Consider the following 110653-nt stretch of genomic DNA (forward strand, 5'->3'; position numbering starts at 1 on the left):
CCAGCGGCAACCGCGGCTGGCGAAGACGGGGTCAAGCGGTCTGCGACGCAAGCTCTACATGGCAGCGATCGCCGCCGCGCATCACAACGCCGACGTTCGGGATCAATACCAGCGCCTGTTGCGGCGTGGGAAGGCGAAGATGGCCGCGATCGGCGCCGCAATGCGGAAGTTGCTCCACATCGCCTTCGGTGTGCTGAAGTCGCAGCAGCCGTACCAACCTCGCTGTAGCACCGGTTGCAGCCAGTAAGCGAGACACGGTATCTACAGGGCGAACCCTGGCCCCCGGTGGGAGGCCGGCCCTCCGGCCGATTTCACGACCGGGCGTGGTCGAACCAGCGGCGCAGGGTGGCCACGTCCACCATGTCCCCGTCCAGCGCCACCCCGCCCAGCGACCGCGCCGGGGCCCCCGGTTCGCCAAAGCCGTCCAGCACGGCCAGCGCCCCGGAAAAATCCTGGTCGCGGGTGTAATCGTTGGTGGTGACGACCACCTCCAGCCCGGCATCACGGGCCGAGCGCACCCCGTTGTCCGAATCCTCCAGCGCCAGCGCGTCCGCGGCCGTCAGGCCCATCTCGGCCAGCGCATGGGTGTAGATGTCCGGGGCCGGCTTCTTCGCCGGCACGATGTCGCCGGCGGCGATCACCTCGAAGCGCCCCGGCCCCTCCTCGCCCAGGGTCGCGCGCAGCAGCGCGGTCACGTTCGCCGGCGTGGTGGTGGTCGCGATCGCCAGGCGCAGACCGGCCGCGGCGGCCTCGTCCAGCAGGCGCTCCACCCCCGGGCGCAGCGGGATCGCGCCGCCCTCCAGCATCGCCACGTAGTGGCGGGTCTTGGCCTCGTGCAGGGCCCGGATGCGGTCATCGATGCCCGATTCCTCCAGCACTCGGGGGTGGTCTTCCGTCAGGTACTGGCGGATGCGTTCCTTGCCGCCGGTCACGCGCAGCAGCTCGCCATAGCGCTCCATGCTCCATTCCCAGTCCAGTCCGGCCTCGGCAAAGGCCCGGTTGAAGGCCACCCGGTGGCCGTCGCGCTCGGTGTCGGCCAGGGTGCCGTCGACGTCGAAGATCAAAGCCTGCAGGGATGCCATGAAAAAACCGCCTCCGCGCGTAAATCAGAACATGTTAATGGGATGAAATGATGGCACACCACTTGCTCGTGCCCCCCTTCTCTGGTACTAAGTGCGCCTTAATTTCGAGCCGGAGAACACCCAGCATGGCTGAAGACGCCAACGCCAAGCCGTCCACGAAACACATGGTCGCCGGAGGCATCGCGCCCTACGAGCCGAAGCCGGACGAAGAGTACATGAATCCGGACCAGCTCGAGCATTTCCGCCAGCTTCTGGAGGCCTGGCGCGAAGAGCTCGCGCAGGAAGTGGATCGCACGGTGGGCCACATGCGCCAGGACGCGGCCAACTTCGCCGATCCGGCGGACCGCGCCACCCAGGAAGAAGAGTTCGGCCTCGAACTGCGCGAACGCGATCGCGAACGCAAGCTGAGCAAGAAGATCGACGAGGCCCTGCGCTCGATCGAGAGCGGCGATTACGGCTACTGCGAGGCCTGCGGCGTGGAGATCGGCATTCGTCGGCTGGAAGCGCGGCCCACCGCGACGCTGTGCATCGACTGCAAGCAGCTGGCCGAGATCAAGGAAAAGCAGATGGCGTGACGGGTCCCGGTGCGGCCCGCACCGGGCCGCACCCGCCCGTCCCCCTGCCCGCCCGGCATGTCATCCGCGCCCGACCGCCCGTACGTCGGCCGCTTCGCGCCCACGCCCTCGGGCCCCCTGCATGCCGGTTCCGTACTCGCCGCCGTCATCTCCTGGCTGGACGCCCGCGCGGTCGGCGGGCGTTGGCACCTGCGCATCGATGACATCGACCTCCCGCGCGTCCGGGCCGGTGCCGAGGATGCGATCCTCGCCACTCTCGACGTCCTCGGCCTGGGCTGGGACGGCCCGCTCACCCGCCAGTCGAACCGCGACGACGCCTACGCCGCGGCCGTCGACCACCTGCTGCAATCCGGCCATGCCTTTGCCTGCGCCTGCACCCGGCGCGAGATCCGGACCGCCGGCGTCGCCGGCTGGGAAGGCCCGGTCTATCCGGGCACCTGCCGCCCGGGGCTGCCCCGGGGACGCGAGGGGCGCTCGCTGCGTGCCCGCGCCGCGACCCGTCACTGGACCGTGGAAGACCGCTTCCAGGGCCCCCTGTGCCTGGATCTGGAGGCCCTGGGCGGGGATTTTGTGATCCGCCGTGCCGGCGGGCTGCATGCCTATCAGCTGGCGACCGTGATCGACGATCACGAACTGGGCGTGACCGACGTGGTGCGCGGCATCGACCTGCTGGGGTCCACCGCACGCCAGCTGCAGCTGTATGCGGCGCTGGGGCTGGCCCCGCCGGAGCATGCCCACCACCCGGTGCTGGTGGGTGGTGACGGCGACAAGCTCTCCAAGCATACCGGCGCCGCCGGGGTGCATGACGATGCGGCCCGCCGGGTGCTGGCGCGGATCCTGGAGATCATCGAGCTGACGCCCTCGGATCCGCTGTGCCCCGATGCCCCGGAGGTCCAGCTGAATGAGGCCCTGAACCACCTCGCTCGGCGTCCACTGGCCCGGCGGCTGCCGCCTGCCAGCCACCTGCCCTGGCCCGACGGAGAAGCCTGACATGGACACCTCGCACGGCGTCCTGATCACGCTGCTGGGCGTGCTGCTGTTCCTCGGCCCGCCGGTGCTGTGGCTGGCCGGAGCCGCGCCGGCCTGGTGGTGGCCCTTCGCCATCTGGGCGGGCTTTGTCGGCGTGGTGGCACTGGCCACCGGACGGCGGCGTGACCCTTAGCCTGGGCCTCATCTATGCGGTGGGCGTGGCCTACCTGGCGATCCTGTTCGGCATCGCCTTTGTTGCCGACCGCAGCTCGCGGGTCGGCCGTCTGGCCGCCAGCCCGTGGGTCTTCAGCCTGTCGCTGGGGGTGTACGCCACCTCCTGGACGTTCTACGGCAACATCGGCTTTCTCGCCGAGCAGGGCTATCTTTACCTGACCATCTATCTCGGTGTGACCCTGGCCTTTGCCGCCACCCCGTGGCTGCTGCGACCGCTGCTGCGCCTGACCCGCGAGCAGCAGCTCACCTCGCTGGCAGACCTGTTCGCGTTCCGCTACCGCAGCCGCCTGACCGGGCCGGTGGTCGCGCTGTTCATGCTCGCCGGAGTCCTCCCGTACATCGCCCTGCAGATCAAGGCGGTCACCGAATCCGCCGCAGTACTGACGGCCGAGACCCCGCCCCACCTGCTGGCGCTGGCGTTCTCGGTCACCATCGCCGCGTTCGCCATCCTCTTTGGTGCCCGCCACATCGCCCCGCGCGAAAAACACGCGGGGCTGGTGCTGGCCATCGCCTTCGAGTCGCTGATCAAGCTGATCGCGATCCTCGGCATCGCTGGGGTCGCGCTGTTCGCGGTGTTCGGCGGACCGGCCGGACTGAACGAATGGCTGGACGCCAACCCCGGGGCCACCGAGGCACTCTACGCCCCGGTGCGCGAGGGCGGCTGGTTCGCGATGATGGTGCTGGCCTTCGCCGCCGCGTTCCTGCTGCCGCGCCAGTTCCACATGCTGTTCACCGAAAACATCGATCCGCGCGCCCTGAACCGTGCGGCGTGGGCGTTTCCGGCCTTCCTGCTGTTGCTGAACCTGCCGATGCCGGTGCTCTACTGGGCCGGCGAGGCGGCCGGGCTCGCGATCGACCCCAACTACTACGCCATCGGCATCGCCGGGTGGCTGGACTCGGCCACGCTGGCGCTGCTGGTGTTCATCGGCGGGGTCTCGGCAGCCAGCGCGATGATGATCGTGACCACCCTGGCCCTGGCCCACATGGGCACCAATTACCTCACCCCGATCGGCCGGCTACAGGAAGACGACGCGCCGGGCAGCAACCTGTACCGCCGCCTGCTGTGGGCCCGCCGCACCTGGGTGGTACTGATCATCGGTCTGGGCTACGCCTTCTACGGCGTGCTGCAGGTGGTCGAAGGGCTGGCCGAACTGGGCCTGATCTCGTTCGCCGCCGTGGCCCAGCTGCTGCCGGGGCTGGCCGGGCTGCTGTTCTGGAACCGGGCCACCCGCTTCGGCTTCCTCGCCGGCCTCGGTGCCGGCATCCTCGGCTGGATGTTCACCCTGGTGCTGCCACTGCTGGACACCGCCGGCATCCTGCCCGGCCTGCCGGACCCGCGGAACTGGCTGCAGGCCGGCCATCTCGACCCCTGGACGTTCGCCCTGACCCTCAGCCTGGGGGTCAACGCGCTGCTGTTCGTGGCGGTATCCCTGCTGACCCGGCCCAATCCGGAGGAGCGCGAGGCCGGCCGTGCCTGTTGCCCGGGCGACGCCACCGCGGGAACCGCCGGCGGGCTGCCGCTGGCCGGTGACGTGGGCGAGATGGAGACCGCGCTGGCCGCTACCCTGGGTCCGGGACCGGCGCACCACGAGGTGCAGCGGGCGCTGGACGAACTGGGCCTGCCGCGCCACACCCGTTCGCGCAGTGATCTGCGGCGCCTGCGCGAACGCATCGAGCGCAACCTCTCCGGACTGCTGGGGCCGGTGCTGGCACGCATGATCGTCGACCAGCACCTGCGCCTGGACGCCGCCGGCCGCCATACCCTGGGCGAGAGTCTGCGCCGGGTGGAGGAACAGCTGGAGACGCGCGCCCTGCCGCTGTCCGGGCTGGCCGCCGAACTGGATGCCCTGCGCCGTTTCCACCGCCAGATCCTGCACGAACTGCCGTTGGGCGTGGCCAGCCTGACCGCCAGCGGCGAGATCACCGGCTGGAACCAGGCCCTCGGCCAGCTGACCGGCATCCCGCCGGACACCGCCACCGGGCAGCCGCTGGACAGCCTGCCGCGACCCTGGCGGGGGCTGCTGACGGCGTTCATCGAGAGCCCCGACCGACAATGGTACAAGCTGCATCTGGAACTGGAGGACGGCGGCCGGCGGCTGAACCTCCACAAATCCGACCTGCTGGATTCCGAGGGGCGGCGCGAGGGACGCATCATCCTGATCGAGGATGTCACGGACCGCGCCCAGCTGGAGGCGGAGATCGCCCACAGCGACCGCCTGGCCTCGATCGGCCGTTTCGCCGCCGGGGTCGCGCACGAGATCGGCAACCCCCTGACCGGCATCGCCTCGCTCGCGCAGACCCTGCCGCTGGAAGACGACCCCGACGAGATCCGTGCGATCGCCGACGACGTCCTGGCACAGACCCGTCGCATCAACGACATCGTGCAGTCGCTGATCACCTTCGCCCATGCCGAGGAACCGGCCGGCAGCCGGTTCGAAGACCTCGACCCCGCGGAACTGATCCACGAGGCCATCCGCCTGACCCGGCTGGCCGGCCGCAAGGACCTGCACTTCGTGACCTCCGGGCTGGACGCCCCGGGGCTGCAGGTCCGGGGGGCCCGCGGGCCCCTGCTGCAGGTCTTCATCAACCTGCTGACCAACGCCGAACAGGCCTCGCCCGAGGGGGCCACGGTGCGCGTGGGCGCGGAACGCCGCGACGGACGCGTCCGGGTGGTGGTGGAGGACGAGGGCACGGGCATCGAGCCCGACAGCCTGGACCGGCTGTTCGAGCCCTTCTTCACCACCAAGCCCACCGGCCAGGGTACCGGGCTGGGGCTGCCGGTCGCCTACTCCATCGTGCAGGATCACGGTGGTACCCTGACCGCCAGCAACCGCCCCGAGGGCGGCGCCCGCTTCCTGCTCACGCTCCCCGGAGGAGATCCGTCATGACGCGCATCCTGCTGGTGGACGACGAGGCCCCGATCCGGCGTGCGGTGAGCCGCTATCTGGTCCACCACGGCCTGACGGTGGACACCGCGGAGGATCTCGCCCGGGCACGCGGGCTGCTGGCGCGCGGCGAGCCGGACCTGCTGCTGGCCGACCTGCGCCTGCCCGACGGCGAAGGCACGCAGCTGCTGGGCGAGACCCGCGCGCCGGTGGTGATCATGACCAGCTACGCCTCGGTGCCGTCGGCGGTGGAGGCGATGAAAAACGGCGCCGCGGACTACATCGCCAAGCCGTTCGACCACGACGCCCTGCTGCTGACGCTGCGGGCCACCCTGCGCCGACGCGCCGGCGCGCAGCCCGACGCGGACGCGGAGCGGGACACCGGCAGCGACGACCTGGGCCTCAAGGGCGACAGCCCCGGTATCCGCCACCTGCGCGAACAGATCCGCCGCATCGGACAAACCGAGTCCACCGTGCTGCTGCGCGGGGAATCCGGCACCGGCAAGGAACTGGCCGCGCGGGCACTGCACCGTCTGGGGCCGCGGGCCGGCGGTCCCTTCGTCGCGGTCAACTGCGCGACCATCCCCGAGGGCCTGGTGGAGGCGGAGCTGTTCGGCCACGCCCAGGGGGCCTACACCGGGGCCGTACAGGCCCGCACCGGCCTGATCGCGAGTGCCCACGGCGGCACGCTGTTCCTCGACGAGATCGGCGAACTCGCCCCGGCCGCCCAGGCCCGCCTGCTGCGCTTTCTGCAGGATGGCGAGATCCGGCCGGTGGGATCCAGCGAGGCCCGGCAGGTGGATGTCCGGCTGCTGGCCGCTACCCATCGTGACCTCGAGCGCATGATCGCCGACGGCGGCTTCCGCGCCGATCTGTATTACCGCCTGCGGGTGCTGGAACTGGCGATCCCGCCCCTGCGCGAACGACCGGAGGACATCGAAGTCCTGGCCCGGCATTTCCTGGCCGAACGCAGCTCCGCCGGCGGCCCGCCGGAGCTGACACCGGCGGCCCTGGAGCTCCTGCGCCGCCATGACTGGCCCGGCAACGTCCGTGAGCTGGCCAACGCACTGGAACGCGGCGCGGTGCTGGCCCCGGAAGCACGTATCGAGCCCGCGCACCTCGGCCTCGATGCCAGCGCGCCAGCCGCCAGCGGCCCCGCGTCCCCGGAGCCCCCGGCGAGCACCAGCCTCAACGACTACTTCCGCCAGTTCGTGCTGGAGAATCAGACCCGCATGAACGAGACCGAACTCGCCCGTGCCCTGGGCATCAGCCGCAAGACCCTGTGGGAACGCCGCCAGCGCGAGAACCTGCCGCGCCCGTGAACGCCGTGACTGCCACGCCCGCCGAACGCCGGGTCTTCTTTGCCCTGTGGCCGGACTCGTCCACCCGCGATGCCCTGCATGCGCGGGCCCGGGAACTGCCGGGCCCGGGGCGTCCGGTACCGCACGCCCACCTGCATCTGACCCTGGCCTTTGCCGGCACCGTGGATGCGTCGGTCGCCGAGGCCCTGGCGCAGGCCCTGCCGGCGTTCCCGGCACATGCCGTGGACCTGCACCTGGACCGCTACGGGCATTTCCGCGGTGCCCGAGTCAGCTGGATCGGGCCCTCATCCATCCCGCCGGCGCTGGAGACCCTCGCCAGCGCCGCGGCCCGGGCCTGCCGTGCCGCCGGGGTCCGGCTCGAAGAGCGCCCGTTCCACCCGCACGTGACCCTGCGCCGCCACGCGCCGACGCCGCCCGAAGTCGAGGCACCGGCCGTCCCCGTGGTCTGGCATGCAAACCATCTGGTGCTGATCGAATCCGGTCGTGACGGCCACCCCGGCCCCTATCGCGTGCTGGCGGAGCGTCACCTGCTATCTTCAAGTAATGCATCCGACGGAGGCGACCGATGACACACGACCATTCCCCGATCTCCAGCTCGATCTCCGGCCTGTTCCGCGGTCTGGCGCTCCTGCTCCTGCTGGCCCTGGCGCTGCCCGCACTGGCGGACAAGCCGGGCGACGATCGCGCCATCGACGGACTCGAGGAAGGACGCATCCTCTGGGACGTGACCCTGGGCGATCCCGAACGCCTGATCGCCCGTCTGGACGTGATCCTCGAGACCCGCGAAGACATGCAGCGCCAGGGCCTGGAACCGCACATGATCTTCGCCTTCCGTGGCGGGGCTGCCGGACTGGTCGCGGAATCCACCGATCATCTCGACCTCGCCGACGCCGACGCGGTCGAACGCCTGCACGACCGCCTGCAGGACCTGCAGGGTCTCGACAACGTGCACATGGAGGCCTGCAGCATCGCCACCCGGCGCTTCGATCTCGGACAACGGGACCTGCTGCCCGGCATCGAGCTGGTCGGCAACACCTTCCTGTCCATCATGGGCTACGAGCGGCAGGGGTACAGCACCATCCGCATCGACTGACACCACCCCGCCCAACCCTGGTGCTCCAGGGGTCATGCAGCGCCCCGGCCAACACTGGTATGATCCGAATGGCCGGTGGTCGGCACGGGGGGAAGGCCTTGGCGCAACTGGAGATCACGACGCTCGGGACCGAGCGGGTCAGCGTGGACGACCGCGAGATTCCGGCCCTGTCCGGGACCAAGGCCGGGCTGCTCCTGACCTATCTGGTCGCCGAGAGCCCCCGCCGTGTCCCGCGCCGCGAACTGGCCGAACTCTTCTGGCCCGAACTCGATTCCAACAACGCCCGCGTCAATCTGCGTCAGGGCCTGTTCCAGATCCGCCGCCACCTGGGCGACACCCTCGCGGAAAACCTGCAGGCGGCGACCCGCGACGTCGGCTTCCGGCTCGACGATCGCTGCCACGCCGATTTCCTCCGGATCACTGCCGAAGACACCTCCCTCGCGACCGCGTACGTCGCTCCGCCCGAAACCAGCCCGGATGACGCCCTGAACCTTGCCGACCGCGAGCTGGCACGCCTGGAACTGTACCAGGGGCATTTCCTCGCCACCGACGCGGTGGCCGAAGGCCTGCCCCGCCTGGAGGCCTGGGTACGACAGCAGCGCGACGTCCAGTGGTCGCATGCGCGCGCCTCGGTCGAGCGCCTCCACGAATATCTGCGGCGGGCGGGCGAACCGGAACGCGGGATCCGCGAGATGCGTCGCCTGCTGGACCTCGCCCCGGCAGACGAGGCCCTGAATGCGGTGTTTCTGCGGACCCTGCTGCTGGCCGGCCAGCCGGCACGTGCCGAAGAACACTATCGCCGCGTCGAACAGCTCCTGGAAGAAACCGACGGCTACGCTCCCGGGCCGGCGCTGACCGAAATCCGCGAACAGCTCGAACGCGCGCGCGATGAAGGTGCCGCGCAGCGGACCGACCGCGCTCCGGCCTCTGCCATCGGCCTGCGCCAGGAGCGCCGCCGGCTGGTGCTCGTGGTCTGCGATCTGCGGGCCCCCGAACACCTGGACATCGAAGAACAATGGGAACGGATTCGTACGGCGCTGGAAACGCTGGACGCTCTGTTGCTGGCGCATCACGGCCACGTAGTACGCGCCCCGGGACAGGGCCTGCTGGCATATTTCGGCTACCCGGCCGGGCGCGAGGAGGCCATGATGGACGCGGTCCGGGCGGCCTGGCAGGCCCTGGGCACCGCGCCGTCCGGGGTCGAACTGCGCGCGGCGGTGGACATCGACACCGTGATCACCGGTGACGACCCCGACATCCCCGACCCTGCCGGCCGTTTCACCGCACGCGTCCAGGCCATCGCGCGTTCCCTGCGCCCCGGCATCCTGTGGGTGTCGCCCGAGCTGCGGGAAAACCTCGAAGGTTTCTTTGAATTCCAGCCCTGGCGCGGACGTCCCGGCGGCTTCCGGGTCATCGAAGACCCGGGTCCGCGCGACCGCGTGGATGCGCGCCCGGCGACCCGTCAGGCCCCGCTGGCCGGCCGCGATGCGGAACTGCGCCGCCTGCGGGGCGAATGGGACCGGGCGCGTCGTGGCGGCTCCCGCTGGGTCCTGATCCAGGGCGAGGCGGGCATGGGCAAGAGCCGTCTGGCTCGCGGCCTGGCCGAACAGGTGGATGGTCACGGCGTGGTCCGGGCCCTCAAATGCCGCGAGGACACGGCCCGCCAGCTGCTGGCCCCGGTACGCCAGACGCTGGGACGATGGGCGGCCACACGCAACCGCCAAGTGGCGGCCGAACGCCTCCTCCGCAGGCTCCTGCAACGCCACGGCGAAGCTGCGGAAAAGGCCGCCGCCATTGCCGGCTGGCTGACCCGGCCCGCCACGCCGGACCATGAACTGTTCGGCTCCGGAAACGTCGACCGCGACCACCTGCTCGACGCCCTGGTGGACCTGACCCTGACCGGCATGCGCGGCCGGGCTCTTCTGCTGATCGTGGATGACCTGCACTGGATGGATTCCGCGACTTCCGAATTCCTGCGGCGACTGCACCACCGCAGCCGCGATGGCGCCCTGATGGTGGTGTTCACCGCGCGCATGAGCTATCGCAGCGAATGGCGCGACGTGGAGATGGAGTCCATCGTTCTGCAGGGGCTGGACAATGCGGCGGCCGGGCATCTGGTGGCCGCGCTGGACCCCGGCCAGGCCCTGCCACGCGCGGTACGCGACGAACTGGTCGCGCGGGGCGAGGGCGTCCCCCTGTTCCTCGAGGAGCTGACCCGCTTCGCCCTCGAACACGGGCACCCGGGCACTCCCGGCGATGAACTGCCCCCCGGCCTGAACAACCTCCTGATCGCGCGCATGGAACAGCTGGGGCCGGCGCGCGAACTGGCACGTGCGGCAGCGGTCATCGGGCGCGATTTCAGCGTCAATATCCTGGCCCGGCTGCTCGAACGCTCCACCGATCACGGCCGCCAGCAACTGGGACTGCTGATGCGCAAGGGGTTCGTCGAACCGGCCGGCGCCTCCGAGGGAAGCCTCTTCCGTTTCCGCCATGCGCTGTACCGGGAAAGCGCACTGGAAGCCATGCTGCGTTCGGAGCGCTCCCGGCTGCACGACCGGCTCGCGGATCTGCTGCAGGAAGAGGCGGAACGTCCGTACGGCACCCCGGCCGGCGGCCGGGTCGCAGTGCACCTGCACCAGGCCGGTCGTTACCGCGAAGCGGTGACCCACTGGCTGCAGGCCGGTGAACAAGCCTTTGCCCGCGGCATGCTGCCGGAAGCGGCGCAGCACTTTCAGGATGCCCTCGACTGCCTCCAGAACGACCTCGCCGACAGCGCCTCGCTCAACGAGGCCGACACCCTGCGGGCCCTCAGCGGGCTGGGGTCGGCCAGCCTGGCGCTGATGGGCTACGGCTCGCGCACGGTCCACGGCCTGTTCGAACGCGCGGCGGAGCTGTCGCGGCCCGAGCGCGACCCCGTGGAGCATTTCCGCGTACTGTGGGGGCTGTGGCATGGAGCCGGATCCTGTCAGGGCTTCGACGAAGCCGCCCGCCTTGCGCACGAAGCGGAGATGGTGGCGGAGCGTTCGGGTGATCGTCTGCTGCGGATCGCCGCCAGCTACGCCCAGGGCAACACCTGCTTCTGGACCGGGCACTTCCGCCAGGCCATGGACCACCAGACAAGGGCACTGGAGCTCTACCAGCCGCGCGATCACGCGCACCTGATCGCCCGCCACACCGAGAACCCCGCCATACTGTCACGCGCCTTTTTCGCCTGGACGCTGCTGTTTTCCGGCAACCACGAGCGAGCCTGGGTGGAGATGGACCGGGCCTGCCAGCACGCCGACCAGCTCGATCACCGGCCGACCCAGGCCTTCGTTTACAGCTTTCGCTCGGCCCTCGGCTTCTTCGCCGACCGCCCGCACGAAACACTGGCGGCCTCGCGCAAGGCCCACGACATCGCCGAGGCCTACGACTACCCGCTGTGGCGTACCGGGGCCATCGCGGTGTCCGCCTGGGCGCGCACCCGCCTGGGCGATGACCAGGCCGTGGACATCATCCGCGAGCAGGTGGAGATCATGCGCGGCGTGATGGACGGCGTCAGCACCCTGTTCCGGCTGTTCCTGCTGGACGCGATCCGGCGCGGAGCCCCCGATCCGCAGGAATGCCTGACGATCGCCGATGCGGCACTGGCCAGCTCGCTGCAGCGCGGCGACCGCTGTTTTCAGCCGACCATCCGGCTCCAGCGTGCCCGCAGCCTGCTGGAACTCGCGCACGGGGCGGATCCGGAGGGGTGGCAGGAACTGGAACGGGCACGCGCCGATGCGCGGGAACAGGGCAATCCCAACGTGGAGCGTCTGGTGCTGCTCGAGGTCGAACGGCATGCCCGCGACCCCGACTGGCGGCAATGGGTGGCCCGCAGCCTGCGCCAGGTCGACCAGTGCATCATCGGCAACCCGGGTGCCGAGGCCCTCAGCCACGACCTGCCGCGCGAGGCCTGATCCGCGCGGCTCACACCAGGTTGCGAAGCCAGCCGCGCAGCATGTAACGGATCAGGGCCAGCAGCAGCACCGCCACCACCGAGAACAGCACATGCGGGAGCGACATCCCGAGGATGGCGAACGCGATCGCGTTCCCGGCCGCCGGCGGATGGGCCGTGTCCGAAATGAGCATCACCAGACTGGCACTCGCCAGCGCGGCCCCCGCCGCCATCGCGAGGGCGGCATCGCCGTTGCCGAACACGCCCGCAGCGTACGGTACCGACCACAGCCAGCCCACTGCGATGCAGAGGACGTGCCCGCCGATCAGCCGGCGCGCGGTGGCGGTCGGATAATGCGGCATCGCGAAGGTAATGAACGCGCTGGAACCAATGGCCGCCACCACGACCACCTCGGTGACCATACCCAGTCCCGCCACCAGCCCCGCGATCACCAGAAATGCCACACCCACCTGCTGCAGGTAATGCTGCGGATGCCGGAAAAACTGACGGTCTATGAGGTAGAATTTCACGCTGCGGTTTCCGGGGGAGTGGCGGAAGCCGAAGTTTAGGCAAACACCCAACGGGGGTACACCTCCGGATTTTCTGGACGGCCACGCCGGTCCGGTCCATTATTCTGCCAAAGGGGGAATGGCGGGAAGTCCTGCCGGGCACGCGGATCGCGCGCGTGGCCGGTGGTCACCCCGCGGGGAAGGCGCCATGACGCACAGCAACGAGCAAGCCCGGGACGACCTGCTGGAACGCGTGCGCCGGCTCAACGAGATCGGGATTGCGCTGTCGGCCGAACGCGACAAGCCGCAGCTGCTGGAACAGATCCTGAGCAACGCCCGGGCCCTGACCGGTGCCGACGCCGGATCCGTGTATCTGCTGGATTCCGACCGCCAGGAGCTCGAATTCGCCCTGGTGCAGAACGATACCCTGCGCCTGCACCTTGGCGGTACCGGCGACCCGGTGGACGGCAAGCTGCCCCCGGTCCCCCTCCACCATCCGGACGGCCGACCCAATGACCGTCTGGTGGTGGTGTGGTCGGTACTCAATGACCGCACTGCGAACATCGAGGACGTCTACCGCGAACAAGAGTTCGACTTCTCCGGCACACGCGACTTCGACGAACGCACCGGCTACCGCACCTGCTCCAACCTGACCGTTCCCCTGCGCAACCACGAGGGGAACGTCATCGCAGCGCTGCAACTGCTCAACAAGACCGTGGACGGCGGCATCCGGGCGTTCGACGAACAGGACCGGGATCTTGCGCGGTCACTCGCCTCGCAGGCCGCGGTGGCTCTCACCAACCAGCGCCTGATCGACGAGCTGCGCGAACTGTTCGACCACTTCGTCCAGGTCATCGCCACCGCCATCGACGCCAAATCGCCCTCCACCGGCGCCCACTGCCGCCGGGTCCCCGAGGCCACCCTGCTGCTGGCCGAGGCCGCCAGCGAATCCGGCGACCCCGCGGTCCGCGATTTCCGGTTCGGGCCCGACGACTACTACGAACTGCGCACCGCCGCCTGGCTGCACGACTGCGGCAAGGTCGTCACGCCGCATCACGTGATGGAAAAGTCCACCAAGCTGGAAGGTATCTTCGACCGCATCGACGAAATCGGCGACCGGGTCGAGGTCCTCGCACGCGACCACGAGATCCGGCAGTTGCGTGAGGCTCTCGCCCGCCAGCCCGGCGGCAGCGAAGCCCTGCAGGAGGTGGATCGCGCCAGCGCCGAACGCCGCGAGGGCCTGAACCAGGACCTCGAATTCCTGCGCCGCTCCAACACCGGTGGCGAATTCATGACCGACGAGGACATCGCCCGTATCGAGGCCCTCGCCCACCGCCACTGGACCGCGCTGGATGGCACGCAACGTCCATTGCTGGACGCAAACGAGGTCCGCAATCTGTGCATCCGGCGCGGCACGCTCAACGACGAGGAACGCGGGATCATGGAGGGCCACATGACCGTGGGCATGCAGATGCTGGAACAGCTCCCCTTCCCGCGTCACCTCCGGCGGGTCCCGGAGTACGCCCTGGGCCACCACGAACGCATGGACGGACGCGGATACCCGCGCGGCCTGACCCGCGACCAGCTGTCGATCCCGGCACGCATCATGGGCATCGCCGACGTGTTCGAGGCGCTGACGGCTCCCGACCGCCCGTACAAGAAGCCCATGCCCCTGTCCCAGGCACTGACCATCATGGGACGCATGGTCGAGGACGGCCATCTCGACCCCGACCTGTTCCGGGTGTTCGTCGACGAGGGCGTGTACCGGCGCTACGCCGAACAGCAGCTCGACCCACGCCAGATCGACGAGATCGACACCGACCGCCTCCCCGGGATCCGGCGTCCCTGAACCCCGCGCACGGAGATCGCGCCATGTCCGTCCTGATCACCCGCACCCGTCCCCCCGAAATCCGTCGGCGCTGGCGGCATCTGCCGGTCCTCGTCCTGGTGGCCGCGCTCGGCCTGACCGCCACGTCCGCGTCGGCCCGGGGGGACAGCCCGGTTGAACGGCTGGAACGCCTGAACGAGGCCGGCGACCACGCCGACGCCTTCACCCTGGGCCAGGAGCAGTTCGAGGCACACGCGGGCGATCCGGACTTCGATCTGGCGTTCGGCATCGGCGCGCTGGAAAGCGGTGAACCCGACCATGCCCTGCTGGCCTTCGAGCGCGTGCTGATGCACGACCCCGAGGCCCCCCTGCCACGCCTGGAGCTGGCCCGGGCGCATTTCGCCATGGGCAGCACGATCGCCGCCCGGCGCCATTTCAGCCGCGTCCTGGAACGCGACCCGCCACCGCCCTCGGCGGTGGTCCGCCGCATCGAATGGTTCCTGACGGCGATCGAGGAGCGCGAGGCCGGGCGTCCCGCGCCGGTCCGCGATGCCGTCACCCGCTGGCATCTGGGCGCACGCCTGGGACACGACAGCAACGTGGGCGCCCACACCGATGACGACGTGGCCCTGTTCGGCGTGCTGCCCCTGCAGCTGCCCGACCCCGAAAGCGACCGTTTTTTCGAACTGTACGGCGGCTTCGCTCACCAGCGACAGACGAGCGACCGCCGGGGCTGGTTCCTGCAGGGCGGACTGGAGGGACGCGGATATCATTCCGAACGCGACTTCGACCGCTACACCGCCCGGCTGCGCGGCGGGCCGGTACTGCTCGGAGACGGCTGGCGCCTGACCCTGCCCCTGGAACTGCGTCACACCCGCCGCGACGACGATGTCCGCAACACCCGGGCCACGGCCGGCGCCGAATGGACCCTGCGCCCGGGTCGGCCGCTGGAATACACCCTGTTCGGGCAGGTCAGCCGGGTGCAGCACAAGCCCGCCGACGCCCGCGATGTGGACGGGGTCGCGGCCGGTGCCCGCGTCAGCTGGCGCCCCGACCCCCGGCTGCGCGTGTTCGGCGGCACACTGGCGGGCGAAGAACACGCCCGCCGCTCGCGCGGTGAGCACTTCGGACGCCGCTATGCCGGACTGCAGGCGGGTGCGGGCTGGGCCGTCGACGAACACCACCGGATCGACCTGCGTCTGGACCATCTCGTCAGCCGTCACCGCGAAGACGACCCCGCGTTCCTCGACCGGCGCCGCGACCGGCTGAACCGGGCCCGACTGGGCTGGGCCTGGGATCCCGCTCCTGACTGGCGGCTGGAACTGAGCGTGGAACACGCCGACAACGATTCCAGCCTCGATCTCTATTCTTACCGCCGCACGCAGGTCACCGCCGGCGTGCGCCGCGAATGGTGACCAGCATGAACCCGTCCCGATTCCGTTTTCCGTTCGCGCAGGCCATTCCGGCCATGCTGGCCGCCGTCCTCCTCCTGGCCGGCCCGCCGGTAGCCGGCGCAGCCGAGCGCGAGGACGCCGGGCGCGTGCTGGTGGCCACCACCGGCGTGACCGCCGAGTACCGTGACCAGGACCCGCGCGAGCTGGCGCGGCGGTCCGAGGTCCACGTGCACGACACCGTGCGAACACCGGAGGGCGGGCGTGCCCAGCTGCGCATGATCGACGGGGAGATCCTTTCCCTGAGCGAATCCAGCGAACTCTACATCGATACCCTGGAACACGCCCCCGAAGCCGGTCCCGACGACGCGGACCGCAGCATCAAACGCCTGCTGCAGGGCGGCCTGCGCACCATCACCGGCACGGTCGCCGGGGATGGCTACCGGGTCGAGACCCGCGCCGGCACCATCGGCATCCGCGGAACGTCCTTCGACGCCTTCACCCGCGGTGACGACCTGTACGTGCATGTTCGCCGAGGCGCGCTGTACGTGGAGAACCCGCACGGGCGCGTCGAGATCACCGCAGGCACCGCGCGCGATGCCGCCTACATCCGCGACCCGGATTCGGCCCCGCAGGCACTGCAAGGCGACGAACTCCCGGATTTCTTCTTCGACGCCTTCGAGGGCGACGTGGACCGGGCCATGGCCGACGACCCCGAGCCGACCGCCACCACGGACCCGGGCGCGGCCCCGGGCCCGTCGGAAGACCGCTGGGGCGAAGCCGGCCGCCCGGTGGCGCGCACCGCGGACGACGGCTTCGGCGAGACCACCCTGCTGGAACACGACCGGGAGGTTTTTACCGACGCCACCGAACCGCCCGAGGTCGCGGATCCCGATTCCTACGGGTTCGTAACCGGCCAGTACTCGGAGCCGGGCACTCTCGATTTTTACGCCGGCCGCTTCCTGCAATCGCCGCTGAGCCTGGGTGACGACCGGCAGTTGCTCCAGGCAGAGGACGGCGAGGCATTCCTGGACCCGGACCTGGCGATCGAGACCTTCGTGGTGGACAGTGACGACACCGGGACCACCGGGACCGCGGAGATCGGCGACGCGTCGGTCTCCTGGGGCCGGTGGACGGATGCCGACGTCCAGCGACTCAACGACATCGAACCCTACGATTCGGGCGGAAACGACAGCTTCACCTGGATCACCTCCACCGAGGTCATCCATGACCCGGCCAATCTCCCCGGAACGGGAACGGCCAGCTACTCGCATGTGGGGATTGAGGGAACGGGCATGTTCGCAATCGACGCGGGCTCTCTGGCCGTCGATTTCGGCGCCGCGACGATCGGCGCTACCCTGGAATTCGGAGGGGGCGAGCAGCTGCAGACCACCGGGGGTTCGGTCGCGATCACGGAGTTCCACGCAGACGGCATTCCGCTCGAGTACGGCACCAATGTCCAGGGTCGGCTCGCAGGCCGCTTCGTCGGCTCCGACGCGGAGGGCGCCATCGCCGGTTACGAGATCCGTGAGGACGGTCAGTTCGTCGGCACCGGTGTGATCGCCTTCGAACAGGACTAGTGAGCCCCGCCCGCTCCCGCCGGTTCGCGACGGTCCTCGGGGGCCTGCTGGTCGCGCTGCTGGCCCTGCCGCAGGTGACCGGGCTCCCGGGGGTGACCCCGGCGCTGGACCGGGTCGAACGGCTGGTCTATGACCTGCGTATGCAGGCCCATCCGCCCGCCCGCGGGGCCACCGATTCGGAGGTTCCCATTGTCATCGTCGACATCGACGAGGCCTCGCTGGAACACGAGGGCCAGTGGCCCTGGCCGCGCCGGCGGATCGCCGAGCTGGTCGAACGCCTCGATGCGGCGGGGGCCGGGGTCATCGCACTCGATATCCTGTTCGCCGAGGCCGAGCGCAATCCGGTCGAGGCCGTCCGTGAACACCTGCCGGAAGACGCCTCGCTGCAGGCCCGGCTGGACCGGCTGGCGCCGGAACTCGACGGTGACCACCGGCTCGCGCGGGCCCTGCAAGGCCGCGAGGTGGTCCTGGGCTATGTCTTTCACGCGCAGCAGCGGTCACGTTCCGGCGCCCTCCCCGAGCCATTGCCACTGGAGGAACCGCTTGCGGTGGAGGAGCTGGCCCTGACCCCGGCCAGTGGCTACAGCGCGCCGCTGCCGGTACTGCGCGAAACGGCCGCGACGGCCGGGTTCTTCAGCCTGATCCCCGACGCCGACGGCACCCTGCGCCGCGCCCCGCTGCTGGCACGCATCGACGGAGAGCTGTACGGCTCGCTGGCCACGGAGACGGTGCGCCAGTTCCTGTTCCTGGAAGAGGCCCGCCTGACCACCGAGACCATCGACCGGCGCGAGCATCTGGAGGCGCTGCACCTCGACGACCATCTGACGGTGCCGGTCGACGGCCGGGGCCGCATGCTGGTGCCGTACCGCGGCCCCCCCGGAAGCTTTCCGTACATATCGGCCTGGCAGGTACTGGAAGACGACCCCGCGGAGCGCATCCCGCCCGGGGCGATCGTGCTGGTGGGGACCACGGCGCCGGGGCTGTTCGACCTGCGCGCGACCCCGATGGACGCGGTGTTCCCCGGAGTGGAGATCCACGCCAACCTGATCGCGGCGATGCTGGACGAGGCCTTCCTCACCGAACCGGCCTGGGCCCCGGGCGCCAACCTGTCCATGCTGGTGGTGGCCGGCGGACTGCTGGCCCTGGTCCTGCCCCGTCTGGCGCCGCTGCGCCAGCTTGCGGCGTCCCTGGCCGCCGGCGGTGTCCTGCTCGCGTTCACCGCATGGCTGTGGTCGGCGCATGGCCTGGTGCTGGATCTGGCGTCCCCGTTGCTGGCGGTGGTGCTGATCGCGGTGTTCAATCTCGGCTGGGGCTTTCTGTTCGAGGCGCGCACCCGGCATCGGCTGAAGGCGATGTTCGGGCAGTACGTGCCGCCCGCGCTGGTGGAGCAGATGAGCGAGCGTCCGGAGGCCTTCGACTTCGAGGGCCGTTCGCGCGAACTGAGCATCCTGTTTTCCGACATCCGCGGCTTCACCGGTCTGTCGGAATCGCTGGAAGCCGACCAGCTCAAGCGGCTGCTGAACCGTTATTTCACGCCCATGACCCGGGTCATCTTCGAGCACCGGGGGACCATCGACAAGTACGTGGGCGACATGGTCATGGCGTTCTGGGGCGCACCCGTGGACGATCGCGAGCATGCCACCCACGCGGTGGAGGCGGCCCTCGAGATGCAGGCGGAAACCGCGCGGCTGCGCGAGGCCTTCACGGCACAGGGCCTCCCGGACATCCATGTCGGCATCGGCATCAACAGCGGCGTGGTTAACGTGGGTGACATGGGTTCGGAATACCGCCGCGCGTACACGGTACTGGGCGATGCCGTGAACCTCGCCTCACGCCTGGAGGGCAGCAGCAAGTATTATGGAGTCGGGATCGTCGTCGGCGAGCGCACCCGGGAACTGACCGGCGAGCGCTTCGTCTGGCGCGAGCTGGACCGCGTGCGGGTCAAGGGGCGCGATCGGCCGGTGCGGGTGTTCGAGCCGGTCTGCCGGTCCCCGGAGCACACGCCCGAGCTGCAGGCCGAACTGGATTCGCTGGCGCAGGCCCTGGACGCATTCCGGTCAGCGGATCTGGATGCGGCGGAGAAAGCCTTCCGGCGGCTGACCGGGGCGTACCCCGGGGTCGGACTCTACCGGCTGTACCTCGACCGCATCGAGCACCTGCGGCGCGAGCCACCGCCCCCCGACTGGGACGGCAGCTGGACCCGCGAGAGCAAATGACCCGCTACAGGAATGCGAGGAGAACAGACCATGGCCCGGGATGAATGCCTGAAGCGCTATACCCGGCTGATCGACCGCATGCCAGGATTCCCCGCATCGGTGCAGCGCATCCTCGAGCTGACCGCCAACCCCGACAGCTCGCCCGGTGAGCTGGTCGCGGCACTGGAACGCGATCCGGTGATCACGGTGCGCGTCCTCAAGCTGGTCAATTCGCCGTGGTTCGGACTGGCGCGCCCCGTCAGCTCGGTGCGCCAGGCCATGGTGATCGCCGGCCTCAACACTCTGCGCAATCTGGCGCTCAGCATCGCGGCGGTCGGCATGCTGCCCACGCGCAACGACGCCGGCATGGACACCGGCCGCTTTCTCGAGCACTCGCTGGGCGTGGCCACCATCGCGCGCCTGCTGGCGCGGCGCCTGGGGGTTCCGGAGAGCGAGAACACCGACCATTTTGTCGCCGGTCTGCTGCATGATTTCGGCAAGATCGTGCTGATCCGACACGCCGGCGAGGATTATGCTCCGGTCCTCGCGGCCGCGGCCGCCGGTCCTGTACCGCTGCATCGGGAAGAAGCCCGGCGACTGGGGGTGGATCACGCCGAGCTGGGCGGTCTGCTGATCGAACACTGGGGCCTGCCCGCTACGCTGGCCGGTGCGGTCCGCTACCATCACGTGCCGGATCACGACGGCGACTGGAGCCTGCTGCGCGACACGGTGTTCGCGGCCAACCAGATCGTGCGTCACCTGGACTTCGGCGATTCCGGCAATCCGGTGATCGAACCCTTCCCGCGACCAATTCGCGAGCGTTTCGGCGCCGATCTTGCGGAATTGACGGAGGCCCTGGACGACCCGGGCGCGGAGCTGGAAGCCACCCGTCTGTTCATGCAGAGCGAGGAGGACAGTCGATGAGATTCACCTTCTGGGGCGTACGCGGCTCCATCCCGGTCCCCGGACCGCAGACCGTGCGCTACGGTGGCAACACCACCTGCATCGAGGTACACGGCGCGCAGGACGAGCTGATCATCCTCGACGCCGGTACCGGGATCTTCCAGCTGGCCCGACAACTGCAGGCGGACATGCCGCTGGAGGCCAGTATCTTCATCACCCACACCCACTGGGACCACATCCAGGGGCTGCCCTTCTTTATCCCGATCTTCGTGGCGGGCAACCGCATCCGCATCCATGGCGCGGCGGACCCGGTGAATCAGCGCGACATCCACGAGGTCCTCGCGCGGCAGATGGACTACGCGTTCTTCCCGGTGCGCGACAACGAGCTGGCGGCCACCATGGAGTATGTCACCCTGCGCGAAGGGCAGACCACGCAGGTGGGCAGCGTGACCGTCACGCCCATGATCATGGGCCACCCGGTCCTCAACTTCGCCTATCGCCTGGAATCCGGAGGGCGCACACTGGTGTTCACCGGTGACCACGAGTGGCCGTACAACATCTACGCCCCCGGCGAGGACGGCCATGCGGAATACGAAGCGATGGCGCAGGAGCGCCGGGCGGCGATCATCGATTTCTTTCGCGGCGCCGATGCCCTGATCATCGACACCGCCTACACGCCCGAGGAATATCCGCGCCGCACGGGCTGGGGCCACGGCACCTACGACACCAGCATCCGGGCCGCGCGCGAGGCCGGGGTCAGGCAGGTGTGGCTGACCCACCACGAGCCGACGCGCGACGACGCTGAACTCGAGCGCGTATTCGCCCGAGCCCTGGAACGCAATCCGCCGCCGGACCCCGCGAGCGAACCGGCCATCCACCTCGCCCGGGAGGGCATCACCGTTACGCTGTAGCGGCCGCGCGAATCAGGCCGGCGGCGCACCCGCCGCCAGTCCGATCTGCTGCGCCACCAGCACGATCAGCATCAGGGCAAGACCCGCGTACAGCCCGGCCACCACGTCGTCCATCACGATGCCGGTACCGTCGTGCCATTTCTCGTCGAAATAGCGTGCCGGCCAGGGCTTGAGGATGTCGAACAGGCGGAACAGGAAGAAACCCAGCGCGACCCAGACCAGCCCGGCGGCGTCACCCGCCAGGGTGATCCCGGGCGGGATGAAGGCCAGGGTCACCAGCATCCCCGCCCACTCGTCCCACACGATCCCCGAATGGTCGTGCACGCCCAGGCGCCGTGCGCTCTCCCCGCAGATGTGGAACCCGGCCATGGTCACGATCACGGTGATCGCCAGATAGGCCCACTCGGGGAAGTTCATGATCGCGAAATACAGCACCAGGGCGGCCAGCGAACCCGTAGTGCCGGGGGCCCAGCGCGAGAGCCCGGAGCCGAAGCCGAAGGCCAGCAGATGGATGGGGTCGCCGAACACGGTGCGTGCCGACGGCATCGTCGCTTTCGTCATCCCTGGAACCATGTGGCCCGCCCTCTTCTCGCTCGTCAGTCAGTCGGCGAAATGATCGTGCCCCGGACGCCTCGCGTCCAGAGGCGCGCCGGCGGCATCCACCACGCGGATGGCGTCGCCGGCGGTAAACTCCCCGATCACGTGGAGCGCCACGCCGGCGGCCTCCGCCAGCGGTGCCAGCTCCACCTCCGGGGGCACCGCCAGCAGCAGTTCGTAGTCGTCGCCCCCGCCCAGGGCGCAGTCCCGCGCCAGCGCCGCATCCGCCCCGGCGAGAGCCGGATCCAGCGGCACCGCCGGCCAGTCGACGCGGGCCCCGCAGCCGGAGGCGGCGCAGACATGCTCCAGGTCCGCGAGCAGTCCGTCCGACAGATCGATGGCCGCATGCGCATGCTCGCGCAGAGCCAGCCCCGCCGCCAGCCGGGGCTGCGGCCAGAAGAGTCGCTTACAGACCGGATCGTTGGCATCCGGCGGGCGCGCACCTTCGTCGCGGCGCCGGATTTCGGCCGCCAGTCCGATGGCGGCGCCCCCCAGCTCGCCGGTCACCACCACCCGATCCGCCGGCCGGGCCCCGCTGCGTTGCAGGGCGCGCCCGGCGGGCACCTGACCCAGCACGGTCACGCCTGCGGAGCAGGGCCCGCGCACCGTGTCTCCGCCCACCAGCGGGGCCCGCATCGCACGCGCCAGTCGCAGGAACCCCTCGCTGAACGGCGTCAGCCAGGCATCCTCGGCCTCCGGAACCGCCAGCGACAACAGCACGCCCAGCGGCTCCGCGCCCATCGCCGCCAGATCGCTGAGACTCGCAGCCAGGGCCTTGTGCCCCAGACTCTCGGGCGGGTGATCGGGAAAGAAATGCCGGCCTTCCACCACGGTGTCGGTACTGACGACCACCTCGTGGCCGGCATCCGGGCGCAGCAGCGCGGCATCGTCACCCACCCCGAGCACGACCCGCGCGTCCGCGACCGGGTCTCCGAAAGGACCGGCCGGCCGGAAGTAGCGCCGGATCAGATCGAATTCGGACAGGGACGGGGACGCCATGCGCCACGAACCGGGCGATGAGGCTCCGCCTCAGCGACGACGGATCTCGGAAGCGCGCAATTCGCTGGCGAGGCGATCCAGCACGCCATTCACGTAGCGATGGGACTGCTCCGCCCCGAAGCGTTTGGCCAGCTCCACCGCCTCGTTGATCACCACCCGATAGGGCAACTCGAAGCGCTCGGCCAGTTCCCACTGGCCCACCCACAGCAGGGCATGTTCCACCGGATCGAGCTGGTCAAGTTCGCGCCCCAGCCAGGGCTGCATACGGGCATCCAGCTCCTCGTGCGCCCCGGTCACCCCCATCAGGATCTCGCGGAAGTATTCGGGGTCCGCCTTGGCGTGTTCATCCTCTTCGCGAAACGCGAGCAGGATGTTCTTCGGGTCGTCCCCGGTCAGCTGCCAGGAATAAAGCGCCTGCATCGCACGCCGCCGAGCCACCGAGCGCGCATGCCGCGCACGCTGCTCGGGCGTGCTGCGCGGTCGCTGCTTGCGCCCGCCCCTGGCGGCGCTGGCCTGGTCGCGCGGAGGACGGTCGGCGGACCCGGAATCGCTGGATTCAGTCACGGTATTCACGTATCCGCTCAGGCACCGGTACGCAGGCGCGGCATCAGGCTGACCATCTCGATGGCCCCCATGGCGGCATCCGCCCCCTTGTTGCCCGCCTTGGTCCCGGCGCGCTCAATGGCCTGTTCGATGGAATCGGTGGTCAGCACGCCGAAGCTGATCGGCAGATCGGCCTCCATCTGCACCTGCGCCAGCCCCTTGGCGGCCTCGCCCGCCACATAATCGAAATGCGGCGTGGAGCCGCGGATCACGCAGCCCAGAGCAATGATGGCATCGTAGCGACCGGAGCCCGCCATGGTTCGGGCCGCCAGCGGCAGCTCGAAGGCCCCGGGGACCCGGGCGATGGTCATGTTGTCATCCGCCACGCCATGCCGGCGCAGGGTGTCCACTGCGCCTTCCAGCAAACGTTCCACCACCAGGCTGTTGAAGCGCGCCAGCAGCAGGCCGAAGCGGCGCCCGCCAGCGTCGGTAAACTGCCCTTCCAGGGTCTCGATCTCGTGCATGGGTTTTCCCTTTTGCGTCGCAATGCGGGGATCGCGAAGGTCACAACGAAAACGCACAGTGTAGCACTGTCGCGCCGCTGCCACCGAAAGAAAAACCCGGCCCGCCGGGGCTCGCAGCCCCGACGGCCGGGTCGGAAAACGGCTCGCCCCAGCGGCGCCCGTGGATCATGACCGCGGACGCCGCCGGCCGTAGCTCAGGGCCTCAGCCCTGGGCTTCCGGATCGCAGAGGTGCTTCTTGTCCTCCGGCAGGTTGTCCGGGCAGATGCCGCAGCCTTCGTTGCCGGGCAGCGCCCAGTCGATCTTCTTCGGATACGGCAGGTCCATCTCGTTCATGATCTTCACGAATTCTTCCTCGGGCTTGTCCTTGCCCAGACGCGGGTTGCGCATCTTTTCCTGGCCGATGGTCGTGATCTGCCGCTCTTCGTAATCGTGTCCGGGGTACACCAGGGTCTCGTCCGGCAGGGTAAAGAATTTGTCGTGGATCGAACGATACAGGGTGTGCGGATCGCCCGACTGGAAATCGGTCCGGCCGCAGGCCTCGATCAGCAGCGCATCCCCGGAGAACAGCATCTTCAGCCCCACGTGATCCAGCAGATATGCATGGTGGGTATCGGTGTGCCCCGGAGTGAACAGCGGGTTCACCACCAGGTTGCCCACGCGGAAGGGCTCGCCTTCGCGGATGCCGACGTCGCGGCAGGGCAGCTCGTCCAGCGCCGGGCCGGCCAGCTGACAGCCGGCCTTCTCGCGCAGCATCTTGCCGCCGGTGATGTGGTCCGCATGGATATGGGTCTCGATCGCATAATCCAGGCTCAGGCCCATGTGCTGCAGGACCTCCAGATCGCGATCCACGGTCTCCAGGACCGGGTCGATCAGGGCCGTCTTGCCGGTATCCGGGCAGGACAGGAGATAGGTGTAGGTCGAGGATTCAGGTTCGAACAGCTGCTTGAAGATCATGTCGTGTCCTCCGACGTGTATTAGGACTTGCTGAAATACTAGCCCGTGTCATGAGCGCGTGACCAACCACCGACACCTCGAGTGCTGGCTTTTCCCGTCAGCCTGCGCCACGCAACGTTTCCATCTCCGGTGGAGCCCTGCGGGCGGGCACAAGTTCCGCCGCTCCGGGTCCCGGGTCTCCCCCCGCATGCGGGGGCTCTTCTGTCGTCCGCGGGCGACCGCTATCATCGCGGTCCAAATCCCGTGCCGACAGTGCATTCAATCAGGAGAATCCCCATGGAAGCCAGTCAGGTCGCCGAACTCATCCGCGCGGGCCTGCCCGATGCCCGGTCGGTCGAAGTGACCGGGGGTGAAGGCAAGTTCGAGGCGCGGGTCATCAGCCCGCAGTTCGAGGGCATGTCCCGCGTGAAGAAACACCAGACGGTCTACGCCACCGTACGCGAGCAGATCGACAGCGGCGAACTGCACGCCCTGTCGATCGTGGCCCTGACGCCGGAGGAAGCCGAGGCGGAAGGCTGAACGGCCAGCGTCGCCGTCATGCTGTCACCCAAGGGTCGCGAGGAGATCCAGCGCCTGCTGGAGGGCGGCCTGGTGGAAGACTGGGCTGAGGCGGAAACCACGCTGCGCAATGTCACGCGCATGCTGCTGACCACCCGGCCCGACCTGCTGCGCCTGTACTTCGAACCGCAGGCCTGGCGGGAGATCACCTCCTGGCCGCAGAAAAAGGCGGCGAACGCGATCATCGCCGCGCTGCGCACCGGCGTGGTCGATGCCCTCGGGCGTCCGGAGATCGTCAACCGGGACCAGGCGCGCTTCTACCTCCTGTGCTTTCAGGATGACCTGACCGAGCGGGTCGACCACTGGTGCCGCGACCACCCCGAAGAGTGCCCGCGGCGGGCCGCACGGGAACGGCGCGGGCTGGACCACGATCACGACGCCGATACATGAACACCACGTCCGAAGACGAGATCCTGTATTGCGGCGACCCGCAGCAGGCCGGCGCACTCGCCGCCCTGCTCGAGGGCTACGGCCTGGAGCTGATCCTGCACCCGCCCGGTGCCGCGCTGCCCGGCTCCTGGTGGGGCGAACCGGAAGCCGGCATCGTCGGCCTGCAGGTGCATGTCCGCCCGGACACGCCGGTCCATTCGGCCCTGCACGAGGCCGGACATACGCTGTGCATGGACCCTGCGCGCCGCGCCACCCTGCACACCAATGCCGGCGGCGACGACCTCGAGGAATGCGCCGTCTGCTATCTGCAGATCCTGCTGGCCGACGCCCTGCCCGGTGTCGGCCGCGAGCGGTTGATGCGCGACATGGACGCCTGGGGTTACAGCTTCCGTCTCGGGAGCACCGCGGCCTGGTTCCACGAGGACGCGGACGATGCTCGCCGGTTCCTGCAACGGCACGGCCTGATCGACGCCGGTGACCGCCTGACCGGACGAGCGCGCGGCGACTGACCCGCGCCGGGGAAACGCTGGTCGGCGTTTCCTAACGCTCAACTCACGGCACACGAAAAAAACGATGGTACACTCCGGGTTTGTTCGGAAACCGTACGGATTTCAGGCCTGCCCATGGACACCCCGACGATCAGCCCGCTGCTCGAGCAACTGGACCCGGCCTCCGGACTGTCGCAAAGCGCTCGTGACGAAGTCGCCGCCCAGTGCGAAATCCGCGATGAAGCCGCCGGCAAGCGCCTGCGACCCGATGCGGCCAGCGAGCACCACCTGTTCCTGCTGAGCGGCCAGCTGGTGCGCGTGGTCGGCGGGACCCCCGAACGCATCCGGCTCGATGGCGAGGATAACGACGTCCCGGTCGAACTGTTCGAGGGCAACCCCGGGCATCAGGACTTCGTCCTCACCGAACAGCCCTGCCGCATCCTCGCGCTGCCCAAGGCCGCCCTGGAACGGGCGTATTCGTCTTCCGTGGTGGTCAGCGACACCGAGCTGGACGACACCGAGGGCGCGTTTTTCAGCGAACTCTACGATCTGATCACCAGCAATCGCCTGGAGCTGCCGACCATGCCGGAGGTCGCGCTGCGCATCCAGGAACTGACCAACGACCCCGAAGCCAGCATGGACGACCTCACCGAGGTCATCCAGCGTGACGGAACCATTGCCGGCGCCCTGCTGCACGCCACCAACAGTCCGCTGTTCCGGGGCGCCCAGCAGATACAGTCAGTGCGTGAGGCGGTCACCCGTCTGGGCTTTCGCAACACCCGCATGCTGGCGATGAACATGGCCCTGCGCCAGACCTTCAAGGCGAAGCACGCGGCCACCCGCGAGGCCATGGCCGAGGTATGGAGCGAAGGCGTGCTGAACTCCGCGTTCGCCTACCTGATCGCCGACTCGCTGCGCCTGCTCGACCGGGAGCGGGCCCTGCTGGGCGGACTGGTGGCCGGGATCGGCGCGGTGCCCATCATCCAGTTCGCCGAGATGCGCGAGGAGAACCCCGGCGCCGAGCGTCTCGGAATGCTGATCGAGCGCCTGCGGAACCTCGCCGGGGTCCTGGTCATCAACTACTGGGATCTGGGCCAGGACCTGGTGGCGGTGGCCGAACACGCGTACGACTGGTCCTACCGCGCCGAACAGCCGGACTACGCCAGCGTCGGCATCGTGGCCGAATGGGCCGCCCTGCATTACAGCGGCAAGCCCCACCCGGATGCCCGCGAGGTCGCGGCATTCGAGGTGCTGGGCATCGACCCGCCTGCGCCGGGCGACCCCATCCCGTTCCTCGAGGAACGCAACGACGACCTGAACGAACTGAAGCTCCTGTTCAATGCATGAAGCCCTGACTCTCGACCCCGTCGTCCCGCGACTGAAACCGTTCGCCGACCTCGGCGAAAGCGGTCGCCGCGAACTGATCCGCCATGCCCGGACTATCGATCTCAAGCCCGGCCAGAAGGTATATGCGCGCGAGGAATACCGCCACCTGGTGTTCCTGTTGAAGGGGCGCATGGTCCTGGCGCATGGCGACAAGGCGCACACCGTGGAGGACGACGACCCGGCCGCGCTGGAGCCCCTGTTCGCCCCCCACGACTACCGTACCCACGCCGTCGCCGCACGCCCCAGCACGCTGGTCCGTTTTGACCGCAACGTCTATGAGACCCAGCTCAACTGCGTCGGCGACGCCATGGAAGTCGGCGAGGTGGACCTCACGGCGCAGGAAGGCGAACTGCTCGCCAACATCTTCCAGAAGGCCCAGACCGGCGAACTGGCCCTGCCACAGCTGCCCGACGTGGCCCTGCACCTGCAGGAGGCCATCGACGAGCCTGATATCGAGATCCGCCGGGTCACCGAGATCGTCGAACGCGACCCCAGCACTGCGTCCCGCCTGCTGTCGGTCGCCAACAGCCCGGCCATGGGCTCACGACGCGAGATCACGCGCCTGGGCGATGCGATCGCGCGCCTCGGCCTCGAGCGCACGCGCCAGCTGGTGCTCGCGCTGGCCGCCCAGCAGGTGTTCATCGACCGGGGCAGCCCTTATCGCGCCGTCATGGAGCAGCTGTGGCGTCAGTCCACGCGCATCTCCGCCATCGCCTTCGTGCTGGCGGACGAATCCGGCGAGGCTGATCGTCAGCGCGCCCTGCTCGCCGGCCTGCTGCACCGGGTCGGCGCCCTGCCGGTCCTCGGCGAAATCGCCTCGCGCGAAGAGCAACCGGATGCCGTCGAGGTGGAACACGTGATCCAGCGTCTGGAATCCATGACCGGCGAACTGGTTGCCCAGCAATGGGGGCTCGCCTCCGATATCATGGCAGCCATCCGTGATTCCGGCGGGCCGGAACAGCCCGATGCCGCGCCCCTGACCGACATCGTGCGCATCGCGCGCAATGCCTGTCTGCGCGACGCCTCCGAGGTGGAACGCGCCCGGGCCATTCCGCTGGAAAACCTCCAGGCCATCCGGCGGCTCGGCTTCACGCTGGACGAAAACGGCGAACTGGCCGCGGTGGAGAAGGCACGGCCGAAGATCGAAGCCCTCATGCAGGAACTCGCCTGAGGGAAACACTGACGGCTCCGGGCCCCCCGGAGGCGTCAACCGGCAGGAACCGAACCATGACCGCAACGAACCGTCCGCAACCCGGGGAGAAACAGCGCGCCGCCGACAAGGTCTCGCGCATCCCGGTGAAGATCAATCCGACCACGAAACCGCAGCGCAAGCCCTCGTGGATCCGTGCGCAGAGCCAGGCGCGCCCCGAGGTCCAGCGCATCAAGGGCATCCTGCGCGAGCAGAAGCTGGTGACCGTGTGCGAGGAGGCCAGCTGCCCCAACCTCGGCGAGTGCTTCAACCACGGCACGGCCACGTTCATGATCATGGGCGAGGTCTGCACCCGGCGCTGCCCGTTCTGCGACGTGGCCCACGGCCGTCCGGATCCCCTGGACCCCGAGGAACCCCGGCACCTGGCCGAGACCATCGAGGCCCTCGGCCTGAAATACGTCGTCATCACCTCGGTGGACCGCGACGACCTGCGCGACGGCGGCGCCGGGCATTTCGTCGACTGCATCCGCGAGATCCGCGAACGCACCCCGAACACGAAGATCGAGGTCTTGGTGCCCGACTTCCGCGGGCGCATGGACCGGGCGCTGGAGATCATGCGTCAGGCCCCGCCGGACGTCTTCAACCACAACCTCGAGACCGTGCCGCGGCTGTACCGCGAGGCGCGCCCGGGCGCCGATTACCAGTGGTCGCTGGACCTTCTGCGGCGCTTCCGGGAACAGCACCCGGGCGTCCCCACCAAGTCCGGGCTGATGCTGGGTCTGGGCGAGGAACGCGAGGAACTGCTGCAGGTCCTGCAGGACCTGCGCGACCATGGCTGCGACATGCTGACCCTCGGGCAGTACCTGCAGCCCTCGCGCCACCACCTGCCGGTCACCCGCTTCCTCACGCCGGAGGAGTTCGACGAGCTGGGCGAACGCGCCCGCGAGATGGGCTTCCGCCAGGTCGCGAGCGGACCGATGGTGCGTTCCTCCTACCACGCGGACCTGCAGGCGCAGGGCGTTACCGAAGAAACCGAAGCCGTCTGAACACCCCGCTCAGCCGCCGCCCACCCGGCGGCGTTCAGGCCGCCGGGGCCAGCGGCCGCGCCAGGCAGCGCAGCAGTTCCGGCGGCAGCGTCGGTACCTCCTCGCAGGCCGACGGCGTTTCCTGCCCCCCGGTGGCCAGCTGCACGGCCAGCGCCCGCAGGAGCACGCGCCGCACCCGCTCGGGGTTCGCGGGTCCCCCCTCCGCAGCCACCGAGGTCGTCGCCAGTCCGGCATAACCACAGGGATGGATACGGCCAAAGGCCGACAGGGCCGGATCCACGTTGAGCGCCAGCCCGTGGATGCTGACCCCGTGGCGCACGCGCAGGCCCAGTGCAGCGATCTTCGCATCGCCCGTGTAGACCCCGGGCGCGCCCTCGCGGCGGCCCGCGACGATGCCCCATTCTCCCAGGGCATCGATCACTGCCTGTTCCAGGCGCTCCACCAGCGCCCGCACCCCCAGCCCGCGGCGTCGCAGGTCCAGCAGGGTATACACCACCAACTGCCCCGGCCCGTGCCAGGTCACCTGTCCGCCGCGGTCGATCGCGATCACCGGCACCGAGCCGGGATCGAGCAGGTGTTCGGCACCACCGTTGCGCCCCTGGGTATAGACCGGCGGGTGCTGCACACACCACAGCTGATCGGGCGTGTGCGGCCCGCGCTCCGCCGCGTGCAGGCGCATCGCCCGCCACACCGGCAGGTAGGGCCGTTCGCCCAGACGGTGAACCCGCAGCGTATTCAGAGGATCATCCGTACCCGGTTGCACTGCCCCAGAGCCCGGTAGAGGTTGTCCAGCTGCAGCTGACTGGTGGCGGTGATGGTCACGGTGATCCCGACAAAGCGCCCGCCACTGGATGCCCGCTGCTGGATCACCGCATCCCCGGGCTCGTCCACGTGGTCGTTGACGCAGGATTCCACCGCTTCCATCAATTCGGGGTGAGAGTCCCCCATGATCTTGATCGGGAAGCGGCAGGGGAATTCGATCAGGGTCTCGCGTTCTTCTTCGTCACTCATGGTTCATGGCCTCCGACTGTCGACGCACGGCACCGGGCTTGGCGGCCTGGTAGGCGGCATGCAACCGCGTCCACAGGGGGCCCGGCCGGCCAGTGCCCACCGGCTCGCCGTCGATACGGGTCACCGGCAGCAATTCACGGGTGGAACTGCTGAGCCAGACCTCGTCGGCGGCCCGCAGTTCCGCGGCGGTCACGCCCCGCTCCTCCACGGGCACGCCCTCGCCCCGGGCGAGCCCGAGCACGAAGTCGCGCGTCACCCCGGCCAGCATCCCGCTGTCCAGTGGCGGTGTCACCAGCGTCCCGTCGCGCACCACGAACGCATTACTTGCTGCACCCTCGGTCAGCCGACCATTGCGCAACAGCAGCGCCTCCACCGCGTCGGATTCCACGGCCTCCTGACGCGCGAGCACGTTGGCCAGCAGGGTGGTCGCCTTGATGTCGCAGCGACCCCAGCGCTCGTCGGCGCGGGTCACCGCGCTCACGCCCGCCTCGCGCACCGCCGGGCCCAGCGGACGGATGGGGCTGACCATCCCCAGTACCGTGGGTTCGGAGACATCCGGGAAGGCGTGATCCCGCGGGGCCACCCCGCGGGTCACCTGCAGATAGAGCCCAAGGTCCGGCGGCGTCGATCCGTCCGTCGGTTCCGCGCCGTTGTGGCGGAGCAGATCGCCCAGATGACGTTCCCATTGTTCGCGGCCGAACGGGTTCGGCAGGCGAATGGCCGCCAGCGACCGCGCGAGGCGGTCCAGATGCGCGTCCAGCAGGAAGAACCGGCCCACGTAACTGGGGATGACCTCATACACCGAATCGCCGAACAAGAAGCCGCGATCCAGCGGCGAGATCCGGACTTCCTCCAGCGGCAGGAATTCGCCATTGAACAGGGCAATGCTCATGTCTGCCTCAGAACGGCCACACCGACTGCACCCACAACGCCGCACTGTCCCAGCCACGGCGGACGAACCCGCCGGTCTCGATCTCCTGCAGCACGACCAGGGGCTGTTCGTGGACGGCTTCGCCGTCGAGGGTCGCAACCACGCGCCCGACCCGGGCCCCTTCGCGCAGCGGCGCCTCCAGCGGATGGTCGATCTCCATGGAAGCCGACAGGTCATCCCCCTCGCCGGGCGGAATCACCACCCAGAAATCCTCCGCCAGACCGACCGGTGCCTCCTGTTCGCTCCCCTTGTAGACCCGCGGCATGCCCAGGGCCTCGCCGGCACCGAACAGCTGCCGGGTTTCGGTAAAGCGCATACCCCAGTTCACCAGTGCCTGGGATTCGTTCGCGCGGCGCGTGCCTCCGGTCGAATGGTCGGGGGCGTCGATGCCCATCACCACCGCCACCAGACGACGGTCGTTGCGATCGGCGGAGGACACCAGGTTGTAGCCCGCCGCCGAGGTCCAGCCGGTCTTCAGGCCGTCGAAACCGGCATCGCGCCACAGCAGGAGGTTACGGTTGTTCTGCTCGATCCCGGCGTATTCGAACGAGCGCTCGGAATACAGGTTGTACAGATCCGGGAATTCGCGGATCAGGGCCCGCGCCAGGGTCGCCATGTCGGCCGCCGTGGTGTATTGCGACTCCTCTTCCGGCAGCCCGTGGGGGTTGGCAAAGTAGGAATCCCGCATGCCCAGCCGCCGGGCCTGGTTGTTCATCATGTCCACGAAGGCACCCTGCGAGCCGGCCACGCGCTCCGCCAGCGCGGTGGAGGCGTCGTTGCCGGACTGGATGATCATACCGCGCAGCAGGTCCTCGACCCGGACTTCCTCGCCGACCTCGATGAACATCCGCGAAGCGCCCTCCATCCCGGTACGCCAGGCCCGCTCGCTGATGGTGACTTCTTCCTCCAGCGACAGTCGGCCGTCGCGGATCTCGCCGAACACCACGTAGGCCGTCATCAGCTTGGTCAGGCTCGCCGGCTCGCGCCGCGCGGACGGATCGCGCTCCGCCAGGGCCACACCCGATTCGAAGTCCTTCAGCACATAGCTGGCCGCGGAGATGTCCGATGGCGGAGAAGGGATGCTGCCGGGCGCCGAAGGTCCGGTTCCGGCGCGTGGCAGTTCCAGTTCCACGGCGCTGGCCGCCACGGGCAGGAACAGCAGAAAACTGACGGTGATCAGGGAATTGCGAAGTAATGACTTCATGAACCGAAGGAGTCTCCATGAATGAGGACCGGGGGCTTGCGGGCGCACACGGCGGCCGGACACCGAAGGATGCCAAAGATACCAGACCGGCACGCCGTCCGGGTTCTCAATCGGTCACGATACGGAAATCCCCGGGCGCCACCGCCTCCAGCCGCCGGGCCGTGTCGCGCACGGTGTCCTCGCCGTGCAGCGGGCCCACGCGCACACGGTGCAGCTCCTCGCCGCCGGCGGTCTCCACGCGACCGAGTTCGGCCACCCGGAATCCGTCCGCCTGCAGGCTTTCGCGCAGGCGCTCGGCCGTCATCCGTTCACCGAAGGCGCCCACCTGGATATAGCGCGCGGGCTCCTGGCTGTCCCCCTGTCCGGACACCGGCTGTCCGGACACCGGGTCACCGTTGTACGCCCCGTCGCCGTCGACCGTCCCGGCCATCTCCCGCGTTGCGTCCGGGTCGTTCGCGTCCGCCGCCAGCGGCTCCGGCTCCGCGATGGTGTCGGCACCCTCGCCGCGACCGCGTTCGGCCGTACGCACCTCGCCGTTCACGTCCCCGGGGCCGACCGCGCGGATACGCACCGGCGCCACGCCCGCGTCGGTCATGCCCAGACGATGGGCCGCGGCATAGGACAGGTCGATGATGCGGTCATCCACGAACGGGCCTCGGTCGTTCACCCGGACCACCACCTGCTTCCCGTTCTCCAGATGGGTCACCTCGACGAAGCTGGGCAGCGGCAGCTTCTTGTGCGCCGCGGTCATGGCGTACATGTCATAGGGCTCGCCACTGGAGGTCCGGCGGCCGTGAAACTTCGTTCCGTACCATGACGCCATCCCCTCCTCCTCGAAACCTTCGGAAGAAGACAGCGTCACGTAGCGCTGACCGAACACCTCGTACTCGGCCGGATTGCCGTAACGACTGGGCGGCTCGTCGGTGGGTTCGGCATCCGGCAGGAGTGCCAGATCCCGCGGTACTTCGTCGGGATCGGGATAGCTGTCATGGGCGGCGTCCCCCAGCGGGCGGTCGCGCTCGGGCGTACCCGAGCAACCGGCAAGGATCATACCGGCCAGCAGCGCAACCGGCAGGGCGGCCCCGCCGATCGCACGCCCGTCAGTCGTACAGCGCCTGCGCCAGCTCATGGGCGGCCATCGCATACAGCGGACTCCGGTTGTATCGCGTGATCACGTAGAAATTCGGATACCCCAGATAATAGACATCGCCCTCGTCGGCCTCCAGATACACCAGCGAATAATCACCGTCCGGGTCGACCGTTTCACCTTCGGCCGGACGCACGCCGTGCTCGGCCAGTTCGTCCAGGTCGAAGCGGGCGGTGTAGCCCTGCTCGACCAGTTCTTCCGGATGGTCGTCGACCTCGGCGCGGGCCACCACCGGCTGGCCCCAGCGCCAGTCATGCTCGGCGAAGTAGTTCGCCACGCTGCCGATCGCGTCCGGCCAGGAATTCAGCAGGTCGCGCCGCCCGGAGTCATCGAAATCCACCGCGTAATGACGGTAGCTGGAGGAGATGAACTGGCCGTAACCCATCGCTCCGGCGTAGGAGCCATGCAGATCAAGGATCTCCAGATCCTCCTCTTCCGCCAGCTCCAGCAGATGGCCCAGCTCGCTGCGGAAGAAATCCGCCCGCGGCGGGTAGTCGAACCCGAGGGTCACCAGGGCATCCAGCACGCGGGTGCTCCCGGTGTTGCGTCCGTAATCGGTCTCGATGCCGATGATCGCCGCGATCATCTCCGGCTCGACACCGAAGCGTTCCTCGGCGCGTTCCAGCCACTCGGCCTGCTCTTCCATGAACTCGCGCCCGCGGCGGACCCGGCGATCGTTCACGAAGATCGGCCGGTAATCCTTCCATGGCAGGGCCTCGGCGGGGCTGGAGATGCTGTCGATGATGTCCTGGCGCGGCCGGGCCTCCTCGAACAGTTCCACCAGCCATTCGCGATCGAATCCCGCCTCCGCCCGTTCAGCGATGAATTCCTGCACATCTTCGCGTTCGAGATAGGGCGTCTCGCCCGCCCGGTATTCGGAACTGGCCGCTGCGGCGGTGGCGGCCACAAACAGGCAGGAGACGGCAACAGTCGTCGCGAAGCGACACGGATTCACGGGGTTCATCGATTCACCAGGCGTTTTTCGGAGGCAATGCTCATGAGAATACCGAAGGCCACCATGAGCGTCACCAGCGAAGTTCCGCCATAGCTCACAAGAGGCAACGGAACTCCCACCACCGGCAGCAGCCCGGTCACCATGCCGATGTTGACCACCATGTACACCGCAAAGGTCAGGCTGATACTGCCACCCAGCAGACGGGCGAAGCGGTCCTGCGCCAGGGATGCCAGCCACAGCCCGCGCGCGACGATGGCGAAATACAGCGCCAGCAGCAGCACCACCCCCATGAAGCCGAATTCCTCGGCATACACCGCGAAGATGAAATCGGTCGAGCGTTCCGGCAGAAAGTCCAGCTGCGACTGGGTCCCGTTGAGCCAGCCCTTGCCGTAGAACCCGCCCGAGCCGATGGCGATCTGCGACTGGATGATGTGATAACCGGTCCCCAGGGGATCGGACTCGGGATTGAACAGCGTCAGCACGCGCTGGCGCTGGTAGTCATGCATCTGCAGCCAGAGCACCGGCGCCGCCGCGGCCACAAGGGCCCCCAGGCCGGTGAACCAGCGCCAGGACAGCCCGGCGAGGAAGACCACCAGCAACCCGGCCACGCCCACCAGCATCGCGGTGCCCAGATCGGGCTGTTCCATGATCAGCCACACCGGCACCAGGATGATCGGCAGCACCACGGCCAGATCGCGCGCCCGCGGCGCACCCTGGCGCAGCGACAGGTACCACGCGGTCATCATCGGCACGGCCAGTTTCATGATCTCCGAAGGCTGGAAACGCACCAGCCCCGTATCCAGCCAGCGCCGGGCCCCCTTGCCGATCTCGCCGAAGAACAGCACCGCGACCAGCAGCACCAGACCGGCGACAAACAGCCAGGGGGCCATGACCCGGAGTACCCGTACCGGGATCTGCGCGATCACCAGCATCGCCGCGACCCCGAAGCCGATCCGCAACACCTGGTTCTCCAGCGCGACCAGACTCTCGCCGGTCGCGCTGAACAGCACCACCAGACCGAGCATCAGCAGCAGCGACAGCAGGATCAGCAGCGTGCCATCCATCCGCAGGCTGCGCAGGGCCCACTGCCCGGCGGAGAGCTCACGTCCGGTCACGCTGATCATTCCCCGGCCTCCTCGACGGGCAATCTCATGCCGCCACCGCCCAGCAGCCAGGCATCCATGACCTCGCGCGCCTTGGGCGCCGCTACGCGGCCACCACTGCCGCCGTGCTCCACCAGCACCGCAACCGCGATCTGCGGGTCATCCGCCGGGGCATAGCCGGTAAACAGGGCGTGATCCCAGAGATGGCGGGCCAGCTCGTCCTCGTCGTACTCCTCGTCCTCGCCCAGGCTGAAGACCTGCGAGGTCCCGGTCTTGCCGGCGATGGTGTACTCCGGACGGGTGCTCCCGATACTGCCCCAGGCGGTGCCATGCGGTTCGTGCACCGCTTCGACGAGCGATTCGTGGATCACGTCCCAGTGGGCTTCATCCAGCGCCACCGGCTGGCGGTAATCGGGCAGCAGGGTCTCGCCGATTTCCTGTTCCCGGCCATCCCCCATCGCCCGCAGCAGGCGCGGGCTCACGCGCTCGCCCCGATTTGCCAGCGTGGTGGTGAAATCGGCCATCTGCAGCGGGGTACTGAGCATGTACCCCTGCCCGATGGCCGTGATCAGGGTCTCGCCGGGATACCAGACGGTGCCGTGGGTGGCACGTTTCCAGTCGCGTCCCGGCCGGATGCCGGTGCGTTCGCCGCTGAGATCGATGCCGGTGGGCTCGCCGATACCGAAGGCTTCCAGCATCGGCGTGATCCGGTCGATCCCCATGTCGTGGGCGAGATCATAGAAATACACGTCCGACGACACCGCAATCGCGCGCGACATGTCGACCAGTCCATGGCCCTCCCGGCGCCAGTCACGATAGCGGCGTTCGTGCCCGGGAATCTGGTAGTAGCCGCGGGCGAACATCTCGCGGTCGGCGGTGGTCGCCTCCTCGTGCAGGCCGGCCAGGGCCACGATCGGCTTGATGGTGGACCCCGGCGGATACTGGCCATGCAGCACCCGGTTGAACAGTGGCCGCCCCGGATGGTCGCGCAGTGCCGAGAACTCTTCCTGCGACTGCCCCTTCACGAACGGCTCGGCATCGAATCCCGGGGCACTGACCATGGCCAGGACGTCTCCGCTGGCGGGCTCGATGGCCACGATCGCCCCGCGCTGGTCCCCCAGTGCGCGGCGGGCTGCCAGCTGCAGGTTGTAGTCCAGGGTCAGATGGATGTCGGTCCCGGCCGTCGGCGGGCTGACCTCCAGCTCGCGGATCGTCCGGCCCTGAGCGTTCACCTCCACCTGGCGGTGGCCCGGGCGGCCGTGCAGCAGCTCCTCGTAATGCTGCTCGATACCGGTCTTGCCAATGTGGGATACCCCGGCATAGGCACGCCGGTCCACGCGCTGCAGGTCCTCGCGCGTGATCCGGCCCACGTAGCCCACCACATGCGTGAACGCCTCGCCGGCCGGGTAATAGCGCATCGGACGCGCTTCGATCTCGACACCGGGCAGCTCATGCCGGGACACGGCCAGATGCGCGACGGTCTCGTCGTCCAGCCCCGCCTTCAGCAACACCGGCTGAAACGGGCGCCGCTGCTCCACCCCGCGGCGGAACCGCTCGAGGTCGGCATCGGAGAGTTCCACGAAGTCCTCAAGCCGCTCCAGCAGCCGGTCAAGATCGTCGGCCTGTTCCACCGTGACCTCGAGCTGATAGGAAGCCCGGTTACCGGCCAGCAGCACGCCGTTGCGATCCCGGATCACGCCCCGGCTGGGGGCGATGGGCTCGATGCGCAGCCGGTTGTTCTCGGAAAGCGTGGTGTAGTGCTCGTGCGCACCCACCTGCAGACTGGCGGTGTGCCAGCCGATCAGGCCCAGCACCCCCGCGAGCAGCACCAGGGACAGCACCACCCGCGCGACAAAACGCCGGTGATCGTGCTGTTCCTGTCCATAGGCGTCGCGCTCATCCATGGGGCCGCCCGCCCGCGGCCATCAGGACCGCTCCATCGGGTCGCGGACGGGCACGCGCACCGACGCGCCCGGGAGACCGGCTCCCCGGGGGCCCGCACGGCACGCCCATGGCTGCGCGAAAGGCTTCAGATCTTGCTCTTCTGGAAACGCTTGTAGCTGGCAAGGATCTCCGTCCTGGCGGCCTCGGCGTCCGCCCAGCCTTCCACCTTGACCCACTTGCCGGCTTCGAGCTCCTTGTAGTGCTCGAAGAAGTGCTTGATGCTGTCGAGCAGTTCCTGCGACACGTCTTCCGGGCCCTTCACGCTCTCGTACCCCGGATGCAGCTTGGTGACCGGCACCGCCAGGATCTTCGCATCCTGCCCGGCCTCGTCGGACATCTGCAGCACGCCCACCGGCCGCGCGCGCACCACCGAACCCGGCATCAGCGGCACCGGCGTGATCACCAGCACGTCCACCGGATCGCCGTCTTCCGACAGGGTCTGCGGCACGAACCCGTAGTTGCAGGGGTAGAACATGGCGACCGTCATGAAACGGTCGACCACCAGCGCCCCGCTGTCCTTGTCCACTTCGTACTTGACCGGCTGACCGTGCGCGGGGATCTCGATGACCACGTTCATGTCATCGGGCAGATCCTTCCCGGCTTCAATCTGATTCAGATCCATCGTCTCTTCCCGCTTGATTGGTTGGCGCGGCATTATAACGGGACTGCGCGACAGGTGAACGATCCCGGCCGGCTTGCGAGGCCCCCGACCAGTCGGTATAAGTCCGCGTGCGTTTTTCGATACCCAATCCACGTGCCGGCGCCGATGCAGGCGCGAACGGCACACGGCAGGAGTCAATTATGCGAATCGTCCTGATGGGCGCCCCCGGTTCCGGCAAGGGCACCCAGGCCAAGAAGATGGTCAGTCACTTCGGCATCCCCCAGATCTCCACCGGCGACCTGCTGCGCGCGGCCGTCGCCGCGGAGACCGAGCTGGGCCTGAAGGCGAAGAGTGCCATGGACGCCGGCCAGCTGGTCCCCGATGACCTGGTGCTGGGCCTGATCCGCGACCGTCTGCAGGAGCCCGACGCCGAGAAGGGCTTCATCCTCGACGGGTTCCCGCGCAACTGCGCCCAGGCCGAGGCCCTGGACAGCATGCTGGCCGACATCGAGCGTCCGCTGGACCGCGCGATCCAGATCGACGTGCCGTTCGAGGAGCTGAAGCAGCGCCTGACCGGCCGGGTCTCCTGCGAAAGCTGCGGCGCGGTGTTCAACACCCACACCTTTCCGCCGCAGGAGGAAGGCATCTGCGACCAGTGCGGCGGCAACCTGGTTCACCGCGCGGACGACACCGAGGAGACGGTGGTCAGCCGCCTGCAGGTGTACGAGGAACAGACGCAGCCGCTGATCGAGTATTACGACACCCGCGGTCTGCTCAAGCACGTCGACGGCACGCGCGACATGGAACGGATCTTCGACGAGATCCGCGGCCTGCTGGACTGATCCGCGATGCGGCCGGCGCGTGCCGCGGCGGTGTCTCTCGTGCTGGTCGCCACCGCCCCGGCGGCCGGCGCGGAGACGGCCTTCGGCGGGGATCGTCCCGCCGGCTGCGAATTCGCGCCCGACACCGTCTGGCCCGCCCTGCGCGAACTGCCGCCCGACGTGCGCGAGATCGAGGCGGATCATGTACGTCGCGAGGGCGACCAGGTGCGCGCCGAGGGCGATGTCCAGCTGTACGCAGACCGTCAACGGCTGGACGCCGAGGTCCTCGACTACGATCGCGCCCGGGGGCTGGCACGGACCGAGGGAGCGGTCCGGCTGTTCGACGGCGACCTGCTGCTGCAAGGCGAAGACGGCCGCTTCCGGCTCGACGAAGATACCGGGGAGCTGAGCCGCATCGACTACATGGTGCGCTCGGTGCCCGCACGCGGACAGGCCGGGGCCGGCACGCAGCTCGACCCCGACCGGCACCGCTTCGAACAGGCGCAGTACACCACCTGCCCGGTCAACCGGGACTCCTGGCGCCTGGACGCCGCCCGCCTCGACCTCGACCAGGAAAGCGGGCGCGGCGTCGCCCGCCACGCCGTGCTGCGCGTGCGCAACATACCGGTGGCCTACACCCCGTATATCGACTTCCCCCTGGACGACCGGCGCAAGTCCGGCTTCCTGCTGCCCAGCTTCGGCACCGGCGGACGCACCGGCGCGGATCTGTCCCTGCCGTGGTACTGGAACATCGCGCCCAATTACGACGCCACGTTCACGCCGCGCATCATGGCCGACCGCGGAATCAAGCTGAGCACCGAATTCCGCTACCTGCAGCCTGCACACGAAGGACAGATCGATTTTCGTTACCTGCCGGATGATCGCGAGACCGGCGAGGATCGCCAGTTCGTGGCCTGGGAGCACCGCACCCGCATCGCCCCCGGCCTGCGCCTGGACATCGATGCCGCGGAGGTCTCCGACGGCGAGTATTTCCGCGATTTCGGCTCCGCCGACCGCTATTCCGGCTCGGTGCGCGACCTGCGCCGCCGGGCCGACCTGACCTGGAGTCAGCCGCGCTACCGCCTGCGCACCCGGGTCGAGGACTACCAGATCGTCGACACCGAGCTGGCCGACCGGCGCGAGCCCTACCAGCGGCTGCCGCAGATCACCCTGGAAGCCGGCGAATACGCGGGACAATGGGCCGGCGGCGGGGTCACCTGGGACCTGGACGCCGAACTGGTGCGTTTCGCCCGTCAGGAGCGCGCCTCGGACCGTCCCACCGGCCTGCGTTTCGACCTCGACCCGGAACTGGCCTGGCGTTTCGACACCGGCGGGATCTTTGTCGAGCCCCGCGCCGGGGTGCGCTACACCGCCTACGAGCTGGACCGCCGCGGCGAGCCCGGCCCCGAGTCCATCCGCCGCACCGTACCGCATGCCGCGGTGGACAGCGGCCTGATCTTCGAACGCGACCTGGCCGACGGCGAACGGCTGCAGACCCTGGAGCCGCGACTGTTCTACGGCTACGTGCCCTACCGCGACCAGGACGACATCCCGGTGTTCGACACCGGCGAGCGCGAGTTCAGCTTCGACAACCTGTTCAGTCTGCAGCGCTTTACCGGCGCCGACCGCGTGGGCGACACCCACCAGCTGACCGCCGCCCTGACCAGCCGCATCCTCGATACCGCCAGCGGACAGGAACGCGCGCGGCTGTCGGTCGGCGAGATCCGCTATTTCCGCGACCGCCGCGTACGCCGCAGCCCCTCCGCGCCCGCGCTGGAGGGTCGCCATTCGGACCTCGCCGTGGAGGGGCGCCTGCGCATCGGCGATGCCTGGGACGGCCGCGGCTCGGTGCTCTACAACCGCGAGCACGAGGACACCTCGCTGGCCGCGCTCGGCGTATCCTGGAGCCCGGATGAGCGCCGGCGCATCAACCTCGGCTACCGCCAGCGGGCCGACCGGCTGGAACAGACCGACGTGTCCGTACTGTGGCCGGCCGGCGACCGCGTGGACCTGGTCGGACGCTGGAACTACAGCCTGCGCAGTGAACGCGACCTCGAACTTCTGGCCGGTCTCCAGTATCGTAGTTGCTGCTATGGTTTGCGCGTGGTCGCCCGGCGTTCGCTGGATTCCGACCAGCGCTACGACAACTCGATCCATTTCCAGATCACGCTGGACGGACTGGCCCGTTTCGACGGCGGAGTCGACAGCCTCCTGAGCGAAGGTATTGCCGGATATGATGCGCACCCCGACCGCTAAAAGCGCCGGTCGCCGCGCGGGCATGCTTGCCCGCCCCCTGCTCCTGGCCGGGCTTGCCCTGGCCCTGGCGCCGCTGGCCCAGGCCCAGCACGACCCGCTCTCCATGCCCGAAGGTACGGGCACCGGAGCGGGCCCCGGCACCGGCCCCGGCGCCGAAACCGGGGTACAGGCCCCGGTCACCCCGGGTGCCGCCACCGATGCCGGCGCGCCCGCCCCGGCAATCACTCCGCCGGAGGAAGACCAGTTCACCGACCGCATCCTCGCCATCGTCGAGGAAGACGTGATCACCCAGCGCGAGCTGGTGGAACGCATGAACCTGGTGGCGCAGCAGATGGCCGAACAGGGGCAGCGTCCGCCCGGCCAGGATGCCCTTGCGCGCCAGGTCATGGAACAGCTGGTCACCGAGCGCGTGCAGCTGCAGGAAGCCCGCAGGATCGGCATCAGCATCGACGAGATGACCCTGAACCGAACCATGGAGCAGATCGCGCGCGAGAACCGCATGACCCTGCCCCAGCTGCGCCGCGCCCTGATGCAGGACGGCGTGGACTTCGAGGCGTTTCGTGAGCAGATCCGCACCGAGCTGACCATCAACCAGCTGCGCAGCCGCCAGGTCGACAACCGGGTCCGGGTCTCCGATCAGGAGATCGAAGATCTGATCGCCTCGGAGAGCGGCGCCATCGACCGCGACGTGCGCTACCGGCTCTCCCACATCCTCGTCGCGGTGCCGCAGGGCGCAGGCAGCGACGAGATCCGCGAGGCGCGGGAAAAGGCCGCGGAGCTGCGCTCCCGCGTGCGTGAAGGCGAGGAATTCGCCCGGGTGGCGATGGAAGAATCCGACGGACCGCAGGCCCTGCAGGGCGGCGATCTGGGCTGGCGCAGCCCCGGCGAGCTGTCCACGGTGCTGGCCCGCGAGGCCATCCTGATGCGCACCGGCGCGGTCAGCGACGTCCTGCGCTCACCGCAGGGCTTCCACATCATCCGCCTCGAGGACCGCGAGGGCGGTGACCAGACCCTGGTCGAACAGACCGAAGTCCGCCACATCCTCAAGAGTCCCGACGAGGTCCGCAGCGAGGAAGAGGCCGAGCGCCAGATCCGCGCCCTGCACAACCGCCTGCAGGAGGGCGAGGACTTCGGCGATCTCGCCCGCGGCAACTCCGACGACCCGGGGTCCGCCGCACAGGGCGGCCGTCTGGGCTGGATCAGCCCCGGGGAACTGGTACCCGGCTTCGAACAGGCCATGAACCGGCTCGAACCGGGCGAGGTCAGCGAGCCGGTGCAGAGCGAGTTCGGCTGGCACATCATCGAGGTGCTGGACCGCCGCGAAGTGGACACCACCCGCGAGCAGATCCGCGCCCGCGCCCGCGAAGTCCTGCAGAACCGCAAGCGCCAGGACGAGATGGAGCTGTGGCTGCGCCGCCTGCGCGAGGGCGCCTATGTCGAATACCGCGTCGACGGCCTCGAGCCCTGAGCCGATGGCCGGAGAACCGGTTCCGCGTCTGGCGCTGACCGCCGGCGAACCCGCCGGAATCGGACCCGACCTGCTGGCCATGCTGGCGCGCCACGCCGGCCCGGCCCAGCGCGTCGCGATCGGCGATGCGGGCGTCCTCGAACGCCGCGCACGCGATCTGCGCATCGACCTCACCCTGCGCGAGCACGACCCCGACGCCCCGCGCAAACCCACACCCGCCGGGACCCTGGAGCTGCTGGAGGTCCCGGTGGAAGCAACCGTGACCCCCGGGGCCCTGGAACCGGCCAATGCCGGGCACGTGCTCAACCTGCTGGCCACGGCCGCCGACGGCTGCCTCAACGGACACTTTGACGCCATGGTGACCGCCCCGGTCCACAAGGGGGTGATCCATCGGGCCGGCCACGATTTCACCGGCCACACCGAATGGCTGGCCGCACGCGCCGGCTCCGGCCGACCGGTGATGATGCTGGTCGCCGGTGATCTGCGCGTTGCCCTGGTGACCACCCACCTGCCCCTGCGCGAGGTCCCCGACGCGATTACCCCGCCGGTACTGGAACGGACCCTGCACATCCTGGATCACGACCTGCGCCGCGACTTCGGCCTGGCGCGGCCGCGCATCGCGGTACTCGGGCTCAACCCGCACGCCGGCGAAGGCGGCGTGCTGGGGCGCGAGGAAGAGCTCGTGATCGAACCGGTGCTCGCCCGCCTGCGCGAACGCGGCATGCACCTGATCGGGCCGCTGCCGGCCGACACCGCCTTCACCCCGCGTGCCCTCGCCCGGGTCGACGCGGTGCTCGCCATGTATCACGACCAGGGCCTGCCGGTGCTCAAGCACGCCGGGTTCGGCGAGGCGGTGAACGTCACCCTGGGCCTCCCCTTCGTGCGCACTTCGGTGGATCACGGCACCGCGCTGGATCTGGCCGGCAGCGGACGCGCCGAGGTCGGCAGCCTGGCCGCGGCGGAGAATCTGGCCGCCCGCCTCGCGGGCCACCGCGGGGCACCGCCAGCGGGGACCCCGACATGACCCGACGCACCCGGCGCCCGGCCGCAGCCGACGAGGGACCGGGCCCGGTCCGGCGCCGCTTCGGCCAGAATTTCCTCCATGACCCCGGCATCCTCGATCGCATCGTGCGGGCCATCGACCCGCAGCCGGACGATCGCATGCTGGAGATCGGCCCGGGGCGCGGCGCCCTGACGGCCCCGCTGCTGGACCGCCTGCAGAAACTGGACGCAGTGGAGATCGACCGTGATCTGGCCGCGGCGCTGCGCAGCCACTTCCCGCCCGAACGCCTGACCCTGCACACCGGCGACGCCCTGGAACTGGACCTGGCCGCACTCGGCGAGACCCCGCCCGCCGGCTGGCGCGTGGTGGGCAACCTCCCCTACAACATCTCCACCCCGCTGCTGTTCCACCTGCTGGAGCAGAGCGAGCACATCCGCGACATGCATTTCCTGCTGCAGCGCGAGGTGGTGGAACGCATCACCGCCGAGCCGGGCAGCAAGCGCTACGGCCGCCTGAGCGTGATGGTTGCCGCGCGCGCCCGCGCCACCGAACTGCTGGGGGTCCCGCCGGGGGCGTTTCACCCGCCGCCGAAGGTGCATTCGGCCGTGGTGCGCATCGTCCCGGATGCCGAGCCGCGGGTGCCCGCTGCGCGGCTGCCCGCCTTCGCCGCGCTGGTCAACCGCGCGTTCTCCAATCGGCGCAAGACCCTGCGCCGCGGGCTGGCGGGACTGCTGGAGGCAGCCGATATCGAGGCCGCCGGCCTGGATCCCGGCCAGCGACCGGAGACCGTCGACGTCGCCGGTTTCGACGCCCTGGCCCGCCGGATCCCCGAATCCGCCGGGGCGGAGTGACCCGGGCAGGGGCACGGCCCCGCGCCGGGTCCGTCTTTCTCCCTCCACGCCCCGCTCGCGTTACCATGGGAGCATGACTGGCAGGGACCGCATGCAACTGATCGTCGCCGATGTCGGCGGGACCCACACCCGCCTGGCGCAGGCCGAATACGCCCGGGGTACGTGGCAACTGCACGCGACCACCCGCTATGCGAGCCGCGAGTACGCCGGCCTGGGTGCAATCCTCGAGGACTGGCTGGCGCGCCCGGAACAGTCCGGGATGAAGTTCAGCGGCGCGGGCATGGCCGTCGCCGGGCCGGTGCAAGGTGGGCGGGGCCGCGTCACCAATCTCGACTGGCCCGAACTCGACGCCGCCGAGCTGGCCACGTCCGCCGGCGTGCCCGTCGCCCTGCTCAACGACTTCGCAGCGGTGGGCGCCTGTCTCGAGGCCCTGACCCCGGAAGATCGCCTGATCCTGCAGGACGGCGACGCCGACCCCACGGGACCGCGGCTGGTCACCGGGGCCGGCACCGGGCTGGGCACCTGCCTGGTGACGCCGCCCGCGGGCGCAGATGCCCCGCCGGCGATCCATCCGGGCGAAGGCGGCCACGCGCGTTTTTCCCCGGCCGACGCCGACGAGACCGAACTGGCGGCCTTCGTCACCGCCGAGGCCGGCCGGTGCACCCGCGAACACCTGCTCAGCGGCCGCGGCATCGCGCGCATCGGCCGCTTCGAGCTGCAGCGTCGCGACGACCCCGAACTGGGGCGCGCGCTGGCCGCGGCGGAGCCCGCCGCCGCCATCAGCGCGCTGGCCGACACCGGCCACGCGGCCGCACTGCGGGTGGTGCGCCGCTTCGTTACCCTGTACGCCGGGCAGCTGGCCGACATGGCGCTGACCGCGCTGCCGCGCGGCGGCGTCTTCATCGGCGGCGGCATCGCCCCGCGCTGGGCCGACCATTTTCTCGCCCCGGCCTTCCGCGAGGCCTTCCGTGCACGCCCGCCGATGGAAGACCTGCTGGAGCGCCTGCCGGTGGAACTGATCATTCATCCCGAACCGGGCCTGCTGGGAGCCGCGGTCGCCGCTTCCCGCGCCCGTCCCCACGGAGCATCCGCCCCATGACCATGCAGCAGGAAAATCCCGTCGAGATCGAAGTCTCCAGTGCCTATGTCGAAGACCAGTCCGAGCCCGAAGAAGACCGCTATGTCTTCGCCTACCACGTGGTGATCCACAACGCCGGCGAGCGCAGCGTGCAGCTGCTCAATCGCCACTGGATCATCCGCGACGGACGCGACCAGACCCAGGAGGTCCGCGGCGAGGGCGTGGTCGGCGAACAGCCCCACATCGCCCCGGGCGACTCCTTCGAATACACCAGCGGCACGGTGATCGAAACCCCGGTGGGCATGATGGAAGGCAGCTACGAGATGCGCGACGAGCAGGGCCACACCTTCGAGGCCACCATCCCGCCGTTCACCCTGTCCGTCCCCCGCACGCTGCACTGAGGCCCGCGTGGCACTGTACGCCGTCGGCGACCTGCAGGGCTGCCTGGATCCGCTGGAGCGCCTGCTGGAACGCGTACGCTTCGACCCGGCCCGCGATCACCTGTGGCTGGTCGGGGACCTGGTCAACCGCGGGCCGGACTCGGCCGGCTGCCTGCGGCGGGTCCGCTCGCTGGGCGCGGCCGCGACGACCGTGCTCGGCAACCACGACCTGCATCTGCTGGCCGCCAGCGAGGGCCTGCGCGAACCCGGCCGGCGCGACACCCTGCAGGAGGTGCTGAACGCCCCGGATGCCGCGGAGCTGCTGGAATGGGTGGCCAGCCAGCCGCTGCTGCATGTCGACCCGGAAAGCGACTGGACGCTGGTGCACGCCGGCATCCCGCCGGTATGGGACACCGACACCGCCGCCGCCGAGGCGCGGCAAGTAGAGGCCGAACTGCGCGAACCGCGCCGGCGTCGTGCCCTGCTGGAGGTGATGTACGGCGACACGCCGGCGCTGTGGGATCCGGCCCTGCAGGGTTACGAGCGCCTGCGCTTTGCGATCAACGGCTTCACCCGCATGCGCATGGTGGAGGCCGACTCCCGGGCCGGCCTGGAATTCGCCAGCAACGGCCCGCCCGAGGAGGCACCGGCAAACCTGGTGCCCTGGTTCGACCACCCCGGGCGCCGCACCCGCGGGCAGCCCGTGGTGTTCGGCCACTGGGCCGCGCTGGGCCACCGGCGGGGGTCCGACTGGCTGGCCCTGGACAGCGGCTGCGTGTGGGACAACGCCATGACCCTCGCCCGCCTGGACGGCGCCACGCCGCAGACCGCTGCGGTGGAACACACCCCCTGCCCGGGGGCCTGAGAAGCACCCGGACGGGCCTCGTCAGCCGCGCCCCGGGCGGGAACCGTCGATCGGCTCGGCAGGCACACCCAGCACCTCGACGATCTGCAAACGCGCCGCCTCGGCGAGCTCGCGGCGCGGGCGATCGCGCCCCTCCAGCGGCTCCAGCACATGCACGCTCACCCGCGTGCGCGGACGGCACAACAGCCGCCAAACGTTGGATACCAGCCGCTCTTCTCCAGCATAGGCGACCGGAACGGTACCGTCGCTGCCGGTCTCGTAGTCCAGAGCCACCGGCTGAACCGGATGCACGGTGCCGGTTACCGCCGCGAACAGCCGCGGATGGAAACGCCGCAGGCCGTTTCCGAAGGTCGTGGTACCTTCCGGAAACACCACGAAATGCCGCCCCGCGTCCAGCCCCTCGCGCATCGCCTCCACGTGCGCCGATGCCTCGTGGCCGCCGCGACGGATGAAGCGCGTACCGTGGCGTCGCGCCAGCCAGCCAATGATCGGCCAGCGGGCGATCTCGGCCTTGGACAGGAAACAGGGGTCCACCGCCGCGCCCAGCAACGGGATATCCAGCCAGGACACATGATTGGCGACCACCAGCGACGCCTCGCGGGGTGGTTCCCCCGCGACCTCGCAGTACACGCCCGCCAGCTGCAGTGCCCTGCGATACCAGGCGCGCCGCACCTGCGAATGCGCCTCGGGTCCGGCGCGCTGTCGCTGGAGTCGCCAGGTAACCCAGACCCCGACCAGCAGATGGCCCAGAATCCGGATCAGCCGGAACACCCCTCTTGCCATACCTCTCATGCCCGTCCCTTGTGTTGCGGGACCACCGCGGGATTGCGCGTGCCCCGATCGCGCCGCCCATGGTAAACGAGACCCGCTTACGCCTGTGGCCGGAAAACGCGCGCAGGCCGGCGGACCGGACCCGTGGAATACCACCGGGGCCCGGTCGCGCGAAAATGCGGGGAGTTCGGTCGGCCTACGGCAGCTGGCCGGTGTAGGCGCCGGATTCGACCGGCAGGTCCTCGCCCTCCCAGGACTTCATGCCGCCGGCGACGTTGACCACGTTGCTGAAGCCCATCTCCTGCAGGCGCAGGACCGACAGGGCAGCGCGCCCGCCGGTGGCGCAGATGATGGCCACGGGCTTCTCGCGCGCGGAGTACAGCGCCTCGATGCGATGCGGGGTATTGGGGTCGGCGGCGCCTTCCAGCAGGCCGCGCGGGATCAGCAGCGAATCCGGCACGTGGGCGCGTTCGTATTCATAAGGTTCGCGCACGTCGACGAGGGTCCAGTCCTCGCCCTTCTGCCGCGCCTCGTGCAGCTCTTCCGGGGAGATCTCGCGGATGTTTTCGCGCGCCGCGGCGACGAAGTCCTTCATCAGCTTTTCGCTCATGGGGCATTCCTTTTCTTCGGGTTCGTTTCGGTTTCGGGATAAACGGACAACCCTGACAGTCTGCGGGCTTTGCGGCCGATTTCAAGCGAGCTCCGCTCACTCCACCGCCAGGCGCTCCGCCAGCGTCGCGGGGTCGTCCACCGGCGGTTCGCAGTGCAGCCCGCGGCACAGCCAGGCGCGCGGTCCGCCCTCGCGCGGTGCCTTGCCGGCCAGGGCGTCGGGCAGATCGCGGGCATCGTCGGGTACCGGGAAGACCCGCGCCGCGCCATCGGCGGCGGCGATCGTCCGGCGCGCGTCGGCCAGTACCTCGCCCTGCCCGCGCAGGATCACCAGCGGCGGGGCGTGATAATGCATGTCCAGCGCCACCAGCAGGCTCATGTGGCCCATCGGCGCCTGCTCGATCATCGGCCCGGCGTTGGCCAGGGTACCCTCCGCCGCCTCCAGATAGCGCGGTTCGGCCAGCAGGTGCCCCAGCCGGATCAGGCACTGCGCGGCGATCCCGTTGCCGGCGGCCATGGCGTCATCGGAATACACCTTGGGCCGCTGGATCAGCGTCTCGTGATCGCGCGCGGTGTAGAAGAAGCCGCCGCCGGCGTCATCGTGGAAGTCCTCCATCAGGGCCCCGGCCAGGGTCACGGCCCATTCCAGCAGCTCGCTGTCCCATTCGGTCTCCAATAGCGCCAGGGTGGCCTCCAGCAGCGCGGCATAGTCGTCGAGGCAGGCGCGCGGCATGGCCGAGGTCGCCCCCTCGCGATAGCTGGCGTACAGACGGCCGTCGTGCCAGTGCAGGCGCCGCACCGCCGCCATTGCGTCCTGTGCCAGCGCCAGCCAGTCGGGACGATCCAGCGCGCGGGCGGCGCGCGCCAGGCCGGTAATCATCAGTGCGTTCCAGCCCGCCAGCAGCTTGTCGTCGCGATGCGGGCGCACGCGCTCCTCGCGTGCCCGCAGGAGCCGCTCGCGCGCCCGGTCCAGACGGGCCGCCGCTTCCTCCGGGGCGATCTCCAGGGCATCCGCGACGGTGTCCGGCGGCACCACTTCGTGCAGGTGCCAGCGGCCCTCGAAGTTGGGCGGTCCCTGCAGGCCCCACACGCGCGCCGCGACCGCCCATTCTTCGGCCGTTAGCAGCGACTCCACGGTCTCCGGATCCCAGACGTAGAAGCGCCCTTCCTCGCCTTCGGAATCGGCGTCCAGGCTGGAACAGAACGCCCCGCTGGCATCCCGCATCTCGCGCTCGAGCCAGGCCACCGTCTGCTCCGCGACCCGCCGCGAGCGGGCATCGCCGCGCGCGCCGCGCTCGGCGTACAGACCCAGCAGCGGCCCGTTGTCGTACAGCATCTTCTCGAAATGCGGGATCATCCAGCGGGTGTCCACCGAGTAGCGACAGAACCCGCCGCCGACCTGGTCGAACAGCCCGCCGGCGGCCATCGCGTCCAGGGTGGCATCCAGCATCCGCCGGGACTCGCCGTCGCCGTGGCGGGCCGCATGCCAGGCCAGCCAGTCGAGCGAGGCCGGATGGGGAAACTTGGGCGCATCGCCGAAACCGCCATGCTCCGCATCGAAGCTCTGCGCCAGTCCCGCGCGGGCCTTGTCCACTACGCTCAGCGCCGGGATGCTGCCGCCCTCCGGGTTGTAGATCCGCGTGAGCGCCTGCTGCAGCGAATCGTTCTGGCGCCGGATCTCCTCCGGATGTTCGGCGAGGAAATCGGCCACACGGTTGAGCAGATCGACGAACGACGGCAGGCCGTGCCGCGGGGTGTTCGGGAAGTAGGTCCCGGCGAAGAAAGGCACCTGATCCGGCGTCAGGAACACGGTCAGCGGCCAGCCGCCCGGGCGCTGCGCCAGCAGCATGTGCGCGTTCTGGTAGATGCGGTCCAGATCGGGCCGCTCTTCGCGGTCCACCTTGATGTTCACATAGCGCCGGTTCATCACCTCCGCGGTCGCCGGATCCTCGAAGGATTCATGCGCCATCACGTGACACCAGTGGCAGGCGGAGTACCCGATCGAAAGCAGGATCGGCCGGCCCTCGGCCCGCGCCCGCTCCAGGGCCTCCTCGCCCCACGGGTACCAGTCCACGGGATTGTCCGCGTGCTGTTGCAGATACGGGCTGCTGGCGCCGGCGAGACGGTTCATGGCGACCTCCCTGGAAACGTGGGTGGCGAAAGCCGGGACGAAGACGGTCCCGATGGGTGCGAATGACTTGCAGGACCGGTAGGATGTGCGGCCGTTCCGGCCATCGCAAGCGCCCATGCCCACTCACCCGTTTATCGATCCGGTCGCCTTCTCCCTCGGCCCGGTCAGCATCCACTGGTACGGGCTGATGTACGTCGTCGGCTTCCTGTCCTTCTGGGGGCTGGGCGTCTGGCGGGCGCGTTCGCGCGACTGGGACCCGCTGTCGCCGCAACAGGTCGGCGACCTGCTGTTCTGGGGCGCGATCGGCGTGATCATCGGCGGCCGCCTGGGCTACGCCCTGTTCTACAATTTCGATGGCGTGCTGGCGGACCCGCTAAGCCTGATCCGCCTGTGGGAGGGCGGCATGTCCTTCCACGGTGGTCTGATCGGCGTCCTGGCGGCCGCGTGGCTGTACAGCCGCCGGCTCCAGGTTCCGTTCTTCCGCCTGACCGACTTCGTCGCCCCGCTGATCCCCATTGGTCTGGGCGCCGGGCGCGTGGGCAACTGGATCAACGGCGAGCTGTGGGGCAAGCCCACCGACCTGCCGTGGGCGATGGTCTTCCCCGCGGCCGACTACGTACCCCGGCATCCCTCGCAGCTCTACCAGGCCTTTCTCGAAGGCGTGGTGCTGTTCGTGGTGCTGTGGCTGGTGTCGCGCCAGCCGCGGCGCACCGGCCTGGTCTCGGGCCTGTTCCTGACGCTGTACGGGGCGTTCCGCTTCGTGGTGGAGTTCGTGCGCGAACCGGACGCGCACATCGGCTATCTCGCCTTCGGCTGGGTGACCATGGGCCAGGTGCTGTCGCTGCCGGTGATCCTGTTCGGCCTCGGCCTGATCGTCTGGTCGCGGCGGAACCCCCTGCCCGAACCCCGCCCGGACACCCCCGGGAAGCCCTGAGGACGCACCATGCGGCAATATCTGGACCTCGTCCGCCACATCCGCGACCACGGCAGCGACCGCCCGGACCGCACCGGCACCGGCACGCGCTCGGTGTTCGGCTACCAGATGCGCTTCGATCTGGCCCAGGGCTTCCCCCTGGTCACCACCAAGAAGACCCATCTGCGCTCGGTCATCCATGAGCTGCTGTGGTTCCTCGCGGGGGACACCAACGTGGGCTATCTGCGCGACAACAAGGTGACCATCTGGGATGAATGGGCCACCGAGAGCGGTGAACTGGGCCCGATCTACGGCGCCCAGTGGCGTTCCTGGCCACTGCCCGACGGAGGCACCCACGATCAGCTGACGGAGCTGCTGGACAACCTCCGCACCCGCCCGCACTCCCGGCGCCACGTGATCTCGGCGTGGAACGTCGCCGACCTGCCGGACGAGACCCGCGCCCCGCAGGAGAACGCGGCCGCCGGCCTTATGGCCCTCGCCCCCTGCCATGCCCTGTTCCAGTTCTACGTGGCCGACGGCCGGCTGTCCTGCCAGCTCTACCAGCGCAGCGCCGACGTGTTCCTGGGCGTGCCCTTCAACATCGCCAGCTATGCCCTGCTGACCCACATGATCGCGCAGGTGGTCGACCTGGAGCCCGGCGAATTCGTCCATACCCTGGGCGATGCGCACCTCTACGCCAACCACGCCGAGCAGGTCGACACCCTGCTGGAGCGCGAACCGCTGCCGCTGCCGACCCTGCACCTCAACCCGGAGGTGCGCGACCTGTTCGCGTTCCGCTTCGACGACATCGAGGTCCGCGACTACCAGTCCCACCCCGCCATCCGCGCCCCCATCGCCATCTGAGCCATGACTACCCCGGAGATTCGCATCGTCGTGGCGCTGGACCCGGAACACGTGATCGGGCGCGACAACGACCTGCCGTGGCGGCTGCCGGACGACCTGCGGCATTTCAAGCGGGTGACCGCCGGCCATCCGGTGATCATGGGCCGGCGCACGTTCGAATCCATCGGCCGGGCGCTGCCGAAGCGCCGCAACCTCGTGCTGACCCGGCAGACCGACTGGCAGCAACCCGAGGGCGTCGAGGTCTTTCCCGATCTGGACACAGCGCTGGCGAATATCGATTCGGGTCCGGCGTTCGTCATCGGCGGGGCCGGGCTGTTCGCCGAGGCCCTGCCGCGCACCCGGGTCCTGCACCTGACCCGGGTGCACGAACGCCATCCCGGCGATACGTATTTCCCCGCCATCGATCCCGCGGAATGGACGCTGACCGAGTCGGAATACCACCCGGCCGACGAGCACCACGCCTGCGCGTTCACCTTCGAGCGTCTGGAACGGCGCTGAGCCGGATCAGCGCGTGCCGAAGCGCGGCAGCAGCCGCGCGGGCAGCAGCTGCACCAGGATGAACCCCAGCAGGGCCGCGACCACGATGCTCGGCCCGGTGGGGGTATCCCACTGGAACGAGCCCGCGATCCCCGCGCCCACCGCGAGCATGCCCAGTACCCCGGCGAGGATCGCCATCTGTTCCGGGGTGCGGGCGAAACGTCGTGAAGTGGCCGCCGGGATGATCATCAGCGCCGTGATCAGCAGCACCCCGACCACCTGCATCGCCGCGGCGATCACCAGCGCGATCAGCAGCATCATGCCCAGGCGCACCGGCAGGGCCCGCACGCCCTCCACCCGCGCCAGTTCCTCGTGCACGGTCAGCGCCAGCAGAGGCCGCCACAGCGCGATCAGCAGCACCAGCGCGATCAGCCCGCCGATGGCGATCGCCAGCAGGTCTTCACGCCCCACCGCGAGGATGTCGCCGAACAGATAGGCCATCAGGTCCACCCGCAGCCCCTCGACGAAGGCCACGGCCACGATCCCCAGCGACAGCGCGCTGTGTGCGAGGATCCCCAGCAGGGTGTCCGAACCCAGCTCCTGATAGCGCTGCAGGATCACCAGGAGCACCGCGATGGCGATGCAGACCAGCGTCACCATCAGGTTGAGGTTGAGCCCCAGCAGGAAACCCAGGGCCACCCCCAGCAGTGCCGAATGCGACACCGTGTCGCCGAAATAGGCCATGCGCCGCCACACCACGAAGGCCCCCAGCGGCCCCGCGACCACCGCCACCATCAGGCCCGCCAGCACGGCGCGCACCAGGAAGTCGTCCAGCCAGCCGGCGATGTCCATCAGTGACGGCACCCCGGGCCGTGCTTCGGGTCGTCACAAGCCCCGGCCGAGTCTTCCGGAGCCCCGTCCAGTGGCCGAACCTCGCCGTGCAGACCGTGCACATGGTTGTGGTTGTGGGTATAGACCGCCAGCCCGCGCAGATCCACGCTGGGAAACAGCCGCCGGTATTCCGGATGCTGCGATACCTCCTCGGGGTTCCCGGTACAGCAGACATGCTGGTTCAGGCAGATCACGGTCTCGGCGCCGGCCATCACGAAATGCAGGTCGTGCGAGACGATCAGCACCCCGCAACCGGACTCGCGCCGGATGTCGTCCAGCATCACGAACACGTCGCCCTGCCCGACCACGTCGACCCCCTGGGCCGGTTCGTCCAGCACCAGCAGATCGGGCTCGCCCAGCAATGCCCGCGCCAGCAGCACCCGCTGGGTCTCGCCACCGGACAGGGACTGGATCGGCGAATCGATCAGGTGCCCGACCCCTACCCGTTCCAGCCTGGCCAGCAGTTCACGCCGCGGCAGCCGCTGGCGCATGCGCAGGAAGCGGTAAACCGACAGCGGCAGCACCGGTTCGATCTGCAGCCGCTGAGGCATGTAACCGACCCGCAGATCCGCCACCCGTTCCACGTGACCGCCATCCGGCTGCCACAATCCCATCAGCACGCGGAGAAGGCTGGTTTTGCCCGCCCCGTTGGGGCCGATGATCATCGCCGCCTCGCCCGCGTGCACCGCCATCGACACCCGGTCGAGGATCGTCCGTCCGCCCCGCTCCACCGTCACCTCGCGGGCCGCCACCAGCGGCCCGGAACCCCGCTCCGGGCGCGGCCGCGGATGGCGGCCCGCGCGGTGACCGCGTAACCAGTTGTGGACGCTCGCGAACATGATGGTATTGTATAACATCCAGATCCCAGACGGAGCCCCGGTCATGATGCGCAAACGTTTCCCCCTGCTCACCGGCACCCTGGTCGCCAGCGCCACGCTGGCCGTACCCGCACAGGCGGACGACCCGCGGGTGGTCTCCAGCATCCTCCCGATCCACGGCCTGGTCGCGGGCCTGGTGGACGACGTAATGGAGGCCGATGTCCTGCTGCCGCCGGACGCCTCGCCACATGGCTACTCCATGCGTCCCTCCGAGGCCCGGCGTCTGCAGAATGCGGACGTAGTGGTCTGGGTCGGGCCCGACCTGGAAACCTTCCTCGAATCACCCCTGCGCAATCGGGGAGAAGGTACCACGGTCGTGACGCTGATGGAGGACATGGAACTCGATCTGCTGCCCACGCGCTCGGGCGGGGTCTGGGAACCGCACGACCACGATCACGACCATGATGCGGCGCATGGAGAGGCCCACGAAGAAGGACATGGCGATGACCATGACCACGGGCATGATCACGACCACGGGCATGATCACGACCACGGACATGACCACGACCAGGGGCATGACCGTGACCACGGGCACGACCACGGCAACGGGCACCAGGACGCCCACATCTGGCTGTCACCCGACAACGCCCGGGCGATCGTGACGCAGCTTGCGGACCGACTCGGCGAGAATTTCCCCGACAAGGCCGGCGCCCTGGAAGACAACCGCGACCGCATGCTGGAACGCATCGACGAGTTCGATGCCGAACTGAAAGAGCGCCTGGAACCGGTGCGCGGCGAGCCCTTCGTGGTGTTCCACGACGCCTACCAGTATTTCGAGACCCATTACGGCCTGAACGCGGCCGGCTCCATCACCGTCGACCCGTCCCGCAGTCCCGGGGCACGGCGCATCAGCGAACTGCGTGATCGCCTGTCCGCGGACGATGTCACCTGCCTGTTCACCGAACCGCAGTTCCGCCCGGCGCTGGCCGAGACCATCGTGGAAGGCCACGCAACCCGCCTCGGAGAGCTGGACCCGGTCGGCGTCGACATCCGGCCCGGCCCGGACGCCTGGTTCGAACTGATGGACGACCTGGCCGACGGCTTCCTCGACTGCATGAAGCGCGAATAAGCCGCGTCGGCCGGGGCATTCGCAAAGAGCATTCGCCTGCGAGCAGGCGAAAGGTGCAGGTGGGCGGGCCCGGAAGAAGGCCCGCCCGGATGGTGCCTCAGCCGTGGGTGCCGCTGCGCGGTTGCGCGCCGGCGGCGTCGCCGGTCGGTTCCTGGTACACCAGGTCGAGCGCCTTGGCCGCGGCCACTTCGTTGAAGCGGCGGTTCGGCAGGTTGTGCGGCGACGACTTGATGGTGTCGATGTCGTCCGCCGACTCGGCGAGGATGCAGGCCATGGCCTCGACGAAGGCGTCCAGGGTCTCCTTCGCCTCGGTCTCGGTCGGCTCCACCAGCAGGCATTCCGGCACCAGCAGCGGGAAGTAGGTGGTGGGGGCGTGGAAGCCGTGATCCAGCAGCCGCTTGGCCACGTCTCCGGCGGTCAGCCCCGTCTCCTTCGCCTGCTTCTTCAGGGTGACAATGAACTCGTGGGTCGCACGGCGCTCGGGGTAGGCCAGATCGAAGCCGGCCGCCTTGAGCTCGCTCGCGAGGTAGTTGGCGTTGAGAGTGGCGAACTCGGCGACCCGGACCATGCCCTCGCGACCCAGCATGCGCATGTAGACATAGGCCCGCAGCAGCACGCCGGGGTTGCCCATGAACGCGGACAGCCGGCCGATGGTTTCCGGACGGTCGGCCTCCTCGGCCAGTTGGTAGCCGCCCTGCCCGTCCTTTTCCACGTGCGGCACCGGCATGTACGGCAGCAGCCGCTCGCCCACACCCACCGCGCCGGAACCCGGCCCGCCCCCGCCGTGCGGCGTGGAGAAGGTCTTGTGCAGGTTCATGTGGATCACGTCGAAGCCCATGTCGCCCGGACGCACCTTGCCGAGGATGGCGTTGAGATTGGCGCCGTCGTAGTACAGCAGGCCGCCGGCCTCGTGCACGATCTTCGCGATCTCCTCGATGCGGCGCTCGAACACGCCCACGGTGGACGGGTTGGTGAGCATGATCCCGGCAGTCTGCGGACCCACGGCCTCGCGCAGCGCCTCGAGGTTCACGTCCCCGGTCTCGTCGGTGGGGATCTCGCGCACCTCGTAGCCGCACATGATCGCGGTGGCCGGGTTGGTGCCGTGCGCGGCGTCGGGGACGATGATCTCGCGGCGCTCGGTGTCGCCGCGGGCATCGTGGTAGGCGCGGATCATGGCCACGCCGGTGAACTCGCCCTGCGCGCCCGCCATCGGCGCCAGCGACACGTCCTGCATGCCGGTGACCTCGCGCAGCATCTCCTGCAGCTCGTACATGGTCTGCAGGAAGCCCTGGCTGTGGCTGGCCGGGGCCAGCGGATGGCGATTCAGGAACCCGGGCAGCATCGCCAGGCTGTTACAGGCGCGCGGGTTGTATTTCATCGTGCACGAGCCCAGCGGATAGAACTCGGTGTCGATGGAGAAATTCTTCTGCGACAGCCGCGTGTAGTGACGCACCACGTCCAGCTCCGAGGCGGCCGGCAGGCCGGGCGCCGACTTCCGCCGCAGGTGCGCGGGGATGGCCGTGGCCGCGTGTTCCTGCGGCGCCTGGGCCACGGCGGAGCGACCGGCGTGGGAATGTTCGAAGATCAGCTTGGTTTCCGTGGTGTTCATGGCGGTTTCTCGCTTCGGTATTCGGGTAGACGGCGGGCCCCGGCGGATCTGCACCGCGCGGGGCCCGCCGGAGGCCTGTCGCGTTACTGGGTGGGGCTCAGCGTCGCCCGGTCGTCCAGCGCGGCGAAGACCGCGTCGTAGTCGGGTTCGTCGCCGATCTCGGGGACCAGCTGGGCATGCATCACCAGGTTGTCGGCATCCAGCACCAGCATCGCGCGGGCGGTGATCCCGGCCAGCGGTCCGTCCTGGATCAGCACGCCGTAGTCCTTGGCGAAATTGCGATCGCGCATCATCGACAGCACCGTGACGCGCTCCAGCCCCTCCACGGAGCAGAAACGGTCCATCGCGAAGGGCAGATCGGCGGAGACGATGAGTGCATGCACGTCGGGGCGCTGTTCGACGAACTGGTTGATCTTCTTGGTCGACTCGGCACACACCGGCGTGTCGAGACTGGGCACGATGTAGATCAGCTTGCGCTTGTCGCCGAAATCGGCGAGCGAGACATCGTTGAGGTCCTTGCCCGTCAGGTTGAAGTCCGGAGCCGGCGAACCCACGTGGGGCAGGTCGCCGTTGGTGTGGATCGTGTTGCCCTCTAGCTTGGTCTCGGCCATGTCAGCCTCCTCGGCGGTTGGGGTATGGCACGTCGCGTGGAGTGACTCCCCGCTCAGGCCGCGCGGGCCTTCTCACAGGCAGTCACGTACTGCTCCAGATCGTTCTCGTTCTTGGTCTCGGTCACGCAGGCCAGCACGCAGCCGTCCAGCGCCGGATAGTCCCGGCCGAGGTCGTGCCCGGCGAGCACGCCGGCATCCGCCATCGCCTGCAGCTGCCCGGCGGCATTGCCGCCGAAGTCGAGCGCCACCTCGTGGAAGTACTCACCGGTGAAGCGCGGCTTGATGCCCTTCGCGGCGAGCTTTTCCACCAGTGCATGGGTGTTGGCGTAGCAGGCCTCGGCCACCCGGGTCAGCCCCTCGTCGCCCAGCATGGACATGTGGATGGTCGCCGCGGTGACCACCAGCCCCTGGTTGGTGCAGATGTTCGAGGTGGCCTTGGAGCGGCGGATGTGCTGCTCGCGGGCCTGCAGCGTCAGGACGAAGCCCGGCTTGCCGTCGGCGTCCTCGGCCCGACCGACGATGCGCCCCGGCATCTGCCGGATATGCTTCTTGCGCGTGGTCATGAAGCCGAAGTACGGCCCGCCGGAGGACAACGGCGCGCCCAGCGGCTGGCCCTCGCCCACGGCGATGTCCGCGCCCTGGCTGCCCCACTCGCCCGGCGGCTTCAGCAGCGCCAGCGAGACCGGATTGACCACGCCGATGACCGGGATCTCGCGCTCTTCGGCCCAGCCGGTCAGGCCGTCCACATCCTCGAGGAGGCCGAAGAAGTTCGGCTGGCTGATGATCATCGCGGTGATGTCGTCGTCGGCGTGCGCGGCCAGCGCCTCCACCGGGGTCTGCCCGGTGGTCTCGTCGAACGGGACCTCGACCAGCTCGATGCCCTGATTGCCGATCAGGGTGTCGATCACCCGGCGGTACACCGGATTCAGCGCACCCGGGACCAGCACCCGCTTGCTCTTCGACCGGCGGTTCACGCGCACCGCCATCAGCACGGCCTCGGCCAGTGCGGAGGCGCCGTCATACAGCGAGGCGTTGGAGGCCTCCATGCCGGTGAGACGGCTGATCATGGTCTGGTATTCGTAGATCAGCTGCAGCGTGCCCTGTGACGCCTCCGCCTGGTAGGGCGTGTAGGCGCTGTAGTACTCGCCGCGGGTGGCGATCTGCCACACGGCCGCCGGGATGTGGTGCTCGTACGCCCCGGCGCCAATGAAATTCAGCGGCATGCCGTCCATTGCCGCCCGTTCCTGCATCAGGCGGGTGATCCCCATCTCGTTGAGACCCTCGGGGATGCCCTCCAGCGGTGGCGCGCGCAGTCCGGCCGGGATCTCGTCGAACAGATCCTCCACGGAGTCGGCGCCGATGCGCTCGAGCATCGAACGGATGTCTTCTTCGGTATGCGGAATAAACGGCATGACTTTCTCGCTTTCGCTGACGCGAAGTTCTTCGGCGGCGCCCCGGTGTCCGCCGGACACCGGGGTTCGGCCGCCACCAGTGGCTTCAGGATTCGGCTTCGACGTGCGCGGCGTAGGCGTCCGCGTCCATCAGGGCGTCCAGGTCCGCGGCATTCGCAGGCTTCATCCGGAACAGCCAGCCATCCTCGAACGGCGACTCGTTGACCTTCTCGGGGCTGTCTTCCAGCTCCGCGTTGGTCTCGGTCACCTCGCCCCCGATCGGGGCATAGATGTCGGAGGCGGCCTTGACCGACTCGACCGTGGCACAGGCCGTTCCGGCTTCCAGGCTGCTGCCGGCCTCGGGGGCCTCGACGAACACCAGATCACCCAGCAGCTCCTGCGCGTGATCGGTGATGCCGATGGTCACCGTGCCATCGTCCTCGGTACGAACCCATTCGTGGCTCCTGGTGTACTTCAGATCCTTCGGTGCTTCGCTCATGGCGTCTTCCTTATAGCGTTGAAACCCGGTACGCAGTGTAGCGCACTAAAATTGTATGGCTCGCATCAGCCGGAGGGCAGTTCGATCAGCGGTTCGCCGTTGCGCACGAAGCCCGGGCGCACGACCCGCACGGGCAGGTGCTTCCCGCGGATCTCCGCCTCCAGGCGTTCGGCATCGGCCGCGGCGGCCGGCACCCGCGCGAAGCCCACGGACATGCCGAGGCTGGGCGCGAAGCTGCCCGAGGTCACCACGCCGTCGCCGGCGTCGGTCACGATCCGGGTGCCGCCGCGCAGCACGCCGCGGCCCTCCAGCACCACGCCCACCAGGCGCTGCTGCACACCCGCGGCCTTCTCGCGCTCGACGGCCGCGCGGCCGATGAAATCACGCTCGCCGTCCTTCAGCGCCACGGTCCAGCCGAGGTTGGCGGTCAGCGGGCTGGTCTCGGTGTCCATGTCGGTACCGTAGAGATTCATCCCGGCCTCCAGACGCAGGGTGTCGCGGGCGCCCAGGCCAATGGGGTCGACCCCGGCGTCCAGCAGCGCCTGCCAGAAGCCCTCGGCCTCCGCGGCCGGCAGCATCACCTCGAAGCCGTCCTCGCCGGTGTAGCCGGTCCGCGCAACGAACCACTGGTCGTTCCACAGCGCGGAGAACGGCTTGAGTTCCCCGGCGCTGCGCAGGTCTTCCGGCAGCAGCGGCAGCGTCTTGTCCACGGCCTGCGGACCCTGCACCGCGATCAGGGCGAATTCCGGGCGCGGCTCGACGCTGACATCGAAGTCCTGCGCCACCGTCTGCATGTGGGCGATGTCGCTGTCGGCGGTGCCCGCGTTGACCACCGCGCGGTAGGCATCCCCGCCCAGCCAGTAGATGATCAGGTCGTCGATCACGCCGCCGCGCTCGTTGAGCATGCAGCTGTACAGCGCGCGGCCCTCGGTCTTCAGTTTGGCCACGTCGTTGGCCAGCAGATAGCGCAGGAAGGCCTGCGCCTGCGGCCCGTGGATGTCGACCACGCGCATGTGCGACACGTCGAACATGCCGGCGCCGGCGCGCACCTTCTTGTGCTCTTCCATCTGCGAGCCGTAATGCAGCGGCATCTCCCAGCCGGCGAAATCGACCAGCTTGGCGCCGGCGCGTTCGTGGGCGGCATGGAGCGGGGTTTTCTTCAGCGTCATGCTTTTCGTCCTGCAGTTGTTCCGGCGTCGATGGCGTCGCGGTCATCCGCGCATAAAAAAAGGGCGGCCGGCAGGATCACTGCCGGCCGCCCCTCTGTCCTGAAACCTGAGAGTTTGCGCGCCCCGCGGTCCTTGTGGACCCGGGCGATCGCCCCCTTCGGTGGGCCGTCTGCCGGCCGCTCTCCAGAGTTCGCCGTTTCATCATCCCGGTCCTGAAGCCTGAGCGATTCCGGGCGGATGTTGCGCCTTCGGCGTCTGCGGCGCGCACCCGAGGCGCGGCGCGGCAGAACTCTTCCAGGACGATGTGCGGAGCTTTCGTGCCCCGCTGGCGTGGAATCAATTATAGGCGATCCGGCGCCGGAACCCAATGCCCCGGTTCATGCCGGGTACATGAAATCCGGTCCATGGATCAGCGGCGGATGCCGTCCAGCCCGAACGCCCGCAGCGCGAGCTGGCGCTTGACCGGGACCAGCCCGTCCACCAGCCGCACCCCGGCGCCGCGCAGCTCCGGCAGACCGGCACGGCGGGTGCCGAACAGCAGGCGGAAGCCGTCCATCGCGCGCTGCATCATCGCGTTCTCCGGGCGCCGCGCGCGGGTGTAGGCGCGCAGCCCGCGCGGATCGCCGGGGTCACGCCGGTTGGGGCCGGCGAGCTGGCGCAGCAGCGCGTCGACATCGGCCAGCCCCAGATTGAGCCCCTGCCCCGCCAGCGGATGGATGGTGTGCGCCGCGTCCCCGGCCAGCACCACCCGCCCGGCGAAGTAATCGCGCGCGTGGCGCGCCACCAGCGGGAAGCTGGCACGCGGCGAGGTCCCCGTCACCGGACCGGGCCCGCCGTCGATCGCGCCCGATAGCTCGCGGATGAAGGTCGGGTCATCCATCGCCATCACGTCATCGGCCTCGAGCTCCGGCAGCGACCAGACGATGGAGCAGCGCCCGTCGCCCAGCGGCAGGAAGGCCAGGATGCGCTCGTCGTCGAAGCGCTGCCAGGCGGTGTCGCCATGCCCCTGCGCGGTCTCCACCGTGGCCACCACCCCGCGCGCGTGGTACGGGCGCTCGCTCACGGCGATGCCCGCGCGTTCACGCAGGGCCGAACGTGCGCCGTCGGCCGCCACCACCAGGCGTGCCGAGGCCAGCGGCGCATGCCCCTCGGCATAGACATCCACCCGGTCGGGCCGCAGGTCCACACTGCGCCACGCGGTCTCCGGCCACAGCGCCACGCCGCGCTCGCGCAGGGCCTGCCACAGCACCGCCTCCAGCGCCGCGTTCTCCACCGTCCAGCCGAGTTCGGGCACGCCCAGATCATCCGCGTCGAAGCGGATATGCGCGGGGCCGTGCGCGTCCCACACCTGCATGCCGGAGAAGGCATGGGCGCGGTTCGCCGCCAGGGCCTCCTGCACCCCCAGGCGATCCAGCAGACCCATGGCCGCGGCGTTGAGCGTGACCACCCGGGTCACCGGCGCGGTCGCCGGATCGAACGCCGGCGCCGGTCCGCGCTCCAGCACCGCCACCCGCATGCCCGCGCGGGCGCAGCCCAGGGCGGTGGCCAGGCCGGTGGCGCCGCCGCCTACCACCAGCACGTCCAGCGGCTCGCCGGCGCGCGTCATGCCCGCGCCTCCGGCAGCCGCGACAGGGTATGCCGGGGCACCGGCCGCAGCCCCATCGCCCCGCGCGCGAAGGCATCGCGCAGCGGCGGCACCCGGTCGACCGCCATCATGCCCAGGCCCAGGGCATGACCCAGCAGCCCGTCGCCATGGCGCATCCCGCGGGCGAGGAAATCGGTGACGCCGACGATCCGCCGGATGTCGCCCTCGCGCCGGCGCGCCCAGGCCTCCAGCACGTGCCGCCCGCCAGGATCGGCCACGAACGCGGGGCGTCCGTCGGGCTGCGCACCCTCGCGCAGCACGCCCAGCAGATCGGCCACGTCGCGCAGCGCCAGGTTCAGCCCCTGCCCCGCCACCGGATGCACCGAGTGGGCGGCGTTGCCCAGCAGCAGCGCGCGTTCGGCGAACGGCTGCGGCGCATGCATCCGCTGCAACGGGAAGCGCAGCACGTCGCCCGCCGGGCGCAGCCGCCCCAGCGCCCAGCCGAAACGTTCCTGCAGCGCGGCCATACGGGACGGTTCGTCCAGCTCCAGGCGGGCGTCACAGACCTCCGGCGGGGCGACCCAGACCACGTTCATGCGCCCGTCGGCCTGCGGCAGCAGCGCCAGCGGCCCCTCGTCGGTAAAGCGTTCGAAGGCGTCGCCGTCGTGCGCACGCGAGGGCCGCACGTCGAACACCAGGGCATCGGCATCGTAGCGGTGGCGCTGCACCGGGATGCCCAGCGCCTCGCGGGTCGGCGAACCCACGCCGTCGGCGGCGATCAGCAGCCGCGCGCGGCAGGACCACGCCCCGTCGGGCCCCTCCAGGTAAAGGCGGCGCGCGCCGTCCTCGGCCGCCTCCGCGCCCGCCAGCGTGGTGGCGTGATGACTGCTCACCCCGGCCGCATCCCGGGCCCGCGCCAGCAGGGGATCCAGCGCCGCGGCCGGCACCACCTGCCCCAGGGCCTCGCGGCCCATCTGCGCGGCATCCATGCGCACCCGGCCCAGCCCGCCGCGGCGGCTGACCACGATGCGCCGGATCGGCGCGCCGGTAGCAGCCAGCTCCGCCCAGTAGCCGAGATCGTCCAGCAGGGTCACCGAGCCGGCCGCCAGGGCATAGCCACGGGTGTCCGCGCGCGGATGCTCCGGATCCGGCGCCGGGCCGCGTTCGAACAGCCTCACCGTGTAGCCGGCGCGTGCCAGGGTGCAGGCCATCAGCCCGCCCACCGGCCCGCCGCCGACCACGGCGATGTCGGTCTCGGTTTGCGTTTGAGTTTGAGTTTGCGTTCCGCGATTCACGGTGGCCTCCATGCGCCTCCCTCTGCCCCGGTTTCAGCGACGTCCGGCCGCGCCGTCGGCCATGCAGGCCTCGATGGCCTCCACGGTCTTCGGACAGGCCTCGGTCAGCACCTCGTGCCCGTCGCGGGTCACGGCCACGTCGTCCTCGATGCGCACGCCGATCCCGCGCAGGTCCTCCGGGGTCTCGCAGTACGGGCCGAAATACAGGCCGGGCTCGACGGTCATCACCATGCCCGGCTCCAGCTGTCGCCAGACCCCGCCCACGCGATAGTCGCCCACGTCGTGGACATCCAGCCCGAGCCAGTGACCGGTACGGTGCATGAAGAACGGGCGATACGCCTCGTCCTCGATCAGCGCATCCAGCTCGCCCTCGAGCACGCCCAGATCCCGCAGCCCGCGGGTCAGCTCGCGCACCGCGACGTCGTGCGGATCGTTCCAGTGATGCCCGGGCCGCACCGCGTCGATGGCGGCGCGCTGCGCGTCCAGCACGATCTCGTAGACCTCGCGCTGGCGCCCGCCGAAGCGCCCGCCCACCGGGAAGGTGCGGGTGATGTCCGAGGCATAGCCGCGGTGCTCGCAACCGGCGTCGATCAGCAACAGATCGCCGTCGCGCAGCACGTCGCGGTTCTCGATGTAGTGCAGGATGCAGCCGTTCTCGCCGCCGCCGACGATGGACGGATACGCCGCCTCGGTGCCGTGGCGGTGGAACTCGTGGGTGATCTCGGCGGCCACCTGGTATTCGGTCATGCCGGGGCGGCAGGCCTGCATCGCGCGCCGGTGCGCCCCGGTGGAGATCGCCGCGGCGTGGCGCATCATCTTCAGTTCCGGGGCCTTCTTGAACAGGCGCTGCTCGTGCAGGTGGTGTTCCAGCGCGGCGAACTCGTGCGGCACCCGCACCCCGCTGCGCGCCGCGCGCCGGCGCACCTGCTGCAGCCAGCCGAACAGCCGCCGGTCGAAGCCCTCGTCGCGGCCGAACGGCGCGCACAGCTCGCGGCGGTTCTCCAGCAGTCCGGGCAGGATCTCGTCGATGTCGTCCACCGGGAACGCGCAGTCGGCACCGAACCGTTCCATCGCCCCTTCGGGCCCGGCGCGGCGTCCGGTCCAGGTCTCCATCTTCGGGTCCCGATCGCGGCAGAACAGGATGTATTCCCCGGCCTCGCGCCCCGGGGCCAGCACCGCGATGGCGTCCGGTTCCTCGAAATCGGTCAGATAGAGGAAATCGGAGTTCTGCCGGAACGGGTATTCGACGTCGCGGTTGCGGGTGGTCTCCACCGCGCCCGGGATCACGATCAGGGCATCGCGCCCGGCCGCGCGCATCAGGCGCTGGCGGCGACGGGCCAGCTCACCGGCGGGGATCTGCGGCGCGCGGCTCATTGCATCGGGATCCGGGTCGGGTTCTCGGGGGCCAGCTCGTCGGCGATCAGCAGCACGCCCACGCGCACGTATTCGGCCAGCTCCTCGAAGTCCTTTTCCGAGGCCTCGCTGTCCTCCGGTTCGGGGTCCATGCGCGCGATCTCGGCCAGATCGCGCAGGATCTCCGCCGACTCGGCCGACGGCTTGAGCCCGCCCAGCCGCGGCGTCTGCCCCAGCCCGCTGATGAACCCGTCGGCCCATTCCGACAGCGCCTGGGCGCGGGTCTCGATCTCCGCATCCTCCGGCACCAGCGGGGCAAAACCGAGCTCGATGTCGTACAGCTGCGCCAGCAGGTGCCGGCGCAGCTCGTCCACCAGCCGGTCGAATGCCTCGGCGGGGTTCTCGGTCAGCGGCAGCGCCTCGCCCAGCGATTTGATCAGCAGGTCATTGCCGGCCTCGGGGTCCGCCACCAGGCAGCCGGTGATCAGGCCATGGGCCGAGGCCGGCGTCTGCGCGAACCCCATGGTGCGCAGGCCGTGGGCCAGGCGTTCTTCCCGGGACTGCGCCATCAGAAGGCCTCCAGGCGGGCTTCGTAGGGAAACAGCAGAAAGCGGTAAAGATCATCGCCCATCTGCAGATGGGTGAACTGCGGCTCGCCCAGGCGGATCTCGCTGGAACCGGTCGCGGACAGCGCCGTCAGGCCGAAGCGCTTGTCGCGGACCAGGTCCTCCAGCAACTGTTCCAGCTCGCCGCGCGGGATCGTGCCGGTGTTGTCCACCACCCGGCACGGCTTGCCGTTGTGGGCCGTGCCTTCGATGATTGTGGCGTCGGGTGCGGGTTCGGGAGGCTGTGTCATGGGTCATATTCTGGCCACCCCCTGCGCGGGTCGCAACACAACCCGCCGGTGTTTCGGTTGACGGTTCCGCCAACCCCCTCCTAGACTCCGTTATTCAGGGACTTCGCTCCCGTTTTTCAAGCCCGAGGCCCGCCCCGCCATGTCCGACAGCGCTTCTTCCGGCAGCCACGCGCCCGACGCCCTCGACCGTCTCGAGGCCGCGATCCTGCGCCTGCTGGACGACAACGCCGAACTGCGCGAGGAAAACCGGGCGCTGCATGAGCAGGTCCGCCAGCTGCGCACCGAGCGGGCCACGTACCGCGAACGCAATGAACAGGCCCGTCACCGGGTCGAGACCATGATCGCCCGCCTGCGGTCGATGGAGCAGTCCGAATGAGCCAGTCTTCCGAACCGGTCCGCATCACCATCATGGGCAAGGAGTACCACGTCGCCTGCCCGCCCGAGGAGCGCGCCGACCTGTTCGCCTCCGCGTCCCTGATCGACGAGCGCATGCGCGAACTGCGAGACGGCGGGCGCGTGGTCGGGGCCGAGCGCATCGCGGTGATGGTCGCGCTCAACCTCGCCCACGAAAAGCTCGAGTGCCAGGAAGAGCTGGAACGGATGAAAAAGGGCGGGGCCGACGCCCCCGAACGCCTGCATGCGCTGGCCGAACGCATCGAGCAGAACCTCGGACGCGAGAGCGACACCCGGCCCAATCCGGAGACCGGCAGGCCGCCGCAGTCCTGAGCGGCGACCCGACCGGAGTTTGCCCGCCTGCCCGAAACTTTTGCACGGCGCTTGAGCATTCCCCCCGCATCTGGTCCATAATGACCCCGGACGCGTCGCTGCGGCGTTCGAACGTGGCCGGGTGGTACCCTTGAGCCTTAATGCAACACCCAGGGACCGAGTTCTTCCGTTTCGCTGTGCAGGTCCGCCCCCGAGCGGAAAGCCTAAAGATCCGGAGACTTCTCCCACCTGAACCGCTGGTTCAAGGTCGAAGGCCACGACGGCGCCCGCGGGGCGCGTCCTCTCTTTTTTCCTGCCGATCCCCATGACCCCCACGGCCATGTCCACCACCGCGCACGCCCCCGATATCGACGCCCTCGCCCGCGAGGACGCCCGCCGGCTCCGGCGCGAACTGCGCCGTCGGCGTGCCGCGCTGTCCGATGCCCGTCTGGCCGAGCACAACCGCGCGATCAGCGGTCACCTGCTGAAATGGCTGGAACGCTGGCAACCGCGCTGCATCGGCGCCTACCGCGGCCTGCGCGGCGAGGTCGACCTGACCGCGCTGACCTGCGCCCTGGCCCGGCGCGGCACGCGCATCGCCCTGCCGGTGATGGACACCCGCCGCGACGGCCGCATGCATTTCCACGAATGGCATCCCGAAGACCGCCTGTGCCACAACGGCTTCGGCATCGCCGAGCCGTGCCCCGGTGCGCCGCAGGTCTGGCGCCGCGAGATGCAGGTGGTGCTGATGCCGCTGGTCGCCTTCGACCGCCACGGCAACCGCATGGGCATGGGCGCCGGCTACTACGACCGCTACTTCGCCCGGCGGCGCTTCGGCATCCACCGCCCGCGCCTGATCGGCGTGGCCCATGGCCTGCAGCAGGTCGAGGCCCTGCCGGTGCAGCCCTGGGACGTGCCGCTGGATGCCGTGGTCACCGAGACCGGCTGGCATGTATTCCCCCGGCACGGACAGGCCACTGCGACCCTGCAGACACCTGACAACGACTGATTCAAGGAACGCGACGACATGGGCTACTGGCTGATGAAATCCGAACCCGACGAGTTCGGCATCGACGATCTCGAACGCGTGGGCGTGGAACCCTGGGACGGGATCCGTAACTACCAGGTGCGCAACATGATGCGTGACCAGATGAAGAAGGGCGATCTCGCCTTCTTCTACCACTCCAACGCCAAGCCGCCGGGCATCGTCGGCATCATGCGCATCGAGAACGAGGCCTACCCGGACTCCTGCGCGTTCGATCCCGAGGACAAGCACTACGACCCGAAGAGCGATCCCGACAACCCGCGCTGGCTGCGGGTGGACGTCGCCTTCGAGGAGAAATTCGACGACATCCTCACCCTCGACTGGCTCAAGCAGCAGCCGGAGCTGGCCGACTGCCCGCTGGTGCGCCGCGGCAACCGCCTGTCGGTGATGCCGCTGACCGAGGACCAGTGGGACTTCATCCTCGCCAACGCGAAACGCGGACAGACCCGGGGCGGGACGAACCGGGGCTCCGCCTGATGGCGACCCTCTACCACTTCGCCCACGACCCGAAGGCCGACCGCATCCGCCTGGCCTGCGGGTACAAGGGAGCGGCGCTCGAGACCCGCGCGGTCGACTGGTTCGACGACGAGACCTTCTTCGAGCTGGGCATCGCGCGGCAGTCCCCGGTGCTCGCCACCGACGACGGCGGCCTGCATACCGACACCACGGCGGCCCTGCGCGCGATCGACGAGCTGTTCCCGAGCGGCGAACCGCTGTCCGCGGGGATCATCGCCGAAGACGCCTGGCAGGCCCTGCTCGACTGGCGTGCCCGCGTGGACGTCGTGCTCGAGCGCCTGTACGCCCCCCTGGCCCCCGGCTACCACGGCATCGGCGAGGACGCCGACGCCCTCGCCGACTTCAAGGCGAACGTGCAGCACCGCTTCGGCATGAGCGTGGAGGAACTGGCCAACGACCGCTACGACGGCTACCAGCAACTGGCCCGGCTGAGCCGCCTGCCCGAGCTCGCCCGCCACCTGGCCGCCAATGGTTTCTATCTCGGCCACCCCTCCATCGCCGACTGCGTGATCGCCGCCGACCTCTACCCCCTGCAGATGCACGACGGCATCAACCTGCCGGTGGACATGATGTACTACCTGCGCCGCGTCGAGGAGACCTTCAACACCCGGCTCGACGCCCGGTGGCTCGCCCGCTGAACCACCCCGACCAGCGCCGCGTCATTCCCGTGCCAGCTCCCGGGTGCGCAACCTCGCCATCGAGGACTACCACAGCGAGAAGCTGAGCGGATTGCCGGGAAGCATGGACAGGACTAGTATTGATCCTGACTGCCATTCCCATGGAGGATTCCCATGGAAGTCGTGAACGTTAGCGGCCTCAAGAACAATCCCACCGGCGCCCTGCGCAAATCCCACGAAACGCCGGTGTTGGTCATGAACCGGGACCGTCCCGATGCCCTCATCCTGGGATTGAACGATGCGGGGGAACTCGGCGCGCCGGGTGTCAAGGTGGCCCTGGCCACCGCCCTGTTCCGTGACGGGCACCTCTCCCTGGCGCGTGCGGCGCGTCTCGCCGAGTTCGCCACGGCCGACTTCGCGCGCCACCTTTCCCGGCTCGGGATTCCCGTCGTGGACCTGAATGGCACGGAAGCGGACCACGATATGGATACCCTCGACGAATGGCTCGCCTCGTCCTGAGCGACGCCAGCCCTTTGATCGGGCTTTCGTTCGTTGATGGGCTGGAATGGTTGCCCCGTCTTTTCGGGACGGTCGGGATTCCGGAGGAAGTCGCCCGCGAGGTGCTGCCCGGCCAGGGAAGGCCCGGGGAATCCGCCATCGGCGCCGCGCTGGACGCCGGCTGGCTGTGCCTCCGGGAAGGGCCGCGCTCGTCGATACCGTTACCCGAACTGGATGAAGGCGAAGCAGCCTGTATCCGGATGGCCCTCGGCCACGATGAACCCGCCCTGGTGCTCATGGATGAACGGATGGGCCGCGCCCTTGCCCTTGAGGCCGGTATTCGTGTGGCGGGTACCGCCGCCGTGATCGGGATGGCGCGCCGCCAGGGTCTGATCCCGTCCGCGCGCGCGGTTTTCGAACGGCTTCACCAATCGGAGTTCCGCATCGCGGCCGACGTCATACGCACGGTGCTTGACCGCGTCGGCGAAGGCGAACAGGGCAGGGGCGCTGGTCGCTGACTGGCCCACCCCCCGCGGACATCGAGGCGCACTGCGTCGCCGGCAGGACCGGGGCGCGCTCCTGGCGGAGCGACTAAGCCTCCCGGCTCGACGCCCAGTGGCTCGCCCGCTGAACCACCCCGCCCTCTTCGCGGCCAGGGCCGCTCCCACAGCACCGGTGCCCCCCACTCGTTGCCGGCCCAGCCCTTGTGGGAGCGTGCTCGCACGCGAACAATTGGCTTCCCTCACCCGGGGCTCTTCCCCGCCCACCCCGTACTCCCACAACTCCCACCCGAGGCCCGACGAACCTTCATAAAGACCTGTTTATTCGGCACTTTTCGAGATGATCTCTCTAATTCTGCCGAAGATTTAGACTGATTCCAATCCTTTTTCTGTGGTTTTAATCACAAAAACACACAATCGATATTGTTTCAGTCCGGGGGTGCCGATAATATCCCCAATCAGGAACAGGGAAGTTCCAACCGAAAGGGCCGACCAACAGGGATGTTGTGCGGCCCTTTCTCTTTTTCACACCCCGACAGCCGACTACCCGAAGCGGTAGTGCTTGCGGATGTCCCGGTGGATCTCCCAGGTGCAGCCCATGCCTGCCGGGAAGGTCACCAGATCGCCCTCGCCGACCGTGACCGGCTCGCCATCCTCCGGCGTCACCGTCACCTGCCCCTCGAGGATGTAGCAGGTCTCCGTCTCGTCGTAATGCCACGGGAAGCTGGACGCCTCCTTCTCCCACACCGGCCAGTCGAACACGCCCAGTGTCTCCAGCCGTTCGCTTGCGGGCCGATGCTCCACTTCGATCTTCATACTGCCTCCTTCATTCACCAGATCGGGATTGATGTCGCGGACTCAATCGTAGCCGCGCGGGCGCCGCCGCCCCAACCCCGCCCCAACCAACGAAGGGCCGCGCAATGCGCGGCCCTTCACAAAAAACGGGGCCCCGGAGGGCCCCGCAAAACGGGCTTTCGCCCGTTGTCATGACGCTTGCTTCAGAGTTCGAGACTCTTAGAAGCTGACCCGCATGCCGGCACCGAGCGCATGCCCGTCGTCACCGTCGCCGTCATCGAAGCCCTTGTCGTCGACGTAGCCGACACCGGCGTAGGCCATCACCTGATTGGAGAAGTGATACTTCGCAGCGAACGCGGCATGATTGAGGTTCTCACCGGAATTGACATCGTCCGAATGGCTTCGGTTGTGCCCGAGGTTCAGCACCAGATCGATATCCCCGAGGCTGTAGGTACCCGATACAAACACCACCGTGTTGTCATCCACCGTGGTTCCGTCGGTCATTTCAGAATCCCCGTTCTCGATCTCGGCCATGAGCCGCCAGGGACCGTTGCTCCAGTCCACGCCGAGCTTGAAGAGCCGCGCCCGATTGGGGGAAGGCGTGTTGAACTGCGAATGATCATCGGCATAAGTGAAGGCACCGTAGACCTCGGTCGTCCCAAGATCAAAACCGAGACGCGCGGACACACCTGTATCACTGTCATCCACGGGGTCCAGCAGAAGCGCACCGGAGAACTCCGTCATGCCCCACTGGTTCTCGTACTTGATGACATTGTTCAGAAAACCGCCGTTCCCCCATCCATTGGCCGGCATGGCCCGAACGCCGTTCATTCGTCCCTGCAGGAAAGTTGCGTTCAGCGGATCGCGGCCGGCCGTGTTATACGGAGTGTCCTGACGGCCGGCGGTAATGGTCCCGAAATCGCCGGAAAGACCCACATAGCTGTCACGCTGATCCAGCTCCTGGCCAGCATTGGCAACATTGAAGTCGGTGTTGTACCGAGCCAGAGCAGTCAGCCCGCCCCCCAGGTCGTGCGCCACGTCAAGGGTAATGCGATTCGGGCCGGCATTATCGCCGCGCAGCACAACCCCGCCGGCATCGTTCATCTGAACATTGCTATCCATGCCAAAATCGCCCGAATATGCCACCACCTGCGTCTGCAGCGTTCCGGACAAAGTGACCGAACTGTCAGCCGCGGCAACGGCCGGGAAGGCCAGTGCCGCCACTACGGCAACCGCCAGGTTCTTCTTCTGCATCATGAGCTTGCTCTCCCTCAGTTTCTCTCGTTCGTACCGGGATTCCGTCGTATACGAGAATCCAGAGGAATGCTACCCCTCGGAGGTAGTCACGCGCCCCCTCCAAACGAAGGGGTAGACGAACACAACCCCACACAACACGAAAAAGGCCGCGCGATAATGCGCGGCCCTCCATAAAAAACGGGGCCCCGGAGGGCCCCGTAAAACGGGCTTTCGCCCGTTGTTATAACGCTTGCTTCAGAGCACGAGACCCTTAGAAGCTGACGCGCATACCGGCACCCACGGAGGTGGTGTCATCGCCGTTGCCGGAATCCATGGCATCGTCATCCAGATACCCGATGCCCGCGTAGGCCATCACGCTGTTGCTGAAGTTGTACTTGGTCGCAAAGCCAACATAGTCACTATCATTGCCAGCGGCGGAGCGATCGTCCGTGTGGCCAAGGCTCAGCACGAAATCGATCTGACCCATGCTGTAGCCACCCTGAACGAAGTACTCGCGGGTATCCTGCACGGTGTTGCCACCAAGCGTTTCGATATCGATACGCTCATGCTCGGCCATCACGCTCCAGGGGCCCTGGCTCCAGTCCACGCCGATCTTGCCCAGACGCGCATCACCGGCTGTCCAATTAGGATTAATTCCCTGCAGGAAGCTAGTCACCTGAGAATGATCGTCCGCGTGGGTGTAGGCGCCATAGATCTCCAGATCTTCCATCACGTTGAAGCCAAGACGGGCGGACAGGGCGCTGTCGGAATCGTCGTTGTTGTCGATCACGACACCGCCAGCAAAGTTGACCATACCCCAGTCATTGCTGTAGGCGACCACGTTGTTCAGGAAGCTGCCGTTACCCAGGCCACCCAGCGGGCCCGCACGACCGGCATTCGTACGGGCCTGCAGGAAAGTCGCGTTCATCTGATCACGACCGGCGGTGTTGTACGGAGTCGCCTGACGACCGGCGGTAATGGTCCCGAAATCGCCGGCAAGACCCACATAGCTGTCACGCTGCACCAGCCCCTGGCGAGCATTGGCAACGTTGAAGTCAGTGTTGTAACGGGCCAGCGCCGTCAGACCACCACCGAGATCGTGCTCGACATCAAACGTCAGGCGGTTGGGGCCAGCACCGTCACCGCGGGCCATGACACCGCCAGCGTCGGCCATGTTGACGTTGCTGTCGATATCGTTGCCAGCCCCGTCGGTATAGGAACCGTAGCCCACGATCTGCGTCTGCAGGGTGCCGGACAGGGTCACGGAGGAATCGGCGTTGGCGAAGGCCGGGACGGCGAAGGCGCCGGCGACGGCCACTGCAAGGATCTTCTTCTTCATGATGCTTCTCCCAGGAGGTGAATTCTTGCTGTCAGTTGCATCCCGGAACCCGTCGGCCCCGCGATGTCCTGTGTTTTATATACGCCACGGTGTCGTATTTCAACCCTTGTGGCGGAAAAAATGCGGTGTTCGTGGGCGCGGGCTGTTGGTTGCGGGCCGACACCGGAAGGACTGGCATGCCGCCACCCCCCAGAAAGAGTTCCGACGCCACTGATTTAAGGAGCTTTTCAGGCGCGATAGGGCGGAACCAATACGAGCGAGGGATAACGCGCGGATGCAGACAGAAAACTTCGAGCGGAGGCGTTCTAATGGGCTTGCCGAAAGCTGATCGGCATGTTGCGAATACACAACAAACGCTGACTGACGGCCCAGGATTGGCCCTCTGTTGCAATAGTGCAACACCGGATGGCCTCTTGCCAGCGACATCTCTGCAGGATCGACAGCTCGCCCAGCCAGTCCTCCATGTACGGCCTCAGCAGGCTCACGCCCCGGATGAACAGGGCCAGCGCGAGCAGCGATCAATCAGGAAGCTCCGGCCCGGGGTGGCCCCGGTCGGGTCATCGGGTCATCCCGAGACCCCGCCCGCGTTCTCCTCGCCCAGCCGCTGCTCGATGCGGTCCAGGATGGCCTCGAGCTCACGGCTGCCTTCCATGGCCCGGTTCAGCAGGGCCGCGCGCTTCTCGGGTTCGTCCGGGTAATCGTGGGCGAAGCCGTTTCTCAGGGCGCGCAGTTCCTGCCATTGCGCGGCGCTGTCGAGATAGCCGAGCTTTTCAAGTCGGTGCAGCTTGTCCAGCATCGGACGGTCCTCGAACGGCTCCTGGAGTGCCATGAGCACGGCCGGCAACAGGCGCATCCCCATGGCGTCCTGCAACTTGCCGAAACGCAGGATGAACTGATCCAGGTCCTGCACCCCCTCGTCGTCCATCGAATCAATCGCTTCGCCGTCCAGCGGCAGGCGGGACTCCAGCGAAGACAGGGCGTGGCGCATGTGGTGGCGGTGCCGGCGGCATTCCTCGATGGCATCCCGCAGGCGCTGGATGGCGGTGCCGGTCGAATTCATAGCGGGATGCCCTCCTCGCGGGCGACCTGAAAGATGGGTGGATGCCGGCGCCGGCCGGGATAGTCCACCAGCAGGTCGACCTTCTGCTCGCCCAGCTCCGCCTCGAGGCGCGCACGCAGGGTGATCTCGGCCTGCACGATGGAGTCGACATCGCGCATCGGGGTATCGATCAGCAGGTCGATGTCGCCGCCCCGGGCCGAGTCATCGGTCCGGGAGCCGAACAGCCATACCCCGGACTCCGGGCCGAAGGTCTCGACCACGGCCCGGTGGATGGCGTGTTGCTGTTCGGGACTCAGACGCATGGCGGGCCCTCCTTCGAACGATCCTACAGCGCGAGGTCGATGGCCAGCAGGGTGACGAACCCGACCAGCACCCCGGTGGTGGCCTGGGCCTCGTGGCCCTTGCGGTGGGACTCGGGGATGATCTCGTGGCTGATGACGAACAGCATGGCACCGGCGGCGAAGGCCAGGCCCCAGGGGAGCAGGAACTCCATCAGGGTGATGGCCCCGGCGCCGATCAGCCCGCCGATGGGCTGCACCAGGCCGGTGAGCAGGGTCACGCCGAAGGCGATGGCGCGGCTGTAGCCCAGCGACAGCAGGGCGATCGCGACCACCAGCCCCTCGGGCATGTTCTGCAGGCCGATCGCCACGGCCAGCGCAATGCCGTCACTGACATCGTCACCGCCGAAGCCCACGCCCACCGCGAGGCCCTCGGGCAGATTGTGCAGGGCGATGGCGAAGATGAACAGCCACACCCGGCGGATCCTGGCCGGGTCGGCCCCGCTCTGCGGGCCGATCACGAAGTGTTCGTGCGGCACGGCCTTGTGCAGCAGCAGCAGGAAGCCGCCGCCCAGCGCGATGCCGCCGGCCATCACGAAGATGGCCATGGCCACGCTGCCGTGCTGGGCCTCGGCCTGTTCCACCGCCGGCAGCGCCAGCTCGAAGGCGGTGGCGGCGAGCATCACCCCGGCGCCGAAGCCCATCATCGCGTCCTCCACCGACTGCTTCAGACGCCGCAGGAAGAAGATGGGGATGGCCCCGACCGCGGTGAACAGCCCGGCGACGAAGCTGGCCAGCAGGCCGATCTGCAGGATCGACAGCTCGCCCAGCCAGTCCTCCATATGCGGCCACAGCAGGCTCGCGCCCCAGATGAACAGGGCCAGCGCGATCAGCGATCCGATCAGGAAGCTGCGCGGCAGCGGGGTGTACTCGTCGCGCCCGGCGTCCGTGTCGCTGTCCTGCGCACCGGCGCGATCGGGTTCGGCCATGTTGCGGGCTCCATGCGTCGGGATCCGGGTTGAAGTGTAACGCGGGCACGCGCGCGATACAGGCCCGCGCGCCCGTCACGCGCCCGTCGGCGGGACGCCCGAACCGCGGCACCGGCCTGCATCCCCGGGGCCGGGCGAACGCCCCGGCCTTGATTCCCGGCGCCCAGCGGGTACACTGCCGTCGGCACAATAATCCCAATCGTCCCAGGAGAGCAGGCATGGCTGGACATTTCCCGTTCGCCGGCAAGCGCGGTACGCGCTACGGCCAGGCCCCGCGCGGCACCATCGCCGCATTCTTCGAGAACCACGGCTTTGGCGAGGAGCTGCAGGAGAAGTACTACAAGTGGTGGTACGACTTCGCCAAGGATTTCGTCGAGAAGGACAGCGACCTGTCCGTCACCATGATCACCCGGTTCAACAGCTACCCCATGGGTACCCACGCCGAGCATTCGTTCCATCTGAACGACAAGTACTGGGCGGAGTGCCTGGCCGAGCTGGGCTCGTTCATCCGTGACGTCATCTTCCCCAAGATGGACGAGAAGGCGATGCACGATCTCGAGGAAAAGCACGGCAAGCTGCTGGCCAACCTCGAGAAGGAAGCGGAAGAAAAGCCGCGCGAGCCGGCGCCGGAAGTGGGCGTGTACCGCCACGTCTGAGCGCGGTCGCGCCGCAATCCCGCGCTTCGTCCGGCCCCGTTCGCGGGGCCGGTTTCGTTTGCAACCCCTGGAACCGTCGGAATCCGCGCCCCATGAATGCCGCCAAGCGCCGCGAGATCTTCGAACGCCTGCGGGCGGCGAATCCCGAGCCCACCACCGAGCTGGAATACAACAGCCCGTTCGAGCTGCTGGTGGCGGTGACCCTGTCCGCGCAGGCGACCGACGTGGGCGTGAACAAGGCGACCCGGCGGCTGTTCCCGGTGGCGAACACCCCGCAGGCCATCCTCGACCTGGGACTGGACGGCCTGAAGGAATGCATCCGCACCATCGGCCTGTACAACGCCAAGGCCGAGAACATCATGAAGGCCTGCCGTATGCTGGTGGAACTCCACGGCGGCGAGGTGCCGCGCGATCGCAAGGCGCTGGAGGCGCTGCCCGGCGTCGGCCGCAAGACCGCCAACGTGGTGCTGAACACGGCCTTCGGCGAACCCACCATCGCGGTGGACACGCACATCTATCGCGTGGCCAACCGCACCGGACTGGCCCCCGGCAAGACCGTGCTGGAGGTCGAGAAGAAGCTCCTGAAGTTCACCCCGAAGGAGTTCCTGCGCGACGCCCACCACTGGCTGATCCTGCACGGAAGGTACGTGTGCCGCGCACGCCGGCCGAATTGCGGGCAATGTGTGATCCGCGATCTGTGCGAATACAAGGACAAGACCGAGGCCTGATGCGATGTACGGCGACCGCGACCGCATGCGAACCCAGTTCCTGGATGCCTGGCAGAAGGCCCGCAACGAGGAATCCCTGAGCGACATGGAACAGGTGCTGGTCGGCATCATCCGCGACCATCCCGAGTACCATGCCCTGCTGAACGACCGCGAGAAGGCCCTGACGGCCGAGTTCCCGCCGGAATCGGGCACCACCAATCCGTTCCTGCACATGTCCATGCACATGGGCCTGCGCGAACAGGCCGCCACCGACCGCCCGGCCGGCATCCGCGACCTGCACCGCCGCCTGTGCGCCCGCTACGGCGAACTGGACGCCGAACACCGGATGATGGAGTGTCTGGGTCAGGCCCTGTGGGAGAGCCAGCGCAGCGGCCAGCCACCGGACGAGGCGCAGTACCTCGAATGCCTGAAGCGTCTGGAGGGCATCATAGGGGCATGAGAATTACGGGTCCAGGGAGGGACCATGGAACATGATCACGGCTACAAGCACCTGTTCAGCCACCCCGAACTGGTGGCCGACCTGCTGCGCGGGTTCGTCAACGAACCCTGGATCGAACAGGTCGACCTGGATTCGCTGGAGCGGGTCAACGGTCACTACGTCTCCGACGATCTGCGCGAGCGCGAGGACGACATCGTCTGGCGCCTGCGATGGGGCGATGGCTGGTGTTACGTCTATCTGCTTCTGGAATTCCAGTCATCGGTGGACCGCTTCATGGCGGTACGCCTGCTGACCTATCTCGGCCTGCTCTACCAGGATCTGGTGCGCACCGGCGAACTGACGCCCGACGGTCGGCTGCCGCCCGTGCTGCCACTGGTGCTCTATAATGGTGAACGACGCTGGAGTGCCCCGATCGAAGTGCGCGAGCTGATCGCACCGATCCCCGGAGGACTGGAGGCCTACCGTCCGGATTTCCGGTATCTTCTGCTCGACGAGGGGGCCTTCGCGGACGCCGATCTGCCGGCACGCAACCTGGCCGCGGCCGTCTTCCGGCTGGAGCACAGCCGCGAGCCCGAGGATCTGCAGGCGGTCGTCGGGCGTCTGGTGCAATGGCTGAAACACCCGGAGCAACGATCCCTGCGACGGGCCTTCAGCGTCTGGCTGGGTCGAGTGGTCATCCCCGGCCACTTCGGCGAAACGCTGGCGCCACCGAACAATGACCTGCGGGAGATGGAAACCATGCTGGCCGAACGCGTAAAGGAATGGCAGCGACGCTACGAGCAACAGGGGCTGCAAAAAGGGCTGCAGAAGGGTCTTGAGCAGGGCCTGGAGCAAGGGCTGGAACAGGGGCTGGAACAGGGGCTGGAACAGGGGCTGGAACAGGGGCTGGAACAGGGGCGACAGCAGGGACTTCAGGAAGGCGTCACGCAGGGTGAAGCCGCGGTCCTCCTGCGTCTGATCGGCCGCAAGTTCGGTGCAGACGCCGCGGAAAAACAGCGGGAGCGGATCGAATCCGCCGATGCCGACACCCTGCTGGTCTGGTCGGAACGCCTCCTGACCGCCCGCCACATCGACGACGTGTTCGGCGCGGCCTCCTGAGAGCAAGAAGCCCCTTGAGAAAAGGAGTTCAGGGAAACAGCCGCTGCCACCAGCGGCGGCGGCTGTTCGGCGGGGGCATCGCGGCCTGCAGGTCTTCCGGCGGCACGGTGGAGAGGATCCAGCCGGGCAGTACCCGCAGGCCCGACGAGCCGCAGGAGGATCCGAGGTTGTTGGGGTCGAAGATCTTCACGAAGCGCGGGGCCTCGCGGTCGTCCACGTAGATGATGCCGCAGTAGCTTTCGTCGTGATCGACCCGCAGCAACGCGTCCATCTCCGTGAGGAAGCGGTCCAGCTCGGCGGCACTCACCGGCGCCTGCGGCACCGCCTCGCCCACTGCGTAGACGTACCACTCGCCGTCGCGGGCCGTGACCCGCAGCGTGGCCCACAGCGCATCCAGCTGCTCCCAGTGCAGGATACCCAGCGCTCCGGATTCGTAGCGTTCCATGAAACCGGCGTCGGGGTCCGGACGATGATCTCGGGCAAAGCTCATGCAGGGCTCGCAACAGTGGTTACAGCGGAGACGGGCGTCATGTTAGAACGGCGTCCCCGGGGTCACAAGCGAAGCCGGCAGAGCCGGAAGGACGGCCGCGGGGAACCCGGAGGCACTTCGGGGGCTCTCAGGATCTGATCCCCCGTTCCAGCCAGCGAGTCGCGAGCATGCGCCGTATCACGCACGAAACCTCCCTGCAGGCCGAACCCGAGCGGGTCTTTGCCCTGCTCAGCCATGTCCCCAACTTCGTCGACCTGTGCGACCACGTGCGCACCATCGAGCCCCTGGGTGGCGAGCAGTACCGCTGGACCATCGTGGCGGCGGGGATGACCATGGATTTCGATGTCGAGATCTGCAGCGCCGTGGAGCCGGAGCATTTCGCCTGGCGCTCGATCCGCGGCATCCACAATCGCGGCAGCTACCGTCTGCAGCCGGCCGGCGAAGGGCTGACCCGGGTCGAGTTCGAGCTGGAGTACCGTCTCGGTAATCCGCTGGTGGAAGCGGCGGTGCGCAGGGCGGCCGGTTCGCTGGTGGAGCGCGTTTCCGGCCAGCTGATGCACCGGGCCCAACAGCGCCTGGACGCGGAAGCCAACTCGAACGCCTGACCCCGCCGGCTCCGGACTCGCGCACCCGCCGCGGGCACCGAATCAGGGTGCCAGGGACGCACCCGAGCCGGGACGCGACTCCCCGGCACGCGAACCCGGACTCGGGCCCGGGCCCGGGCCGGCATCAGCGTCTTCCTGCGCCGGCTTCGCCGGCTGCACACCCGCCCGGTCCAGCAGATCACGCATGGTGCGCGCCCCCAGATGATGGCGACGGGCCACGTCCAGCTCTTCCAGCGCCGACTCCACCGCCGCATCGCCGTGCAGGGTCCGCAGCGCCGGATCTTCCTGATCCTCCCGCAGGGCGTGCAGCACCTCCGCGACCGGTAGATGGCCGAGATCGCGCCCCGGCACCAGACCGAGGGCTTCGGTGCGCCTCAGCAGTCCCGCGGCCTCCAGGGCCCGGGCTGCACCGCCCAGCGAGTTCCCGGGCACGTACAGCTCCGCGGCCACGTCATCGACCGTGGGCGGCGTGCGTCCTTCCACGAAGTGCCGCCCCACCACCTGCATCAGGTTGAGCCCCAGACGCTCGTGCGCCGCCGCCGAAAGCCGTGGGCGTCGGCCGCGCACGTTCATGTATTCCGGGTGCTGCACGTAGAACGCCACGTTGGACCCGATCAGCAGGATCAGCCAGGCCAGATAGATCCAGATCAGCAACAGGATCATGATCGCGAAGCTGGAATAGATCGCGTCGTAGCGCGTGGAGCCCGCCACCATGTTGGCGAACACCCAGCCCATGCTCTGCCACAGCACGCCCGCGACCACGGCACCCGCGAGCGCCGGTGCCAGGCGCACCCGGGTGTTGGGCACGAACATGTAGATGAACGCGAAGGCCGCGATGATCAGCAGGTAGGGCACCAGACGCGAAAGCTCGCTGATCACTCGCCCGAAGGGCTCCACCCCGGCGACCGCCTGCATCGCCTCGGAGGACATGACCGTCGCCGTGATCCCCAGCGCGGCGAACACCAGCAGCGGCCCGATCATGATCACCGACAGATAGCTGCTGAACCGCTGTGCCAGACTGCGCTGGGTCTCCACCCGCCAGATGGTGTTGAACGCGGCCTCGATCTTCTGCACGAGGGCCACGACCGTATACACGAGGAAGATCAGGCCGACCGCGCCCAGCGCCCCCACGCGCATGTTGTCGACAAACCCGACCACGTTGTCGGCGATATCCACACCCTGCTCGCCCAGCGGCTCCAGGAATTCCAGCAGCAGCGGTTCCACCGCGTTGTGAGCGCCAAATCCCTTGAGAACGGAAAAAGACAGCGCGAGCAGCGGCACGAACGACAGCAGGGTGGTATACACCAGGCTCATCGCGCGCAGCGTCAGCTGGCCCTCGGCCACTTCGCGGATCAGGGCGTACAGCCCGCGCAGAATACCCAGCCCCAGCGCCTTCCAGCGCGGCATCGCTGCCAGGTCGCTCTCCAGAACCAGGCGTTCCAGCCGATGCCGCGCGGCCTCCAGACGTGTTCCGAGGCTGGCGTTATCCCCCAATCCGGCAACCTCCCGCGCGGACCCCTTCGATCATTTCTGCCGCCATTCACCGCCCGAGCGATACCAGTAGCCGGTCGGCGCTTCCTCCACCCAGACACGGGCGAAAGTCTCGCGGATGCGGGCCTCCCAGTCGGGGCGGTCGTTGGCCCGGGCGATCTCGCGGTACAGCGAGCTGCGGTCGGAATTCTCCTCGCTGACCAGGCGCTGCACCTCGCTGCGCTCGCGCAGCGGCACTTCCGAGAGATCGCGGATGGCCACGTCACCCTCGGCTCCGAAGCCGATGGCCCCGCTGCGAAAATGCGGCGCCAGCTGCGGCGCGCGCTCGCGCATCGATGCCCGGATACGGTTGACTGCCGGGGTCTCGACCTGCAGGTCCGGGTCGCTGGCCGCAGCCGGAGCGATCAGCCCCTCCAGCAGGCGCGCAAGCAGCGGGGTCGAGCGCCCGCCGGCTGCATCCCCGGCATCCGAAGAGCCGCCGTCCATTTCCGGCGCGGACTCGGGCTCGCGCAGCTCTTCGATGTCGTGGAACTGCAGGGCATCACGCACGATCGCGCGGGCGGCGTCCTCCGCCGCGGCGGCCGGGAAATAGATGTTGATGGTGACGCAGCCCGCGACCAGCGCGGACAGCAGGGCAAGAGCAGGAATCCCGAACCAGGCTTTCATGGGCAACTCCTTGGCAGGCACGGCAGGACAGTCATCATCCTACATTACATCAGCCGGTGGCTGACGAGGACATGAACGCGCCCATGCGCGTGCTCAGCGAACCTCCGGGGGCTCTCCGGCGGTCACCCGCGACAGTCCGCGCAGCAGTTCGTCCCAGTCCACACGCCGGTTATAGCCGATTACCTCGATCCGCGGCAGGCCGCCGCCCTGGACCAGGGTAAAGCCGCCGTCCGGCCGGTCGGCCACCCCGCCAGATTCACAGACACCGTCCCGCAGCACGCAGCGAAAGCCCAGCCGGCGGTAGGAGAAGTTTTCGAAGAAACGCAGAAACACCGACGAAGCCGCCGCCTGCACCGGCCCGCCCAGCTCGGTGATGTTCTGCACCGCACGTTGCGAGATCCGGCGCCGGCCGGGGGCATCCGCCGGCGTGTGCACCGCCAGGTCCATGCGCACCGGACGCCAGTCGATCATGTGCAGATCCTCGAGATGCCCGGACAGCCGACCCTCGACCCGGCCCACGTCGAACGCCCGCGTGGCCAGGGCCAGGTCCAGGCGGTCCATGCGCGCCGAGAGACCCAGCTCCGGGGTTCGCCCGAACATATCGCGAATGCGCACGTCGCGCAGCACCACGTCGCCGTCGAACACCTGCACCAGCAGCCGCCCGTCCACGGCCAGATCGCCGCGGTCCAGGCGCACCTCCGGGATCATGCCGGCCAGGCGACCGGAGAAGCGCGGCCAGCCCAGGACCTCGGTCAATGGCTCCAGCGAGATCGCCTGCACCCCGCCGGTGAAACGCACATCCGGGCCGTCGGGGGTCAGGCGCAGGCCGAAGTCATCCACACGCAGGGCGCCATCAAGGATCGGGATGCGGGTCGCTTCCAGCAGGTCGATCCCGTCCGGCTGCGCGCGCACACGGGCGTCGAACTCGCCCAGCGGCAGGCGGAACAGATGCGCCCGTTCCCAGCCCAGATGCCCCGGGACTCCGGGCGCACCCGCCTGCCAGCTCAGGGCGCCGTCGCTGTCCGTCACGCCGAAACGGCCCGTGCCGTCCTCGGCGCTCAGGGCCTTCCAGCGCAGGGTCGCCGAACGCGGCTCGCCCCGCTCCAGCCCCAGCCGCGCCACCACGGAATCCCCGCTGAGCACCAGATCACGCCCCGGGGTACCGGCCAGCACGGGATCCAGCAGCACCGCATGCACTGCACCCGGGTCCCGTGCCTCGAGGCGGAAAGACCCCGAAGGAGCGATCGCCTCCGGCGGCCCGCTGCGGATCTCCTGACCGCTGAAGGCCAGCATCTCACCGAGCGAGCCGGACAGTTCCGCCACCTCCACCCCGGCCGCGAATCCGCCATCCGCCGGACGCAGGCCGTCCGCGCGCAGGTTCAAGGCCCCGGTCTCGTCCGGGTCCACGAACCACGGATCCACGAACACCGCGCCCTCCTCCAGGGTCGCGTCCAGGATCCAGTCCCCCTCCGTCTCGCGTGCCTCCAGGCGGCCGCCGATGCCCTCGCCCGCGCGCAGGCCGACCGCATCCGAGAAGCCCACGTCCCGCAGCCGCAGCTCCGCCCGATGATCGCCTTCCGCCGCACCCTGCATCGCCAGGTCCGCACGCCCCGACTGCAGGGTCACCGGTGGCTCTTCGGGCAGCCAGGGCGCCAGTCGCGGCGACTCCGCCAGCGCGACCAGATCTACCCCGGACAGGGCCAGTTCGGCCCGCCAGTCGTCGGCACCGGCCACGCGCAGCACGAATTCGCCACTCGCCCCGAACCAGCCGGGCCAGTCTCCGGCAACGCGCAGGCGGTTATGGCCGGTGTGCCAGTCCAGACGCAGCGGGTGTTCCTGCAGGACCAGATCCCCGCCGTCGGCGGACAGGCGCGCCTCGCGGCAGCGCCAGCCGGCGGTGGTCGGCACCAGGGACGGGCAATCCAGGCGTACTCCGGCGAGCGTGCCCACCGGCTCGGGCAGATGCAGGCGTTCGGCCCCGACGGTCACCGCCAGCCGGCCGTCGCGCAGGCGTGCGCGCGCCGTCAGGCCTTCGGCGTCCAGTGCCGCGTGCAGCCCCCGTTCGATCCGCAGGTCGACCGTCAGCCCCCCGGCATCCTCCGGGTCGGCACCAGTCGCCGCCGGTACCATCAGCACGAGCGCCACAGCCCCGCCCATGCGCCGGACTGCCGGCCACCCCGCGCGCGCCATCCAGGCAGTCACCGCCCGGATGGCGCCCATCATGCCCCGGGCCGGTCGCCCGGCAGACGATCCCGCAACGGCCGCGCCGCCCGTGCCAGCCACTCGCGCAGCGCAAACCGCGAGGTCTCCAGCGCATCCACCGTGGGCACGAAGTCGCGCAGGCGCCATTCGCCGGCAGGACCACGAAAGCCGGTGGGTGCCGGGTCCGCCGCCAGCCCGGCCGCCTCGAAGCGCCCCAGCGCCCGCGGCATGTGCATCGCATGAGTGACCACCAGCACCCGCTCGACCCCGCTGCCCTGCAGATGCTGCGCCGTAAAGAAGGCGTTCTCGTGGGTATTGCGGCTGGCACCTTCAAGCCAGCGGGGATCCACGCGGAACTCGCGGCGCAGCGCGTCCGCCATCAGCTCCGCCTCGGCCGGCCGGCCCTCGGCCCCGGGACTGCCGCCGGACAGCAGCAACGGGAGACCGGTTCGGCGGTGCAGATGGGCGGCGAAACGCAGGCGTTCGAAGGTCAGGGCCGAGACATCGTCACCACCGGTGACGTGGTGGCGGCCGCTGGCCCGGCCGCCCCCCAGCACCACGATCGCGTCCGCCCGGCCGGTGGCCAGCGGCCGTTCGCGCAGATCCCGCTCCAGGGTCTGCGCCAGCGGCGCGGCGACGATGTTCAGGGACGGCAGGATCAGCGCGGCCAGCCCCAGGGTGACCAGCCAGCCGCCCCCGCGGCGCTCCGCGCCCCACAGCAGCAGCCCCGGGACCAGTAGCAGCACCGCCAGCCCCGGCGGCAGCAGCAGGTGTTCGAGGACGGTGGTGACCCCGGCGGCCATGTCCGACCGCGCCGCCCGTTACTTCTTGCCGGGGGCGTAGAGGTAGCGGGCGTAGGTCGCCACGTCCTCCGACACCCGACGAATGAGGTGATCGAGGCTGATGATGGCGAACTCCAGCACGTTCACCGCGATGTACGGGTGTTCCACCCGCAGGCGGTCGTACTTGGAGCGCGTCAGGCGCAGCAGGCGGGTGTTGTCGGTCAGCGCGCGCATGCGCACCCCGCGCGGGACGCGGTCGAAGAACGACATCTCGCCCGCCAGCTCGCCGGTCTCCATGCGCCCGACCTCGATCTCCTGGCTGCCGTCATCGTCATACAGCGCGGCCGTGCCACTGACCACGAAGAACAGTCCCTCGCCGACTTCCCCGATATCGGCGATGATCTCCTTGTGATGGGTCTCGACAACCTCCAGGTACTGCATCAGGGTATCGACCTCCGCGGGGGTCAGGGAGGCGGACATCGGATGCTTGGACAGAAATTCGGTCAGCAGATCCCGGGTCATGGCACGGCTTCCTTTACGGCTTTCTCTGGGTTGAATACATAGAGTATAACGAACGTCTCTTCTGCGAGAGCCCGCATGATCGACATCGACACCCTGCGCCGCCAGCTGCCCGCGCGTCTGCGCCGTGGCACTCCGCTGGTCCTGACCCTTCACCCGGACGCCACGCGGGAGTCGGGCGACGACCTGCGGAGTGCCACGCCGCAGGCTCTGCTGGCCGAGCCGCCGGTGCGGCGCGAATCACTGGTGCTGGTGCTGGACGTGCTGGCGGAAATGGACACCGCCACCGGGCAGCAGCTGCTCGGCGGGCTGCGTGATCGCTGGGCCGAGGAGACCCTGATCCTCCACCGCCGCCGCGATACCCGCTGGGACCTGAACGCCTTCCTCGCCCTGGGTTTCCGCCGCGAGCCGGCGGCGGAGACGGCCACGCCGGAGCATGCCGTCTACCGCACCAGTCTGTACGACTACAAGCTCACGCCCGACTGGCTGAACGCCCGCTTCTGGGCCAACCCGGAGATGTGGGACCGGGCGCGCTGGTAACGCGCGTTACCCTGCCACCTCATCGTGGACATAATCCACGACTTCCAGGCCGAAGCCGCCCAGCCCGTGGAAACGTTTGGGCGCCGACATCAGGCGCATCCGCCCGACGCCGCAGTCGGCGAGGATCTGCGCGCCGATGCCGTACATGCGCCACTCGGCGGAATTCTCGCGCCCGCCGCCGCGTTCCTCGCCCGCCATCTGGGCCGTCTGGCCCAGCTGCTCCAGCCGCTGGGTCAGGGCCTCGGGCCCCTCGTGCTTGCGCAGGACCACCACCACGCCCTCACCCGCCTCGTCGATGCGCCGCAGCGCGTCGTCCAGCGGCCAGCCGCGATCCGGGCCGGCATAACCGAGGGTGTCGTGCAGCGTGTTCTCCAGATGCACGCGCACCAGGGTGTCGCGGTCCGGGCGGGGTTCCCCGCGCACCAGCGCGAAGTGCATCTCGTGATCCACCTCATCCTGAAACGCCAGCAGGCGGAACGTCCCGTGCTCGGTGGGGAACTCGCGCTCGGAGACGCGGCGCACGGTCTTCTCGTTCTCGATGCGGTAGCGGATCAGGTCCTCGATGGTGCCCATCTTCAGACCGTGCTCGGCGCAGAAGCGCTCGAGGTCCGGCCGCCGCGCCATGGTCCCGTCCTCGTTGAGGATCTCCACGATCACCGCGGCCGGCTCCGCGCCGGCCAGGCGCGCCAGATCGCAGCCCGCCTCGGTGTGACCCGCGCGCACCACCACCCCGCCCGGCTGCGACATCAGCGGGAACACGTGCCCCGGCTGGACGATGTCTTCCGGCTGGGCGTTGGGCGCCACCGCGGTGCGGATGGTATGCGCCCGGTCATACGCCGAGATCCCGGTGGTCACGCCCTCGGCGGCCTCGATCGACAGCGTGAAGTTGGTGCCGTGCACGTCGTTGGTGTCGGTCACCATCAGCGGCAGGGCCAGCTGCCGGCAGCGCTCGCGGGTGAGCGTCAGGCAGATCAGCCCGCGGCCGTACTTGGCCATGAAGTTGATGTCCTCGGGGCGCACGTGCGAGGCGAGCATCAGGATGTCGCCCTCGTTCTCGCGGTCCTCGTCATCGACGATAACCACCATGCGCCCGGCCTCGAGTTCCCCGAGGATGGTTTCGGTATCGGAAAATTCCATGAACACCTGCCGTCGGGGCCCGCGCTCAGTCGCGCGGGCCGGAATGATTGGGAAAGCCCTGCTCGGCCAGCCAGTCCTCGGACAGCGTGCCACCGCTGTCCCCGGCTCCGGCGCCCGGATCCGCCGCGCGATCGCCCAGCATCAGGCGCTCCAGATAGCGGGCGATCAGGTCGACCTCCAGGTTCACGCGCGTCCCCGGGGCGTAGACCGAGAAGCGCGTCAGGTCCCGGGTATGCGGGATGATGTTGACCTCGAACTCGGCCCCCTCGACCCGGTTCACGGTGAGGCTGGTGCCGTCGATGGTGATCGACCCCTTGGCAGCGATATAGCGTGCCAGCGCCGCCGGGGCCCGGAACCGCACCCGGGTCGAACGGGCATCCGGCTCCATCGAAACCAGCTCGCCCACGCCGTCCACGTGGCCGGAGACCAGATGGCCACCGAGCCGGTCGCCCAGCGCCAGCGCGCGCTCCAGGTTGACCCGGTCGCCGCGACCCAGTGCCCCGAGCGTGGTGACGTCCAGGGTCTCGCGGCTGACATCGGCGGTGAAGCCGTCCACCGAGAGATCGGTCACCGTCAGGCAGACGCCGTTGACCGCGATCGAGTCCCCGAGGTGTGTACCCGAAAAGTCCAGCCCCGGCGCACTGACATGCAGCCGGCGGTCGCCCCCGCTGGGCGTCAGGGTGTCGAGGGTGCCGAGGCTTTCGATGATGCCGGTGAACATGGCGCGGCCTGTCCTTGCGGTGACAATGCGGGGATCATAGCGAATTCGGGACCCCGCGGGGGAGAGCCCGCAACCGCAGGGTCTCGCCCAGCCAGCGGGATTCGACGACCTCCAGCTCCGCGCGTTCGGCCATGCGTCCGATGTCCCAGTCCACCATCGGCCGCCCGCCGGAACCCAGCAGCAGCGGGGCCTGGTACACCAGCCACTCGTCCACCAGCCCGGCGCGGGCCAGCGCACCGGCCAGCCCCGGACCGGCCTCCACGTGCAGCTCGTTGATCTCGCGGGTGTGCAGCTCCGCCAGCAGGGCCTGCAGATCGAGGTGCCCGGCGGCGTCCTCCGCCGCCTCGGGCAGGACGATCAGGTCGGCGCCGCGCCCGCGCAGGACATCCGCGGCCGGGCCCGCCGCCGCGGACTCGGTGGTCAGGACCCAGGTGGGCGACCCCTGCAGGATGCGCGCGGTGGGCGGGGTCCGCAGGCCCGAATCCACGATCAGCCGCAATGGCTGGCGCACCGGCAGATCGGCCAGCCGCGGCGATTCCGGCAGTCCGGCCGCCGCGGCCAGCTCCGTCGGACTGCGGCGCACGTTGAGCTGCGGGTCATCGGCCAGCACGGTGCCGCTGCCGGTCAGGATGGCCCCGGCCCGCGCACGCCACAGCTGCACGTCGTTGCGTGCGGCCTCGCCGGTGATCCACTGCGACTCGCCCGAGGCCATCGCCGTGCGCCCGTCCAGCGAGATCGCGGACTTGATGCGCACCCACGGGCGCCCGCGTTCCATGCGCTGCACGAAACCGGGATTCAGGGCCCGCGCCTCGGCCTCCAGCAGCCCGGTCTCCACCGCGATGCCGGCCGCGCGCAGGCGATCCGCCCCGCCTCCGCACACGCGCGGATCGGGATCCTCCATGGCGATCACCACGCGCCCCACCCCGGCGGCGATCAGCGCCTCGGTGCAGGGCGGCGTGCGCCCGTGATGGTTGCACGGCTCCAGGCTCACGTACGCAGTGGCACCGCGCGCAGCGTCCCCCGCCGCCTGCAGGGCGTTGACCTCGGCATGCGCCTCGCCGGCCCGCCAGTGCACGCCGACGCCCACCTCGTGCCCGTCGCGCACGATCACGCAGCCCACACGCGGGTTGGGATCGGCGGTAAAACGGCCGCAATCCGCCAGCATCAGCGCGCGGTGCATCCATTCACGGTCGGCTGCGTTCATCGGGGTTCGCCGGAAGGGTTGTCGGGCGGGGGGTCTTCGGGGGACTCGTCAGCCGCGGCGCGCGCGGCCTCCTCGTCGATCAGGCGCAGCTGGTGGCGCCGCATCTCGGGGCTCAGGTCGTCCTCCAGACGCTCGATGGCCTCGCGGAAGGACTGCACGCTGGCAAAGCTGAGATAGATGGAGGCAAACCGGATATAGGCGACATGGTCCAGCCCGTGCAGGGCCTCCAGGACCATCTCGCCTATACGGTCGGACTTGATTTCGGGGGCACTGGTCCCGGCCAGACGGCGCTTGATGTCGTCGATGACGTTCTCCACGTCCTCGGTGCGCACCGGACGCTTGTGCAGCGCCCGGCGCAGACCGCTGCGCAGCTTGTCGTCATCGAAGGCCACCCGCTCGCCGCTGCGCTTGACCACCCGCGGCAGGCTGAACTCCGCCCGCTCGAAGGTGGTAAAGCGCTCGTGGCACACGCGGCACTCCCGCCGTCGCCGGATCTGTTCCTGCTCGGGTCCGGCGACCCGGGAGTCGACCACGCGGGTGTCACTGGCACCGCAGGCCGGGCAGCGCATCGCCCCGGTTTATTCGCCGGCGCTGTACACCGGGAACCGGCGACAGATATCCAGGACTTTCCCGCGGACGTCGTCGATCACCTGCTCGTTGTCCATGTTGTCCAGCACGTCGGCGATCCAGCCGGCCAGTTCGCGGGACTCGGACTCGGTGAAGCCGCGGGTGGTCAGGGCGGCGGTGCCGATGCGGATGCCGGAGGTCACGAACGGCGACTGCGGGTCGTTCGGCACCGCGTTCTTGTTGACCGTGATGTTGGCGCGGCCGAGCGCGGCGTCCGCGTCCTTGCCGGTCATGCCCTTGGACACCAGGCTCAGCAGGAACAGGTGGTTGTCGGTGCCGCCGGAGACGATGTCGAAACCGCGCTCGACCAGCACTTCGGCCATCGCGCGGGCGTTGGCGATCACCTGCTTCTGGTAGGTCTTGAATTCCGGCTCCAGGGCCTCCTTGAACGCCACCGCCTTGCCGGCGATCACGTGCATCAGCGGGCCGCCCTGGGTGCCCGGGAAGATCAGCGACTGGAACTTCTTGTTCAGTTCCGGCTGGCCCTTGGAGAGGATGAAGCCGCCGCGCGGACCGCGCAGGGACTTGTGCGTGGTGGAGGTAACCACGTGGGCATGGTCGATCGGGTTCGGGTACTCGCCGGCGGCGATCAGGCCGGAGACGTGGGCCATGTCGACCATCAGGTAGGCACCGACGGAATCGGCAATCTCGCGGAAGCGCTTCCAGTCCACCACCCGCGAGTAGGCGGAGAAACCGGCGACGATCATCTTCGGCTGGTGCTCGGTGGCCAGACGCTGGACCTCGTCGTAGTCGATCAGGCCCTCGTCGGTGATGCCGTACTGCACGGCGTTGTAGATCTTGCCGGAGAAGTTCGGCTTGGCGCCGTGGGTCAGGTGGCCACCGGCGTCGAGGCTCATGCCCAGCACGGTGTCATGCGGCTGCAGCAGGGCCATGTACACCGCCGCGTTGGCCTGCGAGCCGGAATGCGGCTGCACGTTGGCGTAATCGGCGCCGTAGAGCTGCTTGAGGCGGTCGATGGCCAGCTGTTCGACCACGTCGACGTGCTCGCAGCCGCCGTAGTAGCGCTTGCCCGGGTAGCCCTCGGCGTACTTGTTGGTCAGCACCGAACCCTGCGCTTCCATCACGCGCGGGCTGGTGTAGTTCTCCGAGGCGATCAGCTCGATGTGCTCTTCCTGGCGCTGCGCCTCCTTGCGGATCGCGCTCCAGAGTTCGTCATCGTAGCCGTTGATGCTCATGTCGATCGAAAACATTCGGTGACTCCCGTTGGGTTCTAGGCAATTCGGGCGCGCAGCGGCCCGCCACAAGGCGCCCAACCGGCCGCGGACGGCGGCCGGAAGGTCGAGACCGGGCGGGGTACGGCGCCGGAAAGGTCCAATACCATACTGGATTCGGCCGGGATTTTCAGGACCGCCCGCCGAACGCCCGGCTGAACGGACTATTCATCCAGCCACTCGCGACGCACTACCCAGGTCTCGGCGATGAAGTCGTGCAGGGCGCGGCGCTGCCGGGTGAAGGCCACCATCAGGTAGCCGATCATGAACAGCAGACCGGACAGGAATTCGGCGAAATGGCGGCCGGTCGCGCGGGCGAAGCTGATGCGCTCGCCATGCCAGTCGACCACCCGCAGCCCCACCACCATCTTGCCGATGGTCGCGCGGTACTGCGAGCTGTGCATGCCGGCGAAATAGAACCAGCCGACCAGGATGTTCACGAAGGTCCAGGCGGTGTCCGCATCGGTCCATTCCTCGGTGTGCATGGTTTCCGGGCTGATCATCGCCTGCACCACGGTCAGCGGGATACCCAGGATCACCCCGTCGATCAGCACCGCCAGCACGCGCCGCCAGAAGCCGCCGAATGCCGCACGATCCTGCGGCGGCCCCTCGGCGGGCACCTGTCCGGACCCGCCGGAAACGGGAGGTGGCGCTTCGCCCCGACCTGAACCCGACTCCGGATCCATGCCGGAGCCGTTCGGCTCCGACGGCTCGCGGTCGAAATCCAGCGAACGGCCACAGGCCTTGCAGAAGGCCGCGTCGTCGGGGTTCTCGGTTGCGCAGTGCGGACAGGTTCGGGTCATGCATCGCTCCTTCGATGTCAGGTCATTACACCGCTGTCGGCCAGCCCGTCAAAGATGAACTGAACCGCCAGCGCGGACAACAGTACGCCCATGATGCGCGTGAGCACGTGCGCGCCGGTGACGCCCAGCCAGTGCTGGATGCGCACCGCGACCAGCAGGCACACCAGCGCCAGGGCCATGATCGCGATCAGCGCCCCGATCACCACCGCCTGCGCGGCCAGATCGCCGCTGGCACGGCTCATCATCAGGATGGCCGCGCCCATCGCCCCGGGTCCGGCCAGCAGCGGCGTGGCCAGCGGGAACACCGAGAGGTCGGTGCGCGAGCGGGCCTCGCGGGTCTCGTCCGGGGTGGCCGAGACCCCGCCGGAGCTGCGCGCGAACACCATGTCGATGCCGATCAGGAGCAGAAGGATACCACCGGCGGTATACAGGGCCGGCAACGAGATCCCCAGCACCCCCAGCGCGGCCTCGCCGAACAGCGCGAACGGCAGCAGGATGGCGGTCGCCAGCAGCGCGCCGCGCCAGGCCATCGCGCGGCGCTGCGCCGGATCCATGCCGCGGGTCAGCACCGCGAACACCACCGCCACGTCCACCGGGCCGACGGTCACGAAGAAGGTGGTCAGGGCAACAATGCCCAGTTCCAGCATGCGGCGTTCTCCCGGTCGCGGGGATGGCGGATGTCAGCGCGCGCGCTCCACGTCGCGCGCACAGGCAAAGGGCGGCACCTCATCCAGGCGCGCCGCCAGCGCATAAGCCACCGAAGGTGCCATGTTCGCGACCACCATCTCCACCCCGATGACCCGGCAAAGTCCGTGCACCGCCTTCAGCCAGTCGTAGTAGAGGGCATCGACCACCGGCACGCTGTCGAGGTCGTAAATCAGTCGTCGGGCCCGCGCCGCCTGAAGATAATCCCCCAGCGCGACCAGATAGCGGTCCGGCTCGCCGGGATCCAGGCCCTCGCCCGGCTCCAGCAGCACCGCGTCCGCCCCGATCCGGGTGAGATGCATGCCCCGGACCATCGGCGCGCCCGTCAGGCCGGGGTCCGGGCGTCGGCCATCCGCACGCCCAGCCAGTGGAAGGCCTCCTTCAGCCCTTCGGCCAGGGTCGCGCGGGTCGTCACGTCGCCCAGATCAATGTTGAGGCTGGTGAGCGCCCGGGCGATCTCCGGCCGGATACCGGTCAGCACCGGACGCGCGCCCATCAGGCCGATCGCACGGATCATCTGCACCAGGTGGTGCGATACCTGGGAGTCGATCGCCATGACCCCGGTGACATCCATCAGCACCACGCGGGCCCGGTCCTGCTCGATGCGCCCGAGCAGCTTTTCCATCACCACCATGGTGCGCGACGAATCCAGGGTACCGATGATCGGCAGCGTCAGGACGCCGTCCCAGATCTCGGTGATGGGCGTGGAGATCTCGCGCAGTTCGGCCTGCTGCGCCTCGATGGTGCTTTCCTTCTGCTCCAGATACACCCGATACACGTCCAGGATGATGTCGTTGAACACCCCGGCCAGCAGGAGCAGGGTCTCGCGGGTCTGTTCGGGCGTGATCTCCGCGTCGCGCCCCAGATCCTCGATCATCACGTTCTGCATGAACTGCAGATAACGCACGAACTCCTCCATGTCGCCGCCCCGCATCAGGATCTGCTGCGACATGGTGGTGAAGAACTGCTGCAGCGCACGGAACTCCTCGCTGGAGCGGTCCGACCGCCCCTCGTGCTGCAGCAGCATCACGAACAGCTCCATGAACTCCACGGAGTAGTCGCTGATCTCCTCGCGCGACAGGATGTTCCCCTGCACGAAGATGTTGTGACCACGCTCCTCGATCACCCCGGAAATCCGGCCGACGTTGACCATCAGCTGCTCGACCAGGATCTCGTTGGCACTGCGGGTCTCGCCGTCCTCCCGATTCATGTTGCCCCCTGTCATGATTCCTCCTCGTTTTTTGTTGTGTTTCCCCGGCCTGCCGTCAAAGGCGGATGACCAGCAGCGACTTGTCATCGTTGCTGCGCCCCAGCACCTGGCCCAGCACCAGCGCCAGCAGCTGCGGATGCCGGCGCCACAGACCGGGAAAGCTGGCCAGGCTCCAGTTGCGCCGGATACCGTCCGAGGCCGTGAGCACCAGCGCATGCGGGGGGAGGTCCAGCCGGATCTCCTCGCAACTGCGATGATCATGCCCGAGAATGCCCGGCGCCATCTCCAGGCCACGCCGCTCCCCTTCACGCACGACCCAGGCGTTCATGTCCCCAACGCCACACACCCGGGCGCCGCGTTCCGCCACCATAGCCTCGCCGGCAATCCCCACCGCCCCGCGCGAGCCGCTCAGATCACGGCTCAGCCGGTGCAGCACTTCCGCGGGCGAGTCACCCGGCTCGCCCGGTCGACAGCGTCCCGCCACCGCGGTTGCGGCCTCCACTCCGTGGCCCAGGCCGTCCATATGGACCCAGCGCAGACCGTGCCGGTCCACCGCGAGGTCCGCGCAATCTCCGTTGTGCGGCGCGTCGTGCAATGCCCGCAGGTAACGGCCGAAGGCCGGACCGGGCTCGTCCTGTCCGTTGTCCCCGGGGCGAAAACGGGCCCATGCCGCGGTCCCCTGCCACGGTGTACCGGCGGCCTGCGTCGCGGGAACACTGTAGAAATCGGAATCGTCGGCCAGGCGCCGCACGGTGCCCAGCCCCTTGCCCAGGGTCCCCGAGGTGGTATGACCGTCGGCCAGGGCCTGGTTCAGGTCCGCGATCCCCGGACCGAAATCCATCGCGAACAGGTCGAGCGCGGGCTCCGGCGAGCGCTGCTCCCAGATCTGCACCAGTCCGGTCCCGCGCGCGTATTTCATCTGGTTGGTCACGAGCTCCTGGCAGACCAGCAGCATGCGCTCGCGCTTGATCTCGCCGAAACCCAGGCGCCGCGCCACGGTCTTCAGCCGCGACTGCAGCAGGACCTGCCCGCCGGCGCGCGCCGCCGCCTGCTCGCTCAGCAGAGCATACGGCTGACGCGCGGGCGGCACGGCGCTCACGCGCGGACTCCCGGGGCCGCGGCCGCCGGTGCGTCGGGGACCTCGAGCTCGAGTTCGGTGGCCACCTGCCCGCGGCCACGGTGCTTGGCCAGATACAGTGCCGCATCGGTGCGGGCCACCAGCTGCTCCGGAGCGTCACCGTCCGCCCGCTGCCCCACGCCGATGCTGACCCGGCCTTCCATCGCCGCGAGCACGCGCTGCGCCACGCCGGCCGCCGCGTCGCGGTCACCGAACACGATAATGGCGAACTCGTCGCCCCCGGTGCGGCAGGGGAGGTCCACGTGTTCGCGGATGGCTGCACGCATGGCGTCGGCCATGCCACGCAGGTAATCATCCCCGAACTGATGGCCGTGGGTGTCGTTCATCTGCTTGAAGAAATCCAGGTCCAGCAACACCAGACTCAGGGGCTCGTCCTGCCGGGCACAGTGCAGCAGGGACTCTTCCAGGCGGGCATCGAAGGCGCCACGGTTGAACAGACCGGTCAGGCTGTCCGTCTCGGCTTCGCGGATCGAGCGCTGGAGTTCGGCCTTCTTGCGTTCCAGATCGGCCTCGAGTTCGGCCATCTCGGCCGCCGCCCGCTCGCGGGCGCGTTCCAGTTCGGCGGCGAAGCGGGCATTGCGTCGGCGCAGGAGCTCGGGATCGGTGGACTCGGAACCCCGCCGCAGGCGGCGCGACAGGGCCTCGAGCGAGGACTCCGAGGGGTCTTCGGGGACGCGATCGAGACGTTCACGGCGCGCGTGTCCCCCCGCCTCTTCCCAGCACAGGGCGAGTTCGCGCCCGTGGGCCACCAGCGCCACCTGCAGCCCGCCCTCCACATGGGCGGCCGCCTCGCGCAGCGCGTGCAGAAGGGCATCGAAACGGGCGGTGGCCCGGAACGGGCTGCCGCCCAGGGCGACCACCGCATCCAGGGCGAAACGCGCAAGCCGGCGCCGATCGGGCTCCACACAAACCGACAATTCCAGCAGACGCTTCTCCATGCCGCCCCACTCCCTGTTCCGTGCCCGGATTGTGCCCCAGTCCGGGCGCCGCGTCATGCATGGGCGGCCGGGCCCGACCGGAACCCGCCGCACATTCAGTACAACCGGCGGTTGGCGTGACGTTCCCAGTAGTCGAAGACCGCCCGCCCCTCCTCGGCCAGGGTGCGGATCAACGGCAGACGGCGCGCCTCGGGGGCCGCCACCAGTTCGTCGCGGATCCGCTCGTCGTCAAACCCGGCCGCGGCGGCATCCGCGGCCGAGGCGGCATGCACCACCCGGTCCAGCCGCGCCCAGCACGCCGCCGCACGACACATCGGACAGGGTTCGCAGGAGACGTACAGGGTCGCGCCGTACAGGCGGTGGTCCTGCAGGTGGCGGCAGGCGTCGCGAATCGCCGCCACCTCGGCATGCGCGGTGGGATCCTGCCACGGGATCACGCGGTTCGCCCCGCGGCCGACGATCTCGCCGTCGCGCACCACCAGGGCGCCGAAGGGTCCGCCGCCGACATCCACGGACTCCCGCGCCAGGCGGATGGCCTCGCGCAGGAAGAAGGCGTCGTCGGCGGCCACGCTCATGGGATCAGTCGCCCAGCACGCGGGACAGCACCTCTTCCGGCTCGACGTAGCCGGCGAGCATCTCGCCGTTTTCGGTGAACAGGGCCGGCGTGCCGCGCACGCCCAGACTCTGCCCCAGCTGCATGTGCTCGTCCTGCGGGGTGGCGCAGTTTCCGTCCAGATCCGTCAGCTTGTCACCCTCCTTGGAACGATCCATGGCCGCCTGGCGATCATCGGCACACCAGGTGCGGTTCATGATCTCCGGCGAATCCCGACCAAGCACCGGGAACATCAGGTAGCGCACCTTGACGCCGGCTTCCAGGTATTCCGGCAGATCGGCGTGGATGTCGCGGCAGTACGGGCAGTTGGGATCGGTGAAGATGTTCAGCACGGCGCGGGTCTCGCCGTTCGGTTCATAAACCACCAGTTCGCTGTCGTCGATGGCCTCGAACAGCTCGGCACGCGCACCGCCCTTCGCCTGCTCCGTCAGATTCTCGCGGGTCTGCAGGTCGATCAGGCTGCCCTGCATCACGTAACGGCCATCCTCGCTGACGTAGAAGATCTCGGTGCCGTAGCGGACCTCCTTGATCCCGTCGAGCGGGGTGGAATGAATGGAGTCGATCTCGGCATCGGGGATGGCCTGCGACATGGCCTGCTCGATCGCCTCGCTGGCCTGAGCGGTGGTGCCGGCGGCCGCCAGGGCGACCGCGAAAGGAAGAACGCGCTTGAGCAACATGGGTGTCTCGCTGATGAATCAAAACGTGGATTGTAGGCCGGTTGCCTTCCGGGGGACAGACGGCTACCCCCGGGGATGGTGTTCCGCATGCAACGCCTGCAGCCGCGCCCGCGCGACGTGGGTGTAGATCTGCGTCGTGGACAGGCTGCTGTGCCCCAGCAGCATCTGCACCACGCGCAGGTCGGCCCCGTGGTCCAGCAGATGGGTGGCGAACGCGTGCCGCAGGGTGTGCGGCGACAGGGCCGTATCGATGCCGGCCTGCGCCGCATGCGCCTTGATCCGGTACCAGAAGGCCTGACGCGTAAGCCCCCGGCCGCGCCGGGTCACGAACACCGCCTCCACCGGCGGGTGCCCCGCCATCAGCTCGGGGCGCGCGCGGTCGAGATACGCCGCCAGCCAGTCGGTCGCCATCTCGCCCAGCGGCACCAGACGCTCGCGTCCGCCCTTTCCGGTGATGCGCACCACGCCCTGCCGGGTATTCACCGCCGTGCCTTCCAGCCCGACGAGTTCGGAGACCCGCAAACCGGCCGCGTACATCATCTCCAGCATCGCCCGGTCACGCAGTCCCACCGCCGTGGTGGTATCCGGCGCCGCCAGCAGCTCCTCCACCTGTCCCTCCGACAGCCCGGCCGGAAGGGGCCGTCCGGGCCGCGGTGGATCGATGCCGGCCGAGGGGTCGTCCTCGCGTTCACCGGCCTGCACCAGAAAACGATAGAAGCGGCGAATCGAGGACAGCGCCCGGGCCACCGAACGCGGGCGCGCCCCGCCCTGCATGCGGGCGGCGACAAAGGCCAGCAGGTCGGCATGGGTCGCGGCCTCCAGTGCCCCGTCCCGCGCCGCCAGGAAACCTGCCAGCGCGCTCAGATCGCGCCGGTAGGCCGCCAGGGTCCGGTCGGCCAGGCCTTCCACCGCCCACAGCTCGTCCAGGAATCGATCGAGGACCGCCGGGACGGATCCGGCGACCGCGGTGTCGCTCCCCTCGTGCGTCACTCCCCCGGAAGCCTCCCCGGGGACATCCCCGAAAGCACCCGCGCCTGCGGCCGTGGTCTCCGTCGTCATCCCGGTGGAACCGCGCCGGCGCGATCAGGGATTCGCGGGGTCATCCGGCGCCGGCCCCCGATTCGTCCCGCGCGCCCCGGCTTCTCCCTCGTCGCCGGTAGCCGCAGCCGACCCGCCGGCGGTGTCACCGGTCACGTCCGAGGCGCCCTTCTTCGTCCCCATGCCGGCAGCCGCGGCGGCTGCGTTGAGCGGGTTCTCGGGGTTCTCCGCACGGAACTTGGCCGCCAGGTTCTCGAACACCTTGGTCAGCTCCAGCGGCAGCGGGAAGAAGATGGTGTTGGCGTTCCCGTTGGTGGACATGTCGGCCATGGTCTGCATGTAACGCAGTTGCAGGGAAGAAGGCGCCGCCTCCATCTGTTGGGCCGCCTGTACCAGCTTCTCGGCCGCCTGCAGTTCACCCTCGGCGTGGATGACCTTGGCGCGGCGTTCGCGTTCGGCCTCGGCCTGACGGGCAATGGCGCGGATCATCGAGTCGTCCAGGTCGACATGCTTGATCTCGACATTGGTGACCTTGATGCCCCAGGCATCGGTCTGCGAATCGAGGATCTCCTGGATGTCGTTGTTCAGCTTGTCACGCTCGGACAGCATCTCGTCCAGGTCATGCTTGCCCAGCACCGAGCGCAGCGTGGTCTGCGCCAGCTGGCTGGTGGCGGCATAGTAGTCCTCCACCTGGATCACCGACTTGGCCGAGTCCACCACGCGGAAATACAACACCGCGTTCACTCGCACCGTCACGTTGTCCTGAGAGATCACGTCCTGGCTGGGCACGTCGAGGGTGATGATGCGCAGGTCGATCCGGACCATCTGCTGGATGCCCGGGATCACGATGATCAGGCCCGGGCCCTTGACCGACTGGAACCGGCCCAGGAAGAAGACCACGCCGCGCTCGTACTCGCGCAGCACCCGGATCGACATCGCGATCAGGGCGATGATGATGACCAGCGGTACGACGAGATAACCGAAATCGTTCAACATGTTGCACTCCTTTCCGCCGGAAGGCGGATTACTGCATGTGCGGACCGAATTTTCGCGGCCCGGGACCGGCTCTGCCGGCATCCATGAATCGGTGCACGGGACACCTGCGCCCCCGGCCGAATCCGGCCCGGGGCTTACGCCGTTTCCGCCGTTCCTTCCTGCTCCACTGGCTCGACCGTCAGGCGCAGGCCCTCGATGGCCGTCACGCGCACCTTCTGCCCTTCACGAACCGGCGCCGTGGTCTCGGCCGTCCACAGCTCGCTGTGCACCCACACCGGGCCCCGCACCTCGAAATCCGCACGGGCGTGACCGATCATGCCGATCATCTCCTCGTGGCCGGTCGCGGGCTTTTGCCCGCGCAGCTTGAACAGCCGCCCCAGCACCCACACCGACACCAGGCCGATCGCGATGGCCGTGCCCACCACCAGCGGCAGGGCCACATTCAGATTGGGGTCGTCCCACAGGATCACGGAACCGGTCATGAATGCCACGAGTCCTCCTATGCCCAGAGCGCCGAAGCTGGGCACGAAGGCCTCGGCGATCATGAAGATCATCCCCAGCAGCATCAGCGCCAGCCCGGCGTAGTTGATCGGCATCACCTGCAGGGCGAAAAAAGCCAGAATCAGCGAGATGGAACCGATCACACCCGGGTAGACCGCCCCGGGATTGGCCAGTTCGAAGATGATGCCGTAGATCCCGATCAGCATCAGGATGTAGGCGATGTTGGGATTGGTGATCAGCGACAACAGTTCGGTGCGCCAGTCCGGATCCATGCGCACGATCCGGATGCCTTCGGTCACCAGCTCGCGCTCGCCGGTTGTCAGCTTCACCGTATGGCCGTCGATCTGCTGGAGCAGATCGTCGAGATTGTCGGCAACGAAATCGATGACGTTCTGGTTCAGCGCGTCGGTGGCGGTCAGGTTCGACCCCTCGCGCACCGTCTCCTCGGCCCAGTCGGCGTTGCGATCATAGCGCTCTGCCAGCCCGCGGATGTACGACACCGCGTCCTCCAGCACCTTGCGCTCCATCGCATCCTCGCCGCGCCGGGGCTCGGGGTCATCCTCCAGCCGTTCCTCCCCGGCAGACGGCTCGACCCCGTTGTCGTTCCGCCCCTCTTCCGCTTCGCCGTTTCCGTTTCCGTCGCCGTTGTCTTCCTCCGCCGCGTCCTCGCGCATCTCCTCGAGGTCTTCCTCGTCCAGACCCGGAAGGCCACCCCCGCCCATCTGTACGGGAGTCGCGGAGCCCAGATTGGTGGCGGGCGTCATGGCCGCGACATGCGAGCCGTAGAGCATGTAGGTGCCGGCGCTGGCGGCCCGCGCGCCGGCCGGGTGCACGTAGGTCACCACCGGCACCCCGGACTGCAGCATGTGCTTGATGATGCTGCGCATGCTGGAATCGAGGCCACCGGGCGTGTCCAGCTGCAGCACCACCATCTCGGCACCGCGCTCCTCGGCGGCATCGATCCCGCGCGTGATGTAATCTACGGTCGCCGGACCGATGGCCCCGTCCACGGTCAGGAGCACGGCTTCGCGGTCGCCGCCGTTATCGGCGCTGGCCAGCAGCGCGCCGGCCGTGCCGACGATCAGCAGCGCCAGCCACAGGAGCCAGCGGGCCGCGGCGCCGCGTTGCTTCCGGAATCGGATCATGTATCGCTGCCGTCCTCGTATCGTGTCCGCCACGTATCCTGCACCCTACAACATAGGCCATTGCGCAAACGAACGCCCATGCCGCAGGACCCCCGCCAGACTCCGCCCGCCACCCCGGACCGCCCGCCGCTGGGGGTCATCCTCGCCGGCGGTCAGGGCCGGCGCATGGGCGGCTGCAACAAGGCCTGGATCGAATACCGGGGCCGTCCGCTGATCGAGCATGCCGTCGAGCGTCTGCAGGGACAGGTCGATGGCATCGTCGTCAGCACCAATACCGAAATGGACCGTTGCGCGCGGCTGGGGTTTCCCTGCGTCGCCGACGAACACCCCGATTACCGCGGCCCGCTGGCCGGGATTGCCGCGGCCGGGGCCGCCCGTCCCGGCCGCGACCTGCTGTGCGTCCCGGTGGATGCCCCGCGTGCCCCGTACGACCTCGGTCCCCGCCTGCAGGCGGCGCGAACCGAACACGCGGCCCCCGCCGCAATGGCCCACGACGGCCAGCGGCTGCAGCCGCTGTTCCTGCTGCTGGGCGCCGGGCTGGTCCCCGCCCTGCGCGCCGCGATCGCCGCGGGCCCCCTGCCCGCCGGCGTCTGGCTGCGCGAACACGGCGCCGTGACCGCCGCTTTCTCCGATTGCCCCGAGGTCTTCGCCAACCTCAACACCCCCGAAGATCTTGCCCCGCCGTGACCCCGGGAACTTACGCCCCCCGCAACCGGCGTGTAGATTGGCGGCCGATTCCTTACACTCCCCGACTACCGGTACCGGACCGGGCCATTGCCACCAGGGAGAGGAACCGTCATGAGCCACCCGGACAACACGCTGCCGCGCATCGGCTTTGCCGCCTGGAGCGGCTCGGGCAAGACCACGCTGCTGAAGCGGCTGATCCCGGAGCTGCGCAACCGCGGCCTGCGCCCCGCGGTGATCAAGCATGCCCACCACGAGTTCGACGTGGACAAGCCGGGCAAGGATAGCTACGAGCTGCGTCACTCGGGGGCCAACCAGACACTGGTGGCCTCGTCCCGGCGTTTCGCCCTGATGGTGGAGACGCCCGAGATCGAGGAAGGAGCGACCCCCGACCTTGACGCCCTGTGCGCGAAACTGGATCCGGCGCGTTCGGACCTGATCCTGGTGGAGGGCTTCAAGAACGCCGACCTGCCCCGCATCGAGGTCTACCGCAAGGCCAACGACAAGCCGCCGCTGTACCCCGATACGCCGGGGGTGGTCGCGGTGGCCACCGACGCCGGCGGGCTGCCCTTCCATGGCCCGGTGCTACCGCTGGACGACCCCTCGCCGATGGCGGACTTTATCATCGAACACCTTTCCCTTTACCCGTTATTGAACGGATGACAGATGACAACGGAGGAACCGGATGAACGCGGCCGCCTGTGACGAATTCGACCCCACCGCCCTCACCGTGGAACAGGCGCGCGCCGCCGTCCTGGAGGCCTGCCGGGCGGTCACCGGGACCCGCACGCGCAGTCTGGAGACGGCCACCGGACGGGTCCTTGCCGCGGACGTGCATGCACGGCTGGACGTCCCTCCGGCCCGGGTCTCGGCGATGGACGGCTACGCCCTGCGCGCCGCCGATGCCCGCGAGGCCGGCTCGCGCCTGCGCCGGGTCGGCCAGGCGGCCGCCGGGCACCCGTGGGACGGCACTCTGCCGCCGGGCTCCTGCGTGCGGATCCTCACCGGCGCGGTGGTCCCGGACGACGCGGATACCGTGGTCATGCAGGAGCACGTGACGGTGGAAGGTGACCACATACGCTGCGACCGCCCGGCCGCGGACAACGCGAACATCCGCGGCCCCGGCGAGGACACCCGCAGCGGCGAACGGCTCTACCCTGCCGGACAGGTTCTGGGCCCGGCCGAGATCGGGGTGCTCGCCAGCCAGGGCATCAGTGAGGTCGAGGTCCTGCGCAAGCCGCGCGTGGTGTTCTTCTCCACGGGCGACGAACTGGTGCCGGTGGACGAACCGCTGGAACCCGGGCAGATCCACGACAGCAACCGGCACATGCTGCGTTCCCTCTTGTCGCGCTACGCGGTCAAGGCCCGCGACTACGGCATCATTCCCGACGACGAGGACGCCGTGCGCGAGGCTCTGGAATCCGCGGGCCGCGAGGCCGATCTGATCCTGACCACGGGCGGGGTCTCGGTGGGTGATGCCGACTACATTACCCGCATCCTGCAGGAGCGCGGCGAGGTCGGCTTCTGGAAGATCGCGATGAAGCCCGGGCGTCCGCTGGCCTTCGGCCGTTTCGGCCAGGCCCGGTTTGTCGGGCTGCCGGGCAATCCGGTCTCGGCGATGGCGACCTTCGGCCTGTTCGTCGGTCCCGCCCTGCGCAGTCTGGCCGGCCTGCCGGTAGGCGAACCGCGCACCCTGCGCGCACGGCTGTGCGAGGATCTGCGCAAGCGGCCGGGGCGCACGGATTATCAGCGGGCGATCGTGGAGACCGAGGACGGCGTGGACGTGGTGCGCAGCGCCGGGGGCCAGGGCTCGCATCAGCTGAGCGCGATAAGCCGGGCGAATGCCTTCGTGGTGCTGCCGCGGGAAGCGGACGGCGCACGCGCCGGGGAGTGGGTGGAGGTGCTGCCGTTCAGCGAGCTCTACTGAGCCCGCCGCGGCGAACTGCTCAGCGGCCGGGGGCGTCCTCGCCCGGCGGGTCGCCGATCATGGCGGCGAACTCGCGCTCCAGCAGCGCCTCGTCGCCCAGGTTCAGCTCCACCAGACGCCGCAGGTGACCGGCGGACTCCAGCGGCATGGCAGCGATCTCCAGCCCCAGCCGCTCGCCCTGCTGCCAGCGCACCGTGCCTTCGAAGGCGATGCGGGCCTCGTCACTCAGCGGGATGTCCACCTGGCCGGACGTGCCCGGGGCGAGCGGTTCGAGCCCCTCGCATTCCACCAGCACACCGCGCAGCGAGATATCCAGCACCCGCACCGGACAGGTACGCCCGGCGAGCTCGAGCCGGCCCGGAAATTCGAGCGGGATACGTTGAAACCGTCGCGACATACCGCAAGACTACGCAATCTTCCGCGCAGTGACCAGCGAGATTCCATGACCGATATCCCCGCACCCGATCGCGACCCCCGCCCCGTGGGCCTGCTGCTGCGCTTCGGCGCGCTGCTCTACGACAGCCTGCTGGTACTGGCCATCTGGCTGGTGCTGGGGCTGGTGACCCTGCCCCTGTGGAACGTGCTGGAGGTGTTCTTCTGGCAGGTCCAGCTCACCCTCAACATCTTCGCCGCCTGGGCCTTTTTCTACGGTTTCTGGCGACGTACCGGACAAACCCTCGGGATGCAGACCTGGAACCTGGTGGTGCGCAGCGAGGATGGCAGCCGGATCACCTCCTGGCAGGCCACGCTGCGTTTCCTGGTGGGAATCTCCCAGTGGATGTTCATCCTGATGGCGATCCATCTGGCGCGCGAGCACGGCGACTGGATGACCGCGCTGATGACCGCGCTGGGGGTTCTCGCCCTGGGCGCCAGTGCCCTGCACCCGCAGCGCTGGATGCTGCACGACTGGCTGTCCTCCACCGTGCTGATGCGCACGCGGCCGCTCAAGCGTCCGCGCTGGAAGGAAAACCAGGACGAACAGGACTCCGGGGGCGGCTGAGGGCGGCTGATCGCCTGCACGGTCACCCGGACCCGTCACCCGGCCCGTCACCCGCTCACGGGGCTCGGCGCCCCAGCCACAGTCCGACCTCCATCAGCCCGTCGGCGATCTCCTCGGCCATGCGTGCATAGCCGTCCGCGTTCGGGTGGATGCGGTCCGCACGCAGATCCGGGTCGTTCAGCACCCCGGCCAGCACGCCCTCGATCAGCGGTACGTCCTCCTCGCGCGCCAGCTCGCGATAGATCCCGTCATCACTCAGCCGGCCGGTGGCCGCCCCCAGGGCCGAAGCCTCGGGCACGCCGATCAGCAGTGGCTGGCCCCCGTGGTCACGCACGTGTCCGATCAGTGCCCGCAGATCCTCCTTCACCTCCGCCGGCTCCCGCCCGCGCAGGAAGTCGTTGCCGCCGAGCTCGAGGATGACCAGATCCGGTTCATGTTTGACCAGGCTGTCCTCGATGCGCCCGCGTGCGGTATCCGCCCGATCGCCGGGCACCCCGTCGTTGATGACGGTCCAGCCGGTGATCGCCTCCAGACGCGTCGGAAAGTCCTTGCCATCGCCGGCCCCGGTCCCGTGGGTCACGCTGTTCCCGAAAACCAGCACGGTCGCCGAACGCGGCAGCGGATCCAGATCGGTGGGCCCCGGGCTGCCGCAGGCGGCCAGCAGTCCGGCTACCAGCAGCAGCCACAGGAGTTGCCCCGCGCGCCCGGTCCGGGACGGTCTTCCGCCTGCTCTCATTGCGTCGTTCTCCTGTCGTCGATGATCCGCGTCACATCATGCCACCCGCCGCAGCCCCAGCAGCCCCGCCACCAGGAACAGCAGTACCGGCGCGCTGGCCGCCAGCACCGGCGGCAGCGCGAACACCAGTCCCACGTGCGTCATCGCCCGCATCACGATCGCGAACGACACCCCGATCGCGATGCCCACGAACAGGCGGCGCCCGGCCCCGCCCTCGCGCTGCGACCCGAACAGGAACGGGATCGCCAGCAGCAGCATCACCCAGGTCGAGGCCGGCAGGGTCAGACGCTGCCAGAAGGCCACCTCGTAGGGCGCCGAGTCCAGGCGGTTCTCCTGCAGGTACTGGATGTAACGATGAAGGTCGCGCGCCCCCATCTGCGCGGGCTCCACCACCAGCACCGAGAAGTACTCCGGGGCGATCAGGCGCTCCACGCGCTCCTCATCGGCATGTTCCGTCACCACCCCGTCGAAATCCGGGCGCGAGCGTTCCACGTCCTCCAGCCACCACTCGCCGTCCGTGTAACGCGCGCCCGCGGCCCGGGTGATCACCCGCGGCCGTCGGTCCTCGCCCAGTTCCACCACGCGCACGCCGGCCAGCCGGTCTTCCGGCAGCACGGCCTCGGCATGCACGATGCGCCGCCCGTCGCGCGCCCACAGGCCCATCGAGCCGACGCTCAGTTCGCGGTCGAAGGCGGTCGCCTTGAGGTTCTGCGCGCGGTTCTCCGCCACCGGCGCGACGAACTCGCCGATCGCGACCATCGCCAGCACCACGATCAGCCCGCCCTGCATCACCCAGGCGACGAACCGCCCGACGGTCATCCCGGCGGCGCGCATGGCCGTCAGCTCGCTTCCCGCCGCGAGGTTGCCCAGCAGCAGCAGACCGCCGAGCAGAGCCGCCGGCGGCATCATCTCGTACATCCGCCGCGGCAGCGTCAGGGCCACGTACATCAGCGCCTGCGCCACCCCGTAATCGCCACGCCCCACGTCGCGCAGCTCGTCGATGAGCGCGAACACCGCGTCCAGCGCAACCAGCAGCAGCGCCGCCAGCGCGGTCCCCAGCAGCACCTGGCGGATGATGTAGCGCCCCAGGATCGTGGTCATGCCGGCTCTCCCGCCGGCGGACCCGCGCCCCGGCGCGGCCGGCGCAGCAGGCCCTTGCGCCAGGCCAGCAGCAACCACAGCGCGAGCATCGCGCCGTGCGCCCACCACAGTCCCACGGCCACGGGCACCTGGCCGTCCGCCAGCTGCCCCTGCCCCAGGATCAGGAAGTTGGCGTACAGCACGTACACCCCGATCGCCGCGGGAATGCGCGCATAGCGCCCGCTGCGCGGCGGCACCAGTGACAGCGGCAGGGCGATCAGGGTCAGGACCACGATCGACAGCGGCATGGCGAAGCGCCACTCCAGCTCGGCGCGTACCTCGTGATCGTCCCGCTCGACCCACAGTTCCGGCGTGGAGAGCGCCTCCAGGCTGCGCCGCTCGGCGCCCGGGTCGGGCTCGGTGATCTGCGTGCGCAGGCGCTCGAATTCGAGCATGCGGAAGGCCCCGCTGCCCGGGGTGCCGACATAGCGGTAGCCGTCCTCCAGCACCAGGAAGCCACTGCCCTCGGCACCGGGATCGGGGATCGCACGCGCGGCCACCGTGACCTGCGCCTCGCCGTCCACTTCGCGGTAGATGAAGACCTCCTCCAGCGCCTCGCGGTCATCGCTCAGGCGTTCGGCGAAGAACACCTGATCGCCGACGCGCGACTCCAGGAACTGCCCCGGCGCGATCCCCACCAGATCCGAGCGCTGGTCGGCGAGATCGCGCATGCGGTCCACCTCGCCCTCGGTCCAGGGCACCACGGTGTTCATCAGTGCCGCCAGCAGGATGGCCGCCGGCCCGGCGACCAGGAACAGGGCACGATACAGCGCCGCAAACGACATCCCGCCCGACTGCAGCGCGATCAGTTCGCTGTCGCGCTGCATGCGGCCCAGCACCAGCATGAACCCCAGAAACAGCGCCACCGGCCACAGGTAGACGATGCCCTTGAACGCGCCGAAGCCCACCAGTGCCGGCAGGAAATCCGCCGGCACGCTGCCCTCGGCCACGTCCTGCAGCACCCGCGCGAGCACCCCGCCGACGATCACCAGCAGCAGTACCACGGTGACCGCCGCCTGGGTCAGCAGAAGTTCGCGCGCAACGAAGCGCTCGGCCCGGCGCAGGATCATGCGCGGCCCGTATCCATGTTACCGGTGTGCATAGTGCAGTCCGGCAACGCGCTGGTAGTATCACTGGAGGTCATTCATTCCTTCCCGCGAGGCGCCCATGCAATTCTCCGTCACCACCTCCACCGTCGACAAACCCCGGGCCGGGATCCGTGTCACCGCCGTCAGCCACCGGCGCAAACCGGCCCCGGGCGCGCGGGTCCTGGATGAGGCCCGCGACGGCGATCTCGCAGCCCTGCTCAAGGCCGGCGAGATGGACGGCGACGCCAGCTCGCGCCTGCTGGTGCCCGGAACCGGGCGCAAGGGTTCCGCGCTGCTGATCGGCCTGGGTGCGAAGAAGGACTACGACGCCCGCGCCGCGCGCAAGGCCTGCCAGACCCTCGCCAGCGCGCTGGTGGAGCGCCCGGCCGACTCGGCCGTGATCGCGGTGGAGGACTTCGTCCCGCGCGGCAAGGATATCGCCTGGACCGTGCGCACCCTGATCACCGCCATCGGCGATGCCGCCTACCGCTTCTTCGAGTTCAAGGGCAAGGAAGAAACCCGGCCCGTCAAGCTCGAAAAGGTCCAGCTCGCGGTGGAACGCAACCAGGCCGATGCGGCGAAGAAGGCCTGCAGCGAGGCCGCGGCCATCGTCACCGGCATGAACCGGGCGAAGGACCTGGGCAACGCCCCGCCCAACGTCTGCTATCCCGAAACCCTCGCCGACACCGCCTGCCGGCTCGCCGAACAGTATGACCGTCTCGAGACCACCGTGCTCGACGAACACGAACTGGAGGCCCTGGGCGCCGGGGCCATCCTCGCCGTCGGCCAGGGGTCGGAGCGTCCGCCGCGCCTGATCGCGATGGAGTACCGCGGCGGCGACAAGGACGATGCCCCGGTGGTGTTCGTCGGCAAGGGCATCACCTTCGATACCGGCGGCATCTCGCTCAAGCCGGGCGCCGAGATGGACGAGATGAAATACGACATGTGCGGCGCCGCCAGCGTGTTCGGGGTCATCGAGGCGGTGTGCGAACTGGGCCTGCCGATCAACGTGGTCGGCGTGGTCACCAGCGCCGAGAACATGCCGGACGGCCGCGCCACCCGGCCCGGCGACATCATCCACACCCTGTCCGGGCAGACCGTCGAGATCCTGAATACCGACGCCGAGGGCCGCCTGGTGCTGGCCGACGCCCTGACCTGGGTGGATCGCTACAAGCCGAAGGCGGTGATCGACATCGCCACCCTCACCGGCGCCTGCATCATCGCCCTGGGCCACCAGGGTGCCGCGCTACTGGGCAACGACGACCGTCTGGTCCGGCAGCTGCAGCAGGCCGGCGAGGAAACCGGCGACCGCGGCTGGCAGCTCCCGCTGTGGCCGGAGTACCAGGAACAGCTCAAGAGCAACTTCGCCGACATGGCCAACATCGGCGGCCGCCCGGCCGGCACCATCACCGCCGGCTGTTTCCTCTCGCGCTACACCGAGGACTACACCTGGGCGCACGTCGACATCGCCGGGGTGGCCTGGAAGAGCGGCAAGGAAAAGGGCGCGACCGGCCGTCCGGTCCCGATGCTGATGCAGTACCTGCTGGATCAGGCCTGAAGGAGGCCGGCGCATGACCCGCGTCACCTTCTACCTGCTGCAGGATGCGCAGCCTGACGCGCGCCTGCAGCTGGCCTGCCGGCTGGCCGAGAAGGCCTCGCGCCAGGGTCACCGGGTGCACGTGCACACCGGGGACCCGGCCCTGACGCAGAGCCTGGACGAATGGCTGTGGACCTTCCGCGACACTGCCTTCCTGCCCCATGCCACCGAGGTGGACGCCGCCGACGTGCCGGTGACCCTGCACGATTCCCGTGCCCCGACCACCCACTGCGACGTGCTGGTCAACCTGGCCGCCGAGGTCCCCGAATACTGCGGCCGTTTCGAGCGCGTGGCCGACATCGTCGGCGGCGACGACGCCGGCCGCGCCGCCGGCCGCGCCCGCTGGCGCTACTTCCGCGACCGCGGCTATCCGCTGGAACATCACGCCCTGTGAGCCCCGTCGGCGGACGGCGTCCTTCCCTGCACCCACCCCTTGAGCTGGATCATAAATCCCTTCACTTGGGGAGGTTTTGTGACCCATTCACGTAGAAATAACGCGGAGAACCGATGCAAGGTAGCGACGGCATCCACATGAGATGCCGTCACAAGAAAACTACCAGCAAGGAGGTCGGAACCATGTCCGACAAGACCGATATCAGCCGCCGTACCTTTCTCCGCCGCGCCTCCGCGGCCGTCGCCGCCATCCCGGTTGTGAGCATGGCCGGCATGTCCGCCGCCAAGGCCAATCCCATGGCCGAGGACGGACACGCCCACAACTACGTGGCGGATGCCGCCAACGCCGATCACCCGGACTACTCCGAGGGCGAGCGCTGCGACAACTGCGCCTTCTGGGACGGCAACGGCGGATGCCATCACGCCGATTTCCAGGGCGTCAACGTCGCCGCGGGCGGCTGGTGCGACGCCTGGGTCAGCGGCTGATCCCGCAACCCGCTCACGGGGCACCGCAATGCCCCGATACAACAGGGCCCCGCACGCCACCCCGGCGCGCGGGGCCCCTTCATTCCGATCCTGCCCCGAAAGGCTTCAGAAGCGGTAGCCGATCGCGCCCTTCACCTGCCAGGAATCCGGATCCACTTCGACCCCGCCAAGCACGGTTTCGTCCCCGTGGAAGGTCTGCGAATACTCGCCGCGGAAGAACATGCGGTTCTCGAGCTGGTACTCGACACCCACGCCACCGCGGCCGCCCTCGTAGGTCTCGGAATCCGACCCGAGCCCGTCGGCGGACACCTTGGCCTTGGTGCCCTGGTAACCCAGCAGGCCGTAGACCAGCCAGTCGTCGTTGAAGACCCGGCCGAGACGCAGGTTCACGCCATAGCTGTGCTTCACATCCACGTCGTAATCCACACCGTTCCAGGTGGTCGAGTCGTCGGCCTGATCCAGCCAGAAGTCGAGCTCCACGCCGAGGTAGTAGTTGTTCTCAGTG

Annotated in this window: 117 protein-coding genes, 1 other RNA gene and 2 riboswitches (1 of these 120 cut by a window edge); of the genes, 54 read left to right on the top strand and 64 right to left on the bottom strand. The window is 68.9% G+C overall.

Translation table 11 applies throughout. The features are described 5' to 3' along the window. Nucleotides 1-247: transposase (locus tag D893_RS08085; RefSeq protein WP_146220544.1), on the top strand; the 247-nt coding region annotated here is incomplete at its 5' end. A 64-nt stretch (nt 248-311) separates the two neighbouring features. On the opposite strand, the gene D893_RS08090 is transcribed toward D893_RS08085, so the two are convergent. After that, nucleotides 312-1082 carry an HAD family hydrolase gene (locus D893_RS08090; protein WP_018946221.1) on the bottom strand — a complete coding sequence of 257 codons (771 nt, stop codon included), beginning with the start codon at nt 1080-1082 and terminating at the stop codon, nt 312-314. Nucleotides 1083-1207: 125 nt separating this feature from the next. Here D893_RS08090 and dksA point away from each other — a divergent pair, with 125 nt between their 5' ends. The 8 genes from dksA to D893_RS08125 are packed head-to-tail and all read left to right on the top strand — an operon-like array spanning nt 1208 to nt 12098. Then, nucleotides 1208-1657, top strand: a complete 450-nt coding sequence (gene dksA / locus D893_RS08095) for an RNA polymerase-binding protein DksA (RefSeq protein ID WP_018870927.1) — start codon at nt 1208-1210, stop codon at nt 1655-1657. Between the two features lie 57 nt (nt 1658-1714). Continuing rightward, complete coding sequence (gene gluQRS, locus D893_RS08100; RefSeq protein WP_026288892.1) at nt 1715-2647, top strand: tRNA glutamyl-Q(34) synthetase GluQRS; 933 nt, start codon at nt 1715-1717, stop codon at nt 2645-2647. Nucleotide 2648: 1 nt separating this feature from the next. Beyond that, a complete protein-coding gene (locus D893_RS13810) occupies nt 2649-2819 on the top strand; it encodes a hypothetical protein (RefSeq protein ID WP_018870925.1) in 171 nt (56 codons plus the stop codon). Further along, nucleotides 2809-5748 carry a sensor histidine kinase gene (locus D893_RS08105; protein ID WP_018946223.1) on the top strand — a complete coding sequence of 980 codons (2940 nt, stop codon included), beginning with the start codon at nt 2809-2811 and terminating at the stop codon, nt 5746-5748. Before D893_RS13810 ends, D893_RS08105 begins: the two co-directional genes overlap by 11 nt. Further along, complete coding sequence (locus D893_RS08110; protein ID WP_110619509.1) at nt 5745-7067, top strand: sigma-54 dependent transcriptional regulator; 1323 nt, start codon at nt 5745-5747, stop codon at nt 7065-7067. Before D893_RS08105 ends, D893_RS08110 begins: the two co-directional genes overlap by 4 nt. Continuing rightward, nucleotides 7064-7636: an RNA 2',3'-cyclic phosphodiesterase gene (gene thpR, locus D893_RS08115; protein WP_018946225.1), complete on the top strand. Its 573-nt coding sequence runs from the start codon at nt 7064-7066 to the stop codon at nt 7634-7636. Before D893_RS08110 ends, thpR begins: the two co-directional genes overlap by 4 nt. Further along, nucleotides 7633-8160: a hypothetical protein gene (locus D893_RS08120; protein ID WP_018946226.1), complete on the top strand. Its 528-nt coding sequence runs from the start codon at nt 7633-7635 to the stop codon at nt 8158-8160. The genes thpR and D893_RS08120 overlap by 4 nt, the downstream gene beginning before the upstream one ends. Nucleotides 8161-8219: 59 nt before the next feature. Then, entirely contained in the window at nt 8220-12098 is a 3879-nt protein-coding gene (locus tag D893_RS08125) for an AAA family ATPase (RefSeq protein WP_110619510.1), read from the top strand. Nucleotides 12099-12108: 10 nt separating this feature from the next. On the opposite strand, the gene D893_RS08130 is transcribed toward D893_RS08125, so the two are convergent. Further along, on the bottom strand, nt 12109-12606 hold the full coding sequence (locus tag D893_RS08130; RefSeq protein WP_018946228.1) for an HPP family protein: 498 nt from the start codon (nt 12604-12606) through the stop codon (nt 12109-12111). A gap of 187 nt (nt 12607-12793) precedes the next feature. On the opposite strand from D893_RS08130, the gene D893_RS08135 reads away from it, so the two are divergent. From D893_RS08135 to D893_RS08160, 6 genes are read left to right on the top strand one after another with little or no spacing between them, the layout of a single operon-like run. Further along, nucleotides 12794-14434: an HD family phosphohydrolase gene (locus D893_RS08135; RefSeq protein ID WP_077244954.1), complete on the top strand. Its 1641-nt coding sequence runs from the start codon at nt 12794-12796 to the stop codon at nt 14432-14434. A 23-nt stretch (nt 14435-14457) separates the two neighbouring features. Continuing rightward, nucleotides 14458-15828: a tetratricopeptide repeat protein gene (locus D893_RS08140; RefSeq protein WP_110619511.1), complete on the top strand. Its 1371-nt coding sequence runs from the start codon at nt 14458-14460 to the stop codon at nt 15826-15828. Nucleotides 15829-15833: 5 nt separating this feature from the next. Next, nucleotides 15834-17384 (top strand): FecR family protein, encoded by a 1551-nt coding sequence (locus tag D893_RS08145; protein WP_168409935.1) that lies wholly within the window; start codon nt 15834-15836, stop codon nt 17382-17384. Then, complete coding sequence (locus D893_RS08150) at nt 17384-19600, top strand: CHASE2 domain-containing protein (RefSeq protein ID WP_110619513.1); 2217 nt, start codon at nt 17384-17386, stop codon at nt 19598-19600. Before D893_RS08145 ends, D893_RS08150 begins: the two co-directional genes overlap by 1 nt. A gap of 30 nt (nt 19601-19630) precedes the next feature. Beyond that, nucleotides 19631-20503, top strand: coding sequence for an HDOD domain-containing protein (locus D893_RS08155; protein ID WP_077244597.1), 873 nt, complete (start codon nt 19631-19633; stop codon nt 20501-20503). Beyond that, nucleotides 20500-21393, top strand: a complete 894-nt coding sequence (locus D893_RS08160) for an MBL fold metallo-hydrolase (RefSeq protein ID WP_110619514.1) — start codon at nt 20500-20502, stop codon at nt 21391-21393. Before D893_RS08155 ends, D893_RS08160 begins: the two co-directional genes overlap by 4 nt. A 12-nt stretch (nt 21394-21405) precedes the next feature. Here D893_RS08160 and D893_RS08165 read toward each other — a convergent pair whose 3' ends face one another. The 5 genes from D893_RS08165 to D893_RS08185 all read right to left on the bottom strand — a co-directional run bounded on the left by D893_RS08165 (nt 21406) and on the right by D893_RS08185 (nt 25011). After that, the gene (locus D893_RS08165; RefSeq protein WP_110619515.1) at nt 21406-21939 is read right to left on the bottom strand and encodes a phosphatidylglycerophosphatase A; all 534 of its coding nucleotides are present in this window, start codon (nt 21937-21939) and stop codon (nt 21406-21408) included. Between the two features lie 54 nt (nt 21940-21993). Further along, nucleotides 21994-22989 (bottom strand): thiamine-phosphate kinase, encoded by a 996-nt coding sequence (gene thiL, locus D893_RS08170; RefSeq protein WP_110619516.1) that lies wholly within the window; start codon nt 22987-22989, stop codon nt 21994-21996. Between the two features lie 30 nt (nt 22990-23019). Next, nucleotides 23020-23562, bottom strand: coding sequence for a transcription antitermination factor NusB (gene nusB, locus D893_RS08175; RefSeq protein ID WP_018946236.1), 543 nt, complete (start codon nt 23560-23562; stop codon nt 23020-23022). Nucleotides 23563-23570: 8 nt separating this feature from the next. After that, on the bottom strand, nt 23571-24056 hold the full coding sequence (gene ribE / locus D893_RS08180; RefSeq protein WP_018946237.1) for a 6,7-dimethyl-8-ribityllumazine synthase: 486 nt from the start codon (nt 24054-24056) through the stop codon (nt 23571-23573). Between the two features lie 202 nt (nt 24057-24258). Beyond that, the gene (locus D893_RS08185) at nt 24259-25011 is read right to left on the bottom strand and encodes an MBL fold metallo-hydrolase (RefSeq protein WP_018946238.1); all 753 of its coding nucleotides are present in this window, start codon (nt 25009-25011) and stop codon (nt 24259-24261) included. 276 nt (nt 25012-25287) lie between these two features. Between D893_RS08185 and D893_RS08190 the strand changes: the two genes are divergently transcribed. From D893_RS08190 to lipA, 6 genes are all read left to right on the top strand, one after another. After that, nucleotides 25288-25530, top strand: coding sequence for a BolA/IbaG family iron-sulfur metabolism protein (locus D893_RS08190; RefSeq protein ID WP_018870908.1), 243 nt, complete (start codon nt 25288-25290; stop codon nt 25528-25530). Between the two features lie 18 nt (nt 25531-25548). After that, nucleotides 25549-25959 carry a hypothetical protein gene (locus D893_RS08195; protein WP_018946239.1) on the top strand — a complete coding sequence of 137 codons (411 nt, stop codon included), beginning with the start codon at nt 25549-25551 and terminating at the stop codon, nt 25957-25959. Next, entirely contained in the window at nt 25956-26468 is a 513-nt protein-coding gene (locus D893_RS08200) for a hypothetical protein (RefSeq protein ID WP_018946240.1), read from the top strand. Before D893_RS08195 ends, D893_RS08200 begins: the two co-directional genes overlap by 4 nt. A gap of 114 nt (nt 26469-26582) precedes the next feature. Next, nucleotides 26583-27794 carry an HDOD domain-containing protein gene (locus tag D893_RS08205; RefSeq protein WP_110619517.1) on the top strand — a complete coding sequence of 404 codons (1212 nt, stop codon included), beginning with the start codon at nt 26583-26585 and terminating at the stop codon, nt 27792-27794. Continuing rightward, the gene (locus D893_RS08210; RefSeq protein WP_018946242.1) at nt 27787-29004 is read left to right on the top strand and encodes an HDOD domain-containing protein; all 1218 of its coding nucleotides are present in this window, start codon (nt 27787-27789) and stop codon (nt 29002-29004) included. The genes D893_RS08205 and D893_RS08210 overlap by 8 nt, the downstream gene beginning before the upstream one ends. A gap of 56 nt (nt 29005-29060) precedes the next feature. Further along, nucleotides 29061-30029, top strand: a complete 969-nt coding sequence (gene lipA, locus D893_RS08215; protein ID WP_110619518.1) for a lipoyl synthase — start codon at nt 29061-29063, stop codon at nt 30027-30029. A gap of 34 nt (nt 30030-30063) precedes the next feature. On the opposite strand, the gene lipB is transcribed toward lipA, so the two are convergent. The 9 genes from lipB to ppa all read right to left on the bottom strand — a co-directional run bounded on the left by lipB (nt 30064) and on the right by ppa (nt 38946). Then, a complete protein-coding gene (lipB, locus tag D893_RS08220) occupies nt 30064-30768 on the bottom strand; it encodes a lipoyl(octanoyl) transferase LipB (RefSeq protein ID WP_168409937.1) in 705 nt (234 codons plus the stop codon). Next, complete coding sequence (locus tag D893_RS08225) at nt 30765-31040, bottom strand: DUF493 domain-containing protein (RefSeq protein WP_018870901.1); 276 nt, start codon at nt 31038-31040, stop codon at nt 30765-30767. The genes lipB and D893_RS08225 overlap by 4 nt, the downstream gene beginning before the upstream one ends. Further along, nucleotides 31033-31932 (bottom strand): D-amino acid aminotransferase, encoded by a 900-nt coding sequence (locus tag D893_RS08230; RefSeq protein ID WP_110619519.1) that lies wholly within the window; start codon nt 31930-31932, stop codon nt 31033-31035. Before D893_RS08230 ends, D893_RS08225 begins: the two co-directional genes overlap by 8 nt. 7 nt (nt 31933-31939) lie before the next feature. Beyond that, nucleotides 31940-33175: a D-alanyl-D-alanine carboxypeptidase family protein gene (locus D893_RS08235; RefSeq protein WP_018946246.1), complete on the bottom strand. Its 1236-nt coding sequence runs from the start codon at nt 33173-33175 to the stop codon at nt 31940-31942. Nucleotides 33176-33281: 106 nt separating this feature from the next. After that, nucleotides 33282-34304, bottom strand: a complete 1023-nt coding sequence (locus D893_RS08240) for a septal ring lytic transglycosylase RlpA family protein (protein ID WP_110619520.1) — start codon at nt 34302-34304, stop codon at nt 33282-33284. After that, entirely contained in the window at nt 34276-35286 is a 1011-nt protein-coding gene (gene mltB / locus D893_RS08245) for a lytic murein transglycosylase B (RefSeq protein ID WP_110619521.1), read from the bottom strand. Before mltB ends, D893_RS08240 begins: the two co-directional genes overlap by 29 nt. Further along, entirely contained in the window at nt 35283-36401 is a 1119-nt protein-coding gene (gene rodA, locus D893_RS08250; protein WP_018946249.1) for a rod shape-determining protein RodA, read from the bottom strand. Before rodA ends, mltB begins: the two co-directional genes overlap by 4 nt. Continuing rightward, nucleotides 36398-38284, bottom strand: coding sequence for a penicillin-binding protein 2 (gene mrdA / locus D893_RS08255; RefSeq protein WP_110619522.1), 1887 nt, complete (start codon nt 38282-38284; stop codon nt 36398-36400). The genes rodA and mrdA overlap by 4 nt, the downstream gene beginning before the upstream one ends. A gap of 125 nt (nt 38285-38409) precedes the next feature. After that, the gene (gene ppa, locus D893_RS08260) at nt 38410-38946 is read right to left on the bottom strand and encodes an inorganic diphosphatase (protein ID WP_018870894.1); all 537 of its coding nucleotides are present in this window, start codon (nt 38944-38946) and stop codon (nt 38410-38412) included. Nucleotides 38947-39125: 179 nt separating this feature from the next. Here ppa and D893_RS08265 point away from each other — a divergent pair, with 179 nt between their 5' ends. From D893_RS08265 to D893_RS08300, 8 genes are all read left to right on the top strand, one after another. After that, nucleotides 39126-39767: an adenylate kinase gene (locus tag D893_RS08265; RefSeq protein ID WP_077244611.1), complete on the top strand. Its 642-nt coding sequence runs from the start codon at nt 39126-39128 to the stop codon at nt 39765-39767. Between the two features lie 6 nt (nt 39768-39773). Continuing rightward, nucleotides 39774-42002: an LPS-assembly protein LptD gene (locus D893_RS08270; RefSeq protein WP_110619523.1), complete on the top strand. Its 2229-nt coding sequence runs from the start codon at nt 39774-39776 to the stop codon at nt 42000-42002. 103 nt (nt 42003-42105) lie between these two features. Continuing rightward, on the top strand, nt 42106-43470 hold the full coding sequence (locus tag D893_RS08275) for a peptidylprolyl isomerase (protein WP_246863898.1): 1365 nt from the start codon (nt 42106-42108) through the stop codon (nt 43468-43470). 4 nt (nt 43471-43474) lie between these two features. Beyond that, nucleotides 43475-44494 (top strand): 4-hydroxythreonine-4-phosphate dehydrogenase PdxA, encoded by a 1020-nt coding sequence (pdxA, locus tag D893_RS08280; protein ID WP_110619525.1) that lies wholly within the window; start codon nt 43475-43477, stop codon nt 44492-44494. Beyond that, nucleotides 44491-45324 carry a 16S rRNA (adenine(1518)-N(6)/adenine(1519)-N(6))-dimethyltransferase RsmA gene (gene rsmA, locus D893_RS08285; protein ID WP_110619526.1) on the top strand — a complete coding sequence of 278 codons (834 nt, stop codon included), beginning with the start codon at nt 44491-44493 and terminating at the stop codon, nt 45322-45324. Before pdxA ends, rsmA begins: the two co-directional genes overlap by 4 nt. A 91-nt stretch (nt 45325-45415) precedes the next feature. Continuing rightward, on the top strand, nt 45416-46423 hold the full coding sequence (locus D893_RS08290) for an ROK family protein (RefSeq protein ID WP_110619527.1): 1008 nt from the start codon (nt 45416-45418) through the stop codon (nt 46421-46423). After that, nucleotides 46420-46803 carry a Co2+/Mg2+ efflux protein ApaG gene (apaG, locus tag D893_RS08295; protein WP_018946257.1) on the top strand — a complete coding sequence of 128 codons (384 nt, stop codon included), beginning with the start codon at nt 46420-46422 and terminating at the stop codon, nt 46801-46803. The genes D893_RS08290 and apaG overlap by 4 nt, the downstream gene beginning before the upstream one ends. 7 nt (nt 46804-46810) lie before the next feature. Further along, complete coding sequence (locus D893_RS08300; protein WP_110619528.1) at nt 46811-47647, top strand: symmetrical bis(5'-nucleosyl)-tetraphosphatase; 837 nt, start codon at nt 46811-46813, stop codon at nt 47645-47647. A gap of 21 nt (nt 47648-47668) precedes the next feature. Here the strand turns inward: D893_RS08300 and D893_RS08305 are convergent, their stop codons facing one another. The 3 genes from D893_RS08305 to D893_RS08315 form a co-directional block, all read right to left on the bottom strand. Beyond that, nucleotides 47669-48406 carry a lysophospholipid acyltransferase family protein gene (locus D893_RS08305; RefSeq protein ID WP_026288900.1) on the bottom strand — a complete coding sequence of 246 codons (738 nt, stop codon included), beginning with the start codon at nt 48404-48406 and terminating at the stop codon, nt 47669-47671. Between the two features lie 208 nt (nt 48407-48614). Then, entirely contained in the window at nt 48615-49028 is a 414-nt protein-coding gene (locus D893_RS08310; RefSeq protein WP_018946260.1) for a rhodanese-like domain-containing protein, read from the bottom strand. A 96-nt stretch (nt 49029-49124) separates the two neighbouring features. After that, a complete protein-coding gene (locus D893_RS08315; RefSeq protein ID WP_110619529.1) occupies nt 49125-51158 on the bottom strand; it encodes a thioredoxin domain-containing protein in 2034 nt (677 codons plus the stop codon). 115 nt (nt 51159-51273) lie between these two features. Between D893_RS08315 and lgt the strand changes: the two genes are divergently transcribed. The 3 genes from lgt to D893_RS08330 are packed head-to-tail and all read left to right on the top strand — an operon-like array spanning nt 51274 to nt 53433. Continuing rightward, entirely contained in the window at nt 51274-52092 is an 819-nt protein-coding gene (gene lgt / locus D893_RS08320) for a prolipoprotein diacylglyceryl transferase (RefSeq protein WP_110619530.1), read from the top strand. A gap of 9 nt (nt 52093-52101) precedes the next feature. Further along, nucleotides 52102-52935, top strand: a complete 834-nt coding sequence (locus tag D893_RS08325; RefSeq protein WP_110619531.1) for a thymidylate synthase — start codon at nt 52102-52104, stop codon at nt 52933-52935. Between the two features lie 3 nt (nt 52936-52938). Continuing rightward, a complete protein-coding gene (locus D893_RS08330; RefSeq protein ID WP_018946264.1) occupies nt 52939-53433 on the top strand; it encodes a dihydrofolate reductase in 495 nt (164 codons plus the stop codon). Between the two features lie 6 nt (nt 53434-53439). Here the strand turns inward: D893_RS08330 and znuB are convergent, their stop codons facing one another. Further along, nucleotides 53440-54264 carry a zinc ABC transporter permease subunit ZnuB gene (znuB, locus tag D893_RS08335; RefSeq protein WP_018946265.1) on the bottom strand — a complete coding sequence of 275 codons (825 nt, stop codon included), beginning with the start codon at nt 54262-54264 and terminating at the stop codon, nt 53440-53442. Further along, nucleotides 54264-55160, bottom strand: a complete 897-nt coding sequence (locus D893_RS08340; RefSeq protein ID WP_246863895.1) for an ATP-binding cassette domain-containing protein — start codon at nt 55158-55160, stop codon at nt 54264-54266. The genes znuB and D893_RS08340 overlap by 1 nt, the downstream gene beginning before the upstream one ends. 25 nt (nt 55161-55185) lie before the next feature. On the opposite strand from D893_RS08340, the gene D893_RS08345 reads away from it, so the two are divergent. Beyond that, the gene (locus tag D893_RS08345) at nt 55186-56250 is read left to right on the top strand and encodes a zinc ABC transporter substrate-binding protein (protein ID WP_110619533.1); all 1065 of its coding nucleotides are present in this window, start codon (nt 55186-55188) and stop codon (nt 56248-56250) included. 97 nt (nt 56251-56347) lie between these two features. Here D893_RS08345 and gcvPB read toward each other — a convergent pair whose 3' ends face one another. From gcvPB to D893_RS08395, 10 genes are all read right to left on the bottom strand, one after another. Beyond that, nucleotides 56348-57859 carry an aminomethyl-transferring glycine dehydrogenase subunit GcvPB gene (gene gcvPB, locus D893_RS08350; protein ID WP_110619534.1) on the bottom strand — a complete coding sequence of 504 codons (1512 nt, stop codon included), beginning with the start codon at nt 57857-57859 and terminating at the stop codon, nt 56348-56350. 83 nt (nt 57860-57942) lie between these two features. Continuing rightward, on the bottom strand, nt 57943-58470 hold the full coding sequence (gene tpx, locus D893_RS08355) for a thiol peroxidase (RefSeq protein WP_110619535.1): 528 nt from the start codon (nt 58468-58470) through the stop codon (nt 57943-57945). 53 nt (nt 58471-58523) lie between these two features. After that, on the bottom strand, nt 58524-59882 hold the full coding sequence (gcvPA, locus tag D893_RS08360; protein ID WP_110619569.1) for an aminomethyl-transferring glycine dehydrogenase subunit GcvPA: 1359 nt from the start codon (nt 59880-59882) through the stop codon (nt 58524-58526). 85 nt (nt 59883-59967) lie between these two features. Next, nucleotides 59968-60360, bottom strand: a complete 393-nt coding sequence (gene gcvH / locus D893_RS08365) for a glycine cleavage system protein GcvH (RefSeq protein WP_018946270.1) — start codon at nt 60358-60360, stop codon at nt 59968-59970. Between the two features lie 65 nt (nt 60361-60425). After that, nucleotides 60426-61529, bottom strand: a complete 1104-nt coding sequence (gcvT, locus tag D893_RS08370) for a glycine cleavage system aminomethyltransferase GcvT (RefSeq protein WP_110619536.1) — start codon at nt 61527-61529, stop codon at nt 60426-60428. Nucleotides 61530-61621: 92 nt separating this feature from the next. Beyond that, nucleotides 61622-61718: riboswitch (glycine riboswitch) on the bottom strand. Between the two features lie 8 nt (nt 61719-61726). Next, nucleotides 61727-61836: riboswitch (glycine riboswitch) on the bottom strand. A gap of 102 nt (nt 61837-61938) precedes the next feature. Then, complete coding sequence (locus D893_RS08375) at nt 61939-63135, bottom strand: FAD-dependent oxidoreductase (protein ID WP_110619537.1); 1197 nt, start codon at nt 63133-63135, stop codon at nt 61939-61941. Continuing rightward, nucleotides 63132-64421, bottom strand: coding sequence for an FAD-dependent monooxygenase (locus D893_RS08380; RefSeq protein WP_110619538.1), 1290 nt, complete (start codon nt 64419-64421; stop codon nt 63132-63134). Before D893_RS08380 ends, D893_RS08375 begins: the two co-directional genes overlap by 4 nt. A 21-nt stretch (nt 64422-64442) precedes the next feature. Next, nucleotides 64443-65783, bottom strand: a complete 1341-nt coding sequence (pepP, locus tag D893_RS08385) for a Xaa-Pro aminopeptidase (RefSeq protein ID WP_018946274.1) — start codon at nt 65781-65783, stop codon at nt 64443-64445. Beyond that, nucleotides 65780-66331, bottom strand: coding sequence for a YecA family protein (locus tag D893_RS08390; RefSeq protein ID WP_110619539.1), 552 nt, complete (start codon nt 66329-66331; stop codon nt 65780-65782). The genes pepP and D893_RS08390 overlap by 4 nt, the downstream gene beginning before the upstream one ends. Further along, on the bottom strand, nt 66331-66618 hold the full coding sequence (locus tag D893_RS08395; RefSeq protein ID WP_018946276.1) for a hypothetical protein: 288 nt from the start codon (nt 66616-66618) through the stop codon (nt 66331-66333). Before D893_RS08395 ends, D893_RS08390 begins: the two co-directional genes overlap by 1 nt. Before the next feature lie 139 nt (nt 66619-66757). Between D893_RS08395 and zapB the strand changes: the two genes are divergently transcribed. The 8 genes from zapB to D893_RS08435 all read left to right on the top strand — a co-directional run bounded on the left by zapB (nt 66758) and on the right by D893_RS08435 (nt 70517). Further along, a complete protein-coding gene (gene zapB / locus D893_RS08400; protein WP_018946277.1) occupies nt 66758-66994 on the top strand; it encodes a cell division protein ZapB in 237 nt (78 codons plus the stop codon). Continuing rightward, a complete protein-coding gene (locus D893_RS08405; RefSeq protein ID WP_018946278.1) occupies nt 66991-67344 on the top strand; it encodes a cell division protein ZapA in 354 nt (117 codons plus the stop codon). The genes zapB and D893_RS08405 overlap by 4 nt, the downstream gene beginning before the upstream one ends. 92 nt (nt 67345-67436) lie before the next feature. Next, nucleotides 67437-67622, top strand: a non-coding RNA gene (gene ssrS / locus D893_RS08410) — 6S RNA. Nucleotides 67623-67663: 41 nt separating this feature from the next. Beyond that, nucleotides 67664-68332 carry a 5-formyltetrahydrofolate cyclo-ligase gene (locus D893_RS08415; RefSeq protein ID WP_026288902.1) on the top strand — a complete coding sequence of 223 codons (669 nt, stop codon included), beginning with the start codon at nt 67664-67666 and terminating at the stop codon, nt 68330-68332. An 18-nt stretch (nt 68333-68350) separates the two neighbouring features. Continuing rightward, nucleotides 68351-68845: an EVE domain-containing protein gene (locus D893_RS08420; protein WP_018946280.1), complete on the top strand. Its 495-nt coding sequence runs from the start codon at nt 68351-68353 to the stop codon at nt 68843-68845. Continuing rightward, complete coding sequence (locus tag D893_RS08425) at nt 68845-69522, top strand: glutathione S-transferase family protein (RefSeq protein ID WP_110619540.1); 678 nt, start codon at nt 68845-68847, stop codon at nt 69520-69522. Before D893_RS08420 ends, D893_RS08425 begins: the two co-directional genes overlap by 1 nt. A gap of 153 nt (nt 69523-69675) precedes the next feature. Beyond that, nucleotides 69676-70020 (top strand): UPF0175 family protein, encoded by a 345-nt coding sequence (locus D893_RS08430; protein ID WP_110619541.1) that lies wholly within the window; start codon nt 69676-69678, stop codon nt 70018-70020. Then, nucleotides 70002-70517 carry a DUF3368 domain-containing protein gene (locus D893_RS08435; protein WP_110619542.1) on the top strand — a complete coding sequence of 172 codons (516 nt, stop codon included), beginning with the start codon at nt 70002-70004 and terminating at the stop codon, nt 70515-70517. The genes D893_RS08430 and D893_RS08435 overlap by 19 nt, the downstream gene beginning before the upstream one ends. A 525-nt stretch (nt 70518-71042) precedes the next feature. Here the strand turns inward: D893_RS08435 and D893_RS08440 are convergent. The 6 genes from D893_RS08440 to D893_RS08465 form a co-directional block, all read right to left on the bottom strand. Further along, entirely contained in the window at nt 71043-71315 is a 273-nt protein-coding gene (locus tag D893_RS08440) for a cupin domain-containing protein (protein ID WP_110619543.1), read from the bottom strand. Nucleotides 71316-71513: 198 nt separating this feature from the next. Continuing rightward, entirely contained in the window at nt 71514-72551 is a 1038-nt protein-coding gene (locus D893_RS08445; RefSeq protein ID WP_246863896.1) for a porin, read from the bottom strand. A 250-nt stretch (nt 72552-72801) separates the two neighbouring features. Beyond that, nucleotides 72802-73869: a porin gene (locus tag D893_RS08450; protein ID WP_110619544.1), complete on the bottom strand. Its 1068-nt coding sequence runs from the start codon at nt 73867-73869 to the stop codon at nt 72802-72804. Nucleotides 73870-74434: 565 nt separating this feature from the next. Beyond that, nucleotides 74435-74929: a hypothetical protein gene (locus D893_RS08455; RefSeq protein ID WP_110619545.1), complete on the bottom strand. Its 495-nt coding sequence runs from the start codon at nt 74927-74929 to the stop codon at nt 74435-74437. Beyond that, nucleotides 74926-75231: a nucleotidyltransferase domain-containing protein gene (locus tag D893_RS08460; RefSeq protein WP_110619546.1), complete on the bottom strand. Its 306-nt coding sequence runs from the start codon at nt 75229-75231 to the stop codon at nt 74926-74928. The genes D893_RS08455 and D893_RS08460 overlap by 4 nt, the downstream gene beginning before the upstream one ends. A 23-nt stretch (nt 75232-75254) precedes the next feature. Next, a complete protein-coding gene (locus D893_RS08465) occupies nt 75255-76196 on the bottom strand; it encodes a ZIP family metal transporter (protein WP_110619547.1) in 942 nt (313 codons plus the stop codon). Between the two features lie 218 nt (nt 76197-76414). Here D893_RS08465 and D893_RS08470 point away from each other — a divergent pair, with 218 nt between their 5' ends. The 4 genes from D893_RS08470 to D893_RS08485 all read left to right on the top strand — a co-directional run bounded on the left by D893_RS08470 (nt 76415) and on the right by D893_RS08485 (nt 79117). Further along, nucleotides 76415-76852, top strand: coding sequence for a hypothetical protein (locus tag D893_RS08470; protein WP_110619548.1), 438 nt, complete (start codon nt 76415-76417; stop codon nt 76850-76852). Nucleotides 76853-76944: 92 nt separating this feature from the next. Then, nucleotides 76945-77580 (top strand): endonuclease III, encoded by a 636-nt coding sequence (nth, locus tag D893_RS08475; protein WP_077243708.1) that lies wholly within the window; start codon nt 76945-76947, stop codon nt 77578-77580. Between the two features lie 4 nt (nt 77581-77584). Next, nucleotides 77585-78019, top strand: a complete 435-nt coding sequence (locus tag D893_RS08480) for a DUF1841 family protein (RefSeq protein ID WP_018946291.1) — start codon at nt 77585-77587, stop codon at nt 78017-78019. Between the two features lie 24 nt (nt 78020-78043). Continuing rightward, on the top strand, nt 78044-79117 hold the full coding sequence (locus D893_RS08485) for an Rpn family recombination-promoting nuclease/putative transposase (protein WP_110619549.1): 1074 nt from the start codon (nt 78044-78046) through the stop codon (nt 79115-79117). Nucleotides 79118-79145: 28 nt separating this feature from the next. Here the strand turns inward: D893_RS08485 and D893_RS08490 are convergent, their stop codons facing one another. Next, nucleotides 79146-79607, bottom strand: a complete 462-nt coding sequence (locus tag D893_RS08490) for a hypothetical protein (protein WP_110619550.1) — start codon at nt 79605-79607, stop codon at nt 79146-79148. A gap of 167 nt (nt 79608-79774) precedes the next feature. On the opposite strand from D893_RS08490, the gene D893_RS08495 reads away from it, so the two are divergent. Then, complete coding sequence (locus D893_RS08495; protein ID WP_110619551.1) at nt 79775-80212, top strand: SRPBCC family protein; 438 nt, start codon at nt 79775-79777, stop codon at nt 80210-80212. 42 nt (nt 80213-80254) lie between these two features. Here the strand turns inward: D893_RS08495 and D893_RS08500 are convergent, their stop codons facing one another. The 5 genes from D893_RS08500 to D893_RS08520 all read right to left on the bottom strand — a co-directional run bounded on the left by D893_RS08500 (nt 80255) and on the right by D893_RS08520 (nt 85875). Further along, the gene (locus tag D893_RS08500) at nt 80255-81706 is read right to left on the bottom strand and encodes a YihY/virulence factor BrkB family protein (RefSeq protein ID WP_110619552.1); all 1452 of its coding nucleotides are present in this window, start codon (nt 81704-81706) and stop codon (nt 80255-80257) included. A 30-nt stretch (nt 81707-81736) separates the two neighbouring features. Then, nucleotides 81737-82369, bottom strand: coding sequence for a YdbL family protein (locus D893_RS08505; protein ID WP_018946296.1), 633 nt, complete (start codon nt 82367-82369; stop codon nt 81737-81739). Between the two features lie 93 nt (nt 82370-82462). Beyond that, nucleotides 82463-84589, bottom strand: a complete 2127-nt coding sequence (locus tag D893_RS08510; RefSeq protein ID WP_110619553.1) for a hypothetical protein — start codon at nt 84587-84589, stop codon at nt 82463-82465. Then, complete coding sequence (locus D893_RS08515) at nt 84589-85374, bottom strand: YdcF family protein (protein ID WP_110619554.1); 786 nt, start codon at nt 85372-85374, stop codon at nt 84589-84591. The genes D893_RS08510 and D893_RS08515 overlap by 1 nt, the downstream gene beginning before the upstream one ends. An 18-nt stretch (nt 85375-85392) precedes the next feature. After that, nucleotides 85393-85875, bottom strand: a complete 483-nt coding sequence (locus tag D893_RS08520) for a cyclic nucleotide-binding domain-containing protein (protein ID WP_018946299.1) — start codon at nt 85873-85875, stop codon at nt 85393-85395. 75 nt (nt 85876-85950) lie between these two features. Between D893_RS08520 and D893_RS08525 the strand changes: the two genes are divergently transcribed. Continuing rightward, entirely contained in the window at nt 85951-86412 is a 462-nt protein-coding gene (locus D893_RS08525) for a DUF6231 family protein (RefSeq protein WP_077243703.1), read from the top strand. A 6-nt stretch (nt 86413-86418) separates the two neighbouring features. On the opposite strand, the gene ribBA is transcribed toward D893_RS08525, so the two are convergent. The 16 genes from ribBA to D893_RS08605 all read right to left on the bottom strand — a co-directional run bounded on the left by ribBA (nt 86419) and on the right by D893_RS08605 (nt 101097). After that, a complete protein-coding gene (gene ribBA / locus D893_RS08530) occupies nt 86419-87549 on the bottom strand; it encodes a bifunctional 3,4-dihydroxy-2-butanone-4-phosphate synthase/GTP cyclohydrolase II (protein ID WP_018946301.1) in 1131 nt (376 codons plus the stop codon). Nucleotides 87550-87574: 25 nt separating this feature from the next. Further along, nucleotides 87575-88270 carry a riboflavin synthase gene (locus tag D893_RS08535; protein ID WP_110619555.1) on the bottom strand — a complete coding sequence of 232 codons (696 nt, stop codon included), beginning with the start codon at nt 88268-88270 and terminating at the stop codon, nt 87575-87577. Between the two features lie 34 nt (nt 88271-88304). Then, entirely contained in the window at nt 88305-89474 is a 1170-nt protein-coding gene (gene ribD / locus D893_RS08540; protein WP_077243701.1) for a bifunctional diaminohydroxyphosphoribosylaminopyrimidine deaminase/5-amino-6-(5-phosphoribosylamino)uracil reductase RibD, read from the bottom strand. Then, nucleotides 89471-90043, bottom strand: a complete 573-nt coding sequence (gene nrdR / locus D893_RS08545; protein WP_018946304.1) for a transcriptional regulator NrdR — start codon at nt 90041-90043, stop codon at nt 89471-89473. Before nrdR ends, ribD begins: the two co-directional genes overlap by 4 nt. Before the next feature lie 9 nt (nt 90044-90052). Next, nucleotides 90053-91312 (bottom strand): serine hydroxymethyltransferase, encoded by a 1260-nt coding sequence (gene glyA, locus D893_RS08550; protein WP_018946305.1) that lies wholly within the window; start codon nt 91310-91312, stop codon nt 90053-90055. A gap of 185 nt (nt 91313-91497) precedes the next feature. After that, nucleotides 91498-92136 carry an RDD family protein gene (locus D893_RS08555; protein ID WP_110619556.1) on the bottom strand — a complete coding sequence of 213 codons (639 nt, stop codon included), beginning with the start codon at nt 92134-92136 and terminating at the stop codon, nt 91498-91500. 17 nt (nt 92137-92153) lie between these two features. Further along, nucleotides 92154-92783: a MarC family protein gene (locus D893_RS08560; RefSeq protein WP_019569051.1), complete on the bottom strand. Its 630-nt coding sequence runs from the start codon at nt 92781-92783 to the stop codon at nt 92154-92156. Nucleotides 92784-92816: 33 nt separating this feature from the next. Continuing rightward, complete coding sequence (locus tag D893_RS08565) at nt 92817-93155, bottom strand: hypothetical protein (protein WP_024329870.1); 339 nt, start codon at nt 93153-93155, stop codon at nt 92817-92819. 11 nt (nt 93156-93166) lie between these two features. Continuing rightward, nucleotides 93167-94066, bottom strand: a complete 900-nt coding sequence (locus D893_RS08570) for an STAS domain-containing protein (protein ID WP_024329869.1) — start codon at nt 94064-94066, stop codon at nt 93167-93169. 40 nt (nt 94067-94106) lie between these two features. After that, nucleotides 94107-95150, bottom strand: a complete 1044-nt coding sequence (locus tag D893_RS08575; RefSeq protein WP_077243699.1) for a SpoIIE family protein phosphatase — start codon at nt 95148-95150, stop codon at nt 94107-94109. After that, the gene (locus D893_RS08580; protein WP_110619557.1) at nt 95147-96127 is read right to left on the bottom strand and encodes a GGDEF domain-containing protein; all 981 of its coding nucleotides are present in this window, start codon (nt 96125-96127) and stop codon (nt 95147-95149) included. Before D893_RS08580 ends, D893_RS08575 begins: the two co-directional genes overlap by 4 nt. A 95-nt stretch (nt 96128-96222) precedes the next feature. Further along, a complete protein-coding gene (locus D893_RS08585; RefSeq protein WP_018946312.1) occupies nt 96223-96702 on the bottom strand; it encodes a nucleoside deaminase in 480 nt (159 codons plus the stop codon). Between the two features lie 4 nt (nt 96703-96706). Beyond that, on the bottom strand, nt 96707-97417 hold the full coding sequence (locus D893_RS08590; RefSeq protein WP_024329866.1) for a DsbC family protein: 711 nt from the start codon (nt 97415-97417) through the stop codon (nt 96707-96709). Nucleotides 97418-97480: 63 nt separating this feature from the next. After that, nucleotides 97481-98407 (bottom strand): site-specific tyrosine recombinase XerD, encoded by a 927-nt coding sequence (gene xerD, locus D893_RS08595; protein WP_018946314.1) that lies wholly within the window; start codon nt 98405-98407, stop codon nt 97481-97483. A gap of 93 nt (nt 98408-98500) precedes the next feature. Then, a complete protein-coding gene (locus tag D893_RS08600; protein WP_244263435.1) occupies nt 98501-99448 on the bottom strand; it encodes a slipin family protein in 948 nt (315 codons plus the stop codon). Nucleotides 99449-99585: 137 nt separating this feature from the next. Next, a complete protein-coding gene (locus tag D893_RS08605) occupies nt 99586-101097 on the bottom strand; it encodes a nodulation protein NfeD (RefSeq protein WP_110619558.1) in 1512 nt (503 codons plus the stop codon). Nucleotides 101098-101175: 78 nt separating this feature from the next. Between D893_RS08605 and mobA the strand changes: the two genes are divergently transcribed. The 3 genes from mobA to glp all read left to right on the top strand — a co-directional run bounded on the left by mobA (nt 101176) and on the right by glp (nt 103708). Next, nucleotides 101176-101784 (top strand): molybdenum cofactor guanylyltransferase MobA, encoded by a 609-nt coding sequence (gene mobA / locus D893_RS08610; RefSeq protein ID WP_110619559.1) that lies wholly within the window; start codon nt 101176-101178, stop codon nt 101782-101784. Nucleotides 101785-101895: 111 nt separating this feature from the next. Further along, nucleotides 101896-102444, top strand: a complete 549-nt coding sequence (gene mobB, locus D893_RS08615; protein ID WP_110619560.1) for a molybdopterin-guanine dinucleotide biosynthesis protein B — start codon at nt 101896-101898, stop codon at nt 102442-102444. A gap of 22 nt (nt 102445-102466) precedes the next feature. Continuing rightward, entirely contained in the window at nt 102467-103708 is a 1242-nt protein-coding gene (glp, locus tag D893_RS08620; RefSeq protein ID WP_110619561.1) for a gephyrin-like molybdotransferase Glp, read from the top strand. A 19-nt stretch (nt 103709-103727) separates the two neighbouring features. Here glp and D893_RS08625 read toward each other — a convergent pair whose 3' ends face one another. Beyond that, nucleotides 103728-104105, bottom strand: a complete 378-nt coding sequence (locus D893_RS08625) for a PilZ domain-containing protein (RefSeq protein ID WP_024329859.1) — start codon at nt 104103-104105, stop codon at nt 103728-103730. 45 nt (nt 104106-104150) lie between these two features. Here D893_RS08625 and D893_RS08630 point away from each other — a divergent pair, with 45 nt between their 5' ends. Next, nucleotides 104151-104708 carry an RDD family protein gene (locus D893_RS08630; RefSeq protein ID WP_024329858.1) on the top strand — a complete coding sequence of 186 codons (558 nt, stop codon included), beginning with the start codon at nt 104151-104153 and terminating at the stop codon, nt 104706-104708. A gap of 55 nt (nt 104709-104763) precedes the next feature. On the opposite strand, the gene D893_RS08635 is transcribed toward D893_RS08630, so the two are convergent. The 3 genes from D893_RS08635 to lptF are packed head-to-tail and all read right to left on the bottom strand — an operon-like array spanning nt 104764 to nt 107654. Further along, entirely contained in the window at nt 104764-105444 is a 681-nt protein-coding gene (locus D893_RS08635) for a GDSL-type esterase/lipase family protein (protein ID WP_110619562.1), read from the bottom strand. A gap of 36 nt (nt 105445-105480) precedes the next feature. After that, on the bottom strand, nt 105481-106545 hold the full coding sequence (lptG, locus tag D893_RS08640) for an LPS export ABC transporter permease LptG (RefSeq protein WP_077243694.1): 1065 nt from the start codon (nt 106543-106545) through the stop codon (nt 105481-105483). Continuing rightward, on the bottom strand, nt 106542-107654 hold the full coding sequence (lptF, locus tag D893_RS08645; RefSeq protein WP_110619563.1) for an LPS export ABC transporter permease LptF: 1113 nt from the start codon (nt 107652-107654) through the stop codon (nt 106542-106544). Before lptF ends, lptG begins: the two co-directional genes overlap by 4 nt. Before the next feature lie 97 nt (nt 107655-107751). Here lptF and D893_RS08650 point away from each other — a divergent pair, with 97 nt between their 5' ends. The 3 genes from D893_RS08650 (at nt 107752) to D893_RS08660 (ending at nt 110148) form a co-directional block, all read left to right on the top strand. After that, nucleotides 107752-109230: a leucyl aminopeptidase gene (locus D893_RS08650; RefSeq protein WP_110619564.1), complete on the top strand. Its 1479-nt coding sequence runs from the start codon at nt 107752-107754 to the stop codon at nt 109228-109230. 13 nt (nt 109231-109243) lie between these two features. After that, a complete protein-coding gene (locus D893_RS08655; RefSeq protein WP_018946326.1) occupies nt 109244-109663 on the top strand; it encodes a DNA polymerase III subunit chi in 420 nt (139 codons plus the stop codon). Between the two features lie 182 nt (nt 109664-109845). Next, nucleotides 109846-110148, top strand: a complete 303-nt coding sequence (locus tag D893_RS08660) for a high-potential iron-sulfur protein (protein WP_110619565.1) — start codon at nt 109846-109848, stop codon at nt 110146-110148. A 105-nt stretch (nt 110149-110253) separates the two neighbouring features. Here D893_RS08660 and D893_RS08665 read toward each other — a convergent pair whose 3' ends face one another. Then, on the bottom strand, nt 110254-110653 hold the 3' portion of the coding sequence (locus D893_RS08665; protein WP_110619566.1) for an outer membrane beta-barrel protein. Its footprint extends 203 nt past the window's final position; the window shows 400 of its 603 coding nt (coding positions 204-603); its start codon lies beyond the right edge, outside the window — the gene reads right to left on this strand; its stop codon occupies nt 110254-110256.

It is taken from the genome of Thioalkalivibrio sp. ALE21, assembly GCF_003208255.1.
In the GTDB taxonomy this organism is placed as follows: domain Bacteria; phylum Pseudomonadota; class Gammaproteobacteria; order Ectothiorhodospirales; family Ectothiorhodospiraceae; genus Thioalkalivibrio; species Thioalkalivibrio halophilus.

Bases quoted from the DNA above. Each gene is read 5' to 3' on its own strand.
- D893_RS08580 (WP_110619557.1), bottom strand. From the start codon at position 96,127: ATGGAGAAGCGTCTGCTGGAATTGTCGGTTTGTGTGGAGCCCGATCGG.
- D893_RS08205 (WP_110619517.1), top strand. From the start codon at position 26,583: ATGGACACCCCGACGATCAGCCCGCTGCTCGAGCAACTGGACCCGGCC.
- D893_RS08325 (WP_110619531.1), top strand. From the start codon at position 52,102: ATGCGGCAATATCTGGACCTCGTCCGCCACATCCGCGACCACGGCAGC.
- D893_RS08270 (WP_110619523.1), top strand. From the start codon at position 39,774: ATGCGGCCGGCGCGTGCCGCGGCGGTGTCTCTCGTGCTGGTCGCCACC.
- D893_RS08465 (WP_110619547.1), bottom strand. From the start codon at position 76,196: ATGGCCGAACCCGATCGCGCCGGTGCGCAGGACAGCGACACGGACGCC.
- lptF (WP_110619563.1), bottom strand. From the start codon at position 107,654: ATGATCCTGCGCCGGGCCGAGCGCTTCGTTGCGCGCGAACTTCTGCTG.
- znuB (WP_018946265.1), bottom strand. From the start codon at position 54,264: ATGGACATCGCCGGCTGGCTGGACGACTTCCTGGTGCGCGCCGTGCTG.
- D893_RS08185 (WP_018946238.1), bottom strand. From the start codon at position 25,011: ATGATCTTCAAGCAGCTGTTCGAACCTGAATCCTCGACCTACACCTAT.
- glyA (WP_018946305.1), bottom strand. From the start codon at position 91,312: ATGTTTTCGATCGACATGAGCATCAACGGCTACGATGACGAACTCTGG.
- D893_RS08210 (WP_018946242.1), top strand. From the start codon at position 27,787: ATGCATGAAGCCCTGACTCTCGACCCCGTCGTCCCGCGACTGAAACCG.
- D893_RS08450 (WP_110619544.1), bottom strand. From the start codon at position 73,869: ATGAAGAAGAAGATCCTTGCAGTGGCCGTCGCCGGCGCCTTCGCCGTC.
- D893_RS08195 (WP_018946239.1), top strand. From the start codon at position 25,549: ATGCTGTCACCCAAGGGTCGCGAGGAGATCCAGCGCCTGCTGGAGGGC.
- pdxA (WP_110619525.1), top strand. From the start codon at position 43,475: ATGGCCGGAGAACCGGTTCCGCGTCTGGCGCTGACCGCCGGCGAACCC.
- pepP (WP_018946274.1), bottom strand. From the start codon at position 65,783: ATGAGCCGCGCGCCGCAGATCCCCGCCGGTGAGCTGGCCCGTCGCCGC.
- lgt (WP_110619530.1), top strand. From the start codon at position 51,274: ATGCCCACTCACCCGTTTATCGATCCGGTCGCCTTCTCCCTCGGCCCG.
- D893_RS08275 (WP_246863898.1), top strand. From the start codon at position 42,106: ATGCCCGAAGGTACGGGCACCGGAGCGGGCCCCGGCACCGGCCCCGGC.
- D893_RS08510 (WP_110619553.1), bottom strand. From the start codon at position 84,589: ATGGGCGCCATCCGGGCGGTGACTGCCTGGATGGCGCGCGCGGGGTGG.
- nth (WP_077243708.1), top strand. From the start codon at position 76,945: ATGAATGCCGCCAAGCGCCGCGAGATCTTCGAACGCCTGCGGGCGGCG.
- D893_RS08505 (WP_018946296.1), bottom strand. From the start codon at position 82,369: ATGAAAGCCTGGTTCGGGATTCCTGCTCTTGCCCTGCTGTCCGCGCTG.
- lipA (WP_110619518.1), top strand. From the start codon at position 29,061: ATGACCGCAACGAACCGTCCGCAACCCGGGGAGAAACAGCGCGCCGCC.
- gcvH (WP_018946270.1), bottom strand. From the start codon at position 60,360: ATGAGCGAAGCACCGAAGGATCTGAAGTACACCAGGAGCCACGAATGG.
- D893_RS08155 (WP_077244597.1), top strand. From the start codon at position 19,631: ATGGCCCGGGATGAATGCCTGAAGCGCTATACCCGGCTGATCGACCGC.
- D893_RS08315 (WP_110619529.1), bottom strand. From the start codon at position 51,158: ATGAACCGTCTCGCCGGCGCCAGCAGCCCGTATCTGCAACAGCACGCG.
- gcvT (WP_110619536.1), bottom strand. From the start codon at position 61,529: ATGACGCTGAAGAAAACCCCGCTCCATGCCGCCCACGAACGCGCCGGC.
- D893_RS08200 (WP_018946240.1), top strand. From the start codon at position 25,956: ATGAACACCACGTCCGAAGACGAGATCCTGTATTGCGGCGACCCGCAG.
- D893_RS08145 (WP_168409935.1), top strand. From the start codon at position 15,834: ATGAACCCGTCCCGATTCCGTTTTCCGTTCGCGCAGGCCATTCCGGCC.
- zapB (WP_018946277.1), top strand. From the start codon at position 66,758: ATGTCCGACAGCGCTTCTTCCGGCAGCCACGCGCCCGACGCCCTCGAC.
- D893_RS08520 (WP_018946299.1), bottom strand. From the start codon at position 85,875: ATGACCCGGGATCTGCTGACCGAATTTCTGTCCAAGCATCCGATGTCC.
- rodA (WP_018946249.1), bottom strand. From the start codon at position 36,401: ATGATCAGCGTGACCGGACGTGAGCTCTCCGCCGGGCAGTGGGCCCTG.
- lptG (WP_077243694.1), bottom strand. From the start codon at position 106,545: ATGACCACGATCCTGGGGCGCTACATCATCCGCCAGGTGCTGCTGGGG.
- D893_RS08430 (WP_110619541.1), top strand. From the start codon at position 69,676: ATGGAAGTCGTGAACGTTAGCGGCCTCAAGAACAATCCCACCGGCGCC.
- gluQRS (WP_026288892.1), top strand. From the start codon at position 1,715: ATGTCATCCGCGCCCGACCGCCCGTACGTCGGCCGCTTCGCGCCCACG.
- D893_RS08565 (WP_024329870.1), bottom strand. From the start codon at position 93,155: ATGGTCCGGGGCATGCATCTCACCCGGATCGGGGCGGACGCGGTGCTG.
- D893_RS08455 (WP_110619545.1), bottom strand. From the start codon at position 74,929: ATGAATTCGACCGGCACCGCCATCCAGCGCCTGCGGGATGCCATCGAG.
- gcvPB (WP_110619534.1), bottom strand. From the start codon at position 57,859: ATGAACACCACGGAAACCAAGCTGATCTTCGAACATTCCCACGCCGGT.
- D893_RS08635 (WP_110619562.1), bottom strand. From the start codon at position 105,444: ATGAGAGCAGGCGGAAGACCGTCCCGGACCGGGCGCGCGGGGCAACTC.
- D893_RS08375 (WP_110619537.1), bottom strand. From the start codon at position 63,135: ATGACGCGCGCCGGCGAGCCGCTGGACGTGCTGGTGGTAGGCGGCGGC.
- D893_RS08090 (WP_018946221.1), bottom strand. From the start codon at position 1,082: ATGGCATCCCTGCAGGCTTTGATCTTCGACGTCGACGGCACCCTGGCC.
- D893_RS08240 (WP_110619520.1), bottom strand. From the start codon at position 34,304: ATGAGCTGGCGCAGGCGCTGTACGACTGACGGGCGTGCGATCGGCGGG.
- D893_RS08135 (WP_077244954.1), top strand. From the start codon at position 12,794: ATGACGCACAGCAACGAGCAAGCCCGGGACGACCTGCTGGAACGCGTG.
- D893_RS08395 (WP_018946276.1), bottom strand. From the start codon at position 66,618: ATGACACAGCCTCCCGAACCCGCACCCGACGCCACAATCATCGAAGGC.
- D893_RS08555 (WP_110619556.1), bottom strand. From the start codon at position 92,136: ATGACCCGAACCTGTCCGCACTGCGCAACCGAGAACCCCGACGACGCG.
- ribBA (WP_018946301.1), bottom strand. From the start codon at position 87,549: ATGGAATTTTCCGATACCGAAACCATCCTCGGGGAACTCGAGGCCGGG.
- mltB (WP_110619521.1), bottom strand. From the start codon at position 35,286: ATGAACCCCGTGAATCCGTGTCGCTTCGCGACGACTGTTGCCGTCTCC.
- D893_RS08605 (WP_110619558.1), bottom strand. From the start codon at position 101,097: ATGATCCGATTCCGGAAGCAACGCGGCGCCGCGGCCCGCTGGCTCCTG.
- glp (WP_110619561.1), top strand. From the start codon at position 102,467: ATGAACGCGGCCGCCTGTGACGAATTCGACCCCACCGCCCTCACCGTG.
- ribE (WP_018946237.1), bottom strand. From the start codon at position 24,056: ATGCACGAGATCGAGACCCTGGAAGGGCAGTTTACCGACGCTGGCGGG.
- D893_RS08525 (WP_077243703.1), top strand. From the start codon at position 85,951: ATGATCGACATCGACACCCTGCGCCGCCAGCTGCCCGCGCGTCTGCGC.
- D893_RS08490 (WP_110619550.1), bottom strand. From the start codon at position 79,607: ATGAGCTTTGCCCGAGATCATCGTCCGGACCCCGACGCCGGTTTCATG.
- nrdR (WP_018946304.1), bottom strand. From the start codon at position 90,043: ATGCGCTGCCCGGCCTGCGGTGCCAGTGACACCCGCGTGGTCGACTCC.
- D893_RS08440 (WP_110619543.1), bottom strand. From the start codon at position 71,315: ATGAAGATCGAAGTGGAGCATCGGCCCGCAAGCGAACGGCTGGAGACA.
- D893_RS13810 (WP_018870925.1), top strand. From the start codon at position 2,649: ATGGACACCTCGCACGGCGTCCTGATCACGCTGCTGGGCGTGCTGCTG.
- D893_RS08225 (WP_018870901.1), bottom strand. From the start codon at position 31,040: ATGAGTGACGAAGAAGAACGCGAGACCCTGATCGAATTCCCCTGCCGC.
- D893_RS08590 (WP_024329866.1), bottom strand. From the start codon at position 97,417: ATGTTGCTCAAGCGCGTTCTTCCTTTCGCGGTCGCCCTGGCGGCCGCC.
- D893_RS08140 (WP_110619511.1), top strand. From the start codon at position 14,458: ATGTCCGTCCTGATCACCCGCACCCGTCCCCCCGAAATCCGTCGGCGC.
- mrdA (WP_110619522.1), bottom strand. From the start codon at position 38,284: ATGGATGAGCGCGACGCCTATGGACAGGAACAGCACGATCACCGGCGT.
- D893_RS08190 (WP_018870908.1), top strand. From the start codon at position 25,288: ATGGAAGCCAGTCAGGTCGCCGAACTCATCCGCGCGGGCCTGCCCGAT.
- mobB (WP_110619560.1), top strand. From the start codon at position 101,896: ATGAGCCACCCGGACAACACGCTGCCGCGCATCGGCTTTGCCGCCTGG.
- D893_RS08435 (WP_110619542.1), top strand. From the start codon at position 70,002: ATGGCTCGCCTCGTCCTGAGCGACGCCAGCCCTTTGATCGGGCTTTCG.
- D893_RS08330 (WP_018946264.1), top strand. From the start codon at position 52,939: ATGACTACCCCGGAGATTCGCATCGTCGTGGCGCTGGACCCGGAACAC.
- D893_RS08650 (WP_110619564.1), top strand. From the start codon at position 107,752: ATGCAATTCTCCGTCACCACCTCCACCGTCGACAAACCCCGGGCCGGG.
- D893_RS08415 (WP_026288902.1), top strand. From the start codon at position 67,664: ATGTCCACCACCGCGCACGCCCCCGATATCGACGCCCTCGCCCGCGAG.
- tpx (WP_110619535.1), bottom strand. From the start codon at position 58,470: ATGGCCGAGACCAAGCTAGAGGGCAACACGATCCACACCAACGGCGAC.
- D893_RS08405 (WP_018946278.1), top strand. From the start codon at position 66,991: ATGAGCCAGTCTTCCGAACCGGTCCGCATCACCATCATGGGCAAGGAG.
- D893_RS08110 (WP_110619509.1), top strand. From the start codon at position 5,745: ATGACGCGCATCCTGCTGGTGGACGACGAGGCCCCGATCCGGCGTGCG.
- rsmA (WP_110619526.1), top strand. From the start codon at position 44,491: ATGACCCGACGCACCCGGCGCCCGGCCGCAGCCGACGAGGGACCGGGC.
- thiL (WP_110619516.1), bottom strand. From the start codon at position 22,989: ATGGCGTCCCCGTCCCTGTCCGAATTCGATCTGATCCGGCGCTACTTC.
- mobA (WP_110619559.1), top strand. From the start codon at position 101,176: ATGCCGCAGGACCCCCGCCAGACTCCGCCCGCCACCCCGGACCGCCCG.
- D893_RS08460 (WP_110619546.1), bottom strand. From the start codon at position 75,231: ATGCGTCTGAGTCCCGAACAGCAACACGCCATCCACCGGGCCGTGGTC.
- D893_RS08630 (WP_024329858.1), top strand. From the start codon at position 104,151: ATGACCGATATCCCCGCACCCGATCGCGACCCCCGCCCCGTGGGCCTG.
- D893_RS08480 (WP_018946291.1), top strand. From the start codon at position 77,585: ATGTACGGCGACCGCGACCGCATGCGAACCCAGTTCCTGGATGCCTGG.
- D893_RS08585 (WP_018946312.1), bottom strand. From the start codon at position 96,702: ATGAGCGTGGCCGCCGACGACGCCTTCTTCCTGCGCGAGGCCATCCGC.
- D893_RS08390 (WP_110619539.1), bottom strand. From the start codon at position 66,331: ATGGCGCAGTCCCGGGAAGAACGCCTGGCCCACGGCCTGCGCACCATG.
- D893_RS08230 (WP_110619519.1), bottom strand. From the start codon at position 31,932: ATGAGCATTGCCCTGTTCAATGGCGAATTCCTGCCGCTGGAGGAAGTC.
- D893_RS08420 (WP_018946280.1), top strand. From the start codon at position 68,351: ATGGGCTACTGGCTGATGAAATCCGAACCCGACGAGTTCGGCATCGAC.
- D893_RS08470 (WP_110619548.1), top strand. From the start codon at position 76,415: ATGGCTGGACATTTCCCGTTCGCCGGCAAGCGCGGTACGCGCTACGGC.
- D893_RS08235 (WP_018946246.1), bottom strand. From the start codon at position 33,175: ATGAAGTCATTACTTCGCAATTCCCTGATCACCGTCAGTTTTCTGCTG.
- D893_RS08425 (WP_110619540.1), top strand. From the start codon at position 68,845: ATGGCGACCCTCTACCACTTCGCCCACGACCCGAAGGCCGACCGCATC.
- D893_RS08655 (WP_018946326.1), top strand. From the start codon at position 109,244: ATGACCCGCGTCACCTTCTACCTGCTGCAGGATGCGCAGCCTGACGCG.
- ribD (WP_077243701.1), bottom strand. From the start codon at position 89,474: ATGAACGCAGCCGACCGTGAATGGATGCACCGCGCGCTGATGCTGGCG.
- D893_RS08445 (WP_246863896.1), bottom strand. From the start codon at position 72,551: ATGATGCAGAAGAAGAACCTGGCGGTTGCCGTAGTGGCGGCACTGGCC.
- D893_RS08310 (WP_018946260.1), bottom strand. From the start codon at position 49,028: ATGAGCGAAAAGCTGATGAAGGACTTCGTCGCCGCGGCGCGCGAAAAC.
- apaG (WP_018946257.1), top strand. From the start codon at position 46,420: ATGACCATGCAGCAGGAAAATCCCGTCGAGATCGAAGTCTCCAGTGCC.
- D893_RS08265 (WP_077244611.1), top strand. From the start codon at position 39,126: ATGCGAATCGTCCTGATGGGCGCCCCCGGTTCCGGCAAGGGCACCCAG.
- D893_RS08345 (WP_110619533.1), top strand. From the start codon at position 55,186: ATGATGCGCAAACGTTTCCCCCTGCTCACCGGCACCCTGGTCGCCAGC.
- D893_RS08625 (WP_024329859.1), bottom strand. From the start codon at position 104,105: ATGTCGCGACGGTTTCAACGTATCCCGCTCGAATTTCCGGGCCGGCTC.
- D893_RS08660 (WP_110619565.1), top strand. From the start codon at position 109,846: ATGTCCGACAAGACCGATATCAGCCGCCGTACCTTTCTCCGCCGCGCC.
- ppa (WP_018870894.1), bottom strand. From the start codon at position 38,946: ATGGATCTGAATCAGATTGAAGCCGGGAAGGATCTGCCCGATGACATG.
- D893_RS08495 (WP_110619551.1), top strand. From the start codon at position 79,775: ATGCGCCGTATCACGCACGAAACCTCCCTGCAGGCCGAACCCGAGCGG.
- D893_RS08340 (WP_246863895.1), bottom strand. From the start codon at position 55,160: ATGTTATACAATACCATCATGTTCGCGAGCGTCCACAACTGGTTACGC.
- D893_RS08165 (WP_110619515.1), bottom strand. From the start codon at position 21,939: ATGCCGTCGGCACGCACCGTGTTCGGCGACCCCATCCATCTGCTGGCC.
- D893_RS08120 (WP_018946226.1), top strand. From the start codon at position 7,633: ATGACACACGACCATTCCCCGATCTCCAGCTCGATCTCCGGCCTGTTC.
- D893_RS08485 (WP_110619549.1), top strand. From the start codon at position 78,044: ATGGAACATGATCACGGCTACAAGCACCTGTTCAGCCACCCCGAACTG.
- dksA (WP_018870927.1), top strand. From the start codon at position 1,208: ATGGCTGAAGACGCCAACGCCAAGCCGTCCACGAAACACATGGTCGCC.
- D893_RS08125 (WP_110619510.1), top strand. From the start codon at position 8,220: ATGATCCGAATGGCCGGTGGTCGGCACGGGGGGAAGGCCTTGGCGCAA.
- D893_RS08515 (WP_110619554.1), bottom strand. From the start codon at position 85,374: ATGGCCGCCGGGGTCACCACCGTCCTCGAACACCTGCTGCTGCCGCCG.
- D893_RS08560 (WP_019569051.1), bottom strand. From the start codon at position 92,783: ATGCTGGAACTGGGCATTGTTGCCCTGACCACCTTCTTCGTGACCGTC.
- D893_RS08160 (WP_110619514.1), top strand. From the start codon at position 20,500: ATGAGATTCACCTTCTGGGGCGTACGCGGCTCCATCCCGGTCCCCGGA.
- D893_RS08535 (WP_110619555.1), bottom strand. From the start codon at position 88,270: ATGTTCACCGGCATCATCGAAAGCCTCGGCACCCTCGACACCCTGACG.
- gcvPA (WP_110619569.1), bottom strand. From the start codon at position 59,882: ATGCCGTTTATTCCGCATACCGAAGAAGACATCCGTTCGATGCTCGAG.
- D893_RS08380 (WP_110619538.1), bottom strand. From the start codon at position 64,421: ATGGAGGCCACCGTGAATCGCGGAACGCAAACTCAAACTCAAACGCAA.
- D893_RS08290 (WP_110619527.1), top strand. From the start codon at position 45,416: ATGCAACTGATCGTCGCCGATGTCGGCGGGACCCACACCCGCCTGGCG.
- D893_RS08570 (WP_024329869.1), bottom strand. From the start codon at position 94,066: ATGACAGGGGGCAACATGAATCGGGAGGACGGCGAGACCCGCAGTGCC.